This is a genomic window from Lactiplantibacillus nangangensis, assembly GCF_005405065.1.
GTDB classification, from domain to species: domain Bacteria; phylum Bacillota; class Bacilli; order Lactobacillales; family Lactobacillaceae; genus Lactiplantibacillus; species Lactiplantibacillus nangangensis.
The window spans coordinates 57672-173014 of sequence record NZ_BJDI01000004.1; the positions used below are offsets into that span (position 1 = coordinate 57672).

Sequence of the window (115343 nt, forward strand, 5' to 3'; positions counted from 1 at the left end):
TTGTCATACAAGGAGTTTGGTGACTTCCGGCCTTCAGTAATAACATTGCCTTTGAATAATTGAACCCGCACAACGCCGTTAACGACTTGTTGAGTCTCTTTCAAGAAGGCCATCATGGCATCCATCAATGGTGAGAACCAGAGACCGTTGTAAATCGTGTCGGCTAACTTTTGTTCGATGATTGGCTTGAAATGGGCCAATTCACGTTCAAAGGTCAAGTCTTCCAAGTCCTTGTGAGCCTTCAATAAAACGGTTGCGGCTGGGGCTTCGTAAACTTCACGTGACTTGATACCGACCAACCGATTTTCAATATGATCGATCCGGCCAATCCCATGTTCCCCGGCAATTTTGTCTAATTTAACGATTAAGTCAGCTAAGTTCATGCTTTCACCATCTAAGGCAACGGGCACACCAGCTTCAAAGCTAATTTCGAGGACCGTTGGCTTGTCAGGCGTGTCCGCTAAGGCGTTGGTCCGATCAAACGCGTCGGCTGGAGCACCTTCCCAAGGATCTTCCAAAATACCACATTCGTTTGCCCGGCCCCAAAGGTTTTCATCGATGGAGTAAGGACTGTTCAAATTGATAGGAACTGGAATGTTGTGTTTCTTAGCGTAGTCAATTTCTTCTTCACGTGACCAGTGCCAGTCCCGAACTGGGGCTTCAATTTTGATATCAGGTGCTAAGGCATGAATAGCAACTTCAAAACGGACTTGGTCGTTACCTTTACCCGTACAACCATGCGCAATCGCAACAGCATGTTCTTTCTTAGCCAAGGTCACTAACTTCTTAGCAATCAACGGCCGTGATAAGGCAGATACGAGTGGATATTCGCCTTCATAAAGCGTATGCCCTTGTAACGCAATCAAGGCGTATTCTTCAGCAAATTCTTGTTTCGCATCGATCATATACGATGAAACGGCGCCTAATTGAATCGCTTTGTTTTTAATAGCAGTCATATCTTTGCCTTCACCAACATCGATACAGCAAGCGACGACATCGTAACCCTTATCCTTTAACCAACTGATTGCGACTGACGTATCAAGACCACCTGAATAAGCGAGAATAATTTTATCATTTTTTTTGACCATTGATTTGACCCTCCAAAAGTTTATGTCTGTTTCTCAATGACAGTATCGTACCACCTGATTTAATTTTATGCAACGATTATTATAAAATATTCGTTATTTTTCAAATATTCATTGTAATAATGGATATTTATACATTTATTCATTTAATTATGTATTAACTATCTCATTTTCAGCTAGTTGAGATTGGGCCCTACTTGCCGCCTACCGGGTGGTCAGTTTGGCGCTGGAACGTGGTGGGCACGCTTTCGAGCCACAGCCCGGTCTCGAAAGTCGGCCTTTTTCTAACCTGGGAAACCCACCCAGCTAAGAAAAATTTCACCACTGAGCACCAAACTGACCACCCTAACGGCTAAATAGCTTCAATTCAATTTGATAATACCGCTAGTTCCACGTTATATACCAAATTCTCCTGTGTGTCATCAATATTTATATTTGCTTCTGAACACTATTTTGATTCCAATAACTATCGAGCCCATTAATAACGAAATATTTCATTAACTCAGAAAAACCAAAAAGTTTATGAATGTTATCAATAATGTTATATCCAGGCAAGTTGTCACTAAACTCGTCACTCGATTTTTAAGTTTCTACCAAGTGCAACGCTATTGCTTATTACTGATTTAACTGTCAATTAGCCGGAGGTTGCCACTGATGGCATCGGTCGCGAAGGTGGCGTTAGGTCGGCTGTTTTTTGGCCGGCCTTACACCACGGACCGGCCGGGAGATTTGCGGTTTAGGCAAAGCTTCCGGGCGAGGGCCAAGACGTTTCTGGCTTGGCCCGGTCCCGCGACCGCATGTCATCAGTGGCAACCGGAGGCGGCAATTTTAGCCGAACACAACAAAAAAGAGAAATCCCAATCAGCATCAAGCTGACCAGAATTTCTCTTTTAAAACTTAATTGTTATTATTCAACGACTTTGCGAACAAATGGGTCTGATGAAATACCTTGTGACAAAATCAATTTAGCCCATTCTTTAGCTGAGAATAAGGAATGATCCTTGTAGTTCCCACAACTGTCGATGGTCGTCCCTTGAACGTCTTTCCATTCTGCAGGGCCGGCAATGAATTCTAATGAGGACTTCAAAGCTTTAGCCACTTCCACCGTGCTGTGCTCACCCCAAGTGATCAAATGAAAACCAGTGCGGCAACCAAATGGTGAACAGTCAATAACGCCGTCCATCCGGTCGCGCAATAAGCCAGCCAACATGTGTTCGATCGTATGCAAGCCAGCCGTATCAATCGCTGATTTGTTAGGTTGAACTAACCGTAAATCAAAGTTGGTGATTGCGTCACCTTTCTCGCCATGTTCCACGGTGATTTTACGCACGTATGGTGCTAAAACTTTCGTATGATCTAATGTAAAACTTTCAACTTTAGCCATATCTAAAACACTCCTCTATTTAAATTCTCATTACAATCTTAGTGTAGCACAATCCACTGGCTATTTGGCAGTCGCAGCTGCTTCAAGCGCCTTATCGCGTTCCAAGACTGGCTTCAAATACTGACCCGTATAGCTTTCAGGAACCGCCGCGATTTCTTCCGGCGTCCCAGTCGCAATGACGGTCCCACCGCCAGCACCACCTTCTGGCCCTAGATCGATCAGATGATCCGCTGACTTAACCACGTCCAAGTTGTGTTCAATGATCAAGACCGTATTGCCAGCATCGACTAATCGTTCCAAGACCCCAATCAACCGACGAATATCTTCCGTATGCAAGCCAGTCGTTGGTTCATCTAAGATATAGAAGTTCTTCCCAGACTGTTGCTTGTGTAATTCGGAAGCTAGCTTCATCCGTTGGGCTTCACCACCAGAAAGCGTCGTCGCTGGTTGGCCCAACTTAACGTAGCCCAACCCGACATCCACTAAGGTTTGTAACTTCCGACGAATTTTTGGAATTGGTTCAAAGAATTTGACAGCTTCAGAAGCGGTCATCTTCAGAACATCCGCAATGTTCTTGCCCTTGTATTCAACTTCCAAGGTTTCAGAGTTATATTGTTGCCCATGACAAACTTCACAAGGCACGAAAACGTCTGGCAAAAAGTTCATTTCAATCTTCAAAATACCGTCACCGTGACACGCTTCACAACGTCCACCTTTGATGTTGAAACTGAACCGCCCTTTTTGATACCCCCGTAACTTAGCTTCGTTCGTTTGAGCAAATAAGTCTCGAATATTATCAAAGACCCCGGTATAAGTCGCCGGATTACTCCGCGGCGTCCGGCCAATGGGACTTTGGTCAATATTCACTAAGCGTTCAATATTCTTTACGCCACTAATTGATTTATATTTACCTGGTTTTTCAGAATTATTGTTTAATTTTTGTGCCAAGGCCCGCTTCAAAATATCGTTGACCAAGGTTGATTTACCGGAACCGGAGACCCCTGTCACCACTACAAATTCGCCTAATGGGAAATCAACATCGATCTGCTTTAAGTTATTTTCAGCAGCGCCCGTAATGCGAATCTTCTTACCATTGCCAGCACGGCGCTCCGTCGGTACTGGAATAAACTTCTTTCCCGCTAGATACTGGCCAGTCAGTGATTTGCGTGACCGGGCGACCTGTTTCGGTGTCCCAGCAGCCATCACCCGACCACCATTTTCACCGGCACCGGGACCAATATCAATGATATAGTCGGCGGCCCGCATGGTGTCTTCATCATGTTCAACCACAATCAAGGTATTCCCAAGATCACGCATCTTTTTCAATGAACTAATTAAACGGTCATTATCCCGTTGATGAAGCCCAATCGAAGGTTCATCTAAGATATAGAGAACCCCGGACAAGTTTGACCCAATTTGGGTTGCTAAACGAATCCGTTGTGCTTCTCCACCAGATAAGGTTCGAGCCGCGCGACTCAACGTCAAATAAGCCAAGCCGACATTTTGTAAGAACGTCAACCGATCGCGAATTTCCTTCAAGATTGGTTGTGCAATCACTAATGCTTGTTCGGAGAGTTTTAACTGACTAAAGAAAGCCAATTCGTCACCGATTGCCTCGTCTGAAACCGTTCCAATATGTTCGCCGCCCACTTTAACCGAGAGGGCTTTGCGGTTTAAACGGAACCCATGACAAGTTTGACAAGTTAATTCCGTCATGTATTTACGCATCACATCACGGGTAAAATCACTGCTCGTTTCGCGATAACGCCGGTCAACATTATTGATGACTCCTTCAAAAACGGCATCAACATCACGAACGCCACCAAAATCATTTTGATAGTGAAAATGGAATTCTTTCCCATCTGATCCGTATAACACGGTCTGTTGATCAGCTTTAGACAGGTCTTCAAAAGGCACATCCATTGGAATATCGAGTTGTTCACAAGCCTGTTTCAACATTTCTGGATAGTATTGCGAACTGATTGGATTCCAAGGTGCCAAAGCGCCTTCAGCTAAAGTCAAGCTCTTATCTGGCACGACTAAGTCTTCATCGACTTCCAACTTCACGCCCAACCCTTCACAGTCGGGACAAGCACCTTGAGGAGCATTAAATGAAAACAGTCGTGGTTCCAATTCACCCACTGTGAACCCACAAACGGGACAAGCATAGTGTTCAGAAAACAGAATTGGCTCGTCACCGATGACATCCGCAATGGCATAGCCGCCGCTTAAACGTAGGGCCGCTTCAAAAGAATCAAACAGCCGTGACCGGTCACCGGGTTTAACGACGATTCGGTCAATCACGATTTGAATCGTATGTTTCTGATTCTTGTTTAGGTCAAACGTTTCACTAATATCATGCGTCTCACCATCAACTCGAATGCGGACGAACCCTTCTCGTTTGATCTTTTCAAAAACTTTTTTATGCTCACCCTTCTTCTCGCGCACAATTGGCGACAAGATTTGGAGCTTAGTTCGTTCTGGTAACTTCTGGACCCGATCAACCATCTGTTCAACGGTCTGACTCGCAATTGGCGTCCCATCATTTGGACAAATCGGTTGACCAACACGTGCCCACAACAACCGTAAATAGTCATTAATTTCCGTGACCGTCCCAACGGTTGAACGCGGATTTTTCGAGGTCGTTTTCTGGTCGATTGAAATCGCTGGACTGAGCCCGTCGATTGAATCAACATCTGGCTTTTGCATTTGGCCTAAGAATTGGCGCGCATACGCTGATAAACTTTCAACGTAACGCCGTTGACCTTCCGCGTAGAGCGTATCAAAGGCCAAGGAACTCTTACCGGAGCCGGACAGCCCCGTCACGACGACCAATTTGTTTCGGGGTATCGTGACATCAATATTCTTTAAATTATGGGCGCGGGCGCCGTGGATGACAATTTTGTCATTTGCCAAAAAAAGGACCTCCTAGCTGATCTGTGCTTTCAATTCCATTACGGTATCCCGTAAGGTCGCGGCTTGCTCGAAGTCGAGTTTCTTCGCCGCTGTCTTCATCTGTTCCTCTAATTTACTGATTAATTCTAATTGTTGTTCATGCGTCATATCGTCGAAGTCCGTCTCCAAGAAGTCATCCTTTTTGCCAGCGTCTTCCGTATTCTTCGTCGATGCAATCAAGTCCGGAATCGCCTTCTTGATCGTCTTCGGCGTGATATGATGATCTTCGTTGTACTTTTCTTGAATACCACGCCGACGCGCCGTTTCGTCGATAGCTGCTTGCATTGATTCAGTCGTTGAATCCGCATACATGATGACGGCCCCATTTTCGTTCCGGGCGGCTCGCCCAATCGTCTGGATCAACGAACGTTCATTCCGTAAGAAGCCTTCCTTATCCGCATCCAAAATCGCAACCAGGGAAACTTCGGGCACATCGATTCCTTCACGCAGGAGGTTGATCCCAACTAAAACGTCGTATTTACCTAAACGGAGGTCACGAATAATTTTAGTCCGTTCCAACGTCTTGATATCACTGTGTAAGTATGCAACTTTGATCCCTAAATCTTTCAGATAGTCCGTTAAGTCTTCCGACATTTTCTTGGTTAGAGTCGTAATAAAGACCCGTTCGTCGCGGTCGACCCGCTTATTGATTTCACCAACTAAGTCATCGATTTGACCCATAATTGGCCGGACCTCAATGGTTGGATCCAATAGCCCCGTCGGCCGAATAATCTGTTGGACTACGTGTTTCGTCCGCCCCATTTCGTATGGGCCCGGCGTCGCAGACATATAAACGACTTGATTAATGTGCTGTTCGACTTCTTCAAGCTTTAATGGCCGGTTATCTAAGGCTGACGGTAACCGGAAACCATAGTCGACTAGCATCTGTTTACGCGCACGGTCACCGTTATACATTCCACGAACTTGTGGCATCGTCACGTGAGATTCATCAACGACCATCAAAAAGTCTTTCGGGAAGAAATCAAGTAATGTATAAGGGGGTTCACCGGGCTTACGACCATCCATGAATCGTGAATAGTTTTCAATGCCACTGGTATACCCCATTTCGCGGAGCATTTCAATATCATAAGTCGTCCGTTGCTTCAACCGTTGCGCTTCCAACAATTTGCCATCGTTATCGAGTTCTTTTAAGCGGCCGTTCATCTCGTCTTCAATGCCGTTAATGGCATGTTCCATAATGGCATCATTCGTCATAAAGTGGGTCGCTGGGAAAATCGCCACATGATCACGATCAGCAACAATTTCACCAGTCAACGCATCAATTTCACGAATACGGTCAATTTCATCACCAAAGAATTCAACCCGTAACGCGTGGTCATCCCGCGACGCTGGGAAGATTTCCACCACATCGCCATGTACGCGGAAACGGCCCCGTTGAAAGTCAATATCGTTGCGATCAAACTGAATGTCGACTAATTTTCGTAATAAGTCATCTCGCGGAATTTCCATCCCAACTCGTAGTGAAACCACATGATCTTTATACTCATGGGGATCCCCTAAACCGAAAATACTCGATACTGACGCAACAACAATTACATCGTTGCGTTCCAATAATGAACTCGTCGCTGAATGCCGAAGCTTATCGATTTCATCATTAATCGCAGAGTCCTTTTCAATGTACGTATCACTCGAAGGCACATACGCTTCGGGTTGATAATAATCATAGTAACTGACAAAGTATTCCACAGCATTATTCGGGAAAAACTTCTTAAATTCCCCATATAATTGGCCTGCTAACGTCTTATTATGTGACAAAATCAACGTTGGTCGGTTTTCCTGAGCAATCACATTCGAAATCGTGAATGTTTTCCCAGTCCCGGTAGCCCCCAGCAAAATCTGTTCCTTTTCGCCGGCATCCAAGCCCGCCGTTAACTTTTGAATAGCCTGGGGTTGGTCCCCCGTTGGCTGATAGTCTGAAACTAAGTCAAACTTGTTATCATCAACTCGATCAATCAAAAGCGACTCCTCCTTTAAAGGGTTTAATTTTATTAACGTTAACCGCACTGAGCGGCATAAAAAATAGGCAAGCACACGCTTCCCTATCAATTACAAATCGCTATTTATTTTAGCACATCGAACATACTTTCGCCATTAATCGGATTGCTCAGTTGGCGTTAAAATTTGGGTCGTCAAAGCTTGCAGCTTCTCTTGATTCGTAAACGATTCCGCTAACATTTCAGGCAAGACCGATTTCAAGAAATATTGCACACTTGCCAAGGGCTTAAAGGACACGATTGTCTTCAAGCTTTCTTGATAAATGTCTGTAAAAACGGGTTCTGGATTGCCTTTTTGAATCTCACCAAATGATTCATACAGCAGATCAACTTTATCTGCTACCGATAAGATCTGGCCCTCTAGCGTGGCGTCCTTACCTTCCGATAAGCGCCGTGAATAAGCCGCTTGAAACTCAGCCGGAATTTCATTTTGTACAAAGTTTTGCGACAATTTATGTTCAACATCCGCTAACATTTCTCGCAGCGTTGCAGTCGCATATTTGACCGGCGTTTTGATATCGCCGATGAAACGTTCGTTATAATCATGATTCAACGCCTTTTCATACAATGCCCGCCAGTTAATTTGATTGCCAGCGTTTTCTTCCACATCGCCTAAAAACTGTGCGATCTCCGTCACTTTAAACGAGTGCGCCGCCACCGAGTGATTTTGATACTTAAAGAACCCCGGCGCGCGTTGAATCGTTTCTAAGTTACTCAAGCTTTGTAAATATTGATGCATTCCCATCTCAATCACCTTCCTGAATTAAGTTAAATTGGACCTAGTGTACCAAACCCACCGCCTGTGAGCAACCAAAAAGGCGACCCCACCCTCGTGAAGTCACCTCTGTTAAATTTGCCGCCTACCTAGCTGCCTTGGCCTGATTACCTGGCTGACGTAGCATAAACGCCATTAAGTAGGATACGATCAAGAACCCAGCAACGACAATATACGGATAGTGGGTATTCATGTCTAATAACATCCCTGACATGATGGGTCCGACGATATTGCCGACACTCGTCAAAGACATATTCAGCCCATTAATCAACCCTTGATTAGACTCACTCGCTTTCGTCAACAACGTTGTAATCGCTGGTCGTACTAAATCGAATGCTGAGAAAATAACCAAGGTCGCAACCATGACTTCCCACTTAGTGTGCGCTTGCGTGATCCAGATCGTACAAACTGCGGCTGACGCAAAGCAGAACCGAATCACCCGTCGCTCGCCAAAACGTTGGACGAAAGTATCGAACAACGCTACTTGGAGGAACAACGAAATCAAGCCGTTCAACGTCAAAACTAACGCGATGTTGTTCAAGCTAAAGTGGAAGACTTCATTCACGTAAATACTTATAGATGCTTTCAAACCCCTGCAACCCAAAGGATGACACCAGAATCATCGTGAAAAGGATAATAATTGGTACCGTCCAAAAGGCGCGCGACATTGGATGATGAGCTGGCTCGGCATTTTCAGCTGGTTCGAGGTCCGTTTTCGCCAAAGTCTCCGCATCGCTCGGTAATAAACTGATTAACACAATCGCTGAGATCAGCCCCAGTGCACCCGCCACCCAGAACGGTGTCTTATAACTGATTCCAGCCAAAATACCGCCGATCCCAGGTCCCAAAATCAGGCCACCACTAAAGGCTGCGGACAACCAACCAATGACCTTCGCCCGTTGCCGTTTAGTCGTGATGTCTGACGCTAACGCCATCGCAGTTGGCACGACCATCGCGGCCGACAAGCCCCCAATCAAACGAGAAATATTGAACATCCAAAGATGATTGGTCAACGCAAACAAGAATTCCGAAACCATGTATAAAAACAGGCCAGCCGTTAAAACTGGTTTTCGGCCAATACGATCCGAAACACGGCCAATAATCGGTGAAGCTACGAATTGCGCCAACGCAAATAAGGCATTCATGATTCCCATATCGGTCGCAGTTAACTGTAAGTCATTTTTGATAAATGGCATCACTGGAATGACTAAACTAATTCCTAAACACACTAAAAATTCACTGAAGACTAGAATAAATATGGCCCGTTTCGTTTGACGATCCATTAGCTTCACCTCGCTCTTTCTTTTTTCACACAATAACTGCCATCATAACAGGCAATCATAATAATTGTCCACTTTTAAAACCTTATTAATTGGTCTAAATCATTGCACCGGACAAAACCGTTGAGATTGCGTACAATAGAGCTAATTAAAGTGAGGGAGGTCTACACAGTTATGTCACCTGAATTAACCGGTTTTACGAATGTCCAAGCATTGGCGCCAACCATCATTGTTGACTTACGTTATGCCACTACCAATAATTTCACCCACCAAGTTATCTATGATTTCACCACGGCAATCGTCCGCACTGGGACGGCTCGAAAACTGGCTGCCGCTAGCAAAGCCCTCAACGCCCAAGGTTACCGTTTGAAAATTTGGGACGCTTATCGGCCAGTCAGTGCCCAAAAATGCCTCTTTGACGTCTATCCTGATCCGGAATTTGTGGCCAAACCCAATCCCAATTTCAGTCATCAAAAAGGTGTCACCCTTGATTTGACCTTGACCGATATGGTTGGCAATGAGTGCCCCATGCCGACACCTTTTGATGACTTCAGTCCCCTCGCCCATCGTGACGCCCCTCGAACGGCGATTCAAGATCACTACTATCAAATCTTAAACACTGCCATGTTAGCTGCCGGCTTCGTCGGCTACGAGAATGAATGGTGGGATTACCGTGATGCCGAAATGGACGCTTATCAACCTTTAGCTGCAAATCCGAATGAGTATTAACCCACTTAAACACCAATCGCCCCACGATTATCCGGCACTTGCCAGTATAATCATGAGGCGATTGACTTTTAAAAAGTCAAAAAAACTGGCTGCCAAAATTTAGCAAACCAGTTTTAATTAAATCATCTATTCTTTAATGAAGGCTTGAATGGCCAGATCAAATTGATCAAGCTTCGAGTTAGCTTCATTCAAACTGTCACCTAAAGTCCCGATATAGAACTTGATCTTAGGTTCAGTCCCAGATGGGCGAATTGCAATCCAAGTGCCATCTTCGAGTTTATATTTCAAAACGTTGGCTGTTGGTAACGCAATCGGTGCCGTATGACCGTCAGCAAACGTTTCAGTTTGTGACGCAAAGTCTTCGGTTGAAACCACTTTGTAACCAGCAAAGTCAACGGGAGCTTCATTCCGGAATTTAGTCATCAACGCCGTGATCTTGTCACCACCGCCAACACCATCGAATTCTTCAGAAGTCGTCTTTTCACGGAAGTAGCCATATTCAGCAAACAAGTCTTGTAACCCATCATAGAGGTTCTTGCCTTGTTGCTTATAATAAGCAGCAACTTCGGCCAATAAGACGGTCGTTTGAATGGCATCCTTATCATGCACGAATGGCTTGATCAAGTAACCGTAACTTTCTTCGAAACCGAACATATAAGTATGTTCACCGGTATCTTGGAAATGTTCGATTTGTTCCGCAATGTACTTGAACCCGGTCAAGACGTTGATCATATCAACGTTGTATGAAGCAGCGACCTTGGTTGCAAATTCACTCGAAACAATTGATTTAACCGCAGCAGCATTCGCTGGCAACGTCCCGGCATCTTTATTGGCTTGCAAAATGTAGTGCAATAAGACAGCAGCGATTTGGTTCCCAGTTAAAAGCACGTATTCGCCATCTGGTTGACGAACAGCCGTCCCTAGCCGGTCAGCATCGGGATCAACGGCGATCAAAACATCGGCGCCTTCTTTTTTGCCTAAGTCGATGGCCATCTTGAAGGCTTCGGGGAATTCAGGGTTCGGGAATTTAACCGTTGAGAACTCGGGGTCTGCAACGGCTTGTTCTTTAACCACACTAAAGTTCTTGAAACCGGCATTCCGCAAGGCTTTTTCGCCTAACATCCGTCCAGTCCCATGTAATGGCGTGAAGACTAACTTCATGTCCTTACCAACTTCGTCGATTAATTTTTGATTGATATTAACCGTCTTAACCTTAGCTAAATAGGCCTGATCAACATCGTCACCAATAATCGTCATCGTCTTATCAGCGAGCAACTTATCTTCATCAGCCACTTTAATGGCAAATAAATCAGTCACTTTCCGAATATATGACGTGATTAAGTCAGATTCCTTAGGTGGCATTTGACCGCCATCTTCACCATAGATCTTATAACCGTTATATTGCTTAGGGTTATGGCTGGCAGTGATCATGATACCGGCATAAGTATGTAAATGCCGTACCGTGAAGGAAAGTTCTGGTGTTGGGCGCAAACTTTCAAAAACAAATGATTTGATACCATGTTCGCCCAAGACACGGGCAGATTCATGGGCAAAGTCTTCAGAATGGTGACGAGAGTCAAAACTAATAGCGACCCCACGTTCCTTGACTTCCGCATCCAAAGTATCCATAAATGTGGCGAGGCCTTCGGTAGCTTGCCGCACCGTATAGATATTCATCCGATTGATTCCGGGTCCGAGAATGCCGCGCATCCCAGCCGTCCCGAATTCCATTGGTTGATAAAAAGCATCCTCCAAAGTTGCGTCGTCCCCGGCGCTGGCTGCTAATTCTTGTTTAAGGCTTGATTCAAGCGTTGCTTGGTTCTTCCAAGTTGCATAGGTATCTTTCCAACTCAAGTAGACCATCCCCAATTCTTATTATTGTGAGTGCTTACAGAAATAGTATACAACAGACACACCGTCCGTAACCTAAAATTTACTAAAAATCCCGTTAAAACGGGCAATTCTTGTCAATTTTAAGTGAACATTAATTGATTGGCTTAACAATTTGGTAGCGGTTTATTTGTTAACTAAAGTCATAAACTTGGTATAATTATGTTAATCAAGGAGGGTGCCATGACTTTTTATTCATATCCTTATTTGACCCATCAAAATAGTAATCATACCCTGTTTCAACTTGCGGTAATCAGTATCATTATTCTTGTCATTGCAGCTGCTAGTTGGCTTTGGTATCGGCACAAAACCGACCTTAAATATCGCGATTTAGTCATCATTATGGTGCTGCTATTATTATTGCTCGTCGGCATTCAAGTGAACGAATGGCAGAGTTTACAATCAAGTTTCTCACAAAAATCACAGGTCACGCAGATCATGCAGCAAGTTGCCCACGAAAAAGGCGTCAGTCAGCAACAAGTTTGGGCGAATAGTTCAACAGTTAATAGCGGTTTGCTAATCAAGGTCAAGCAACGGGTCTACAATGTCACTATCAATCCGGATGGCAACAGCTACACACTCACCAAAGCCACGCCCATCAACGCGAAAATAACTTATGTTAAGGCAGGCGATTAGATGTTTTCTTACTGGGATGTTTCTATTAAATTAGCGCTCGGACTATTAACCATTATTTTACAAATCAACTTATCCGGTAAAAGTAATCTAGCACCAATCAGCGCCTTAGATCAGGTTCAAAATTACGTGCTAGGTGCAATTGTCGGTGGAATGATCTACAGCACGAGTGTCACCGTCTTGCAGTACATTTTAGTCCTACTCATTTGGACGATTCTCGTACTCGTCCTCCGTTTCTTGACCCATCACAATCATTATATTAAGCAACTGATCGATGGTAAGCCACAACTCCTGATCAAGAATGGCGAATTACTCGTCGCGACGGCTTTGAAAAATGGCATGAGTGCAAATGATCTCGCTTTTCGGTTACGAACTGAAGGCATTACAGATATTCGCTTCGTGAAGCGCGCCGTGCTTGAACAAAATGGTCAGTTAACCATCACTCAAGTTGGCGATGATTCGATCAAATACCCCATTATTGTGGACGGACAACTGAATGCGGATGCGCTCGAAACGAGCGAACACGATTTGGCCTGGCTACAAACCCAATTAGACGCCCAACACTATGAAATTAGTGATATTTATCTCGGAACTTATACCAATAAACACTTATTGCTATTTCCATATCAACACTAAAGAAACGAAGTTGAATCCTTATTTAAGAATTCAACTTCGTTTTTGATTATCTCTTAACTTTAATTTTTAACTTTATCGCCTAAAGCTGTGATATAACTGTAGACTTGTTGGCCAGCAGTCCCGCCTTCGCCAACAGCTGTCGCAACTTGACGTAAGTCTTTCTTGCGCACGTCACCAATCGCGAAAATACCGGGAACTTTAGTTTCCATGTGGTCGTTCGTTTCGATCCAACCATTTTTATCAGTAATACCAAGATTACCAAATGGCTTCGTGATTGGGTTGATGCCAACGTAAATAAACACACCGTCAACGGCAATTTCACTGTTTTCACCAGTTTGATTGTTATTCACTTTGACCCCAGTGACCTTCTTACCGTCACCGATAATCTCAGTCACGTTGCTGTTCCAGACAAATTCCATCTTATCGTTAGCAAAAGCACGATCTTGAAGAATTTGTTGGGCACGCAATTGGTCACGTCGATGAATAACGGTCACTTTATCGGCTAACTGTGTCAAATAACTGCCTTCTTCAATGGCTGAATCGCCACCACCAATGACAACGACATGCTTGTTACGGAAGAATGCGCCATCACAAACGGCACAGTACGACACACCCCGGCCACCATAAGTGTCCTCACCAGGAACGCCTAACTTCCGATATTCAGAACCAGTCCCAATTACTAAGGCCTTCGTCTCAAATGTGTCAGAGTCCGTTTTGACGATTTTAATGTCGCCTTGGTCTTCAACAGATTCAACACTCCCATAAGCATATTCTGCGCCAAATTGGGTCGCTGATTCATACATGTCTTTCGCTAAATCTGGTCCTAAAATTGATTTAAAACCAGGATAGTTTTCAATTGCGGCGGTATTATTCATTTGACCACCGTAGATACCGCGATCTAACAGTAACACTGATAAGTTGGCTCGTGAGGCATAAAGGGCCGCTGTCATCCCAGCAGGACCAGCACCAATAATAATCACGTCGTAACTTTTTGCCATTTCTAAAGACCCCTCCCACTAAAAATACTATGTGGCTAAATATACCCCCAAAATTTACATTTGTCGACTAAGTTGTTTGTACACAACTGAAAAAGTTGGTTTAGGAGTCTCCCAAACCAGCTTGCATTACTTTTGTAACGATTTTCGTTCAGGACTGGTCCAAGTCCCCGACCCCCAGCCTAGAATCGTCTTGCAGGCCGGAATAAAGGTCATGACGACCGTGATTGGATTGATCATCCAATAAAAAAGCATATAAAGTGGCGCAAACCACAAATATTTCAATTTGGCGCCATGATGATCCAGCAATAATGCTGCCAATAACTGCATAAAACCCGCAATCATTTCGAAAGTCACAAAAATAAATGACATCATAATACCGTGGTAGACCCGTTCAAAATTACCCGTGACTAAAAAATAGGCCATCAATAATATAAACATTACCGAAGTAATCAAGAAGAAAAACGACCAAATAATCGACAACGTGGAATCAATGAACATCGAGAGCTGATAACGCCGGCGCCAAGGGTGAAAAATGAATTTTTTAATATTCGTTAACCAGACTTCGGTCCCACCTTGCGCCCAGCGTTTACGTTGCTTATACAGATCATGAATCGTTTCCGGCACGTTCATATGAAAGACAACGTTCGGCGCAAACCGTGGCACCGCACCAACCATTTGATGATCCCAAGCAATACTAATATCTTCAGTCGCTCGATTTTGCCGAAAGCCGCCAACATCAATCAAAAACTGCTTGCGATACAACGTGTTAGCCCCACTATAGGCATACATGGAGTCGTTGATTGCCGTTTGACTCCGTTTAATGACCCCAACAATACTCGTAAATTCAACTGTTTGCGACTTACCTAGTAACTTCGTCCGATTTTGGACATCCATATTTGCCGTCACGGCCGACGTATTCATATCACGATCATGACTAAAGAAGTTCATATATTTCATCAGCGCGTCTTCTTCCGGGATCGTATCCGCGTCATTGCTTAAAATATACTCACCCTTGGCAAAGTACATGCCAATATTGAAAGCATGCGCCTTGCCTTTGTTTTTCTCGATTTCAATGGTTCGTAAACGCGGATAGGTTGCCTGCAAACGATGAATAATTTCGGCAGTTTTGTCGGTCGAACCATCATTCATGACCAAGACTTCAAAATTTTCATAATTCAACCGGTCAAATAAATAGGTGATAGTCTCTTCAATCATGACCTCTTCGTTATGGGCTGGAATCATAATCGTAATCAGGGGCTGTTTTTCTACTGGTATCTCAACCCAATCATCGTCACGCTTACTGGTTTTGAAAAAGCGATAAGATAACGCGCCAGCAAACCAAAAAAAAGCCCCAGTGACTGGGTAGAGACACAAAACCAATAAGCCAACGTTAAGTAAGGTTTGACCCCAAGTCGCTGCCAACAAATGATCAATAAAAATATTAAACATGCTTTACCTCACTCATCTAAATCGCTAATATCATTTGCTTCATACATCTTTTGAAACGTATCCGTCTCTAAATTTTGTTCTGGCTTAACATGGTAGTCGCGAACCGACTCCCGAAACGCTGGGGTGCCAAACCGGTCATCCATAAATTGTGCTAATAGCTTCGTGCGTTTTTTCTGGTTAATCGGATTAAAAGTCGGCCACTGCTCAACCACCCGATCACGTTTACGATTCTGAATAATTGTCATTGTCACGGCAAATAGTGACGAAAAGACAAACATGAATAACAGTAGGATGCCAATGAACTTAATTTCAAAGACGCCCTCATGATAAGTCCATAACCCTGGTACCCGTGGATCGACACTATGCCAAAAAGATAACCCGGTACTAACTACCGGAATGATCACCGCAATCCACCCTAGAAGTGCGATGAAGCTTTGCCAAATTTTCAAGCCCCAATGCCCTTTATTGAAGAAAGCATCCGTATATAACTGTTGCTTGTCTGTTTCAGTCGCGTTGCGCTTCGCCATTATTTTCCTCCTCGTTGTCCGGATCAATTGGTCGCCCAAATAAGTAGCCCTGCCGAATACCGATTTTTAACTGCTGGGCTAACTGTTCATCTTCAGCGTTCTCGACACCCATCAAAATTAAATTAATATGATGTTCTTGCGAAAGCTTGTACCAGAATTGTAAATTCAAATCAAGCCAAACCGAGGCATCCTTTTTCCGAAAATCACGCATGGAACATTTTAAAGCATCGATTTCTGGTAATAACCATTCAATACTTTTTAAGTCGCTCAAATTAGACCCAACGTTATCGATACCAAAGGTCATCCCGTATTTACGAGCTTGCCTGATACGCCGCCGAAAGAGCCATTTATTGATCCGCTTAGGCTGATACTTTGGCGTATACTCGACCGATAAATGCATTGGATCAATATTTGCAATCGCCCAGCGAACAAAATAACGAAAATCTGGACTGACAATTTGGTCATACTCTAAATTGATGGAGAGCGTAATTGGGACTTCGGGTAACGCTTTGAAAGTATCCTGTAACAAAAAAATGACCCGCTGAAGGGGTAATGAATCTAACTTTTGTGGTAATGACCAGGAGCCGTCTGAGTTATGTTGACGTAATAAACACTCATAACCCGTCACGTCGCCATGATAATCGACCTGTTTTTGAATAAAATAGCGTAATTCGATTTCATTATTTTCCAAGTAATTATTAGAACTCTTGCGCGAATACCAATAATAAATGAGAATTATAGCCATAAAGGCTACAGCTAATATTAGTGTTGTCCATAGTAAGTATGTCTCAAGTTGATCAAGCGTCATTATCGTCGTCTCCATGACTGAGTTACTGCATTTATCGTTGGCTTATGTAAGCATAACAAATTTAAATTAAAGTATAGACTTTTACTTATTCAGGTTCAAGGCTAATACCATGTTCTTAGGCAATAAAACGGCCAATGTGTTGATTTTCAAAATTAATTGGTGGTTTAGCTTAGTGTTTTCCATCAGAATTAGTGCCGAAAAATCGACTTAAATCACCATTAGCCAAACAAAAACCATGCGCTTGAAATAAGCCACATGGTTTGTAAAATGATTTAATTAACTACGACTGAGCAACATCATATTCAGTCGCTTTAATCCCATTATTCATAAAGTCATACGGACTCTTCATTTTATCAGGGTCCCAAGCAGAAATACCGACAACTAGTAAAACTTCCAAAGAACTCAAGCTCACCGACTTGGCTAAATTCTTTTCAAAGGCAACCTTGATTCGATTAGCGGCAATCTGTGCACCCGGTGTATCGGAAAATAATAAAATAGCCCAGGTCGGATTATCTTGATCTAACGAATAAGTAATATCGTTATCACGCGTCGTCGCTGAAATCGTATCCGACGTCAGCCGCAATAAATCCGTAAATTGTTGGTCGTTCATCATCCGTTTAATCTCATTGAAATACCGAATTCGAATAATGACCGTTGTCACAGGTAATTGAAAGCGCCGATTGGTTTCAATGAAGACTTGCGCATCTTGAATATAAGCCACTGTTGTCCGTAGATCCGTCCGTTCATCAAACGCCCCACGCTTCATAATATCTCCGCGTAACTTGGCATTTGCGGCTTGCAACTTGGTGAGGTTACGTGTCATCCCATAAAAAGTGGCTGACAAGAGTAACGGCATAATTAACCAAAATATCATGATTAATGGAATCGTCGAGTGATGTGTCGAATTGATATAGATCATCACTACAGCTTGCACAAAAATAAAGATAAGATTAGCTGTTAACCCCGTCACTGCCCCAAAAAAGTACGTCATGAGGATCATAATCAGCGTCAGACCCAAATAGATCGTATTTAACGTTAGGTTTGCCGTTAAAGTCATTAGAACAGCCGTCGTACTAAATAGACCGAGAAAGAGTAATAAATAAATATCCGCCATCACAGCGGTACGTTGATCATCATTCATGATGAGCGCGCCCCTTTCCGGTCATTAAGCCATTTTTACGTAAGATTAAGAACGCTGCTAAACCAATCATTAAAATCACGACAATCGCAATCGCTAAATAAACGACTAACTGCGAATTGCGTGAAACGACTGTTTTAGCACTCACCCCATCATCAACCGTCTTCTTCTTTTTAAAACGATAATCATAATGATTATTATCATGATCAACAACAATCGCATCCCCTTTATATTGGGAAATGTTCCGTTGATAATTCAGTTGCGTTGAGGCCCGATAAACATCCCCTGTATGTGCCGCAGTCACAATCAACAGACCAGCGCGGGCATTATAAGGCGAGCGTAGTAACTGAGCAGTCCCAATGTTCTGACCATAAGTTTGTTCAATACTCAGTTTTTCATTCGAAACAAAGCCATGATAATCTCGGTTGTATTTAAAATATAGCTTTGAATTCAAGGACTTAATAAACGCATTTTGTTGCGGTGTCCCGAATGCAATCACATTGCTCGTCTTCAAAACCGTTTTACTAGGCCGCTTGGTGTAGAACTGAACCTTGCCAGTATTGCTTTGAGCATAATTGCCAATCAAGTTAAACAGATTGGTCAACGTTTGATAGTCATCGCCTGTCAGTCGTTGCGGTCGAACAACTGCAATCTGATTAAAGGTATCATTTTTCAAAAAGAGATTCGGATAATTGGTAAAGAGCAAATCTGAAACTGGTTGGGACTTAATGTAAGCTTTCGAATCCGGCTCAATCGTGGCCCAAGGAGTGTCACTATTGTCCGAACTATCTTGGTCCGCCATCTCTAAGTCAAAGCTGACTTGAATCGTGAAAGTATGCCCCAGTGCCTTCCCTTTTGGCAACGTCACGGTCAAACTATCATTGTCCGCATGGGCAGCTGTCAGCTTCTTACTGCCTAATGGACTGCCATTCAAGGACACGGTCGCCAGTGCTCGCTTGAAATTCAAGTTTTTAGCATATCGAAAATGAATCCGAATCTGTGAGCCATCCGCATTGGTCCGATCAACTGGCAGACTAACAAAATAAGTGTTTGATTGATGTTTAGCACCTGTCAAAGTTTCCGCCTGTTTCGTCAATTGATAACTGCCATCATATTGTAATTCAGAGGTGTACGTCCGCGTATCAGCACTCACATATTCGGTATCCGCCTCAGTTTCCTGCATCAACTCTTGATTGGCCACAAAGCGACTCGCACGTTCTAGCATCGCGCCGGTCAGTGCCGTCACGACTAAATAATGTCGATTCCCTTTGGTGACCGTTTTAATCAACGCTCGCTGATCCAACTGATTACGGGTGATTTGCTGACGAAACGCCGCTGGTAAATGATCATAGGTCGCAATAACCAGTTGATAATCAGCCGCCTTCGCGGCATCGGTATCGGCCGTGGTCACCGGGATTTGACTAGCTTCAGTCGTAATCGTCCGCGCTTCTCCCGATAAAGCATACATACCAGCCGTTAATTCCGCATTGCTAGCTTGCTTAGGTAAGGTGATTACTGAATTTTCTTCCGCAATCGTATCGGTACCGGAAAAATGCGCATAAAATGACTTGATGGCCTTGGTCGGTGGCTCTAATTCATATTGAAAGTTAACATTAGCACCATCATAAATCGTTAACCAATTTGCCGGCGTTTGCGCGAGTTGATAATTTTTGTCACCGGTTTGATTTAAAATTTGGCCATTAATCTGTAATTGATTTTCACCCTGTAGCAACCGTAACGGTACTTTGATTGACTCCGTCTGCAAGCCAGTTTCCTTTTTAGGTCGAAATGAATAGAATTTAGTCCCATTCAACGACAAGGTGATATCTGAAGTTGACCGACTGGCTAATTGCGAAACCTGAAAATTAAAATTAATCGTTGCCGACTTAACCCGCCAATAATCCATCTTAATAAAATACAGGTTTGCTTGGACCGACTCACCTGACAGTGTCGTCGTGGTATTCTGGAACGGCTGCGTATAAGTCTTCAAGTTTGACGCCTTTTTAGTCGTCTTAGCCGCTTGAATCGAATATTCTGGTAACGTGACACTGCTCATCCCAACTGTTAATAATGCAATTAAGATTAATAACCAGCTACTGATAGCGTTTCGTCTTGTACCATTTGGCTTGCTGATGAAAAACTTGTTCACGAATATACCCCACCATTCCATGTGCTGCCACTGCCAACCACATCTGACTATAAACTAAGTACATAAAGATAATTAACATAAAGTTGGCGAATGTCATTTCACCTTTTTCCGTGGTGATCGTCACAAATGTACTAATGACGAAGGTCACCACGGCCATGACCCATAGTAAATTACTAAATCCCACTAAATCTGAATGTGCAATTCCAGCAACAGATAACACAAACATTGTATCGGACAAGATTAATGATGTCATTAATAGAAAATAAATCGATAAAAAGTATAATAAATCAAACCGAATTGGCCGACCAGACTTCGTAAATAACAATCGCGAATTTTTCAAAATCACATAAATATTGCCTTTGACCCACCGGGTTCGTTGATGAAACCAAACATCTAATGTTTGCGGTTCCTGCTCCCAAGTTACTGCTAGTGGCTGGAAGCGAATCCGATAACCCATGCGATAAATCCGAAAGCTAATTTCGGTATCTTCGGCGAGGGCCTTCACATCCCAGCCACCGATTTTTTCCAAAATGTCTCGACGAATCACATAGTTCGTGCCAGGAATTGTACATAACTTAAATAACTTTTCACGACCAGCCTGCGCCATCCACTGAAAAGATAACGTTTCGATATTAATAAAGCGTGTCAGCAACGATGCATTCTTATTACGTGTCCGAAACTTGCCAATCACTGCCGCCAATTTTGGATCCCCCAACAATTCTGCCACCAAGTAACGTAGTGCACTGGCTTGCGGCGTATTATCGGCATCATAAATTGAAATAATTGACCCACGTGCTTTTTTTAGCCCAATATTTAACGCATTCGATTTACCTTTACCACCGGTTACCTTATCCGTATTGATCACAACCAGATGACGATGCGGATACAGTGCTTGGACCCGGGCCAATAGTTCTGCCGAATTATCATCAGAATTATCATTGATGACGATAATCTCATATCGATCATGTGGATAGTCAAAATTTAATAATGACTGTAATGTTTTAACAATCACAATGCCTTCATTATGAGCCGGCACCATAATACTAACGAAGGGGACCTCGGCCGGCAGTTCAGGTGCCGGCCGACGAACCTTTTGTAAATAATTAATATAGCCCGCAATCGTCAGAATAACATTGACAACTAAAATCCCCCAAATCGCCAGAATTGCGACAAATAAGAAGCCGTCTAAAATCGTCATTTCGATTTTCCTCCTGACTTATTTTTAAACATATTCAGATAAACCCGTCGGCCAAGCAAAATAAAGCCAACAAATACGGCAAACGCCAATAAAAAGAAGACTAGGAGAAATTTTCCCTGTGCCTTAAAAAAGCGATTGACCCATATTTCTTCTGGTTTAACTTTCGCCAACGTTTTTAACTTAGTCGCTGACGTGTTGATAGTTGTTGGGTGTCCATTTAAAAAGTAGGTTCCCTGTTGATAACCAAAACTAGCCGTACCGCTGGTGATTTCAGTCTTAGTATCTGCTAATGCCGGATTAAACCACTGGTAATTGAGTCGTTTGAGTCGTCGAATCAAATCATGCAAAGACCGCTCACTATTTGGCATCGTCATCGTTACAGCCGTTGGAATTGGAAAATCGAGTCCTAGCTTACCAAGATCCGAGCCTTGCTTCACCGTTGCTAACGACGATGCTGGCAACCCATAAATACTCCGATCAAAGGTTCGTGCCTGATTATCTTGCTTCGCATAGACAGGTGTCGCTGGATCCGGCAACCATAAAATCTGGTTAGCCTTGGTCAAAGCGTTGTCACGATAAACCTGATCTTGATTCCAATAAGCAGACGTACTAATTCCGACCGGGAAAACCTGATTTTGAGCAAACTGAATCAAATAAGCCGTCATTAATCGATCTAGACCAGGACCACTACTAACGGTAACCCCGCCAACTACCGGCGTCTTTAGAAAAATGACCCCACCACGATTCTCAATTAAGCGTAGCACTTTAACAAAGCGTTGATAAGCTTTGAAATGCGCGTTATCGCCGACTGTAGTCGTACTAACTGCGAACGGAATTCCCGCTTGATACAGCCGTTTACTGAGTTGATTCAAGACCGTTAAGTTCGAATACGGCGTAACTTTTGTAATCGTTAATAATGGTTGATAATGCCCAGTCTGACCGAAAAGTTGGCCAATTAGTTGAGCTGCTAAAATAAAACTATAGCCGCCGGTCGAAAAATAAGGCAGATAACCTTGATTGCCGACCAACGTTCCGTAAGGGTAAAGCCGCTGATCAACCGATTGCGCTTTAAGCCAGCCAAACGTCCGCGCCTTTGCCGGCAACTGTGTAAGTGTCGTCATCGTTTCACTAAATGGTAATAATTGATGAATTTTTGCAGACTGATTTTGCAGCGTTAATTGTTGATGATAAAGTTTTACGCGCTGACCACCCAGTGCCGTCGCTTCCATCGCAGTTAGATTTTGGCCAATGTGCAATCGGGATCCCTTAAACCGACGTTGATCACGATTAAACGCTTGATTATTTATCGTCGTTTGTGGCCAGTTAATCATTGTAATGACACCTTGGTACTTAGTAAGCGTTCCAGCATGATAATCAGCCGCTGCGGTAGTTGTCACCCGCACTTGCGCTGCAGTTAAGAGACGTTGAATTGCGGCAATTTTTTGTTGATCATTATCGGCTACATTTTGTGAATCATACACGAAGAGCACACGTGGCGTGGACGCCGCTTGGACTGTCAGCATTGAAACACAACTAAAACTAACCAAGCTAATGACAGCCAATAACCATAACTTGACTCGTTTCATTTTGTCGCCTGCCCTTCGTCGTAAGCATGCCATAAGCGGTGGTTCAAAATATCTGAAACAAATAAAATGAAAATCAAATCAATGCTAACCGGTACCATGAAGATATGCTTAGCCAAATCCGCATCACCATCACCAACAATTGAAATAATGGGCACAAAGATGAACATCGATAGTAAGCCTAAAACTAGGAAGAACCGTAAAACACCCTCAATTTGATGTTGTTTAAGGTCGTTATAAAAGCCAACCGCATAAACCATTACTAAGGCAACCGCCAATAAACAGTTGAACGCAAACTTCTGTGGGAAGAACGCACCGGCAATCGAACTAAAACCGGTAAAGAACGTGACTTGTTGACCAGCTTTAGCACCAACATTTGGTAAATAATCTCCAACTGCTTTAACTTGAGTAATCATCACATCCGCTGAAGCAAGATCTAGTAACCGACCAAATTGTTTTAAGTGTGTCATATAATATTTAACGACCCACACAAAGTCATATTTTGTCAGTAAGTTTTTTTGGACATATTTACCAGAAGCATTGATTGTGGCAAACTGTTTTGCATAATAATCTTGACTTTTCATCAATGCGTACTGTTCATCAATCCCATTTTGACGCAACGTTTTACTAGGATCATCAGTCTGTGTCAGCACACCATGTGAAAAAGTCTGGTACGTATTAATTTGCGTGAAACTGGACCCAATCAATTTATAAGTCAACCCACCAGTAATTAACAACAGGCCCATTCCAACAATCAGATAAAGCCGCTGTGACTTGAAATTCGGTAAGAACAGCAACCCCATTGCGACAACGATATAACTCAGTGCGATGGGCGCATTCTGTGATTTACTTGAGATCAATAACACCGTGCTCACACCGAATAAAATAATCAACGGCCAGCGATGACGATAACGATGACGCGCCAACAATAAAATTGCTGCGAATGAATATAGCGTCATGCTTAACATCTGAGGCTCCGCAAAAAACGAATTGAAATATAACGTAAATGATGAGTCTCCGAAAACAAACACGACCAATAAAGCAATGAGGTAGTTACGCCACCGCTTTGCTGGGTATGTGAAGGCATCCGTTACTAAATAAATGCTCCCCAAATAGAACACGTAGTTCACTAGCCCCATGAACCGAATATCAAAAACTGTTTTACTGTAAAACAGTTTGTTTAACCCAATTGCTAATTTCACAAACAGCGGTTGCGATGAAAAATTAACTGATGAATACTCATTATAATATTTCATCAAACCATATTTTTGAGTCACAAAATCAAAATAATTATAATGAGTCCCCAATAATTTGTAAATGCCGTTACTATACATGGCACGATAATAATCACCGTTATCAGCGAGCCCATTGATTGGCGGCACAAAAATGAGTACCCCTGCTAAGATTGCACACAATAACGTTGCCAATAATGGTGGTGGCATCAGTCTTTCAAATTTTGTCGCGGCAATCATCAACCGCCGTTTCCACTTTTTCACCAAAAAATCCTCCATAAAAATTGAGCGGAGTCCTTACTAGCAGCTGATTAAGCTCAGTCACTAATAACGCCCCCGCTCATCTGAATCTAATTTGCTACTTTAGCGCGGCATTCAGGGCCGTTAAATTACTATAAGAATAAGTCTGACGTGTTTTAGCATTACCAATAGCACCAAAAATATCAGTAGCATGTGAGTTCACTTGTAAGCGCCAAACTTGTTGCATGGCTTGTTGATAATGTGTCTGATCGTTCTCAGCTGCAAAGATCATGGCAACCAACGCATAATTAGCAGCTGATTGTCCAGCCACTTTTACAATTCCAGTTGTCGTATACCCATTCTCAAGGTCACGTTTAGCCACCCGCTGGATCAACCAGCGGCGACTGGTCGCCTTCAGCTGTCCAATTTCAGCCAAATGCAGCAACGTCTCCAAGGCTTCGGAAGTATTCAGGCTACCACTACTGTACGTGCTCGTTGTCCACTGATAACTTTTGGCATAGAGTGGAAAAACATCACCTAAATAGCCACCTTTAACGACCGTCAATTGATCCCGGTAATACTTGCGATCAGCCTTCGTGTCTTGCTCAAAATACTTGAGCGTTTTAAAATCAAAATAAGCTAGGCTACCAGTTGTCGTGGACTTCTTACTTTGCATATCGTAATAATCCACTAGATGACCTTGCTTAATACTAGTGTTGACCAACGTCTGATACCGTGTACGTGCTTCTTGTCGATAATGCGTCGTTTGATGCATCTGATCATAAGTCAATAGCGCCCGAATAATCCGTAAATCATCCAGAGTCGCATTGACCCGATATCGCTTTTTGGCACGCGGATCATAACGATAACTGAACTGACCATGGTCATCAAAAGTTTTTTTTGTAGCCCGATAAAATTGCCTGAACGTTGCCCACTGTTTAGTGGTCGCCAAATATTGTAACCACATACCCGACGATTCACTCAACAATTCATGACCAGAGGCACTTTTACCTCGCTTAGCCGTTTCTAAATAGGTCGTATAGATTCCTTGTTTAGACAACAACTTTTGTTGCACAAAGTCTGCTAACCACTTGGATCTTTGCCGATCAGTCGTTGTTGCCAGCTTAGTCGGCGTTGCAAAGTTCGTCGGCGCTTGCGTCGGCAATTTAACCGTTACTTGTTTTTGACAACCACTAGCGAGTAACCCCAACGGCACGATTAATAAAACTAACCATTTCCATCGCATGGGTCACAACGCCTATTTCTGGTCGTTCAGACTTTGATCGTTCTGCTTAGCCCAGTCACCAACTGCAGTGACACGGCTCTTAGTCCGACCAGCCTTTTCTTCTTGGTCCACAGCCATTTGAGCAACCAGATTCAAATAATTGAACGGATCATCAAAGTTTGGCGAGAACAGCATATCAACAAAGGCTAAGTCATCAATGGTATTACCATTTTGAATCGCCACGGAAACTGTATTGGCTGATTGGGCCACTTCGTGTGGGCTCCAGAATTGCGCACCCAAGACTTTACGATTTTCAGGATTATAAGTTAATTCAATCGTTAATGGATCAGTTGATGGCATGTAACTTGGACGCCAGTTACCTTCAAAAACAACCCGTTCAACTGGGATATGACTTTGTTTGGCAACTTCGTAAGTCAAACCGGTCGTTGCTAACGTGTAATTAAATAATTGCATTGCTGAAGTCGCTTGCGTTCCCATGTAGCGTTGAATATCACCAAAGACATTCAATCCGGCTAAAGCCCCTTGACGGACCGCATTGGTGGCTAATGGCGTATAAGCTGAACGACCTGTTGGATTGAAGTTAACGACACAAGAATCACCGGCGGCATAAATATCAGGATTAGACGTTTGCACATAATCATTAATAATGATTGCACCATGCTTATCCATTTCAACTTGACCACGCAACAATTCAGTTGTTGGGACAAATCCAGTCCCAACGATGGCTAAGTCCGCTGTAAAATCGCCTTGATTCGTTTCAATGACTAATTCGCCGTCATCATTACCAGTAAACCCAGTGACCCGGTGATTCAATAGAACTTTCACACCGTGCTGTTTCAAAACATCAACGGCTCGGTCTGACATGTCTTTACTGATGTAATGATTCAAAATTTGATCATGCGACTGAAACAGTGTCACATCATGATCCGTATTGGCATAACTTTCAGAAAGTTCAGTCCCAATATAACCGGCACCAACAATGGCGATGCGCCGATTATCTTTAGCCGTCTTATAGATTTCTTGAGCTTGTTCATAAGTCTTGCACAATAAGACTTTCGATTCATCAATCCCAAAGATTGGTGGAACCGCCACAGATGACCCAGTTGTCATGATCAATTTGTCATAAGTGTCTTCAAAGACTTTGCCGCTAGCCATATCAGCCACCTGCATGGTCTTGGCTTTCGCATCAATTTTTAAAACATTATGCTTTGTTTTAACTGTGGCCCCTAATTTTTCTAGTGCATCTGGTGACGAATAGAACATGTCTTCCAAACGTTTTACTTTTCCACCTAAATATAAATAAATCCCACAAGATAAGAAAGAAATATTATCATTACGTTCATAAATAGTTACTTCAGATTCGGGATGATTTTTTAAGATTTGAGCTGCTGCCGCTGTTCCTGCATGGGTACATCCCACGATAACAATTTTCATATCTAACATCCTCCATTTTTTCGTTCATATAAATTAACAAACCACCATACATTATAACCGCTTTTACAACTAATTTATATCCAAAATCATTAATTGTTGCACAATTTTTTAGACAACCGACGAACAATCGTCTTTATTGGGTTGTTTATCGTTTCGCTCAAGCCTGATTTGGTATAAACTGTACCTTACAGAGTAATTTTCTTAAACATAATTTATATGCGAGGAGCACGGCTATGTATCGTTATTTTATTCAGCCACAATTAGATAAATTCAATAATTCATTAATTGGCTATGAAATGCTCATCCGTTATCGTGAAACTGAGAACGATCGTTGGACGCTGCCAGATAACTTTGAGGCAATTCCCATTGACGTTCAAATTGAACTACTCAAAGCCACGGCTAGCGAATTGTCCTTAAAAATCGGCTCAGTCTCAATCAACTTTAACCGCAAACAATTTCTCAATCCAGAAATTGCCAACGCGGTGATTGATGCACAAATGAAACTCTTCCCCACCAAAGTGATCGTCGAAGTCACCGAAGAACCAGGGGAAGACAATTATTCACTAGCTGCTATGCAAAAACAAATCGAATTGATTAAATCACACGGCCTTCAATTCAGTTTGGATGATGTCGGCACTGGGATTAACGTTTACGACCATATCAAACCACTACTCGGCTACGCTGAAGAAATCAAATTTGCGATGCAAAACTTTCGCAATGAAGAACGAGCTGACGAAATTCCCACCGAACTCAAATTCTGGCGCGGGATTGCAGCGAAACATGATATGCGTCTGATTCTAGAAGGTGTCGAAAACGACGCCGAAGATCAGCTAGCCGACGATTTAGAAATTCCATTACGTCAAGGCTACTACTACGGTAAACCACATTTATTCAAGCTAAAAAGTGACCACTAAAAAAACGTTGCAGCTGACTAACAGTTGCAACGTTTTTGTTTAATTATTTCGTATTTTTCTTAGTGTTACTAGCTGTGTTGGCATCAGCCTTGGTCAATTTTGCGCCAAGATCTTTGATATAGGCCCGTAAATCATCCTTAACGTCAGGATGCGTCAACCCATATTCAATCGTGGTCTTTAAATAGCCAAATTTGTAGCCGACATCATGCCGAGTGCCTTTGAATTCGTGTGCAAAGACGCGCTGAGTCTTATTCAAGGTATCGATGGCATCAGTTAGTTGAATTTCATTACCTTTACCAGGCTTTTGATGTTCTAAGACATCAAAAATTTCTGGTGTTAATAAGTAACGACCAATGATAGCTAAATCACTTGGTGCATCTTCAGGACTTGGCTTTTCAACAAAGTTGTTAACATTGAACAAGCCAGGTTCTTTTTCGCTTTCAGGATTGATCACACCATACTTTGAAACTTCTTCATGAGGCACTTTCATCACAGCCAAAGTTGAGGCATGAGTCTTATCATAACTATCCATTAATTGTTTAGTTAACGGCACTTTGTCTTCCATCAAGTCATCACCAAGCATGACAACGAAAGGTTCATCACCAACGAAAGCTTTGGCAGTTAAAACCGCATCCCCTAAGCCACGTGGGTGTGATTGACGAATGAAATATAAATTAACATCGGTGGTTTCTTGAACCAACTTCAACATTTCATCCTTGTGCTTTGCGCGTAAATTATCTTCAAGTTCTGGGTTAGAATCGTAGTAATCTTCAATACTACGCTTACTCTTCCCAGTTACAATGACAATATCTTCAATCCCAGACTTCCGGGCTTCATCCACGATAAATTGGATAGTCGGCTTGTCAACGATTGGCAACATTTCCTTTGGCATTGCTTTAGTAGCAGGTAAAAAACGTGTTCCTAAACCAGCAGCTGGAATCACTGCTTTTTTAACTCTAGACATATGATAATCCTCCTAAATATAATGAAATCAGTTATAACCTATTGAATTTCAGGTTTACCCTCACGACGCATAAGTTGTGGGATCACCTGTTTAATGTCGGCACCATTATATAATACATCATAAATGGCTTCGGTAATTGGCATTTCAATATTTTGTTGTTGTGCCAATTCATAGGCCGCCTTGGTCGAAGGAATCCCTTCAATTACCATGCCCATTGTTGCAACGACGGTCTTAAGATCTTGACCTGCGCCAAGCTCATTACCGGCCCGCCAGTTGCGTGAATGCACACTCGTGGCAGTCACAATCAAATCACCGACTCCGGATAGCCCAATAAATGTCAACGGTTCAGCACCTAACGCCACCCCTAAACGACTGATTTCCGCAAGCCCCCGGGTCATCAAAGCCGCTTTGGCATCATCACCATAGCCGAGACCGTGCAAAGCACCAGCCCCTAATGCAATGATGTTTTTTAGTGCTGCACCAAGCTCTACCCCAATCACATCATGATTAGTGTAGATCCGGAAATAATCATTCATGAACAGCTTTTGCACAAATTTCGCAGCTTGGTCATCCGCACTGGCTGCCGTAATTAAGGTAATATCCTTTTTGGCAACTTCTTCGGCGTGACTCGGACCAGATAACACCACAATAGCTTGTCGCCGTTCAGTAGGAATCTCTTCCGCCAAAACTTGTGACAACCGCTTATGGGTTTCGAGTTCGAGTCCTTTACTGGCATGAATGATAATGGGCCGTTGTTGGCTCTTTTCTAAAACAGCCGTTACTTGTTGTGCCACAGAACGAATTGCTTTTGTTGGAACCACAAACAAAATTGCTGCGACCCCATCCAATGCAGTTGCTAAATCTGTATAGGCCGTTAGTGATTCGGAATAATGAAAATCGTGGACATAACGTTCATTTGTGTGGTGATCATTTAATTCAGCCGCTTGCGCCGCTGAATTCGACCACAGGCGGACGTCATTACCATTTTCGTCCAATAAATTCGCCAAGATACTGCCCCATGAGCCAGCACCTAAAACGGCAATTTTTTCTGTCATCCAAATAAACCTCTAATCTACTTATTTTCGGTTACTACTTTTTGACCAGAACCATCTAAATACCAACGATTCTGTGTCAGGTGACGTCGGCGCCAAATAATCAGCCCGATGCTCCCAACAAATAATACCACAGATAACGCTTGTGAAATTCGAATGACATTAAATAACATCAGTGAATCAGTCCGCATCCCTTCCGTGAAGAAACGACCAAACGAATACCAAGCAACGTAAGCTAAGAAAACTTCGCCTTGCTTGTAAAGTCCCGTTTTATGTCGAGTCGTCATTAAGACCACAAACCCAAGCAAATCCCACACCGACTCATATAAAAAGGTTGGCTGACGATAGGCCCCGTTGATGTTCATTTGTGAGATCAACCATTGTGGCAAATGGAGGCTTTGTAAGAACCCTAAGCTGGTCACACGACCAAATGCTTCTTGATTCATAAAATTGCCCCAGCGGCCAATTCCTTGGCCCATAATAACGGTTGGTGCTGCAACATCGAGCATCAACCAAACCGGAATAAACCGATGTTGACAAAATAGAATCACCACAATGGCCGCTCCAATTAAGCCACCATAAATGGCAATCCCACCATCCCAGATACGAATGATTTCACCAGGATTTTGGCTGTAATATGACCATTGAAAGGCCACATAATACGTCCTTGCAGCAATTAACGTGAATGGTAACGCCCACAAGATCATATCGTAAATATCATCCGGTCGAATCCCACGTTTGCTTCCTTCACGCACTGCCAAACCAACTGCAATGACTACGGCGGTGGCAATAATTACCCCATACCAATGTACCTCAATCGGCCCTAATCTTAAGGCGATTGGGTTTAACGCCCCCAAGACAGTTTTCACGCGGTTGCCATCTCCTTAATGCTTGTGAGAATCATGCGCAGAATTTTCTTTGATCAAGGAGTTCAAATTATCATCGAAGACTTTCGTAGCATCATAACCCATGCTTTCCGCCCGGAAGTTCATCGCGGCGGCCTCAATAATAATTGCTAAGTTTCGCCCAGTCTTAACTGGAATCGAAATTTCGGGCACTTCTACATCAAAGAATTTCCGTGACTGTTCTCCATTGCCTAGTCTATCAAATTGCTTATCTGGCGTCCAACTCTCTAAGTGAACGATGAGATCGATGTCTGTATCTTGACGAACCGCCCCAGCACCAAACAAATTCATCACGTCGATGATCCCAATCCCACGAATTTCAAGGAGATGGTTCAAAATTTTAGGTGCTTCACCGACTAAAGTCTGTTCATCTTGTTGATAAACATCAACCCGATCATCGGCAATCAACCGATGTCCACGTTTAACAAGTTCCAACGCCGTTTCACTTTTACCAACACCGGAATCCCCAGTAATTAAGACCCCCAGGCCATAAATATCCACTAAGACGCCATGGACAGATTGCCGTTCCGCAAGTTTACCTTCTAGGTAATTCGTCATATTACTCAAAATCCGTGACGACGTCATCTTGGTTCCTAAAATCGGTACACTATTTTCTTCACCGGCTTGGACCAACTCCTCAGGAACTGGAAGACCGGTTGAAATGACAAACGCCGGTGTGGTCATTTGACACATTTTACGAAAAATCATTAAGCGTTCATCATGACTCATATTTTTTGAATATGCCGTTTCAGTTTTACCTAAAAGTTGGACTCGTTCACGTGGGTAATAATTAAAATACCCTGTCAAAGCCAACCCTGGTCGTGAAATATCACTAATCGTTATCTCTTTATCTGCTAACAACTTGGCGCCGTGGTAAACATCCAAACGGGTATTTTTTACCAAATCGGCGACTGTTACACTCTCTGCCAAGCTAATCCCTCCCAAATCAATCAGTTATTAAAAAAAGTGCGGCCGGCATTGTCCACGATTACTATGTGCAATCATTTTTCAAGCCTTCCACACTTTTTGGACCGAAAACGGATCATTCCTATCTGTTAATATTAGCACTTTAAAGCGCTTTATTCACTAGTTACTCCGCCGACTTGGCGAAAAAATTAGAAACAATCACGTTGGCCAATGACATTAAGATTGAGACTAATACGGCCATCCCAAAACTAGAGAAGCCAAAATTTGCCTTACCGACAAAGTATGACGTTAGTTGTAGCATGACCCCATTAATGACGATACTAAACAACCCAATCGTAATTAACGTGATCGGTAACGTTAGTAAAATCAAGAAGGGCTTCACGGCCGCATTTAAAATTGCCAACACAAAACTAGCAATCAAAGCGACCCATATGTTGGCAACATGAAAGCCGCTTTGAAAGAAACCAGCAATGGCAATAAATAAAACAGTATTAATCAAGATTCGTTTCCAAAAACCCACTCGCTATCACTCCATTAATCTTGGTGGCGCGGTTCGTCTTCCTCATGGACATTATGAATCTCTTTCCGTCCTTCAGAATGTTGAGCGCGCGGTGTTTCACGCTGACCAGCTTGGCGCATTTGTTCAAAGAGGCCCGCATTTTCCGGCTTGCTTGGAATAATCGTCATTAAGACCAGGTACAATAAGATGCCGAAGCCATGCGAAGCGATGGTCAACAAAACAAACAACACTCGCAAGATAGTCGCATTCCATTGTAAATATTCCGCAATACCACCAAGAACACCGGTAATGACTCGATTATTAGATTTAGTTAGTTTACGATTAGTTTTAGTTTTCATAATTAGACACCTCAATAAGTTTAGTCTAATTATATCTTACTAATTATAAAAGCTGGTTGCAAACTTCACGAACCAGCTTTAAAGATTATTTAGGTTTGTTTAGACCAAGTTTGAACTTTCAGGGTTTAATTCAATAATTTTACCGGTATTCAAATAAACGATCCATTCACCAACATTGGTCACAAGTGCCCCAATCCGCATCAAGTAACTAGCCACATTCAAGTAGTCAGTTGACCCAATGACCGTTTCTGGATGACGTTCCATCTTAGAAATGCCTTTTTCATTGATTTTATCAAACATTTCACCGACTTTGGCGTCTTTAGCGGCCACTTCTCTCGCTGCCACGTCATCGCTCTTGACGTAAGCCGCCAGCATCTCTTCAACCATCTTTCGAACCCGGTTTCCCATCTCAGACAGTTGGGCCTCAATTTCAGGAACCCGGACATGACCTTTCACCCGAATCGTGGCATGCGCAATATTGCGTGCATAGTCCGCCATCCGTTCTAGTTCAGAAACTGCCTTCAAAATTGTGACAATTTCCCGTAAATCTGAAGTCACTGGTTGGTATAACGCAATCATCTCAAATGACTTTTGTTCCAACTCAACTTCTCGTTCATTAATTTTAGCATCGTTGTCGATGATTTCTTGGGCCAAATCCCGATCATGATCAATAAAAGCCTTGACTGCTTTTTCAATCGTCTCGCTGACCATCATTCCCATTTCAGTAAAATTAGCATCGATATCATTTAACTCATCGTCGAATAGTCGTCGCATGTTTTATCCTCCTAACCAAATCGTCCTGAAATATAGTCATTGGTTTCTTGTTTTACTGGATTCATGAAAATCTGTTTGGTGTCATTCACTTCAATTAATTCGCCATTCAAGAAGAACGCCGTCCGGTCAGAAATCCGCGAAGCCTGCTGCATATTATGCGTAACAGTTATGATAGTGTAATCATGCCGTAAATTCAAGAGGGTCATTTCGATCGTATGACTAGAAATAGGGTCTAAGGCACTGGTTGCTTCATCCAATAAGATGATATCCGGTTCTACTGCTAATACCCGTGCAATACAGACCCGTTGTTGTTGCCCACCGGAAAGCGACAAGGCATTCACATGTAAACGATCCTTCACTTCGTCCCAGATAGCGGCCTGCTTTAAACTCTTTTCAACGGCTGCATCCAAGGTCTCTTTATCACGGACGCCGGCTAACCGTAACCCATACACAACATTTTCATAAATAGAGAATGGAAAGGGATTCGGTTGTTGGAAAACCATCCCGATTTCTTTACGTAACTTTACCGTATCCATCGTTGGGGCATAAATATTATGCTGATTAAAATTGACTTCCCCAGTAATTGTGACGTTAGGAATCAAATCGTTCATCCGGTTTAAGCAGCGTAGAAAAGTTGATTTACCACAGCCAGAGGGGCCAATCAGCGCCGTAATTCCCTTCTCATCAAAGCTCATGTTTACCCCTTTTAGGGCTTGTTTCTTACCATAATATAGGGATAAGTTTTCAGTTGTTAAAATCGTACTCATCGGCGGCCCTCCTTTTAACCAAAGTTTCCGGAAATATAATCGTTAGTCAGATCGACCTTCGGATTCGTAAAGATATCCCCAGTTTCAGCGTATTCTAAGACTTTGCCTAAGTTAAAGAACGCCGTGTAGTCACTGATTCGTGATGCTTGTTGCATATTATGCGTCACAATAATAATTGTGTAGTTTTGCTTTAATTCAAGTAAAGTATCTTCAATTTGGCTAGTGGAAACTGGATCCAGCGCACTAGCGGGTTCATCCAACAGCAAAATATCAGGCTTAATGGCAATTGCCCGTGCGATACACAACCGTTGTTGTTGTCCACCAGAAAGCGCTAGAGCACTCTTATTCAAATCATCTTTAACTTGATCCCACATGGCCGCTTGACGCAGTGAGCGCTCAACGATTTCATCCAAATCCTGTTTCTTATTCATTCCACGTTGCCGCAATGCAAACGCAATGTTTTCATAGATTGATTTGGCAAATGGATTGGGTCGTTGGAAAACCATCCCGATGTGCCGCCGCATTTCATAAACATCAATATCATTACTATTGATATCCAAGCCACGATACATAATTTTACCTTTAACAGTCGCAATGCGGTCATTCATCCGGTTGAGTGATCGTAAGTACGTCGACTTCCCGGAACCAGAGGGACCAATCAAGGCACTAATCTTATACCGTTCAAACTGCAAGTCACCTTCTGAAATCCCCTCAGTTTTGCCATAAAAAACATGCAAGTCCTCGGTCGAAAGCGCAATTTCATGGTCTTTCGGATCAAATTTCAAGATGTTCCGTTGAGACGTTGTTAAATTCGTATTATCTGCCATAAAAAGGGCCTCCTTTATTCAGCGGTTAAATGTTTGTACAAGCGTTTGCCTAGCCAACGTGCTAAGAAGTTGAATAGTAAGACGGCAATGATCAAGACAGCAGAGGCACCAGCCGAAACGGCTTTTGCGTCTGGCATAATTCCTTCAGAGTTAATTTTCCAAATATGAACCGCCAGCGTTTCTGCCGGTCGCATTGGGCTGAGTGGGCTACTAATATTGAATGGATTCCAATCATGGAAATTCAAGGCTGGCGCAGATTGGCCGGCCGTGTAAATCAATGCAGCAGCTTCCCCAAAAATTCGGCCCGCACTCAAAACGACCCCCGTAATAATACTTGGTAAGGCGGCTGGCACGACGATCTTGGTCACCGTTTCCCAGCGTGATAACCCGAGGGCATAGCCCGCTTCACGTTGATCATTAGAAATATTGGCCAAGGCTTCTTCAATGCTTCGCGTCAAGATTGGCAAGTTAAAGACCGTTAATGCAAATGCGCCGGACAAAATCGAGAATCCTAATTTGAACTGAACGACAAAGAACAAATAACCAAATAACCCAACAACAACAGAAGGCAATGAACTCAAGATTTCAATAGTTGTCCGAATCAGGCCAGTGATCGTATTTTGAGGTGCATATTCATTAAGATAAATCCCAGCACCTAATGAAATCGGCAATGAAATCAACAACGCTAAGAAAAGTAAGTAGAAAGAATTGAACAATTGGATGCCAATCCCACCACCCGCTTCAAATGACAGGGCTGGTGACGTTAAGAAATGCCAAGAAATTTCAGGAACCCCTTGGACGAGGATATAACCAAGTAACGCCACCAAAATGATGACGACAAACGCAGCAATGGCATATAAAACACCAGTTGCAATCTTATCAACTCGTTTAGCGTTCATTGTTTAATTTCCCCTTTCGTCCAATATAGCGAATCACCATGTTGAAAACTAATGACATTAATAACAAGATCATTGCTAACGACCAAAGGGCATTATTTTGTAATGATCCCATGACCGTATTTCCGATACCCATCGTTAAAATACTCGTCAAAGTTGAGGCCGGCGAGACTAGGCTGTGTGGTAACAAGGTCGCATTCCCGATAACCATTTGAACCGCCAAAGCTTCCCCAAAAGCGCGGGCCATTCCGAAAACAATGGCCGTTAACATGCCGGGAATTGCTGCCCGTAAAACAACCTTATAAATCGTTTGCCAACGCGTTGCGCCAAGCGCTAATGAAGCTTCACGATAGTAACGTGGAACCGCATTAAGTGCATCCGCACTCATTGACGTTACAGTTGGTAAGATCATGACAAACAACACAAATGTCCCTGACAGGATGCCGTAACCACTACCACCAAATGTGTTTCGCACAAATGGCACGACCACTTGTAACCCGATAAACCCATAGACAACTGATGGAATCCCCACTAAAAGTTCAGTAACCGGGCGCAGAATTTGTGCCCCGCGGCGTGGTGAAATTTCGGTCATAAAGACCGCAGTCCCAATTGCAAATGGGGTTGCAACCAGTGCCGAGAAAATCGTAATCAAGAATGATCCGACAATCATTGGTAATGCCCCAACAGCTGGCTGACCATTTGTGCCATTCGTTCCTGGATTCCATTGCGTGCCGCTTAGAAACTGCCAGAAATTAATATGATTTTGAAAGAATGTGGCTAGTCCACGTGACGCCACAAAATAAAAGATTAAGAATACGACCAGAATAATTAATGCTAAACAGGTCAGACTAATAATCTTCCCACGACGCTCAATTTTACTGGCAATTGATTTTTTTAATAAGCTTGCTCGAATTTTATCCATGCGGTCCCCCTCATTTCACTGTTGTAATCTTACCGGTCGCACTCCGCTGTACATGCATATCATGGACCGAAATGTAGCCTAACTGTTTCACTAATTTTTTCTGAACAGCGGTTGATAAAATGTAGTTAATAAATTTTTTTGTTAATTGATCTGGCTGTTGACTGGTATATAAATGTTCATATGACCAGATATGCCAACGATTGATTTCAACATTAGTCTTCGTTGGTTTAACCCCGTTAACCTGCAACGCAGTCACTGAAGTATCCAGATATGAAAAGGCCACATAGCTGATTGCCCCGGGCGTGCTGGCCACGATTGACCGTGCCAGTCCCGAAGAGTCTTGTTCTTGTGAATCAGCACTCTTTTGCCCATTTAAAGCGTAACTTTCAAACGTCTTACGGGTTCCTGAGCCTTGAGCCCGATTGATCAAAACAATTGGCAGATTTTTGCCACCAACAGCTTGCCAATTAGTGATTTTTCCGGTAAAGATGGCCCGTAATTGTTCACTGGTTAAATTAGTAACGCCAGTTTTCTTATTAATGATGGGTGCAATCCCAACGACGGCAACTTGGTGATCTTTTAACTTGCTCGCATCGATTCCAGGTTGTTCTTCCGCAAAAACATCAGAATTACCAATGGCTACTGCGCCCGACTGAATTTGACTCAGCCCAGTCCCGGACCCGCCACCTTGGACATTAATAAAAATACCGGTATGTTCAGAGCTGTATTGTTCACCCGCAGCTTCAACTAAAGGTTGTAAAGCGGTGGAACCAACTGCGGTGATTGACTCACTGGCATCGGTCGTTGCTCGCTGACTGTATCCCAGTCCGACCAAGACACCAATTAAGACCAATCCTAGTAATTGGATGACCCGACTTTTCTTCATAACAAAATACCTCCTACCCATTGCTCAATATTAATAATACAAAGTTTGTGTAAAGTCTTGATAGGCGTTTTGTAAAGATTGTGTAAACATCAGTGACTAACGACTTAACAGCGTTCCCCGTGACTATACGCTACTGGGATGCTTTGGTAAACTAAACGCGCGATAAAACTGGCTAAAGCTTAACTCAATTAACCAACGTTTTAACATTTAGAACTAGCGGTACTTTCTTAGAAGAGTTGAAATAAGGGGTGAACTAAATTTCCATCCAAAAATACAACTTAATCATCGCTTGCTATAGTAATGGTCTCGGCAACAACTAAAATCAACCAAATTAAAAAGAGACGATCTAGGTTTAATTGCCTAAATCGTCTCTTCTAATGACTTGCTTTCAAAGGTAACGTGACCGTCATGGTCGTCCCTACACCTCGTTGACTCGTGACCCCAATTTGACCGTGCATCGCATTAACAAGTTCCTTCACGATAGCTAGTCCTAAGCCCGTGCCGCCAACAACTTGTTGTGAACGGGATGGGCTGGCCCGATAAAAGCGTTCGAAAATTCGCTGCTGATCGTCCGCACTGATTCCGATACCAGTATCCTTGACCGTTAAGTACCAGTGCGTTTCATCCGCAGTCGCAATCACTGCGACCGTTCCGGATTGTCGATTATATTTAATCGCATTCGACAGTAAATTTTTAACAATCTGACTTAACTTTTGAACGTCTGCCGTCACGACGACCGCTGGATCAACCTCATCCGTCACAGTCAGTTGTTTACGCTGAATGGCTTGTTGCAACAACGATAATTCTTGATCAATTAACGATTTTAATTTAATCCGCTGCATCGACAGGCTCGTCGTATTCTGAGCACGAATCCGTGAGAGTGACAAAACATCTTGAATCAAATCAATTAAGCGCTGACTCTCATCGGCAATAATCTTCAAGAATTGATCTAAGGTTTCAGGATCATCCTTGGCACCACTCAACAGCGTTTCAGTGAAGCCAGCAATCGCCGTAATCGGCGTCTTTAACTCGTGACTGGCATTGCTGACAAAATCATCTTGCATCTGTTCAATCATATAAACTTCCGTAATATCATATAACATCAACACGATCTGATAGTGAGAACGGCTATTCTGAATGTACACGGTTGACGCTTCGACCACTTGTGTATTGGGGGCCGGCGTTAACGTCACCGTCGCCCGCTGATTACTTTGTGTCGCAATCGTATCTTCAATGACTTTGGTTAACGCATACAGTTGAATATCTTTCGTATACAAATGAGCGACCGCGTTGATTGATTGTTGCAATAACTCACTCATCGCTGGATTTGATAATTGGACTTGCCGATGGTGATCAATCACCATCACGCCAACCGGCAAATACCGCATGATCATCATCAGTTCTTTTTCTTGTAGCTCGGCACGGCGAGTCTGATTACGTTGATAACTTTCCAGCTGATTAACCGCTTGCGACAAGCTGTACAAGGGGTCATTTTCCGGTAACAAAATATGCGGCGGAAACTGCTGACTACTCATCTGGCGTAGCTTAGCTTCCATCCGGTCAATCGTTTTTTGGCGCTCGCGTTGCCGAAACCAGATGATTCCAGCTTCAATGATGGCCAAAAAGAGAACTGCTACCGCCAAACTGATTACTAACGCCAGCGACCAATGAATCACAGAAAAATGCTGCACAACGACTAGGCCGAGGAGCAGCATCAAAATATTTTCCAACGTGAGCAAACGTAGCGTCTGCTGCCACTGGTCATGCATGGTCTTCACCTACGAACTCGTAACCAAAGCCGCGGACAGTTCGAATCAACCGTGGCTTTTTAGGATCCAGTTCGATTTTTTCGCGCAAATGGGAAATGTGAATATCAACGATTCGCGTCTCACTCGCATAATCGTAACCCCAGACATGGTTCAAAATGGCATCACGGCTGAGTACCCGGCCCTCACGTTCAATGAAATAAACCAGTAGTTCAAACTCTTTGGGCGTCAAACTAATATTTTCACCGTTCCGAGTGACCCGATATTTATTTTGATCGATTCGTAAGTCACCAATAACCGTAATTGCCCGATTAGGCGTCACAACCGGTGCCGTTTCCGGTTCATCAACAGGTGTCATCCGCCGAATCACGGCTTTGATCCGCGCCAAAACCTCTCGTGGAGAGAATGGTTTCGTAATATAGTCATCGGCGCCTAATTCCAAGCCGAAAACTTTATCAAATTCGTCGTTCTTAGCCGTCACGATAATAATCGGTGTCCGCACTTTTTCTTGGCGCAACCGCTTCGTGACTTCCATCCCATCTAACTTAGGCAACATTAGATCCAATAAGATACAAGTAAATGATTCTTCTAGTCCTAGTTCGAGTGCGGCTTCCCCATCCGTCGCACTCACGACTTCGTACCCAGCTTGTTTCAAATTATATGATAATAATGTGACGATTGCAGGTTCATCGTCAACGACTAAAATCTTATCCATGGTCGTTAATCCTCCTGATCAGTGAATAACACAATTCCTAACTCATGTGGTGCCCCATTATAAATCGCTGTTTCAGTAATAATCAATTGTTGTTGGACATTCCGAACTTTTAAATGAACATAGGTTGGACTCGTCAATAACGCAGCATAAAACTGTGCTTCGGAGTGGACTGGTTGCCGATTACATTCCAAAATGACGTCGCCGATGCTGAGATTTAATTTATCAGCTGGCGTATTGGGCCGTAATCCAATGACCCGGACGCCTTGATCAGTATCCGAAAACCAAAATTGTTGATGCTGATCGTGATATCGATGTTGTGCCAAAATGACCCAAACTAGGACAACGACCCCGCCCAACAGCCCGACTAGCCATTGTGGACTTAAAGTCGTCAACCGTGCCACGACTGCCAAAATAACACTTAATGCTGCAACCAGCCAATACCCCTTAGCTAACCGTCGCCAAGCCAATTGTGGCCGCTGCTTGTAAACTTGGGCACTAACACCTAATAATAACGGCAGTAATAACACACTAAAATGTTGCGTGCCAACTTGAAATACTGGCCACCATGATAGTGTTGCATGTAACCAATCCCCAGGAATCAGTACACCGACTGGCAACACTAACAATTGCTGCCAGCGATAGCGCACAATCCGTTTGCCACGTTGATCTGGTCGGATTTCAGGTGAATTCAATTGCGTCTCATGGCGTTTCAGTAAAATTGCTGTCGCCGCTAACCCCAGTGCAAAAATCAGTAGCCCACTAATAATGACGCCACTATTAAGGCCAAGGGGCGTCACACCATGCGCCTGCAGACGGGTATTGAATTGCGCCATTAGCCGTGGATTCAAAGCCCAGTAAGCTAACCAGCTCAAGCCAAAGACGGTCCATGGCACTAAGCCAGTCGGCACAATTAATAAGCTCAAAATCGCCAACGTTTCATAGATCACAGCCCAGACTGGTGATACGACTAGCCCCAAGCCAAGACTGATGACAGTTGCGATGAGTCCTAATAGCAGTCCACCTTTAAAAAAATTACGAACTTCTAGATAGTGCGCATCAATCGCACTTCTAAAGTGATGCCGCTCATAACGAACTCGCCGCCGCGCTGCTAAATAGCAACGAATCAGGCCGAGCCAGACCAATGGCTGCAACAAAAATAATTCCAGTACTCTCAAGACGTGCATGTGCGTTGCTCCTAACGTTAAACTCTGAGGCTAGTATAGCATTTTTCGAAAGTCACACCAATGCTAGTCATCATGAGTCTTATCCTGGTATTAATGAGTTGATACTCCGTCATTATAATGCTAATAAACAAAAAGATACTAAGCCGACCCACTGATTGCTAAGTCAACTTAGTATACCTTTTAGCTATTGTGGATTACGTTGCGCTAATTTCCATTGTAAATAAGCATCAATAAATGAATCTAAATCGCCATCCATCACACCCTGACCATCATGAGATTCATAATTTGTGCGATGATCTTTTACCATGGTATAGGGATGGAAAACGTACGAACGGATCTGCGAGCCCCAGCCAATATCCATCTGTTCCCCTTGGATGGCTGCCCGTTCTTTGGCCTTTTTCTCTTCTTCACGTTCATATAGTTTAGCCCGTAACATATTCAACGCCGTTTGGCGGTTTTGCAATTGTGACCGTTGTGCTTGACTCGCAACCACGATACCAGTCGGCAAATGCGTAATCCGAACTGCAGATGACGTCTTATTGACATGTTGCCCACCAGCGCCACTTGCCCGGTAAACATCAACCTTTAAATCATCCGGTCGAATCTCAACGTCCACACTATCATCCAATTCTGGCATGACGTCCACACTGGCAAACGAAGTATGCCGCCGACCAGCCGCATCAAATGGTGAGATGCGGACCAAACGATGGACACCCTTTTCAGAACGCAAATAACCATACGCGTTACGCCCACTAATCAGCAAGGTCACACTCTTCAAACCAGCCTCATCACCCGCTTGATAGTCGACAGTCTCCACGCTAAAGTTGTGGCTAGCCGCCCAGCGCGTATACATCCGTAAAAGCATGGCACCCCAGTCTTGTGATTCAGTTCCACCAGCACCTGGGTGGATTTCAAGAATCGCATTATTACGATCATAGGGCCCATCCAATAGTAAGTTCAACCGATACTGCTGGAGATCATGCTCAGCCTTCGTTAAATTGGCCTCAAACTCCGCTTGCATTTCAGAATCTGGTTCTTCCATCAATAGTTCATAAGCCACTGTCAGATCAGCCACTTCATCGGCTAACTGCTGATAGGCATCAAACTTAGCCTTCAAATTGTTATTGTCGTCAATAACCTTTTGGGCAGCCGCTTGGTCATCCCAGAAACCTGGTTCGGCCATCCGTGCTTCATTTTCTTGGATACTTTCATTTAAAGCATCTAAGTCAAAGCGACCCCCTAAAGTCGTCAACGGCACTTTGCATGTTTTCAATTAAATGTTTCGTTTCACTTAATTCCACAAAGAACCCTTCTTTCAACTTATTTAAAAGTGGTTTATTTGGCAAAAAACGTAGTTGGACCAAACCCAACTACGTTTTTACCGGTACTTGTTTAATTAACGTTGGATATTTTGACGGATTTCAGACTTCATGAAGAGCCGAGTCGTATCATAATCGATATCAGCAACCATTTCTTCAAACATCCGATAACCATCACGTTGATATTCAACCAATGGATTCAACTGACCGTAGCCACGTAACCCGATTGATTGTCGTAATTGATCCATCGCATCGATATGATCGGTCCAGTGGGCATCGACAACTCGTAAAACAACGACTTTTTCGAATTCCAACATTTGACCTTCATCATAAAGTTGCTTGGCTTTGTCCGCATATACATCGTCGACACGTTGCATTAAGTAATCTTCAATTTCAGTTTGCGACTTACCTTGTAAATCGGCCGTGCTGATTGAGTCTTCCTTAACCATCGCCCCCGTTGCAAAATCAACAATGGCAGCTAAGTCCCATGACTTTTGATCGCCTTGGGTATGCAATTGGACGGTCCGTTCAACAGTCCGTTTGATCATCGGCATGATGACCGACTTCAAGGACTTGTCTTCCATGATGACTTGTTGACGTTCACCATAGATAACTTCCCGTTGTGCCCGCATCACATCATCATATTGCAACACGTTTTTCCGTGAGTCGTAGTTATTCCCTTCGACCCGCTTCTGTGCAGATTCCACTTGGCGCGTAATCATCCGTGATTGGATCACCGCATCGTCATCTTCCACATTCATCCGTTGCAAAAAGTTCTTGATCCGTTCGGAACCGAACCGAAGCATCAAGTCATCTTCCAATGACAGATAAAATTGTGACATACCAGGATCACCTTGCCGACCAGAACGGCCACGCAATTGGTTATCGATCCGGCGTGACTCATGCCGTTCAGTCCCAATAACGGCTAAGCCGCCAAGCTCTTTGACGCCCGGTCCCAATTTGATATCGGTCCCACGACCAGCCATGTTGGTAGCAATGGTGACAGCGCCCCGTTGACCAGCGTTAGCGACAATGTCCGCTTCCTTCGCATGGTTCTTCGCGTTCAAAACAACGTGGGGAATACCAGCTTCATCAAGTCGTTGTGACAAGTATTCAGAAGTTTCAACCGCGACCGTCCCAATTAACATGGGTTGGCCTTTTTTGTGCAATTCTGAAATTTCTTTAACAACCGCATTAAACTTGCTTCGTAACGTTGGATAAAGCAAATCTGGCCGATCATCACGAATCATTGGCCGGTTAGTTGGAATCGTAATAACTTCCATGTTGTAAATTTCACGGAATTCTTCTTGTTCCGTTTTCGCCGTCCCAGTCATCCCAGAAAGTTTCTTATACATCCGGAACAAGTTTTGATACGTGATATTTGCCATGGTCTTAGTTTCTTCTTGAATCTCAACGTGTTCCTTCGCTTCAATGGCTTGATGTAAGCCATCAGAGAACCGCCGACCATCCATAATCCGACCAGTAAATGAATCAACGATCATGGCTTGGCCGTCTTGGATCACATAATCTTTATCTTTTAGCATGATATAGTTGGCACGCAAAGCTTCATCCAAATAATGGTTTAAAGCTGTGTTGTCCGTATCATACAGGTTTGACAAGCCAAAATACTTTTCAGCTTTCCGAATCCCTTCATCCAATAACGCGACTGTCTTAGATTCCAAGTCAATCTTGTAATCTTCGTCTTTCGTCAGCGTCTTAGCGAAGCGATCTGCCCGCTTGTACATCCCAGTCGTCCCTTCGGATTGACCAGAAATAATCAATGGTGTCCGGGCTTCATCAATTAAAATCGAGTCAACTTCATCGATAATCGCAAAGTTCAATGGTCGCTGAACCATGTCTTCACGATAAACGACCATGTTGTCCCGCAAATAATCAAACCCAATTTCACCATTGGTTGAATAAGTAATATCGGCATTGTACGCCGCTCGTTTTTCTTCTGGGGTTTTGTCCGCACCATTAATCCCGACACTCATGCCTAACCAATGATAGAGTTCACCCATTTCAGTCGCATCACGCGCTGATAAGTATTCGTTGACCGTAACAACGTGGACCCCTTTACCGGAGATTGCATTCAAATAAACCGGCATGGTGGCGGTTAAGGTCTTCCCTTCACCAGTCTTCATTTCGGCAATATCCCCTTCATGTAAGACGATTCCACCTAAAATTTGGACATGGAATGGATATAGACCCAGTACCCGCTTCGCCCCTTCACGAGCAGTTGCAAAAGCTTCTGGTAGCAAGTCATCTAATGACTCGCCCTCTTTGTATCGTTCACGAAATTCTGGTGTTTTAGCTTGCAGGTCGGCATCGCTTAGCTTGGCATATTCATCCGCGTATGCTTCAACCTTATTCGCAATTTTATCAAGACGCCGAATGACGCGCTTGTCGCTTTCAACCCAGCGTTTTAAAATGTTGGCCATTTACGTATCCTCTCCAAATAATAATTCTTAAGTATCGATTCTTTATAGTCTATTTTCAAAATAAAATACCATCTGTAATTTTACCATTTTTTGGCGTTAATGGGAACTATGGCAAATCAATGTAACCGGTATCGAGGGCTTTATTTACGAAATGGGCCTAACCATCCTAAGTCTTTTTAATAATCTTAACGATTAAACCCACTAATCAGGTTTTTTCGTAAACAAAAAGAACTGGTCAACAGCGACCAGTCCTCGATTTAGCAATTTGATTTATTGATCATCGCCGGTTTCGATCAAACCGTAACGACCATCATTGCGCCGATAAACGATATTAATGGCATCCGTTTCCGCGTCTTCATAAATGAAGAAATCATGACCGAGCATATCCATTTGGAGGATTGCTTCTTCATTATCCATTGGTTTCAATGAAACCCGCTTCGTACGTACAACATCTAACTTATCGTCCTGATCGTTATCAGCAGCTGCAACTGTTTCATCAGTCGCTGCAAAGTCAATGGCTTTATAACCCTTTTCACGGGATTTCCGATTGACCTTGGTCTTATACTTGCGGATTTGGCGTTCGAGTTTATCGGTCACCAAATCAACACTAGCATACATATCAGGAGAAGTTTCTTCTGCCCGGAGAACTAAATAGGGAAGTGGAATCGTTACTTCGACCTTAGCAGTCTTGTCTGGGTGAATCTTTAAATTTACGTGGGCAATTGAGTCAACGTTATTGTCAAAGAATTTTTGTAGCTTACCCACCCGTTTTTGAACATAGTCACGAATTGCCTGTGTCACTTCGATATTTTCACCGCGAATATTAAAATTAAGCATAGATCTTCTCTCCCTTCACACACATTACTGTGTACCCAAAGTAACAAAAGGACCACTCTTTCATTACTTTGCTTAAATTCATTATAATAGAAAGCGCTATAATAAACAATCTAAATGCTATTTTTCATAAGATTTAACGAGCCAAAGTTAGCCCTACAACTGACTTGGCACCGTTTTCCAGAATTAGACTGGCTGCATGTCGCATCGTGCGCCCAGTCGTGTACACATCATCTACGATCACCACGGTTTGATTGGCCAGTTTGGGCGCAGTAGCCGTCAGTTCAAATGGCTGAGCTGTCAATAAGCGGTCTTGACGTGTTTTCTTTGACTGTGGGATTAACTTAGTCTGCCCTTTCGTTCGCAACCAATCGGAATTTTCACCCTCAGCAAGCCAACCAGTGACCTGATTAAACCCTCGCGTGGTCATCGTTTCTGGAGTCACTGGAATAGCAACGACGATTGCTGACTTAAGACTCGCCAGCCGCGTCAATAATGCTTGTGAAAAGACTCGCCGCAACCGATAGTCACCCTTAAATTTATATTGTTCAAAATAGGCTTGCATCGCATCGTTATAAGTAAACAAGGCTTGATTATAAAACGCTAGTGGGCCCCAACGGCGACAATCATGGCATGGATTTCGTGACGGTTGCGCCCGACCACAATCTGGACAAGCTTGACTGGCAATAATTGGCGTAAAAGTCTGCCAACAAGCCGCACAAACGACTGGTTGTAATAATGGCTGCCAGCTTAATACCCATGGTAAAGTTAATTTGACGTCACTCGGTCGTTGACACAACAGGCATACGGGCACGTAATCGCCGTCCTTTCCGATTAACAAGCTTAATTTGTCGAATCGCGCGCTTAATTGGTCGCGCATAGCTAGCACAAATAAATCGCACTGCCCCAGTTGGCCGCTCACGTGAACGGCCGACTCGACCAGCAATTTGGACCAATGCTGCCGTTGAGAATATCGGATCATCTGCACCCAAGACGATGACATCAATACCGGGAAAGGTCACACCCCGTTCTAAAATCGTGGTAGTCACTAAATATTGAACCTGCTCATCACGCATCGCTTGAACTTTCGCCAACCGTTCAGGATCCGTTGAATGAACGGTCAAACCATGGAGGCGTGGATACGCACGCTGAATTGCGGCTTGAACAACAGTGAGTTGTGCGACCCGCGGCACAAAGACTAGAAATCGCTGACCCGTCGCAGCATAAGTTGACAACCAATGACCCAGACGTAATGGTAACCGTCCTGCCTGCACTTTTGCCCACCAACGTGGCTGTATGGTCACCTTAATCGTCGGCAATAAGTGTTGATGGAATCGTAGTGGTAAATAACTCAAACCCAATTCATGACGACGAACTTGCTGCAATAAATCGTGACTCGGTGTGGCGGTCAAATAAAGCAAGGCACCCACCGGTTTCAAGGCTTGAGTCACGGCAAAACCTAAACGTGGATTGGCCGCAAATGGAAAAGCATCGACCTCGTCAACGATCAAGACATCAAAAGCAGCTCGAAACCGTAATAATTGATGAGTCGTACAAATCGTCAATTGCCGATAATGATAGGGCTCGGTTTGATGGCCGTGTAACAAGGCAATTTTCAGGTTTGAAAAAGCCGCTTGTAAACGCGGATATAATTCCAAGCAGACATCTACTCTCGGCGACGCAATCGCTACACGCCACCCTTGTGTGAGCGCCCAATCCAATCCCGGAAACAACATTTCTGTTTTACCGGCACCCGTAACGGCCCACAACAAATGGCGCTGGTGGGTCGCAAATTTACTTTGAATCATCGCGGCACATTCAGCTTGCTGTACCGTTAACTTTCCATTCCAAGTCAATTGTGATTTTTTTAGAAACTCATTTGGTTCTGGAATGTGATAAAGTGAAGTTAAGGTGCTGATTCGGCCTAAATTCAAACACTGGTAACAATAAAATTGCTGGCGCGGTAATCGGGCCTGTTTTCGCACTAAGCTACTACCACAACGTTGACATGTAAGCTGTTTGGCAGTGACAACAAGTGCCGTTAAGCGTTGTGCTTCCGGCGGCAATGCTGTTGCTTCCGAAACCGTCAAGGCAATTTGACGGCCATATAATTCAGTTGCTTGCATTTTATCGTCCCCTTTATCACTAAACTACGAAATTTCATCACAAAATTTTTAAAGGAGCTGATTTTTTTGACTGAACCCTACTATACATTGGCAACTGATACAGTTTTTGAACAAGCGATTAAGAAATCACGCTTCATTGCCCGACTCTATCGCATCACTGATGAAGCTGATGCCCAAGCAAAAATTGCGGCTGTCCGCACACAAGATGCCAAGGCAACCCATCATTGTTTTGCTTATATGCTCGGCGACGACGACCATATTCAACGCATGAGTGATGACGGCGAGCCTTCCGGAACTGCCGGAGTACCGATTTTAGAAGCCCTCAAACTGAATCAAGTCCATGACGTGTTAGCCGTCGTTACCCGTTACTTTGGTGGCATCAAGCTGGGAGCAGGTGGTCTAATTCGTGCTTATAACAGTACACCAGTCCAAGCCATTCAGGCAGTCGGGAAAGTACAGCGAGTCTTGCAAACTAAGCTCGCGGTCACAATTGATTATCGCAATGTTGATGCCTTAACTTATTTTCTGACGCAACATCAGTTAACAACCCTGACCACAAACTATGCTGTCAAAGTCCAGGTCATTATTGCCGTTGATACAGATGCGGTTACAGCCACCCAAACTGCAATCAATAACCTGTTAAGCGGTCAAGCTAGCTTCGCTAATCAGGGCCAACAATATAACGAGGTTGCCATCTAAACACTCAAAAAAAGGCCTTGCCGACGTCAATAATGACGTTAGCAAGGCCTCTTAGTTGATGACAGCTTTAATTATTTGAGCGTGGTAATCTTACCAGATAACCCACGATCAACTTTCATTGAAGTCAAAGGAATGTAACCTAATTTCTTAACTAAGCTTCCTTGAACACTCTTAGAAGTCATGTAAGTCAAGAAGGTCTTCAATTCACCAGTAGGTGCACCCTTAGTATACATGTGTTCATATGCCCAGATTTTCCACTTGTTGTCGGCAACATTAGCTTCGGTTGGTTTCACATTATCAATTGATAATGGTTCAAGACCAGATTTGACATATGAGAAGGCTAAATAACTGATAGCCCCTGGTGTCGTTGAAACGATCTTTTGAACCGTCCCGTTTGAATCTTGTTCTTGGCTAGTTGCGACTTTGGCGTTATCTAAGCCCCATTTTTCAAAGGTTGCACGAGTCCCACTACCTTGAGCCCGGTTAACAACCGTAATTTTTTCATTTTTACCGCCAACTTCTTTCCAGTTGGTGATCTTGCCTTGGAAAATCTTGACTAATTGATCTTTAGAAACGTTAGTCACGCCGGCATCCTTGTTGACAACTGGTGCCATCCCAACAACGGCAACTTTGTGATCAACTAAGCCCTTCGCATCCAAGCCTTTTTGCTCTTCAGCAAACAAGTCAGAGTTACCAATATTAACTGAGCCTTTGGCAACTTGGCTTAAACCAGCACCAGAGCCACCGCCTTGCACGTTAATCGTGACATTTGAATGTTCATTTTGGAAAGCTTGGCCAGCTTGTTCAACTAATGGTTGTAACGCAGTAGACCCGGTCGCAACGATTTTAGTCGTCTTAGAAGTCTTGGCACTACTACTGCTGCTAGTATTCTTAGTACTAGTTGCTGAACTACTGCCACAACCGGCTAATAAGATTGTCATCGTTACAGCCAGCGCCCCTAATGTCACTGTTTTTTTCATAATTGAAACTCCCCTTTTCCATTTTGCTATCATAATTAGAACAATCAACGCCGCCAGCCTAAAATAACAAGTCTGGGTAGGAAGTGCTATATCGCGATGCGAGCATGATCGCTGTTTAGCCTGGACGATTCATTGACTGCCATTGGAACAGTCTTAATATTACTGGCCATTTGTAAATTCAAAATGATGTTTATGTAAAACCCTTGTATTGTTTTCGTAAAGGCCACCCATTTCAACCAAACCTCTCCAAACTAAAACGGCTGACATAATGAGAGTTCATTATGCCAGCCGTTTTAGTTTTAATGATTGCTTTTAGACGTAAATTTAGCGACGGTCCGTTTGATCCATTTCAACAGTGGTTGCCGATTGTCGCCTGCTAAACCAATTGCTTCCACAAAGAGTTCGAGTCCAAATAGCAACCCAATGGTCAGTAGGATCGACCCACCCAGTGAAGAGATTGGATATAGTAATGAAATAAATGAGAAAATCAGTGCAATACCGTAAATAACCATAACTGTTTGGCGATGCGTTAACCCCAACTGCATCAAGCGATGATGCAAATGATGCTTATCAGCTTGTGAGATTGGTTTCTTATTTAAAATTCGTCGGATCATCGCGTAGATGGTATCCGTTATTGGCACACCGAGAATCATGACTGGGACCCCCACTGAAATCAACGTGACATTTTTTAAGCCAAATAGTGAGAAGACCGCCGTCATAAAACCGATAAACAGCGACCCTGTATCCCCCAAGTAGATGCGAGCCGGGAAGAAATTGTAGGGTAAGAAACCCATCATCGCCGCAACTAAAGTGAAAATAAGTAACGAGACAAATGTGTTCGCATTTAAGAAGAACAGGCCAATAATCCCCATCGTACTGAGTGCGATCATGGCAACCCCGGTGGCCAAGCCATCTAAGCCGTCAATTAAATTGATGGCATTCGTAATTGCCAAAATCCAGAGTAGCGTAATTGGCAAACTCATCCAGTGGAAATGAACCAAGCCAATAAATGGAAAGGTAAAAGTTGTCATTCGAATGCCGCCAATAAAGTACACCTCTAAGGCAGCTAGCGTAATTCCCAACATCTTTTGACGTGGTTTCAATTCATAAATATCATCAATAATCCCAGTGGCTAAAATAATTAATTCACCACCCAATAGCGCATAAAACAAGCGTGTTGGGAACTGATGCATTAAGTACAACATTGTTGTACCAATTGTATAAGCAATAAAAATGGCGAGCCCGCCCATGGTCGGCATCGGAATCTTATTCACCCGCCGCACATTCGGTTTATCTACCGCACCAATTTTAAACGCAAGTTTTCGCACAAACGGCGTTAGGATTGCGGAGATCATCATCGTTGCCATCAGGCAGACTAAGATTTCAAATCTAATCATTTGCGCGTAACTCCTCTCTAACCTACTACTAATAATTATACAAACCAGAATCCCGCTTGACAACTCGATTCAACGAAACTTAGGAAAGCCTACACAATTAGGTCATAATTTAACTAAAAAACGACGTGAAAGACAGCCTGCGCCATCCCCACGTCGTTTACAACTACTCTTTCAAGTGATAGTTATAAGTTGAAACAATAATATTTTCTCGTGAATTTAAAACGGCTCGCAAACGTAAACTCGTTTGGTTGTGCAAGATATTTTGCCAAGGCTTCTTTGGCACAAATTGTGGCACCAAGACAGTGGTAGAAAAGTTACGTTCTGCAGCTCGTTTAGCAATCACATCGCAGAAACGTAAGGTTGGCGTGGCAATTGACCGATAAGATGAATGAATATCCACAAAGCGCACATCTGGGAAGGTCGATTTAAATTCGGCCGCCGTCTTATGTTCCTTTTCGGGATTTTCATCAAAAGAAACGTGCATCGCAATGACATAATCCCCAATCGAACGCGCATAGTTCACGGCAGCTGCTGTCACCCGGGTCACATTTGAGACCAACACGATCACGGTAGCACCGTCATAGTCATGCAACTCGGCTTTTTCTTTGGCGACCACCCGCAGTTGTGCTGCGACCCGATTGTAATGCACATGAATTCGATAGAACATGTACAGTAACAATGGCATAACAACCAAGTAAGGCCAAACGTTGCCAAAATGTAAAGCGAATAAAAAGACCACTAGAACTAGTGAAATCAATGCCCCAAGCAAGTTAACTGCAGCTTTGAGTCCCCACCATTGACCACGCTCGCGTAACCAATGAACAATCATCCCGGATTGAGACAATGTAAATGGCACAAACACCCCAACCGCATATAGTGGAATCAGTAGCGTCGTCTTACCATGGAAAATAAAGATCAAGACGATCGCACCGACCGCCAACGAGATGATCCCATTAGAGTAACCAAGACGATCCCCACGGTCCATATAGGCATGTGGTAAGAATTTATCTTTAGCTAAATTGTAGGCCAAAATTGGAAAAGCTGAGAACCCAGTATTCGCCGCCACTGCTAAAATCAGCGCCGTCGACAACTGTAACAAATAATAGAACAAGCCATGTCCAAAGACCGCCGAAGCGATTTGTGACAAAACCGTGTTATCAGCTTGTGGCTTGATTCCTAGATAGTAACTTAAGTAGGTAATACCGCCAAAGAAGACCGCCAGCACAATCGCCATGATGGCTAGCGTATTCGCAGCATTACGCCGCTTAGGCCGTTTAAAGTTAGGTACCGCATTACTGATGGCTTCCACCCCAGTCAATGACGATGACCCCGATGAAAATGCTCGGAAGAAGAGCACCAAAGTCATCCCTTGCACTGGTCCTCCAATCGCTGCTGAAGCATGGTAAGTTAAGTTACCACTGGCAATATTCATGATTCCCCATAAAATCATACCAATAATCATGATGATAAAGAAATAGACAGGGAACGTTAAAAACGAAGCCGATTCTCGCATACCACGTAAGTTCAACGCCATAATCGCCACCACGATTAGCACGGCAATTAAAACTTGATAGTGTCCTAAGAATGGCACCGCTGACGTAATGGCTTCCGTCCCAGAAGTCACTGAAACTGCGACCGTCAACATATAATCAACTAGTAAAGATCCCCCGGCAACTAATCCTGCTGGTCGACCCCAGTTAGTGCTAGCAACGACATACGCGCCACCCCCAGAAGGATAGGCCCGAATAATTTGCCGATAAGACATTGTAATCGCAAATAATAGGATCAGCACTAAAGCAGCGACATATAACTGATACATCAAAGCTGCTGCTGAAAGGGTAATCAATACCGTTGTGATCTGTTCAGTACCATAAGCGACTGACGAGAGCGCATCTGATGACAGCAGCGCCAGTGCCTTGAACTTAGTGAGCGCTTGCCCACCTTCATCCATGGTTTTTAACGGTTTCCCAATAACTAACCGTTTTAAATAACGCCACATGATAATAACTCCTTTATTTCAAAAATAATTATTCCCAAGTAAGTGCTAAGTCAAAGTTGATTTTACTACTTTAAATTAGTAAATACTACCGGTTTAACCACAAGCGACTAACTTTTTAAACCCGCATAGCCCCCTAGTTTACTCCTGACTTAAGCACTTGGCTAGCTATTTTTGATTAAAAAAACACCCACTCAAATGAGCAGGTGTTAAAAAGTTTTTAGTTAAACTTACATCATGCCGCCCATACCTGGGTTTGGTGCGGCTGGCGCAGCTGGTGCTTGTGGTTCTGGCTTTTCAGCAACGACAGCTTCAGTCGTCAATAACAAGGCTGAAACGGAAGCCGCATTTTGCAACGCAGAACGGGTTACTTTGGTTGGATCAACGATCCCAGCCTTAATCATATCAACCCATTCGTTAGTCGAAGCATTGAACCCAACGCCTGGCTTTTGATCCTTGAGCTTTTCAACGATAACTGAGCCTTCAAGACCGGCATTTTCAGCAATTTGACGCACTGGTTCTTCCAAAGCGCGTTTAACGATGTTAATCCCAGTTTGAACGTCGCCAGTTTCTTTCAAAGCATCAACATCTTTGATGACGTTGACTAGGGCAGTCCCACCACCGGCAACGAAGCCTTCTTCAACGGCAGCACGGGTTGCATTCAAGGCATCTTCGATTCGATACTTGCGTTCTTTCAATTCAGTTTCAGTTGCAGCACCGACCCGCACAACAGCGACCCCGCCGGCTAACTTAGCTAAACGTTCTTGAAGCTTTTCTTTATCGAAATCAGAAGTGGTTTCACTGATTTGGTTGCGGATGAAGTCAACTCGTTCTGAGATGGCATCTTTAGCGCCAGCACCTTCAACGATGGTGGTGTTATCCTTAGTAACCGTAACCTTGTTAGCTTGACCTAATTGATCAATCGTTGTGTCTTTCAATTCAAGACCTAAGTCATCGGTAATGACCGTCCCACCAGTTAAGATGGCAATATCTTGTAATTGTTCCTTACGCCGATCACCAAAACCGGGTGCCTTAACTGCAACGACGTTAAACGTCCCACGCATCTTGTTTAAGACCAAGGTTGGTAAAGCTTCACCAGAAATATCATCCGCGATGATCAATAATGGCTTACCTTGTTCAACGATCGATTGTAGCAATGGTAAGATATCTTGAATATTCGAGATCTTCTTATCGGTAATTAAAATGTAAGGGCTGTCGAGGTCAGCTTCCATCTTGTCGTTATCAGTGACCATGTATTGTGATAAGTAACCACGATCGAACTGCATCCCTTCAACAACGTCCAAGCTAGTGTCCACACCACGTGATTCTTCAATCGTGATGACACCATCATGGCCAACTTTTTCCATGGCTTCGGCAATTAACTTACCAGTTTCTTGGCTAGCTGAAGAAACCGCTGCGATTTGAGCAATGTCTTCTTGTGTCTTAACTTCATGTGCCATGGCATGTAATGAATCAACGGCGGTCTTAGTCGCTTCTTCAATCCCACGACGAATACCAACAGGGTTAGCACCGGCAGTGACGTTCTTCATACCTTCGTTGACGATTGATTGCGTCAAAACAGTGGCAGTAGTCGTCCCATCACCAGCGATATCATTAGTCTTAGAAGCAACTTCTGAAACTAACTTAGCACCCATGTTTTCAAAATGGTCATCTAATTCAATTGCCTTAGCAATCGTTACACCATCATTAGTAATGGTAGGTGAGCCATATGATTGTTCCAAAACAACGTTGCGACCCTTAGGACCAAGCGTTGATTTTACAGTGTCAGCTAATTGATCGACACCTTTGAGCATTGCTGAACGTGCGTCTTCAGAAAACTTTAATTCTTTAGCCATTATCTGTATTCACCTCATAAATAGTTTTTAATTAAATAATTTAAATGGATTAGTCTTCGACCGCGACAATATCTTTTTCGTGCAAAACAAGATATGTGGCCCCTTCATACTTAACTTCAGTACCAGCGTATTTGTCGAACAAAACTTGTTCGCCAACTTTGACGCTTGGAGCTACCTTTGTGCCGTTATCTAAAACACGGCCGTCGGATACGGCAACCACTTTACCGCTTTGTGGCTTTTCCTTAGCGTTATTGGCAATAACGATACCACCAACTGTTTGTTCTTCTTCTGCTTGTTGTTGCAAAATGACACGATCACCTAATGGTTTTAACACGTGAATCCCTCCATTTATTCTTTTTTAGCACTCCTAAAGCTCAAGTGCTAATCACAAAATCAACTATAACATTTTCATTTGAGATTGCAAGTTATTTGTCAATAATTAGTCAAAGAATGTCAAATCGACTATAATGGGACTACTTAAGTCAACTTTGACTCGAAATTTACTCGTTTAAGGACGTGAAGAAATGGCCAATCGTCGCCAATCTATCAGTATTTTAATTGTGTATTTTATCGTCTATGCGTTACCGACTTTATTGGTCACTGGCTTCCCACATTTGGGCTCACAAGTCTATCTGATTCAAACGCTAGACTACCTCATTGGCGCCATCGTTCTCGGTTATTTGGCTTGGCATCATGCTAGTCCGAATACGATTGAACAGCACCCCAGTTCTTGGTTAACCACTTTACTATGGGGACTTGTGGGAACTCTGGTCGTGATTGTTGGTCAAAACGTCATCCTCAGCTTGACGCACTTGCTCGGCCAATCAACAGCTTCTGCCAATACGAACACCCTTCTAGCCATTGGGCAAAAATACCCCCTTTTCTTCCTTGCCATTTTAGTTGGCGCCCCAATTATGGAAGAAATCGTTTTTCGTAAGGTGATTTTTGGCTTTTTCGTACCGGTCACGGGTGGCATTGGTGCGGCCGTAATCTCCAGTATTTTGTTTAGTTTTGCGCACGCAGATGGTCATTTAATTCTGTATGCCTTTATCGGGTTATTCTTCTGCTGGCTCTATCACCGTACCGGTCGTATTCAAACGTCGATGATAACGCACATTCTCATGAATAGTATTGCCGTTCTACCGGTATTTTTCAGCTAAAAATAAAGACGCAGCCAGCTTATCGCTAGTTGCGTCTTATTTTAACTAATTTTCATCATTAGATTTATCGCCAAGTTGTTCGCCATAGTGTTCGATAAAGTAAATCAGCGTTTGCAACTCATTGGTCAAATCAACATTTTGAACCCGGACCGTTTCTGGCACTGAAATGCGTAATGGGGTAAAGTTCATGATCCCTTTCACATTTGCTGAAACCAATTCATCCGTCACATCTTGGACCACCGAAGTTGGCACCGTTAAGATGGCAATCTCAATCTGTTGCTCAATCAATTGTTTCTTAAGCTCTGCCATTGGGTAGACTGGAACTCCGCTTTGAACAGTGTTCGCAATCGTTTCATTAACATCAAACGCCGCCGAGATTCGAACATTGCTATTTTTGTGAAAGTTAAAATTGAGCAAGGCATGCCCTAAATTACCGACCCCAATCAAAGCAACATTGGTTAACGTATCTTGATTTAAAATTTTCTTGAAGAAAGCTAATAGTTTTTCAACGTCATAACCGTAACCACGCTTACCCAGCGCGCCAAAGTATGAGAAATCCCGTCGAATCGTTGCCGAATCAACCTTAACCGCCTCAGACAGTTCAGTTGATGAGACCCGTTTTTTGTCTGCATCTAATAGAATATTCAAATAACGGTAGTAAATCGGTAACCGTTTCGCCGTTGCCCGGGGAATTTTTGTTTCTGCCATTGGACGACCCTCCTTATTAAAAGTTTGTGAATTTGCTGACACTATTCTAGCATACCCCACCACTTTGTGAAATAATATTTACTTATTATTCCGTTTCATTAGGGCTAATCGACGCAATATGCTACAATTATTTGACGAATCAACCCTGAAAGGAGCTTAAAAACGTGATTTTACTACAAGTGCAACAAGTCATGCGGCGTTTTGGCGCCGATGTCTTGTTCGATAACGTACAAATGGACATCCAAGAACATGCCCGCGTCGCCTTAGTCGGTCGTAACGGGGCCGGAAAATCGACGCTTTTAAAAATGATTGCTGGTGAGACTGTCCCAGATGAAGGCCAGATCTCAATGCGCAAAGGTTTGACGATTGGTTACCTTGCTCAAGACCAAGGCCTAAATAGTGCCAATACGATTTGGGAAGAAATGAGCAGTGTTTTTGCTGGTTTACATAAATTGGAAGCACAAATGCATCAATTAGAAAACAAACTTAGTGATCCGGCGGTCATCGCCGATCAGGCAACCTATGAGCAAACCCTAAAAACTTACGATCAAGTTCAAACTGATTTTCAGCAGCAAAATGGCTATGGTTACCAAGCTGAAATTCGTGGGGTCTTACATGGGTTCCAATTTGACGCCGATGTTTACGATAAATCTGTCACTGAATTGTCTGGTGGGCAAAAGACCCAATTAGCATTAGCCAAACTTTTACTGGAAAAACGCGATCTCCTCATTTTGGATGAACCGACTAACCATTTGGATGTGGAAACCCTCACTTGGCTCGAAAGTTACTTACAATCCTATACTGGTGCGTTGCTAATTGTCAGTCATGACCGTTATTTCTTAGACCGCGTCGTTAACGAAGTCTACGATCTGTCCCACCATGAAATGGCCCACTATACTGGTAATTATGATCAATATGTCCAAACTAAAGCTGCTAAAATCCAAGCTGAATGGAAACATTACGAAAAACAACAGGCTGAGATCAGTAAACTTGAGGACTTTGTAAATCGTAATATTGTGCGGGCTTCAACCACGAAACGTGCGCAATCCCGGCGCAAACAGCTGGAAAAGATGGATCGTTTAGAACAACCAGATAGTGATGATAAGACGGCTCACTTTGGTTTTCATGCGGCCAAGCAAAGTGGCAATATCGTCTTGACCGTCAAAGATGCGGCAGTCGGTTATCAAGATCAGATTTTATCTGAACCTGACAATTTAAACGTTAAAAAACATGAAGCCATCGCCATTGTTGGCCCCAATGGGATTGGCAAATCGACACTCTTAAAGAGTATTCTAGGACAGATTCCTTTTATTAAAGGCCAAGCTGTCTTTGGCACCAACGTTGTCACTGGTTACTATGATCAGGAACAAAAAAACTTACACGATCGTAAGACTGTCCTAAGTGAACTTTGGGACGAACACCCTACCACGCCTGAAAAGGACATCCGTACCATTCTTGGCAGTTTTCTGTTTACCGGCGAAGATGTTGATAAGCCAATCAATGCACTTTCTGGTGGTGAACGGGCGCGGTTATTGCTAACCAAACTAGCGATGCAAAATAACAACTTTTTAATTTTGGATGAACCGACTAATCATTTGGACATCGATAGTCGTGAAGTGTTAGAGGTAGCTTTGAATGACTTTGATGGCACGTTACTGTTCGTTTCCCATGACCGTTATTTCATTAACCAAGTTGCAACAAGTGTCGTTGAAGTTAGTCCAACTGGTACCGAATTATTCTTAGGCGACTACGATTACTATATCGATAAGAAACAAGAACAAGCTGAATTTGCTGCTGCCGCTGCAAGTGCCGCGGCAGCCAGTGAATCCACAGCTGCGACCGAGCAACTTTCAGCAGCGCCAGATCCTCGTTCCAAAGGGCAAAAAACTTATCAAGCCAGCAAGCAACAACAGCGTGATAAGCGAAAGCTTGAACGTTCTGTTGCTGCCTTAGAAGAAAAAATGAATGACTTGGAAACCCAAGCCACCCAGATTCAGGAACAAATGTCACAACCAGAAGTTTTTGCCGATGCCGGTAAGCTCCAAGACTTCCAAAAAGAATTGGAAGCCGTTAATGCTGAACACGAACAAGCAGAAAATGATTGGACCGAACAAGCGGAACAATTAGAAGAACTCAATTAAACTAAAAACGTCGGCCTGATTTTTATTAATCAGGACCGACGTTTTTTTTCGACATAGTTTAATGAGGCATTTTGGGCATCCAATCAAATTCCAAACTTGGATCAGCATTCAAACTAGCATCCCCAAACTGATGATGTTGATACTGAATGTAGCCAGCTGCCCCAATCATGGCACCATTGTCACCACATAATTTCAATGGGGCTAACAAAAGTTCCGTATTAGGAAACTTGGTTGGCAATTCTGCTTGCAACCGTTCACGCAAACCGTGATTAGCAGCAACGCCCCCAGCTAAAACGAGTTGCTTAACTGGATATTCTTTTAAGACTCGCAACGTCTTCGACATCAACACATCCACAACACTGGCTTGAAAACTTGCGGCCAAATCATTTTTATCAAGCGTTTCACCGATTTGGTCCGCATGATGAACCGTATTAATGAAAGCACTCTTCAACCCACTAAAGCTGAAATCATAATTATCTTCATCAATCATCGCCCGCGGGAAGTTAAAGGTATCTTGGCCTTGATGCGCCATCTCATCGATAACTTTACCAGCTGGGTAAGGCACGCCTAACACCCGGCCAATTTTATCGTAAGCTTCGCCAGCCGCGTCATCACGCGTCTCACCAATAATCTCAAACTGACCATCGGCCTGCATATAAACCAATTCCGTATGACCACCCGAAACTAAGAGCGCCATCAGTGGAAATTCAAACGGCTTAACAAACCGGGCCGCATAAATATGACCGGCCATATGGTTCACTGGAATCAATGGTAAATGATGCGCATAGGCAACGGTCTTGGCCGCATTAACGCCAACCAATAACGCCCCAACTAAACCGGGACCATAAGTAACGGCCACTGCATCTAGATCGTCATAGGTGACATTAGCTTCTTTTAACGCATCCTCAATACAAATCGTAATCTCTTCAATATGATGACGGCTAGCCACTTCTGGTACAACGCCGCCAAACCGTTTATGACTATTAATTTGGGTCGCAATCACGTTTGATAAAATAGTTTGCCCATCGGCGACGACCGCCACACTCGTTTCATCACAACTAGATTCGAACGCTAAGATTAAATTTTGTTTCTCCACGAGTTTCCATCCTTCATTTAATAAATTTACGCATAATTATGGCATCTTCACGCGGTTGCTGATAATAATTTCGCCGCACTGAGAGTTGCTCAAAAGCACATTGTTCATATAATTTGCGCGCTGCTTTGTTACTTTGACGAACCTCTAAAAAAAGTTTGTCAGCCGGCGTTAATTGGCGAAAACAGCTGGCCAACATCAGTCGCGCATAACCGTGGCGCCGTGATGTCGGACAAACCGCAATATTAGTAATTTCAGTCTCATCTAAAACCGTCGTCCAACTAATGAACCCAATAGGTTGTTTTTGCAACACCAGCACCTGATAACACGATTGGGGTAACGCTAAGTCTGCCGCAAAAGTTTCCAAGCGCCAAGGTGCACCACCCGGATAAGCACTGGCTGCGATCTCGTAACAAGTTTTGGCAACTAAATCAGCTGACCACTCAGTGCTATCAATCAACTGTGGCTCAGGCATCAGTTTTTGCCGCTGGAACATGGTAAGTCATATCAATTGCATCTTCATGATCACCAAAATAATATCGTTTCTTCACACCAGTTTTTTCAAAGCCTAAATTTTGATATAAGCGCTGGGCAGTCGTATTACTATACCGAACTTCCAAAGTCACGGTTCGGTAATTTAAATAGCTAGCCCGTTTAATCATGGTTTGCATCATGAAACCACCCAGCCCCTGATTCTGAAAATCAGGATGCACGGCAATATTTGTAATATGTGCATCTTGCCGACGATCATCAAAGGCACAACCACAAAAAGCACAGAGCCGGTCTTCATGACGCATCACAATATAAAAGCGCCCACTTTGTCGTCGTAATTCGGTTTTAAAGGCGTTCTCGTCCCACGGCGTTTTGCCCGCATAAACGGCCCGTTCGATCGCCAACATTTCTGGAACATCAGTAATTAAGGCCCGTGAAACGTAGTAACCTTTTTTGCCAACCTGCACAACATGATTATCGATACGCATAATTTTTTGTCGCCGCTGGTTATGCGTTTTGGTTATCTTCTGAAAGTACTGCTTAAATCTTCTCAACATATGGCGCATGGTCCTCTTTCGGATGTTTGGCTAGCCATTCGCGTTCCGCTTGCGTTAGCCGTAAGTAGTTGGGTACAAAATCATGTATCTTAGCCACAGGGGTTGCCGTGCGACCCATTAAGCCAAGCACTACCGCTTGTGGCAGATCTAACTGCGGTTGCGCCCGGACAAATTGTGAACCAAGTTGCGTTTGCAAAGCATCCGCATATTGAGCCACATCGCTCCCCACAAAAACAATCGATTCTTGATAAGCCGCTAATTGCTGGCACCATTCCGCCACACTAATGTGTTGATCTGGCAATTCAGTCACTGGTTGCCCAGCTTGAATACGATACAGTCCGGTAAAAATATTATCGCGGCGTGCATCAAATAATGGCGCCACTAATTGTCCCTCAGTCACGATATTACCTGCTAGCACCGCTAAACTCGACAGGCCGACCAATTCTTTATGCAACGTAAAGGCCAACGTTTTTGCAGTCGTGACGCCAATCCGTAAACCAGTATATGAACCCGGACCAGCCGCGACGACGACTCGATCCAGTTCATCCGCCGTTAAGCCAGCTTGGCTAATCGACTTTTCAATAATTGGTAACAAAGTACTGCTGTGGTTGCGACCAACATTAGTCGTCGTCGTAGCCAGCACCTTCGTATCATCTAAGACCGCCACACTAAGTGGTCGATTGGATGTCTCAATTGCCAACAACTTCATATTTAAAAAAGCTCCTCATTTTGAATTACTTCACATATCTTATCATAATTTACGGTCTTTGAAAGGAATCCAGCCGTTTTCAAGGCTTTTACAACCAAATCCTAAGCATTTTACAAAAAAAGCAATAGTTACTGACCAAAGATACCCACACGTTAGGTTGATATTTACCTTGTAATTAATTCGTAAACCTTCTTTACATAATCAATACCGATTATTCACTGATAATTTTTCACACGTTTACATTACCTTGTTATTCTACACAGGTAACTAATATTACTTTGGAGGTAATTGATTATTATGGTAAAGCTTAACAAGTCCCTCGTTGGACTCTCATTAATTTCAGTTTTAGGTTTAGGACTGGCTGGTTGTGCTAGTGGGACTAGTACTAAAGCTGGTAGTGACAGTAAGAGTGCGGATAAGAGTAAGGCCATCACGGTCGTCTTCTACCCAAATGAATCTGCCAAAAGTTTCTCGGGTTCACGCGAAGCCTTGAAGAAGTCAATCGAAAAGGTTACTGGTAAGACAGTCAAAGTTCAAACCACGACTGATTACAATGTTGCCATTCAAGCCATCGCATCAGGTAAAGCTCAATTAGCTTACATGGGTGCCAATGGTTATATCCAAGCCCACAAACTTAGCAAAGATGTTAAGCCGTTTGCCGCACAATCTGACGAAAATGGCACATTGAAGAAAGCCACTTACAACTCATACTTAATGGTACAACAAAAAGATGCCGATAAGTATAAAGCAGATGGCAAATTCAGTATTAAAGATATTAAAGGTAAGAAAATTTCTTACGTTTCCAACAGTTCAACTTCTGGCTTCTTAGTTCCAACTGCCAAGATCACTAATGAATTTAAGATCAAAGATAAAGATGACTTAACTTCAAACGGTAAATTCTTTAGCAAAGTTCTTTATGGTGGCTCGCATCAAGGTTCAGCCGTTAACTTGTTGAAGGGTGACGTTGACGTCGCGGCTTTCGATGATGGTGACTTAATGCCTTACTTGAAAGTTGCAGACGGTTCATGGGACAAAGTTGGCTCAACTTTCGCCGTTAAAGACGACGCCGAAGCACCATTCACTGACTTAAAAGGTAAAAAAGTTGTGAATATTGCGATGATGCCAGTTCAACAAGGGCCATGGGTCTACAACACTAAGTCACTCAGCAAGGATGACCAAGACAAGATTGCCAAGGAATTCACTTCCAAGGAATTTGCACAAAACAAAGAAATCTTCTCAGAAAAAGGCTCAAAAACACCAAAGCTCTTCCCTAAGAAGTCTGAAAAAACACAATTATTAAAAGTTGACGATCAATGGTATGCCCCAACTCATAAGTTAGTTGGTTACTAAAACAATCATTAATCTGGATTAACGAAAGGACATGCTATGCTCAAGGTAAACCAACTAGATAAAACTTACGGTCAAGACAAGCACTCACTCAAGTCTGTGAGCTTCACGGCGCAACCTGGTGAAGTCACCGCGATTATCGGTCCCTCTGGGGCTGGTAAAACCACGATTTTACGGAGTGTCAATCAATTGATTCGTGACGACGGTGGTCAGATTTTATTAGATGACCAAGATATTCGCCAAGCGAATAAAGCAGAATTACGAAAAATTCGGCATCATATTGGCATGATATTCCAAAATTACAATTTAATCAGTCCCCTAACCGCACTTGAGAACGTCTTGCATGGTCGTCTAGGCGCAAAATCAACCTTGGCTGGCATGTTCGGGCTCTATAGCACTGCTGAAAAAACTGAAGCATTGGCTTTACTGACTGAAGTTGGCCTTAAAGATTATGCGTACCAACGTTGTGATCAACTCAGTGGTGGTCAACAACAACGTGTCGGTATTGCCCGCGCTTTAATGCAACATCCTAAAATGATTCTTTGTGATGAACCGATTGCCTCACTGGATCCAAAATCAACAAAGATTGTCATGGATATCTTGCGACAACTCGCACGTGAGAAACAATTGATTATTTTAATCAACTTGCATCAGATCGACATTGCGATGGATTATGCCGACCACATCGTCGGGATTAACGACGGTGCCATTGTCTTCGAAGGCCCCACTGAACAGGTCAATGAAGCGGTATTGCAAAAGATTTACCGCCAATCGGCCGATGCGAAAGTCAAGGTAGCGGCGAATGAAAGCTAAATACAGTTCACCACAACAATTCTTTCGTCAACGGCGTATGCGGCTAACCGTTGTGTTGGTTATTTTACTGCTCATCTACTTTGGCTCGGTTCTTTTGGTGAACTTTAATACCTTTTCATCATTAGCTCAAATTCCAGCCGGCTTAGTATGGCTATTTAAAACCTTTATTCCTAATCAACACACAACCACTTACCTAGGACCGATTTTTTACCAACTCTGGCGCACGTTGATCGTCTCGATCTCATCGACAATCTGTGCGGCACTCTTGAGTTTGATTTTCGCTGTTTTAGGGGCCAAGACGACTAGTCCCAATCGCGTCTTGCAACTGACCGTACGCTTTGGAGCGTCATTGCTCCGAAATATTCCAGTCGTCGCTTGGGCGATGATTCTCCTTTTCTCCTTTAAACAAAGTGACTTTACCGGTTTTCTAGCCTTATTCTTTATGACTTTAGGCTATCTCACTCGGGCTTTCACAGAAACTATTGAGGATTTGGATACCGAAAAGTTGCATGCTTTACAAGCAGTCGGCGCAAACTATTTCCAATGTGTCTTTTGTGGTGTTCTACCTGAGGCCGCTAGTACGATGACTAGTTGGGTGCTCTACATGATTGAGAACAACATTCGTGATGCAACCCTAGTCGGTATTTTAACCGGGACCGGCATTGGTTTCTTATTCAACCAATACTTTAAGAGCATCCGCTATGATGCTGCCGGTTTAATTGTCTTATTAATTGCCGCACTGGTCATTGTCTTAGAGCTGACATCAACTCAGATTAGGAGGGCAATTGCATGATTGAAAATTCATCATCAGAACCAAAAATCGTCAAACCCAAAGTCCCGAATACTGAGCGGATTTCACTCATGACTAAGCCTCGCTTGATTTTACGGAGTGTGCTAGCAGTTCTAGGATTAGTGACGATCTATTCGCTGGTAACTATTGATATGGCTGGTTTGAAATTAAAGGACGCTTTTCATAGCTTAGGGCTCAACTTAAACGCCATGTTTTTACATCCAAACGTCGGTCAAGATTCCTGGAGTGTGTTGTTAAGAGGCCTTTCGACTAGTATTGCGCTAACACTGTTAACGACTTTGTTAGGCGCAGTCATTGCCTTTTTCATCGCCGTCTTTTCAGCACGTAATTTGTCACCAACTTGGGTTGCCAATACGTTAAAAGCTGTGATGGCGTTTATTCGTTCCATTCCAACCATTATTTGGGTCTTAATTTACTCTGCCGTGATGGGATTAGGCGCCAATGCCGCTGTGGTTGGTTTAACCTTCCACAGTATCGCTTACTTGGTTAAAGCCTATTCAGAAAGCATTGAAGAAACGCCACAAGCAACTATCGAAGCCTTAAAGGCTAGTGGCGTTCGCTTTTGGCCAATCATTTTCCAGGCGATTCTACCGTCTATCGTCCCTGCCCTCCTTAGTTGGACTTTCATTCGATTTGAAATCAACTTTGCCAATGCAGTCGCTGTTGGGGCAGCTGCGGGTGCGGATGACATTGGTTACTATCTCTTTATGGCAAGTGGTTTTTACTTCGATTTCCATGAAGTTGGCTTGATTGTTTATCTGCTTTTAGGATTCGCAATCATCCTCGAATTGATCTCCATGCGTTTACGCGGTCACTATTTAAAGAGCAATTAGTTTGCTGAGTTTAAAGGAGTTTTTCAGATGACAATTCAAGCAGTTATTTTTGACTGGGCCGGTACTACGATCGACTATGGTAGCCGTGCACCTATCGTTGCTTTTCAACAAGCCTTCGCCAACGTCGGTATCGAAATCTCAGAAGCTGAGATTCGCCAAGACATGGGTCTAGATAAATATACACATATTCACAAAATCATCAGCTTACCAACTGTTCAAAATGACTGGCAAGCCCGCTTCCAAGTACTACCCACATCAGATGATTGTGATCGGATTTTCCAAGACTTTAAGTCAATCCTACTAGCCACCTTGACCGACTTTGCCCATTTAAAGCCTGGCATGGACACGGTCGTTGACTTTTTAAACAGTCAACAGATTGCTTACGGTTCAACGACTGGCTACGATGAAGAAATGTTGGCAACGGTCCTACCAATTGCAGCTAACCAAGGCTACCGCCCAACGGTTAACATCACCTCGGCACAAACGAATGGTATTGGTCGACCAGCTTCGGCCATGCTTGAATTAGCCTGTGATCAATTGGAAGTGACTGACTACGCTAATGTCGTTAAAGTCGGCGATTCAATCAATGATATTCTAGAAGGGCAAAACGCTGACGCCATTAGCGTCGGCATCGTTGATGGTAGTAATTTAATGGGGCTATCACAGGCAGCCTTTGATGCTTTAACTGCCGCCGAACAACTCGTTTTACGAGCCAAAGTTACCGCACAATACGAAGCAGTTGGCGCGGATTATATTTTGCAGTCAATGGTTGATCTCCCCGCCCTCTTGACTAAGCTCAATCAACCAGTTAGTGACGCACAATAAGCCAGTTAAAGGAGCATTGATCCTATGAAACAACCCTATTTATTACTCACACCAGGACCATTAAGCACGACGCCAACTGTCAAAGCTGCCATGCAGATTGACTACTGTACTTGGGATAGCGATTATCGCCAGGTCACGGAAACCATTCGGCAACAAATTTTAGATTTGGCCCAGGCAAATGCCGATGACTACACCACTGTCCTTTTGCAAGGTAGTGGCAGTTATGGCGTGGAAGCCACGATTGGTACAGCGGTGCCTCGCAAAAACGCCGTCTTAATGGTTGCGATTAACGGTGCTTACGGTCAACGCATCAGTGAAATTGCCGACTATTATGACATTCCACACGTTGATGTGGTCTTTGCTGAAGATGAAATCGTTGACCCAGAACGAATCAACGAGGCCTTGAATGCTCATCCCGAAGTTACCCACTTTGCGACGATTCACAGCGAGACGACGACCGGTATTTTAAATCCAATCGAACAACTCGTACCACTTTTAAAAGCCCGCGGCATTGTTTCAATCATTGATGCAATGTCTAGTCTCGGTGGCGTCCCGATTAATGTGGATCAATTGGACTGTGACTACTTAGTTAGCAGCGCCAATAAATGTGTCCAAGGTGTACCAGGCTTTGCCTTTATCATTGCGAAAAAAAGCGAATTGGCAAAAACAGCCGGTAACGCCCGTTCATTGAGTTTAGACCTCTATGCACAATGGCAAGCGATGACTAAACAACCGGGTAAATGGCGTTTTACCTCACCAACCCACGTCGTTCATGCCTTTGCGCAAGCCCTTAACGAGCTGGCCCTAGAAGGTGGCGTTGAACCGCGTTATCGCCGGTATGCCGCGAGTCAATCACGACTAAGTTCAGGCATGCAAGCACTCGGTTTCGACTTAGTCATTGATCCGGCTTACCAAGGACCAATTATTACATCCTTTAAATATCCAAGTGAACAGTTCGATTTTGATGATTTCTATCAATTCATTAAAGAACGTGGCTTCGTTATTTATCCAGGTAAGGTCTCCACGATTCCAAGCTTCCGAATTGGGACAATCGGGGATGTCGATACTACTGATATTAATCGACTCTTGGCGATTATCAGTGACTACCGGCAACTTAATCCCTAACCCTTTCATTTCAGTTTTACAATAAAAGTGCCGCTACGCTGACGAAAATTGTCAGTGTAGCGGCACTTTTTAAATTTTAATGACGATCATCGTAACCGTTTGGATGTTTTTGAGTCCAAGTCCAAGCTGTCTTAATGATTTCGTTAACATCATCATAATGTGGTTGCCAACCAAGGACTTCACGAGCCTTATCACTGGCCGCAACCAATGAATCAGGGTCACCAGGCCGCCGTGGGGCTAAAGTCGCAGGAATCGGCTTACCAGTAACTTCACGAGCAGCGGTTAACATCTGTTGGTTTGAGAATCCTGTTGATGAGCCAAGATTAAAGGCATTGCTGTCATGACCGGCAGCGAGGTATTTCAACGCCAAAATATGGGCATCTGCTAAATCAAGCACATGGACATAATCACGAACGTTAGTCCCATCTGGCGTGTTATAGTCATCACCAAAGATTTTCAATTCATCCCGCTTACCTTGTGCAACTTGTAAGATAATGGGCACTAAATGGGTTTCTGGGCCATGGTCTTCACCAATACTACCATCTGGCTTAGCCCCAGCAACGTTAAAGTAACGTAAGGCCACAAACTTGATGCCATAGGCGACATCTGCCCAGTGCATGATGTGTTCCATCATCAGCTTACTTGCCCCATAAGGGTTAATTGGTTCTTGTGGATCAGTTTCTTTAATTGGAATTTGTTTAGGCGTGCCATAAGTTGCAGCAGTTGATGAAAAGACAATTTTCTTAACATCATGCGCCTGCATGGCTTCTAACAACGTGATCATCCCACCAGTATTATTATCGAAATACTTCAATGGTTTTGCCATTGATTCTGGCACGATTGAAAAAGCGGCAAAGTGAACAACTGCCTCGATTGATTCTTGGTCAAAAACCTGGTTTAAAAAGTCAGCGTCCCGTAAATCGCCTTGATAAAATTTAGCTGCCGAATTAACTGCTGCTAAGTGCCCCGTCACCAAATTATCAACGACGACAACATCGCGACCAGTTTCAACTAAGCGGTCGACCATATGAGAACCGATATAGCCGGCTCCCCCCAAAACAAGAATTGACATGAATGAACCTCCCTTTGAATATGCTTTAATCATAGCATATTCCGTCCCTGACACGACTTAAAATTTAGTTAGTAAAAAAGCTGAGTGATTAAACTCAGCTACATTTACAATCATCCTAAATAGTTTCCCATTGAATTGTCACTTCGCAACACTTTTCATCACCTAAGCGAATGCGATGACTAGTCGTCACTAGTTGCGACTCATCGGTTGGTAAGATATTGACCTCAGCTATCACCGTATGACCGTATTTCACTTCATTTTCATAGCGAACGTCCACATGTTTTAAATCATGTGTCAGCAAAAATTCTGCTGGCAACGTATCTAGTAACCAGTCAAAATAATGGGCATTGTTGACATGCCGATTCGGGTCGATATCAAAGAATCGCACCTGATACGGTTTACTGATTGTTGTCGGCGTTGTTTCAAAACTAATCGGCCGTGGCAAGCGCGGAATCCGCTTAGTAGCTTCTGAAGCATAGGGTGCCACCAGTACTGGGTCAATTTTAACAATGCGGCGAGTTGTTTGACTCATCGTCACCCAAATACTGGTGATGTAGGCCAATTCATTTCCGGCACCATCACGAATCCAAAATTCACGAAAAGCAAAATAAGGATTATAGGCCGATCCACGGACTGCAATCGTCACGACTTCGTCTAGGTGCGGCATCCGGGTCACATTAATCGAATATTGTGTCACGACCCAGCCCACGCCATGTTGTTGCACAAAATCAGTTGTTAAGCCTAAGTCATCGCTTTGATCTTGAGAGCCTAAAATGGCAATATTAATCAACGTTGACAAGGTCGCTCGTCCAGTCCGGTCGCATTCATAATAAGTTAAGCGGTGTTCTTCAGTAAAAACCTTTGCTTGTGCACCTAAAGCTGCCATTAAACTAGTCCCATCCTCTACTTAATCTCGTGAAAATCATTATAAACCGCTTGGCGCTGTAATTGACGTCGTTTGGCGATTTCTTTAATTGCCGCATTGGGCTTGTTGCCGGCCGCAATCAAAGCCTCAACCTGTGCCTTAATCGGTAACTCAGCTAATTCATCTGAAGCTTCTGGTTCAGGATCGTTAGGATTACCCCCAATCAACAGCACAAACTCACCTTTTAATTGATGATCCTGTGACCAAGCAACCATTTCCGCGAGCGTCCCGCGGGCAAACTCTTCATAGCGTTTTGTCAATTCACGACAGGCCACAATTGGACGTGACGCTTCACAAACCTTAGCTAACGCCGTCAGCGTCTTAGCGACCCGAAATGGTGATTCATATAAAATAACTGTTTCACGGTGTTGCGCCAATTTGGCTAGCGCAGCTTGTTGTTCATGTTTCTTACGCGGTAAAAAGCCATAAAAATAAAACGGTTGTGGCACTAAACCAGAGGCAATTAAGGCGGTTAAGCCCGCATTGGCCCCTGGTAACGGTACAACGGGTAATTTAGCCGCAATACAAGCTGCAACTAATTCCGTCCCAGGATCACTGATTGACGGCATACCGGCATCACTGACTTGTGCCAAATTAACCCCGGCTTGGAGTTTCGCAATCAATTGTGGAATCCGCTCCTGGGTATTGTGTTCATGAAAACTAATCTGTTTGGTTTCAATTTCAAAATGATTGAGTAACTTTTGAGTATTGCGTGTATCTTCGGCCGCAATGAGATCGACGTCTTTTAAAGTCGCAACCGCTCGATAAGTCATATCTTGTAAATTACCGATTGGGGTCGGAACTAAATACAGCGTCCCAACGCCCGCATGATCGGCAAAGCTTTGCTGTGTCTCCAATGAACTATCCCCCTCGTTTAAGCTCGTTCACGGTCGCCATAAATCACTTCTAAACAAAAGACACATGATTCATCATCATCGCGTCGCTTGCCATAGAATTGGTTACAAACGTGGAAGCCTTCATCGTAAAGCTTCTCCAAATTTTGCCGTGATTTAGAAAGGGGAGCGGTGCCAGCCGGTTTTTTCGGCAATTCATTTTCAATTTCGACCATGTGCTCACGTAAGTGTTCATTTTCAATAACGAGTTCGGCATTCTTTTCGAGCACAGTCGTCATATCGGCTCTCAATTGAGCCATTTTTTGCAGCATCTGTTGCATTTCTTGTTCCATTTCACCGAAACTATCATATAAATCACGCTTATCCACACGCTCACCCTCAGCTTCCTATTAATTAAGCGTTTTTAAAGATCGGCCATAACTTTAACGTTAGCCCTTCCAAAACATTTTGAAAGCTAACATTACTAGCCAGTTGGCGTTTGGCGGTCAACGCTAATTCCGTCGCCTGCACTAACTGCTGATCCGTTAATTGGTCGGTCATTTTTTGTAATGATTTTTGATACTGACTAAAGCTCAACTCATCCGCAGCATCTACGTCAAAGTGTAATTGTAATAAATCTTGAAATAAGGCCGCAACTAAATCTAACAGCACTAATTGCTGCCGACTTTCTTTCGCCAAGCCAACTAAATTAGTTTGCACCTCGACAAAGCTACGAGGATCACCTTTGACCACTTGTTCAAACCAGCGCCACAATTGTTCGACCGCAGTCGGCAACCAATCATCTACTAACAATTCCTGAGCCTGACTGACACTATTTGTCAAATGCAAAAGCGTTTGCGCCTGTTGAGGTTTAATCCCAGCCGCTTCAAACGTCTTGCGCAATTCAGCGACGCCTAGTGGTGGAAATTCAATCACTTGAGTCCGTGAAATAATCGTCGGGAGCATCAATTGCTTATTCGTCGTTAATAAGAGCGCCGTCACATTGCCGCTGGGCTCTTCAATAAATTTAAGTAAACTGTTCGCGGCACTGGCCGTCATCTTTTCAGCATCAGAAATGATGAAAAGTTTGCGATTACCCTCTACCGCACTTTTAGAGAATTCAGCCTTCAAATAACGGACTTGGTCAACGTGAATACTTTGACCCGTCGGCGCAACCGTCACAATATCTGGATGCTGACCATTGGCAATGCGGACACACGCTTCGCAAGTCCCATCTGGTTCACCATCGACCACATTAATACAGAACAATCGCTGGGCGATCCAATGCGCCAGTTCTGTTTGACCAGCACCTTCCATGCCAGCAAATAAGTAAGCATGCGCTAAATGGTTTTGCGCAATAATATGTTTAAAGGCCGCTAACAAGTGCGGTTGTTTGGCAGTTAAAATCGTCGTTAATTCCGCCGCTGTTGCCATTCTAACCACCTCAACTCAACTAAAATTGATGAAACTGTTCAATTGGTAACACAAAGACCGTTGCACCACCAACTTGAACTTCGACTGGATAGGCTGAAGCGCCATCCATCGTCACATCTAAATTAACCGGTGGCGTCATAAATTGATCCCGCGCATGACTGGTACTTTTAATCATTTCCAAGACTTCATCCACGCGATCATCATCAATGCCAATCATGAAAGTGGTATTACCGGAACGTAGAAAGCCGCCCGTCGTGGATAATTTAGTGGCACGAACGTTGGCCTCAATGAATTGACTACTGAGCCGATTACTATCTTTATCTTGGACAATCGCAATAATTAATTTCATTCGTTTGACTTCCCCTCAGTTGCAAAATATTGTGGTAACTGGGTCGTCATGACCGCAATGGCCTGGGCGACAACTTGGTCCAGTGGTTGGCTGGCGTCTAAGCGTTTGATCCGTTCAGGATATGCCGCTAATAACCGTAAATAAGCTGCTTGAACCCGATGATGGAAACTTAACGCTTCCACGTCTAACCGATTGATTTCATTTTGACGATGGGTTTGGATCCGTTTTAGACCGACTTCGGCAGCCACATCAAAATACAAAGTGAGATCCGGATTTAAGCCTTCAGTCGCAAACTGGTTCATATCATAAACCGCCTGTTCACCGATTCCCCGGCCAGCACCCTGATACGCAATCGAGCTGTCGATATACCGATCACAAAGCACCAATTTACCTTGTGCCAAGGCTGGTTGAATCTTTTGGACAATATGTTGCCGACGTGCAGCTGCATACAACAAGGCTTCCGTCCGATCATCCATCGCCGTATTCTGACGATCTAAAATAATACGCCGAATCGCCTCGGAGATTTGATTACCACCCGGTTCACGTGTCACAACGAGCTGATCTCCCAATCGTGGCGCAATTTTTGCCACAATGGCATTCAAGGCGGACGTCTTTCCAGCGCCGTCAGGTCCTTCAAAGGTAATTAATTTTCCTGTCAAAATTCCCAATCCCATCTAAAATCCATAGTTGTCATAATTGTACTTGATTGTTGCAGACATGTCTAATACCCTCACCACAAGCGAAAGTGTTTACTAGTCTTATTTTACCGCATTCACTACTACCAATTGTGTTTTTTGATTAATTTCAACAGATTGGTAGCTGGAAACAAATTGCGACTATTGCCAAGTTTTCATTTAATCAAAAAATCTGCCGTCCAAATTGAGACGACAGATTCCAGCAAACTTATTTATCAATGACAGCGCGTTGAATTTGATTTCCATGAACTTGGCGCCGACGAGCCTCCCGATACAAGTACAAATACTTCGCCCGTGCCAAAGCAGTTTGGGTCACAAGTTCACTTGTATTGTTATCGTAAATGGCCTGCTCATTTTGTTTTGCACGGTCCCAATCAACTTTGGCCGAATTCAACAAAGTCAACAGTTGCTCGTCATAAGTTGCCTTGGGGTGCTTAATTTTTTGACGTCGCTTAAACATGACTTACATCTCCTGACGGCCTTCAACCGCCTTGAACAAGGTCATTTCATCCGCATACTGAATGTCACTACCAACCGATAACCCATGAGCTAGCCGTGTAACCTTGATGCCAGCTGGTTTGACCAACCGTGAAATATACATTGCGGTCGCTTCCCCTTCAGGCGTTGCATTCGTGGCAATGATGACTTCTTTGATGGCATCGTTTTGTTGCAGGCGTTTCAGTAGGCTCGCAATATTGATATCTTCGGGACCCTTCCCATCAACTGGCGATAAGACACCGTGTAACACATGATAGAGCCCACGATATTCTTTGATCTTTTCCATGGCCATGACATCTTTAGCTTCTTCAACGACCAATACTGTCCCTTGATCGCGTGACTTGTCTTTACAGATCACACAAGGATCATCTTCGGTGATATTGCCACAAATACTGCAGAAATGCAGATCACGTTTGGCCGCGACCAACGATTTCGCAAATTCGGTCACATCATCGCCGTCCATATCAATCGTATAAAAAGCCAACCGGGTCGCGGTTTTGCCACCGATTCCGGGTAATTTCATATAACTGTCAATCAATTTCGCAATTGGTTCTGGATATTGCATTTCACTACCTCACGACCGTTTAGTTACTTCAAACCTTTAGTATATTTACCCATCGTATCTTGTGTTTGGGCGTCCACTTGGGTGAGCGCGTCATTGACTGCTGCCACAATTAAATCTTGCAACATATCGACGTCGTCAGGATCAACAGCGGCTGGTTTAATGCTAATATCTTGCATCTTCTTGTCACCAGTGAAAGTCACCGTGACCATATCGTCCGGTGCCTTACCAGTAAACGTTTCTTCATTCAAGGCAGCTTGTTCCGTTGCCATTTGTTGTTGCATCTTTTTCATTTGTTTCATCATATTTTGCATATTGCCCATACCACGCATCATTTTATCATCAGTTCCCTTCAAATTTAATCTGGTTTAACTTCTACTAAGTTTCCAAACCGTTTTTCGGCTTCGTTCACAATCGGCGCCTTTTCAGGAGCCTTTTTGGCAACTGCGCCTTCCGGTTGGTGGGTGGCTAAATAGTCTTTACGAATTTGTGGCCACTGTTCTTTAGGCACACAGACGATCTTTGGCGCCTGCCCCATCAAACGGTCCAAGCCATTACCAAGCGCGTCCATCAAGACTTGATCATCGATTGCTTTCTGATATAGGAAAGCGTAATCGAAGGCGACCACGACCCCTTCGGCACTTGCAGCAACCGGCTTGGCAACATGCATCAATGCTCGTTGCGTCACACTCAAAATGTTCATTAAATCGGCCCAAACCTCGCGAACCTTTAACAAATCATCCTTAGTTGCGGCGCCCAAAATAGGATAGACCTGACTGACATTGACTTTTTTAACCGTTGGCCCGCTGTTCGGACGTGCTCGAGCTGGTTTTGGCGCCGTGCTAGCCCCGCCATTGGCTTTCATCGCAGTCAACTCACTTTGCAGTTGATCCACCTTAGTTGCCAATTTTTGAATAGTTGGATCAGCCGGATCGGTTGCCGCAGTGGGCTGTTTAGCTGCTTTAGCCGCGGTCGGTGCTTCTAATTGGGCCAACTTAACCGTCAAAACTTCCAAATAGACATCTGGATGAGTGGTGAAGCGCATCTGCTGCTGAACGTCGTTTAACGTTTTAATCATCTGATACAAGACTTCGGCATCAATCTGCTTGGCGAAATCAGCAAACCGTTGATCATCTTCGCCCATGGCAATGCTATCGACCATTTCTGGCGCTTGTTGATAGAGTAACACATCACGCGTGTAGCTAATCAAATCTTCGATGAAACGGTTCGCATCTTTACCTTCTTGTAAAATTTTCCGCATCGTTTCCAGTGCCGGCTTCGTCACGTGACTCGTGACTTCCTCGACGTAATCAGCTAATAGCTTTTTGGTCACACTACCAGTGACCATCAGTGCATCATCTAACGTCACGGTATTATCACCAAACGAGATGACCTGATCTAGAATACTCAAAGCATCGCGCATCCCACCTTCAGCCGCTTGCGCGATCACTCGAAGCGCCTTTTCATCATAGTCGACCTTTTTCTGGGTCAAAATATAAACCATCCGATCATAGCTATCTTTAGCCGTGATCCGTCGAAAGTCAAAGCGCTGTGTCCGAGAAATAATTGTTAACGGAATTTTATGTGGCTCGGTCGTCGCTAAAATAAAAATCACGTTAGCCGGTGGTTCTTCCAACGTTTTCAACAGGGCATTAAACGCCCCTGTCGATAACATATGAACTTCATCAATAATATAAATTTTATAATCAGCCTGTGTCGGGGCGTACTTCGCTTTATCCCGAATGTCGCGAATTTCTTCGACCCCATTATTTGAAGCCGCATCAATTTCAATGACATCGTTCATTTGGCCCTTGGTAATGGCCTGACAACTCTCACACTTATTGCAAGGCTCGCCATCGACTAAATGATGACAGTTGATCGCCTTGGCAAAGATTTTTGCGGCGGAAGTTTTCCCAGTTCCCCGCGGACCGGTAAATAAATACGCATGACTCGTTTGATGGGTCATGATGGCATTTTTCAAGGTCTGTGTAATCATCTGTTGTCCGACAATTTCATCAAAACGCTGGGGTCGCCAAACCCGATATAATGCCCGATACATGCGAATCTTCCTTTCTATATTACAACGTTATGTATGAACTTCATTTCCGCTTCGTTTGGCCGGGCTGACGCTGGAACGTGGTGGCACGTTTGAAAGCCACAATACGGTCTTTCAAGCCGTGCTTTTACTGAGCCGAGAAAATCAACTCGCCTAAGTAAAATTTCACCACTGAGCACCAGCCCGGCCAACCTACGCTAAATAACAACTTGTTTGTCAATAATCGTATTAATTTAGTTACTAAAGGTTGAAAGTGTCAAAACTGTCATGAAGCCAGTAATACTAGCTTTGCTTATGACTAAAACAGCCTCATACGGATTATCAACTCCGGCAGGCAGAATCAATTCTCGTACCACAACGCCACACTGGTTAGCCTAACCTATTTTTTAAGTTTCAACATTTATTTAAATAAAAAGCTCTCAACCGAATGGCTAAGAGCTGTTACATTTCATAAAAACAAAAGGCACAAGATGAAGCAAACTTAGTGCTGCTTCCTTCCGGACCTGACACGATTCGTAAATCCACCCTTGCCTTAAGGCCTTGCGGCAAATACTATAATACATGATTTATTGAAAGAATGCTAGCCATCCGCCTAATTTTTTTCGGCAGCGGCTCGTCGGGCTTTCTTCTCGGCCTTTTTACGCTTGCGGATATCGCGGAAGAAGTTTTCTAGCATTTCACCGGCTGGACGTGCCAGCAGCCGTTCATGGACTTCAACTTGATGGTTCAACCGATCATCACTCAACAATTGATACAGACTCCGCACGGCCCCAGCTTTGGGATCGCGGGCACCGTAATAGATGACTGGAATACGGGCATTAATAATGGCGCCACAGCACATGATGCATGGCTCAAGCGTCACATAAATTTGGCAATCTTCCAAGCGCCAACTATGCAAATACTCACACGCTTCTTGGATTGCAACAACTTCAGCATGTAACGTGGCATCTTGCCCATGCTCACGCAAATTATGCCCCCGACCAATGATTTCACCGTCATGCACGATCACGGCGCCAATTGGCACTTCACAGATCAAGCTCGCCATCTTCGCCTCATGTAACGCTTCCAGCATCCATTTTTCAGATTCAGTTGGTGTCAAACTATCCCTCCTTCACACTTTGCAAGATATAGTAGCCTTTATCCTTCTTAATAATCGTACAATTGCCAAAAGTCGCCGTCATTAACTTCTTCGCAGACGGCGCCCCTTGCTTCTTTTGTAGAACTACCGTCAAGGTTCCTCCCACTGTTAAATGGTCGTTGGCACCAGCCAACATTGCGTCAACCACTGCTTTACCTGCACGCACGGGTGGATTCGTTACAATGGCCGCATAGTCTGTCGTCGTAACTTGTTCGTAACAGTCGGAGGTGAAAATTTGAACATTGGTAATTTGATTTAAAGAGGTATTCTTACGCGCTAAATTCAACGCTAACTCATTAACATCCACCATATCGACTTGTCGTTCTGGTGATTGATACGCGAGTGCCATCCCAATTGGCCCATAGCCGGTCCCCAAATCTAAGATCGGACCAGCCGGCAAATCAGTCGGCTCAAACGCGGCTAATAAAGTTCGCGACCCATAATCTAAAGTTCGTTTGGAGAAAACCCCGTTGTCCGTCGTGAATTTAAAGTCGTGGTTAAAGATTTCAAAATTCCATTGCTTTTCGTCATGCACAACGTCTGGATTGTGTGTATAATAATAGTTGGTCATATTTATTTTTCCTCTGAATTTGTAGGTTAGTTCTATGATAACTGATTCGCGGAAATAACGACAATTAATTTAAAAAAATTTAGCAACGGTTAAAGGCCGTCACTAACACAACATCTTGTATTTTGAGTCTATATCGTCCACAAGATGTTGTGTTTTTTAATTGTATTTTCCACATCTTGCTGTATACTAAATTTATCGATTAAAACGAATTAAGGGTGATTAACTATGAAAAAAGTAACAGTATTTACCAAGAATAATTGTATGCAATGCAAGATGACTAAGAAGTTTTTGACCGCACATAATATTGCGTTTGAAGAAAAGAATATCAATACGAATCCTGAATATGTTGACTACTTAAAGGATCAAGGTTTCCAAGCGGTTCCCGTTGTCGAAATCAATGGCGAAAGCAGTATTGCCGGCTTCCGTCCCGATGCTTTAAAGCAGCTTGCTGTATAGGACCACTGCGCTTTTTTGCGTGGTTACATAGTTGCGATTCAAGATTTATTTTATAAGCGACCCACAATCAATAGGCCTCTACTGATTGTGGGTCGTCCATTTTATCACAACTTTCAAATCGGATAGAAAGAGGAGTTCTCATGACCCTAAAAAACTTAAAAGACGTCACGTATTACGATCTGAACAACGAAATCAACATTCCCGTTGACAACCAAATTCCGTTGAACAAAGACAAGGAAGCCTTAGCCGCATTCCTAGATCAAAACGTCCGCCCCAACACAAAACCATTTGCTAGTTTAAAGGCCCGTTTTGATTATTTGCTGGACCACGATTACCTTGAAGAAGGCTTCGTCGAAAAATACGACTTTAGCTTTATCGAAAAAGTTTATGACTATCTCAAGTCACAAAACTTCCAGTTTAAGACTTTTATGGCGGCCTACAAGTTTTACGCCCAATACGCCTTAAAAACCGATGACGGCGACTACTACCTTGAAAACTATATCGACCGCGTGGCGATGAACGCCCTCTACTTTGCCGATGGTGATGAAAAACTCGCGATGTCCTTAGCGGATGAAATTATCCACCAACGTTATCAACCAGCCACACCTAGTTTCTTAAATGCTGGGCGCGCCCGGCGTGGTGAATTAATTTCTTGTTTCTTGATTCAATCGACCGATGATATGAATTCAATTGGCCGGACGATCAACTCCGCATTACAACTTTCACGAATCGGCGGCGGGGTCGGCATCAACCTTAGCAACTTACGGGGGGCCGGTGATCCAATCAAACATATCGATGGTGCGGCCAGTGGCGTTGTTCCAGTCATGAAATTATTGGAAGATAGTTTTTCTTACTCTAACCAATTAGGCCAACGTCAAGGGGCCGGCGTCGTTTACTTAAGCGTCTTCCATCCCGACATCATCGCCTTCTTATCCGCTAAAAAGGAAAATGCCGACGAAAAGATTCGTTTAAAGACGTTATCCCTCGGGGTCACGGTTCCTGACAAGTTTTATGAACTCATCAAGGAAGATGCCGATATGTACTTGTTCAGCCCTTACGGTGTGGAACGTGAATACGGCGAACCATTCTCATATGTCGACATCACTAAAGAATATGACAACATGGTCAAGAATCCAAATATCAAAAAAACCAAGATCAAAGCGCGTGATTTGGAAAACGAAATCAGTAAATTACAACAAGAGTCTGGCTACCCATATGTCGTCAACATTGATACGGCTAATCGTGCCAACCCAATTGACGGCAAAATCGTCATGAGTAACTTGTGTTCAGAAGTCATGCAGGTCCAAACGCCTTCACTCATCAACGACCAACAAGAATACGAAAAGATGGGGACCGATATTAGCTGTAACCTTGGTTCAACAAATATCGTTAACTTGATGCAATCCCCTGACTTTGGTCACTCAGTTGAAGCCATGGTCCGGGCCTTAACATTTGTTACCGATAATTCAAACGTAGACGTGGTGCCGTCAATTCAAAAAGGCAACCATCAAGCACATACGATTGGTTTAGGGGCCATGGGCTTACACGCTTTCTTTGCCAAGAACCAAATGGAATATGGCTGTAAAGAAGCCGTTGATTTCACCAATATCTACTTTTTACTTTTGAACTACTGGACCCTAAAAGCGTCGAATGAAATCGCTCGTGAACGCCAAACGACCTTCGTCAACTTTGAAAAGTCCAAATATGCGGACGGCTCTTACTTCGACAAGTATACAGAACAAGACTGGCAACCAAAATTCGCCAAGACCCAAGCACTCTTCAAAGGGATCTTTATCCCAAGTAAAGCCGACTGGGCAGCCTTGAAAGCCGCTGTGATGCGTGACGGCTTGTATCACCAAAACCGGATGGCAGTCGCACCCAATGGCTCCATTTCATATATCAATGATACGACTGCCAGCTTACACCCAATCATCAACCGGGTCGAAGAACGACAAGAAAAGAAAATTGGTAAGATCTATTATCCCGCTCCTTACCTATCTAATGATACAATAAACTATTATAAGTCGGCTTATGATACCGATATGCGTAAAGTCATCGACGTTTACGCGGCGGCTCAACAACATGTGGATCAAGGGATGAGTTTGACACTCTTCATGCGTTCTACCATTCCCGCTGGCTTATATGAATGGAAAGACGGCCGTACCAACAAAATGACGACCCGTGACTTAAACATCCTCCGGAACTATGCTTACCGGAAAGGGATTAAGTCCATCTACTACATTCGGACCTTTACGGATGATGACGGTGAAGTTGGCGTCAATGAATGTGAAAGCTGCGTAATTTAGAACTTTAGATCGCTAGGAGGACAACTGGCTATGGCAACAGACTTGGCTTATTACCAAAAACTGCTCAGTAATGGCAACTATAAGGCTATTAACTGGGACCGCGTTTCAGATGCAATCGATAAAAGTACTTGGGAAAAACTGACCGAACAATTCTGGTTAGATACTCGGATTCCCGTTTCTAATGATATGTCGGACTGGCGGAATTTAGACGATGATCACCGTTGGGTCGTGGGACACGTCTTTGGGGGGTTAACCTTACTTGATACCCTTCAATCACAAGATGGGCTTCAATCTTTACGGCGGCATGTCGTCACTTCCCACGAAACGGCTGTTTTAAATAACATCCAATTCATGGAATCCGTTCATGCCAAGAGTTATTCAACGATTTTCGAAACGTTGAATACCCCTGATGAAATCAATGAAATCTTCGACTGGAGCGACAGTGAAGAATATTTGCAGAACAAAGCTAAATGGATCTACAAATTATATGATAATTTGGATGAAGATCCTTTGAAACAAAAAGTGGCCAACGTTTTCTTGGAAACTTTCTTGTTCTACTCTGGCTTCTACACCCCACTCTTTTACTTGGGACATAACCAATTACCAAACGTCGCTGAAATCATCAAATTGATTCTCCGTGACGAAAGTGTGCATGGCACATATATTGGTTATAAATTCCAATTAGGTTTCAAGAACCGTTCTGAAAAACAGCAAGCTGAATTCAAAGACTGGATGTTCGATTTCTTATACAAGCTATATGAAAACGAAGAAAATTACGTCCACTTGGTCTATGATCAAGTTGGCTGGTCTGACGAAGTCTTAACCTTTAGCCGTTACAATGCAAACAAGGCCTTGATGAACTTAGGTCAAGATGCCCTCTTCCCTGACACGGCTGAAGATGTGAACCCGGTTGTCATGAACGGGATCTCAACTGGAACCTCAAACCATGACTTCTTCTCACAAGTTGGGAATGGTTATCGTTTAGGTCAAGTTGAGGCCATGCAGGATACTGATTACGACATTGGTGAACCTGACGATTAATTAAGACTATGATTAGCGACCGGCTCAGTGATGAACCGGTCGCTTTTTGTCTCGTTTTAGTTTTGAATTAAACTAGCTCCAGCAGAGTCTTCCTATGACAAAATCAATAGTCCTAAATTTTATCGACCAAGAAAGGTGATTTTAAATGGCAATTCATAATATTTGTGTTTTTTGTGGGGCTAACTCAGGCCTGAACCCCAACTTTGCAACGAAAACTGCGGAATTGGGCGCCTATTTAGCTGAAAACGACTATCAACTCATCTACGGTGGCGGCAACCGGGGCTTGATGGGTGATGTCGCCAAGGCTACTTTGGCAGCAGATGGGCGCGTTATTGGCATCATCCCACGTTTTCTTGTTGACCGTGGCCTAGCCTTAAAATCCGTCACAACATTTGTCGAAACAACGACCATGAGTGACCGCAAGGAAAAAATGCTACACCTTGCGGATGCCTTTATCGTCTTACCTGGTGGCTTCGGAACCTTTGAAGAATTTATGCAGATGCTTTCTTGGAGTCAGATGGATATTCATCAAAAACCAATTGCGTTATACAACATCGATGGCTTCTATGATCCAATGGTCGCAATGATGAAAATGGCGACTAAAGAAGGTTTCGCACCGGTCGAAAATCTTGATCTCTTTATCGATGGGCACGACCTCCCAGAAATCTTTACTGGCTTCGAAAATTATCAGCACATCTTACCACCTAAATACACGAATTAAACGGCACTAAAAGGTCATCAGGATATAATTGAAAACAGGATTCGGAAATGATTAGCTCATTTCCGAATCCTGTTTTTTGCCAGTCCTATTTTTATTGCCGAAACGTGTGCCAAGCGGCAACTTGCTCCGCTTGCCACACTCTAAATTTTTAATCGCGATGATTTACATTTTGCAGCCATTTTGGAATCAGAATACTGCGATGTTCACCGTGCTTCTTCGTGCGGGTATTTACGACTTGCAACAACTGTAAGATCGTGAAGATCAGCGAATTTCGTTTCCGATAGGCAATATACTTTGGTGCCCAGTCCGTGACATACTTTTCTTTATACGACCGTAACCCTTGAAAACCGTACAACTGATAACCATATTCATAAATCAAATGCGCAATTTTTTCTTGAATAAAGCTGTACCGTGAAACACCGACACCAGCCAAGGGGGCCATCCCCATATTAAAGGCCGTGTAGCCTTGCTCCCGCGCATCTTCAAACAAGTGGACAAAGACCGTATCCATAATGCCAGATGGTGCATCCGTACTCGACCGCATCAAGTCGATCGACGCCACCTGATCATTACCTTGTGGCATCAAGTTCGCAAATGCGACAATTTGATGTTCCGGACTATAAACGACCGCAACCGGGGCTTGATTCAGATAGACCTCATCAAAGAACCCTAACGAAAAGCCCTTTTCCGTCTCACCATGCAACCAACTGTCTGAAACGGCACGTAACTCACCCAGCACATCGGCTGAGAATGGGGGCTGTAAGACTTCAAACGTATAGTTGTCACGCGTGAACTTGTTCATCAAGGCTCGCTCACCACGCAGGCGTTTCCCAGCAAGACTGAAGTTAGCTAAGTTAACGTGTCCTTCTTCACCGGTTTTGATGAAATCAAAGCCCATCTCATGTAACCGCATCGTCAGCGTTTCATTGATCTCATAAAAGACTAACGAACACCCATCGCTGTCAGCATCGTCCATCAGCTGTTCTAAGGCCGGCTGCAAGTAATCTTGGTTACCAAACGGCTCACCCATTACAATCAGCTTATCGGCCTTCTGTTGGTATAGAAAGGCTAATTGATCGACGCCGTCCACTTGATAATAATAAACAAATTTATCATTTAAGAAGGCTAAGTGTGAAATTTCATTACCACCAAACCTTTTAATCAACGTTTTAATCCGTGGGGCATCCAATTTTAACCGTAAGCGATCATTATGTCCACGGGCCAGATAACCATACATCGCAATCAGGATCAACGCCGCTAAAACTAACCCAATGACCCCAAACAACCACAGCTTTTGCGACGGGAAGAACAGGGCTTCCGGTACCGCATGTCGATGATGAATCTGTGGCGCATTGTACACCCCAACAATCGTGTAAAGCACAAAAGTCACCACGTACACACAAGCGACCCACAGCGTTTGCCCCCACGAGAAGGCCAACCGTTCACGATAGTAGGCGTGCCGCGACATCGCAACAAATGCGAGGATGATCACTAAGAAAATAATGAATTTCATCGAGATGGCATCATAAACGACCAACCAACGAATCGTATTTAAAATTGCCACTAATAAAATAATCACGGTCGGCCAAAAAGCTTTCTTGACCCGACCAGCCGTCCCTAATGCCGCCCCAATCAATAAGAAGGCCATGATAATACTGCTGGCCTGATTAATGAAAAAGAACGTAAACGGATAGACTTGCAAAAAGAGCTTGTTATTATAAGCAAAATTAGGCACCGTCGACATTAGTAGCATGGTAAAGCCTGATAAATATAAGAATAACGTCAACACGATTTGTGCAAACCGCTGTAACGCCACTTTTGGCAAGCCTTCCAAGCGCACATTTAAGCGGTGACCAGTGTCATGCACAAATAACGTTAAGCCAATCGCAAACGGAATAATATAGTAAAACAACCGATAGAACAGTAGCCAGGCGACCGCATCCGGCCGTGAGACTCCAACGGCCCCTAAACCAAAGATCATGAACACATCGAATGACCCGATACCCCCAGGAACCATGGAAACTTCCCCAACTACGGAGGCAATTACAAACAGCGGGACGACAGCTGCAAAGTCAATTGGCAGACCCATAAAATTCCCAATCAATAAGAAGAAAAGCACGCAGCCCGTCCATTCACCAAAGGACCCACTTAATAAGCGCACCACATTGTTGAGCGTTAAGCCGTCAAAAAATTCAGAATCATTTAAGCGCGTAAAAATGAAGATTGCTGGGAAATACAGTGCACCACCAACTAACCAGATCCAGTAGCTGTCATAGACGCCGCCAATGCGGAAACCGTAGACTAAGACTAGTGAAATCATGCAGTATAGTGACAGTCCAGAAACGAGAAATAGCGCAATTTTGGAAATTGCAAAGACAATTTGTTTTTTAGTTGCTTCTTTATTATAGAAATTAGCACGCAATGACGCCCCGAGGACGCCGCCGAAACCACCAATATTCGTAAACGTATTCGTGATCCAGCCAGCCTTTAAGATATAAGCCGTGGAATAATGATTTGGTAGGAATTTAGTAATCATCACATCATAGGTCAGCATCGGCGTGACTGCCACGATCCCAATAATGACCATACTCAATAAATGCCACCAAGATTGCGAGGCTAACGCCGTGGCGAGTTCCGCACCGCTGACCTCTTTGGCAATTTTGCCGACTTCGGTAATGACGAATAAGAGCACTGAAAAAATAAAGAGTGCTTTGATCAGTCCCATTCGTTTATTCAGGATGGCCCCCATTTTTTGTAACGTTGCTTTCAAGAATCATTCCCCCAGTAATCTAGTTGTTCCCATTATCGCAAGCTTCAGTCATTTATACAACCACTCACGGTCTCGGCTTAAGTGACTTAATTATCATTCACGACGACGGTGCTCGAAAAATTAACCGCTACACTTAGTTTAACCGACAATTACCACCGATTGATAATTCTAATCGAGCATATCATTAAAAACTAATTTCCATCACAGCATTTATTTAAAAAATGGTTAAAATCGGTCTTTACCAATCAGTTTCCCTGCTTGTATAATTAAGAGATAATATCTTTGGAGGGAAAAACATGCAGTTCAAAAAAGCCACGTTGTTAGCCGTCCTTGGGCTAACATTACTCAGTGGTTGTGGTCAATCAAGCACAACCGCACCAAAAACCGTCGTCAAACACAATATCAGTTATGTTGACAAACAGACACAATCAGACAAAGACGCTTGGGCCGCTGCTAAAGCAGAAAGTCGAGCCAACGCGGAATCCGCTAAAAAGTTGCACGACCAATCATCGACTTTAGCCAAAGCCGCGAACGAAGCCAGTTCCCAATCTAGCGAATTGACAAGCAGCCGTGAATCGTCTCAAGCGGCTGCCAGCTCGCAAGCTGCTTCGGCATCTAAAGCAGCGGCTTCACAAACCGTGGCCGCTAGCAAGGCAGCCTCAAGTTCAGCCAAAGCAGCTGAAGACGCTGCTTCAACCCAGACTAGTTCCGCCAACAGTACGAGCACTAATCGCGCTAATAATTTCTCAGGCGATACGGATACGGCGCAGACTGGCCGCATCGTTGGGAATAGCCGGTCCAAAATTTATCACGTGGAAACTGGTCACAACTACCACATGGCCGGAAAAAATGCGGTCTATTTTCAAACAGAAGCTGCGGCACAAGCTGCCGGTTACCGAAAGTCCATGCGCTAATCAATTTGGAGGAATTTCAACATGTCAATTTTTTTCGGAATAATATTGCTTATTGCTGCCGGTTACTGGGGCTGGCATTTAACCAAAGGAAAACACTATCATCGTCAACAATGGCTACGTCACAGCTGGCCAATTTTCATCTTATTACTAATCAGCATTGGCCTATTTAGCCTGCCCAGCTCAACCAACGCCACTCCAAAAACTGTGACCAAACAGGAAACGGTCAAAAAGACCCGGTTAATCACCGTTGATAATGACAGCAAGTTACAAGCACTACAAAAAGCGAATGCCAGCTCGGCTAGCAGTTTAAAAGCTGAAGTTTCGGCCTTAGCTAAAGAAAAAGCCACCGTTAATGCTGCTAAAGCGAAAAATAAACAAGCTGGTGGGACCAAAACCACGGCGGCTACAACCGTTGCGACCGGGACCAACCCGAATACCACACAACTTGCCGCTAAAACTTATGACGGGACACAAACGATTACGGTCAACGATAATCATCCCGCCTTTAGCGCCGCTGAGCTGAGCACTGCTCAAGGCGCTTGGCAACGTTACGGTAACTTAGATCATTTAAACCGCGTCACCGCCGCGAATGCGCTGTTAAATGTTTCGTTGATGCCAAAAGCAAAACGCGAGCCACTCAATGTGAACCCAACTGGCTGGCACAACAAAAAAGTTGCTAGCGGTTGGCTTTACAACCGTAGTCACTTAATCGGCTACCAGCTCACCGGTCAAAACAACAATTTTAAGAATCTCATGACTGGGACTCGTTCCTTGAATGCCCCAGAAATGGTCACTTATGAAAACCAAGTCACAGATTATCTGAAGGCTGACCCCAAACACTACGTTCGTTATCAGGTTACGCCAATTTTTAAAGGCAACGAGCTGTTGGCCCGCGGGGTTCAGATGCGCGGCCAATCGATTGGCAGTGATGCTGTTAGCTTCAACATTTATATTTTTAATGTTCAAAGCGGCATGACACTTAACTACAATGATGGGACGAGTCGTGTGGCCAAATAACTGCTTCATTTAACAAAAAAAATCAGGCCTGACCATAGTGTTGCTTATCACCTATGGTCAGGCCTTTATTGACGATTTGATCGTCACGATCACTTTGGGGGAATTGTTTATGCGTCACAAAAATCTAGTAATTAATTTTAGGGATAACGGTCTATTTCTACTGATTGTTCTACTCATGTTGTATCCACTCTGGCAACCACATCAATTAGTTGTCCTTAGCGACTGGTCTTTTCACGCCGCGCGAGTGGAAGAAATTTTACATAATCTGACAACTGGTCATTGGCTGACATCAATTGCAACTCGGACCTTTCAAGGCACTGGGGTTGGCTCGTTTCTATTTTATCCCACGCCGCTATTGTACTTGTGGGCGGGCCTGCGACTAATCAGTTCACCATTGACTGCCTTTTTTATCTGGTTAGGCGTCCTAATCTGGCTAGGATTAATGCTTAGTTTCTACTGCTGCTACCATCTGACTCATCGTCGTCGTCAAGCCTTAATTTTCACCTTAGCCTATAACTTATTGCCTTATCGCTTGATGCTCGGTCTAAATGTTTTCACGTTGGCCGAATTTGTCGCGACACTCTTTTTACCGCTAGTCTTTCTAGGCTTTTACCAGTTATTGAACGGCCGGTACGCCGATTGGCCATTACTTGCAATTGGCATGACCCTGATTGGTTACACCCATCTATTGACAGCAATTTTAACTGTTGAAATCATGATTGCCGGCTTAATTATTTATTGCCTTTATGCCCGTCATTTTAGTCGGCAACAATGCTGGGCGTTCTTTAAAAGCATACTATTATGCAATTGTTTAACCTTACCAATTATCGTGCCATTCTTAACTGACTTTATCGGGCAATCGATTTCAACCGTTGCACAAGGTATCGCCTTTCTATTGCCATTTAACGACGTTGTCCTAAACTCAATCGGTAATCAACTGGCCCCTGACGTCGGTCTACTACTGTTATTACCAATCATCTGCTTTTCAAGACTTAACAGCCATGGCCACGGCTACCAACTGGCCGTCGTCATTGGTGTCTTATTGATGCTCCTAGCCACCGGTATTTTCCCGTGGCCACTACTGAGTCATACTAGTCTCGCCGTCGTCCAAATGCCCTATCGCTACCTGAGTTATGCTGGGCTATTTTTAGCCGTCGCTTTCTCAAAGCTAGGTGACAATGTCCTAACTACTTCACTATTCAAAGGAAGGTCAGCCCTTAGTTTAAGCCTCATTCTAGTCACTTTTGGCGGCCTATACTTCGGTGAAATGGCGACAACGATCAATCGTAATCGGACCGGTAACCATTTGACAGCGTTAGCCGCCCCACACCATACCGGTGACGCCTTACCTGAAGCCTTTTTACTCAATAACCAAAATTACCACACACAATTCGCTTACCGGGTAAAATGGGGCGAGACCGATTATTTTCCGCAAAAAAGTTTAACTCACGCGGAATCAATCATTCGTAATCAGGCTTATCTGGCACAGCACCCGGTCAAATTGCCAAAGACCGCCGCTGCAAACAAAGTAAGTTATACCGTTAAAGTCAGCCAGCACAGTCAGTTGGACTTGCCGATTGTTCGTTATCGTCACACCACGTTAACCGTGGATGGTCACAAACGTTCGATTCAAACGAGTTCTCGTGGAACAGTTCAAACGTCACTCACAGCTGGTATACACAGAATAAGTGTGAGCTATCAACCGTCAATTTGGCTCATCGTTAGCTACTTTATCGCTGGTACCACTTGGCTGGGGCTCGTCTTGTCTTATGCTTGGCACAGAAAATTACCCCATTAATCTAAAAAACATAAAGGCGCCATTTCGACGAGCTGAAATCAGTCGAAATGGCGCCTATTTTGATTATTTTCTGTCAACAAACTAATTAGCGTCGATCCAAGCTTTCAAGGCAATCCCAGTCCGCGATTTTGCTACATTGACGGCCTCGCGCGGTGTCCCACTATATTGAATCTGACCGCCATACCGACCAGCATCCGGACCGACATCAATCAACCAGTCTGCTTGTCCGATCACTGCTAAGTTGTGTTCAATAATAATCAGCGAATTGCCAGCTGCCACTAATTCATTGAATAGCTTTAGCAACCGAGCCGTATCTTTCAAATGTAATCCAGCAGTCGGTTCATCCAACAAGTAAATAGTCCCTTTTTTACCCAGTTCAACGGCTAACTTCAACCGTTGTAATTCGCCACCAGATAACGTCGTTAAGGGTTGCGCTAGCGTTAAATAACCCAACCCAACGCGATCCAAATTCTGCAACTGACGGGCTAATTTAGGTGTCTGAGCAAAGAACGTCACGGCCGACTTAACGGAAAGTTGCAACACTTCAGCAATATTTTTACCTTGATACAAGTATTGCAAGGCTGTTTCACTATAACGTTTCCCCTGACAAAGTTCACAAGTTTGTACGACCGGATCCATAAAGGCCATGTTGGTAATTGTGACCCCTTTTCCTTTACAACGGGGACAAGCCCCTTTGCCGTTATAGCTAAACAAACTCGTTCCAACGCGATCATTGGCCGTACTGAACAACTTTCGAATCTCGTCCAAAATTCCCAGATAGGTCGCTGGTGTCGACCGAATATTAATGCCGACGGGCGCTTGGGCTAAATCAATATAATCTTCAGACAATTGCGATTTTAACGCTGTCACTAAAGAAGATTTTCCGGAACCCGCGACCCCAGAAATCACTGTCATGATACCAAGCGGCACATCCACATCAACAGCCTTCAAGTTATTCTCGGTGACCCGTCGCAGGGCTATTCTCCCCGTTGGCTGCCGCTCAGACCCCCAGTGATGCGGTTGTCGTAACCACTGACCCGTTAACGCGTCCGACGCTAACAGCTCCGGATAAGTCCCGGTAAACGTGACTTGACCACCACCATGACCGGCCAACGGTCCCATTTCGACCACATAGTCGGCAAAATCAATCATTGCCGGATTATGCTCGACGACCAAAATCGTATTTCCTTTCGTTTTGAGCCGTGTCAGGGCACGTTTGACCAATTGAATGTCATGCGGATGCAGTCCCACACTCGGTTCATCTAAAATGTAGACCATATCGACCAACGCACTCGTCAGATACTTGGCAATCTTAATGCGTTGGGCTTCCCCACCAGACAACGAACTCGTCCCCCGATCTAAGGTTAAATAGCCCAAGCCAATGTCAACTAACGACTGAATCTTAGTTCGTAGTTCCCGCACCACGTCGGTCGCTAACGGAGCAGTGATTTGTTTCAAAAAGACCAGCACATGTTGCAGATCCATGGCGGTCACTTCAGCGATATTTTTACCATTGATGTGATTCGTTAGGACTGCCGGTTTGAGCCGAGTACCGTGACAGTCTGGACAAGCTTTATGCGTCACAATGGCGGCAATCGCCTCACGATGGTGTTCGGCTTCCTTTTTACCAATCACTGAACGCCGAATCCGTGGGACCACACCTTCATACAACGCCGTCTGTGGAAAGCCATCACCGGGATGAGCTAACTTTTGTTGCGGCGCGTGCATCAATAACTCATACTCTGCCGGCGTGTAATCTTTGATCGGTTTGTCATCATCAAACAACCCACTCGTCGCGTATCGGCGCCAACGCCAAGTATCAGGACCAAAGCTGACAAACGTAATGGCCCCTTCATTCAAAGATTTTTCCGGATCAATTAGTTTTGACTCATCGATGTCATCAACATAGCCAAGCCCCTGACAGGTTGGACACATGCCCTGTGGTAAGTTAAATGAAAACGTGTCGGAGTAACCAATGAACGGTTGACCAATGCGTGAAAACAGTAATCGCAACAATGAGTAGATCCCCGTATAAGTCGCCAGCGTCGACCGCGCATTCTTACCTAACCGCTGCTGTTCGATCACAATCGCGACTGGTAGATGCGCGATGTCACGAACATGTGGCTGACCATACTTCGGTAGATACTGTTGCGTGAAACTAGGAAAAGTTTCATTCAGCTCCCGTCGTGAAGCGGCCGCAATTGTGTCAAAAACCAATGATGACTTGCCAGAACCTGATAAACCGACAAATACAGTCGTTTCATACTTAGGCACCCTTAAATTCACGTGCTGCAAATTATTTTGCGTGGCATCTTTAATTTCGATAAACCCTTGTTTGAAAGTTGGTTGCATTTCAAGGCTACTCCTCTCACTTAATTCCGCTAAACGATACTATTCCACCTTACCATATTCTAAAATTTTTCTGTTAATGTTGTTTCCACAAATTGTTGACACAACTTAGCGTTACTTTGATTGAAATTAACCAGCCATAATTTCGACACGACAAAAAAACAGCACCGCCGAGTCATCATAAATGACTGCAGCAGTGCTGTTAAAGTTTTCAGAAAAGGGGGAATTACTTAAGAGTAACCACGCCACCAACTTCTTCAAGTTTAGCCTTGATGTCGTTAGCTTCGTCTTCTGAAACGCCTTCCTTAACGATTGAAGGTACGTTATCAACAAGACCCTTGGCATCTTTCAAGCCAAGACCAGTGATATCGCGAACGGCTTTAATAGCCTTAACCTTTTGGTCGCCAGATTCAGTTAATTCAACATCGTATGAATCCTTAGCAGCGGCAGCGTCGCCACCAGCAGCACCGGCAACAGCAACTGGTGCTGAAGCTGAGACATCGAATTCTTCTTCGATAGCCTTAACTAAATCGTTTAAATCTGAAATTGATGCTTCTTTTAATGAAGCAATAATACTATCTTTATCAAAAGCCATTTTATGTTCCTCCATTTTTAGGTGAAAATTATTTTTTTGGTTTACACCGACAGCCTAAGCTGCGTCTTCGTCGCCCTTTTCAGCAACCGCCTTAACAGCGTATGCCACGTTACGAACAGGTGCTTGTAACAAGTTAGCGATAGTAGCCAATAATTCTTCACGTGATGGCATCGTAGCGTATTCTTGGATTTCTTCAAGAGTAGCAACCTTACCTTCAACCATCCCACCCTTTAATTGTAGGGCATCGGCAGTCTTTGCGAAGTTAGCTAAAATCTTAGCTGGAGCAACTGGGTCTTCTTCAGAGAAGGCCACAGCGGTAGGGCCAGCAAAAACATCATTCATGTCAGCGTAACCAGCTTTTTCAGCGGCACGGACCATGATCTTGTTTTTGATGACTTCCATCTTAACACCAGCATCACGCAATTGCTTACGTAAGTCAGTGACTTGTTCAACCGTCAAACCACGATAATCAACCACAACGGCAGATACGGATTTTTTGAGTTGTTCAGTGACTTCTTCAACTTTTTGTGCTTTTACAGCAACAGTTTCTTTACTCAAATGATTCACCTCCCGGAATTTTTTGTTCAGGGATTTATAAAAAAATCCCTATGTCCACCAAGACATAGAGAAAAAACAATGTCCTCGGCAGGTAGATTAAGGCCATAATGGCCGCCTGAGTCTTAGGTAGAGATATTACTTAACCTCTAGTAATCTATCACAGATCACCCACGGGGTCAATTGTTTTCAAAGACTAGTCCTTAAAATGAGGCTAAGTCAACCCGTACAGCTGGTGTAAAGGTTGAAGTAACGACCAAGTTTTGAACGAAAGTCCCACGTACTGAGGCTGGACGAGCTTTAGTGATGGTTTCTTCAATGGTCTTGAAGTTACCAACAAGCTTGTCAGTATCAAATGATACCTTGCCAACAGGAACGTGTACGTTACCATCACGGTCAGTCCGGTAAGTAACCTTGCCGGCCTTTGAATCGTTGACCGCTTTAGCAACGTCCATTGTAACCGTCCCAGTCTTAGGGTTAGGCATTAATCCTTTAGGACCAAGTACCCGACCTAAACGACCAACTTGGGCCATCATGTCTGGGGTTGCGATTGCAACGTCAAAGTCTAACCAACCGTCTTGAATCCGGGCAACTAAGTCGGCTTCACCGACAACGTCAGCACCAGCTTCTTCAGCTTCTTTGGCTTTGTCACCTTTAGCAAATACAATAACGGTTTGTTCTTTACCGGTACCATTTGGTAAGACAACTGCACCACGAAGTTGTTGGTCAGCTTGCTTTGTATCAACGTTTAATTTGAACGCAACTTCAACAGTTGCATCAAATTTTGCGAAATCCATCTTTTTGACCAAGTCTACCGCTTCAGTTACATCGTAAGCTTTGTCACGATCAACTAGCTTAGCGGCTTCTTGGTATTGTTTACTTTTCTTTGCCATCTAAGTGTTTTCCTCCTTGCAAATGTGGTTCAAACGGAGATTTCCTCCCACTTGACACATCCATTTTGATGAAGTGTCCGACATACTCTCAGTACTGAATTAGCCTTCGACGGTGAATCCCATACTCCGAGCAGTACCTTCGATCATGCGCATAGCTGCTTCAACATCAGCTGCGTTTAGATCTTGCATTTTAGTTTCAGCGATTTCTTTAACTTGAGCTGAAGTTACCGTAGCAACTTTGTTCGTGTTAGGTTCGCCGGAACCATGTTCAACACCAGCAGCTTTCTTTAAAAGAACGGCAGCAGGTGGGGTCTTGGTAACGAAGTCGAATGAACGATCTTCATAAACCGTAATCACAACAGGGATGATCATACCGGCTTGATCAGCGGTACGAGCATTGAAATCCTTTGTGAAACCCATGATATTGATACCTGCTTGACCTAATGCTGGGCCAACTGGCGGAGCAGGTGTTGCTTTGCCCGCAGGAATTTGTAATTTAACAACGTTAGCTACTTTTTTAGCCACGAGACATTCCTCCTTAGTCCGTGATGTGGTAAATGGAGCTGAGTTTTTGCTCCTCCCACGTGAACGTGCATACGTGACGCACAAACGATATTCTACCACATCTATTTTTTATCAGCAACCGTTTTTGTTGGTTCTGGATATAAAAATTGGACGATTTGTCGATCAACTTCATAATTTTCATGTAACCGCGAGTGCCGAGCGTTCTTACCGTGTACCACAAATTCATGATAACGCGCCACGACCGGCCGCAGTAAAAATTTTAACGATAGCGCACTATTTAAAGCGACAACCCCATCGCTCTGAACGTCATCACCAATATTACCAGCAATGTTTAAATATGAAATCGTATTTGGCAACCGTTGCAGTGTCCGCAAAAAGTAATTGTAGACTGGAGTCGTTTTCGTGGGGCCGTTAATCGTCAGTGGATGATTTTCAATCGGATACGTATTCTGAGCGACTTCACTATCATTAAACGGCGCGCCAATCGTGACAACTTTCCGAACTTCCGGTAAGTTGACCAATTGCGCTGCCGTTGTCAAATATTGAAATAAAACGACCCCACCCATCGAATACGCCACCAAATTGATGGTCTGCACATGTTCATGAGCCAACAAATACTTAACGACCGCTAAAACTCCCGCCGCCTGTTGCCGAACCGCTACCCGTGGCGTGGCAAAAATGAGCTGCACCATTGGACGGTATGGATCTAAGTGACCGGTGACGTGCGGGTGATTATGCCGATCAATCATCACAACTAACGACTTATTGGCGACCCCGCTACGAACAAAGCGTTGTAACATGCCGCCGAATGAGAAGCGATTTCCCGCGTATCCGGGAATGAATAAAGTTACCGCACTATCATCCGCCGTTTTTGGCTGCGGTGACGGCGCTAAATGTTTCGGTTGACCATACTGTAAGAACTTAAAGCCAAGTCGGCCCAAGACCCCCACAATGACCACACCAATGACGATCAACACCAGTTGTGCCACAGTTGCCCACCAGCTTACTTAATAATTATTGAATTTGATCGACTTGATCGAAGTCTAATTCCGTACTGGTTTCACGTCCGAACATGTTGATGTTAACTTTCAACTTCAATTTTTCATTATCGATTTCAGTAATTTCACCTGAAAGACCCGAGAAGGCACCGTCAATAATCGTGACATGTTCGCCAACTTCAACGTTCAATTCAGTATGACGAGCACTCATCCCTAATTGATGTAAGATATTTTCAGCTTCTTCTGGCAATAATGGCGTTGGTTTACTCCCTTGCCCATGTGAGCCTAAGAATCCAGTCACACCAGGGGTATTCCGGACAATATACCAAGCTTGGTCGGTCATCACCATTTCAACTAATACGTAGCCAGGGAAAACTTTCTTCATTTCAACTTTGTCTTTCCCATTTTTAACTTCATGGGCTTCTTCTTCAGGAACAACGACCCGAAAAATATTATCTTCCATACCCATTGATTGGGCCCGAGATTCCAAATTTGAACTAACTTTGTTTTCATAACCAGCATAAGTGTGTAAAACGTACCACTTTTTTTCAACAGATTCGACCATGATTAAACTCCTTTAAGAATGTCTTTTAGGTAAAATAAAAAAACCTCGTCGCAACGAAGTTTTTTCTCCAATAACCGTATTATAACAAATTTTTGGTCAAATGACCATTAATGCCAAGCCATCAAAAGTTTTAATAACAATTGGATGACCCAGTCAAACAGCGCGAAGAAGGCAACGAAGAACAACGAAGTCGAAATAACGGTCCATGAATCACGCCGATTTTCGGCCCAAGTTGGCCAAGTTACTTTTTTCATTTCATGTCCGACTGAACCAAAGAACTTAAATAATCGCATAATTAATCCCCCTACCGCGTTTCACGATGAAGTGTGTGTTTACCACAAAATTTACAAAATTTCTTAACTTCTAAGCGGTGAGTACGATTAGGGTTGGCGTCGATCGTGTAGTTTCTAGAACCGCAAACGGTACAAGCCAACGCAATTTTTTTCTGTGCCATCGATACTACCTCCATAGTTATCAGGTTTAACAGTATCATGGACCGTTTCGAATGTCAATTTAAGCCTATTCTAGCAGTAACGCCCGCAACTTTCGCCGACACCGATCGATGGCGTTCAAGACCGGTGCTAATTCCAGTTCTAACTTTGCCGCAATCCCTTGCGGTGTTAGGCCGTGTAGCAGCGCATCAAAAACTTGATTTTCAAACCTAGAACACTCGGTCGCAAATCGGCGAATGACTTCATGAATATAGAGGATATCGATTGCCAGTTGTTCCGGGCCAACCAGTTCTTCTAAAATCAATGACGCCTCATAATCTAAAGATAAGATTTCTTGATCTGGTCGCCTTTTTTGCGCCTGCGCACGACGAATCAGATCAATCACGCGATTGTTCAACAAAAGCCGATAAAAAGCGCCAAAGCTACAAGCGTGGTGGGTATCGTACTGCTGCGTCGCCCGATGCATGATGATCAAGGCCTCTTGATCCCAATCATCTGCATCGAAACTCCGGATGAAATATTGGCGCTGTAACTTATTAGCTACGGGAATATATCGTTTAGCAAGTATCAACAAAGCCTCGGTATCACCTTGTTTTGCCAAACCAATCAAAGACTGTTCATCCAAAGTTTTTTCTCCGTTTACTTGTATTCAGAAACCACCCCTTGCCTCTGTAAACCTTAATATACAGACGGTTTTGGCCTGATACAAGCGAACAAGCATTCTTGTTTGACACCCGAAACTAAGTTATCAGCCAACTAATTTTAGAATTTCAATACATTGATCAGAATAACCATTTTTAACGTGATTACGAGATTAATGATGACGTTTAGTGTGCTCTGCTTCTAACTGTCGCCGATACTGATCCAATGCCGTTAATTGGCTTTCATCCCAAGGCGACTTCCGCACTAAGCCTTTGTCTTGGCTACGTAACGCAGTATGCCGAACCTCTTTCAGATCAGCATGTACCCGTTTACGTAGCTCTAAGGCTGGAATCCGCAACGCCCCTTCAGAAAAGATGACCCACTGTTCCGCCTGGTCACTAGTTGCCACCGTTACTTGTAATACCCGCGACTGTTTATCGGCGGCCAATTTTTCGATGTAGCTATCTGCTGTTTGGTCTTTACTCGTCCAAACAATCTCTAAATCAGCCTGCCGATAACTTTTAGAATTGCCAGGGACATACATCGCATCAAAAACAACAGTGATATTTAGCCCACTAATTTTTTTATATTCAGTCAGGACGTTTAAAAGCTCATCCCGTGCTTCCGGCAGGCGATCGGTTTGTTTTAATTGTGCCAGTTCTGGCCAATTACCAATCATATTATATGCATCCACAATCAATAATTGTTGTTTCATAATTAATTTCCAAGTGGATGACGCGACGTGTAGCCTTGATAGATTAATAAGCTGGCGGCGACACTCGCATTTAAACTTTGAACGTGGCCGACCATCGGAATCGTCAACATTTCGTCAACACTCTTCTTCAATAATGGCGAAATGCCCTTACCTTCATTACCGATAATCAACCCAACGGCCCCGCTAGCATCCCAACGACGATAGTCCGTCCCGTTCATATCCGTGCCAAAGATCCATAAACCTTGTTCTTGTAATTGCTTGACGGTCTGGACCAGATTGGTGACCCGCGCAACCTTAACGTGTTCAATGGCCCCCGTCGACGTCTTAGCGACCGTACTCGTCAGCCCAACTGCTCGGCGTTTAGGGATAATAATCCCATGGGCCCCGGCAGCATCTGCCGTCCGCATGATTGACCCTAAGTTATGTGGATCTTCAATGTTATCTAAAATCAAGAAGAATGGTGGTTCGTTTTTGGCTTTCGCCACGGCAAATAAGTCATCGATCGTGCTATATTCAAACGCAGCGACCCCGACAGCCACCCCTTGATGGTTGCCGTTATCTGTCAAGCGGTCTAATTTTTGTTTGGGCACATATTGGACGATCAAATTCCGTTTCTTTGCAATCTTAGCAATGTCATTTAGCACATCGGCTTGGAGACCACTTTGAATAAACACCTTATTAATTTGTTGCTCACTCTTGATTGCCGCCATCGCTGGATGTCGACCAATCACAAAATCTGCTGGTTCCTGGGTCGTTGGTTCTGTTGGTTCATTTGACATTTGAAACCCTCCCTTCATCGACTTGTTCAATACACCACTGTGCTAGTTCTGCAATCCGGGCCGTCTGTTTCGTTAATTGTAGATAACCAAAAACGGCTTCGAATCCGGTCGAGATACGATAAGTGACTACATCAGTATGCTTCGCCGACGTGTGACTCTTCGCATTGCGCCCATGCTTGAAAACATCAACTTCGGTCTCCGTCAAAACGTTTTCGGTCTGCATCCGCGCAATCAATGCTGCTTGAGCTTTAGCTGAAACGTAGTGGGTCGCATGGTGATGTAACTTTGTGGGCTTGGTATACCCGAGTTCAATCATATGTTGGCGAATAAATGGCTCATACACCGCATCCCCCAAATAGGCGAGGGCGATGCCATTTAATTGTTGATAATCAACTGTCATGTTAGTCCTTTCTGAAACGGACCCCTTGAGGTGTATCTTCTAGAACAATCCCCTGGGCCTTTAACTCATCGCGAATTTGATCTGCCTTCGCGAAATCTTTATTTTGTCGTGCTGCTTCTCGTTCATCGATCAAGGTTTGAATATCAGCGTCCGCTAATTCTGGTGTCGCTGCGTCAAGCTTAACCCCAAAGACGCTGGCTAAGGTCACTAAGGTCGTTTGCAAGGCTTGGATCGTTGCCTTTTGAACCCTCGCTTGACCCGCATACACATTCGCTAATTTAGCCAATTCATAAACGGCCGCAATCCCATTTTGAGCATTAAAATCATCATCCATAGCCGCCACAAAATGCGCCGTTAAGGTTGCCAATTGTGTCTGCACATCGGCATCTTCACCGGCATCAGCGTCTTTTAGTCGATAAGCCAAATTACGATAAGCATTTTGTAATTTACTCAAATTATTAGCCGCTTCGTCTAAATTCTTTTGACTATATTGAATTGGGCGCCGATATTGGGTCGTTGCCATGAAGAAGCGTAAAATCTGGGGATCGATTTGTTTAATAATATCATGAACCGTCACAAAGTTACCTAAAGACTTACTCATCTTTTCATTATCATCGCCAACAGTCACAAACCCATTGTGTAACCAATAGTTCGCAAACTTCTGACCAGTCTTAGCTTCACTCTGCGCAATTTCATTTTCATGATGTGGGAATTCCAAATCTTGACCACCACCATGAATATCAAAACTATCACCTAAATATTTCGTTGACATGACTGAGCATTCGATATGCCAGCCAGGCCGGCCAGCCCCCCATGGCGACGGCCACGAGATTTCATCTGGTTTGGCCGCTTTCCACAACGCAAAATCAACTGGATCTTCTTTGCGATCGGTTTCTTCGTCTGCCGTATGTTGACTGGCGCCGACTTCCAAATCGTCGATCCGTTGGTCTGATAATTGGCCGTAATTCTTGAACTTTCGTGTCCGATAATAGACGTCCCCAGCCGATTCATAGGCATACCCTTTTTCAATTAAGACGTTAATAAAGTCAATAATTTCAGGGATGTTTTCAGAAGCCCGTGGATGCGCCGTCGCTGGCTCAATATTCACCGCTTCAGTATCGGCCATAAATGCTTTAATGAACCGATCCGCAATCGCTGGCACAGTTGTCTGGTCTTCCTTTGCCCGTTTGATCATCTTGTCATCGACATCCGTAAAGTTAGACACATAGTCCACTTTAAAGCCACGATATTCAAAATATCGCCGAATCGTATCAAAAGCAATTGCTGATCGCGCATTTCCAATATGAATATAGTTATAAACCGTCGGACCACAAACATACATCTTCACTTCACCCGGGGTAATGGGCTTAAAAGTTTCTTTCGTTCGAGTTAACGTATTAAATACTTGTAACATCGTTTTCGCTCCTTTCAAAATTCACTCAGTTATTTTTTGACAGTCCTAGCTTTCCTTTTGACTATTTTCGCACGACCTTATCAAAAAAGCGACTTTCATACTAAAGGATTCCTCCCCTAATACAAAAGACGCTTCCGCGTGCTTCCACTCTTGTTTCACCGTTGACCGGCCTCATTGCTGGGATAACGGCCACCCGATGACAAACGTGATAATCGCACTTCAACTTGGTCCGCCACGACGTCACAGCCCCCGTCGCTTCCTGAAGACTTCTCCAAGCTTACTCTTATTATCCTTTATTTAGCTAATTCCGCGATCATCGCATCTAAGTGCTTCATCGTGGTTTCGCGGCCTAATAATTCAATCGTTTCTGGCAATTCTGGACCGTGCATTTCGTGAGAAACGGCGATTCGAATTGGCATATACAGTTGACGGCCTTTGATCTTCGTATCTTTTTGAATCGACTTAATAGTCTTTTGAATTTCAGTCGCTTCGAAGACATCAACATCTTCAATGCGCTTGCGGAATTCTTTCAAGACCGTTGGTGCCGTTTCAACCGCTAATTCAGCCTTAGCTTCATCATTGATTTCGGCAGGACCGTTGAAGAACAAGTCAGCTAATTCCACGATTTGACCCGTATAGCTCATTTGATTCTTGTAAAGTGAGACTAATGTCCGGGTCCATTCGATTTGAGCCTGCGTTGGCCGTTTTGGTAAACGACCAGCCTTGATCAATTGACGAATTGACATTGCAAAGACTTCATTTTCGTCAGATTTCTTAATGTATTGGTTATTGACCCATTCAAGCTTCTTGCCATCAAATGAAGCTGGTGACTTGCTCAAACGTTTTTCATCATACATCTTGATGAATTCACGCTTCGTGAACAATTCATTTTCACCAACTGGCGACCAACCAAGCAAGATGATAAAGTTCAACATTGCTTCTGGTAAGTAACCTAATTCACGATATTGTTCGATAAATTGGAGCACCGTTTCATCACGCTTACTTAATTTCTTACCGGTTTCAGTATTGATAATTAAGCTCATATGACCAAACTTAGGTGGGTTCCAACCAAAGGCTTCATAAATCATTAATTGTTTAGGCGTGTTGGCAACATGATCATCTCCACGGAAAACGTGGCTAATTTGCATCATGTGGTCATCTACGACAACGGCAAAGTTATACGTTGGCATCCCATCGCGCTTCTTGATGACGAAGTCGCCACCAACGGTCTTGGATTCGAAAGAAACGTGCCCTTTAACCATATCATCCCAAGCATAAGTTTGACCTTCTGGGACGTGGAAACGGATAACTGGCGTGATGCCAGCTGCTTTAGCAGCCGCAATCTTCGCTTGTTTTTCGTCTTCACTCATGCCAGCAAATTCGTAGACATAATGTGGCATCTCTTTGCGGGCTTTTTGAGCATCGCGTTGTGCCGTCAATTCGTCTTCTGTCATGTATGATTCATAGGCTTTGCCTTCATCAACAAGTTGTTGAATCAAAGGATCATAGATTGATTTCCGTTCTGATTGACGATAAGGACCAAAGTCCCCACCCTTGTCAGGACCTTCATCCCAGTCAATCCCTAACCAGGCTAAGTTATCCATCTGACTCTTTTCACCGTCAGCGACGTTCCGCTTTAAATCGGTGTCTTCAATCCGTAAGATGAACTTCCCTTTATTATGCCGGGCAAATAAATAGTTAAATAACGCTGTCCGGGCATTACCAATGTGTAAATGGCCAGTTGGACTTGGTGCGTAACGCACACGAATCTTGCTCTTTGCCAATGTGATTAACGCCTCTTTCATTTTTTTATCAAAGCTTTAGTTACGACACGGAAATTTGACCTTCCGTCTTCGACTCTTTACCTAGATAGCCGAAACGTGCTCGGCGGCACTGCGGGCTCCGCTTATCCCGGCTGCGCAATCACTCGGAAAACCACCGAGTCATCGTGCAGCCACGATAATGCTCACCAGTACCCGTGCCACCTCACACTCTTGCTAGTCCAGTTTACAATTTTTAACACTAAAAATAAAGGACTGGCTAGGATTTGGTCGACTTATTCCGGTGATTATTATTGTGATGATTATTATTTGGCGCTTCATGTTCCGGTTTATCCGAAATACCACGGTTAGCATGTGCTAAACGGGCGAAAATCATTCGACCGGCATCAGTCTGTAAGGCACTCGTCACGACCACATCGACTTTTTCGTTGATGTAAAACTTCCCATCTTCAACGACGACCATCGTGCCGTCATCCAAGTAACCGACCCCTTGCTGCCGCTCACTCCCGTTTTTAACCACCATAATGTTCATCTCTTCACCAGGAATTACCCGTGGTTTGAGTGACTTAGCTAATTGATTGATATTCAAAACTTGAACATTTTGAAATTCGATCACTTTATTTAAGTTATAATCGTTGGTGACAATGACTCCGTTGACCTTTTTGGCCAATTGAATCAATTTGGTATCCACTTCAGGAATATCTTCGAAGTCGCCTTTATACATCTCAACGGGAATGATATTTTCACTCTGCAGTTTGTTCAGGATATCTAGCCCCCGCCGACCACGAACTCGTTTGATACTGTCTGCGGAGTCCGCAATATATTGTAATTCGTACAATACAAAGTTTGGTACTAACAGCGTGCCTTCCAGAAAACCAGTCTTGACCAAATCATAGATCCGCCCATCAATTAAAATGTTGGTATCCAAGATTTTATAATGATGGTAATTCTGGTCTGGTTGGGCGTCCGTAATTTCTGGTGAGGTTTCTTTTTCACGCCGCCGGAAGTTGAACACCTTCCGCCATTCGTCGATTCGCGTTGTCCCAACTCGGGCACCGATATAACCGAAAAACAGCATCAAGATAATTGGGACGACCGTGTTCAGTAAGAATAATGGACTGCGACTGAATAATTGCGAAATCAGAACCGCGATCAGTAACCCAATAATGAACCCGACACTCCCGAATAATAATGTCATCGGATTTTGTTTTGATAAATTCTTTTCGACACGATCTACTAAACGCATGGCAGCGTTCGCTAAGAATAGTGAGAGAATCCATAAAACGAGTGCCCCCAACAAAAAGTTGGTCAAAATATTATTTAACAACGGATTCGGTTGCGTCCAAATCGTGTTCCATAAATAAGGCAGGTAGGTTAATCCCAACGTCCCACCAACGACAATGAACACGAGTCGCACCGTTAATTTCTTCATGGCGTCAGCCCCTTTTCAAATTTATTTAGGTTGTTGTAAAGCTAATTGGAGTGCTTCTTTTAACGTCGACACCCCAATGACATCGATCCCTTTAGGAATATCCCAGCCTTGTAGATTATTCTTCGGGACAAAAATACGTTTAAAGCCCAGTTTAGCGGCTTCACCAACCCGCTGCTCGATCCGATTGACCCGCCGAATTTCACCGGTCAGCCCGACTTCACCAACGAAACAATCACTTGGACGAGTCTGTTGATCACGATAGCTAGAAGCGACACTGACCGCAATCGCCAAGTCAATCGCTGGTTCATCCAGCTTGACCCCACCAGCGGCCTTCAAATATGCATCCTGATTTTGCAGCATTAAGCTAGCCCGTTTTTCAAGTACCGCCATTAAAAGTGAGACGCGGTTATGATCCAACCCACTTGCCGTCCGCTTGGCATTACCAAAAACTGTCGGCGTGACCAAGGCCTGCACCTCAACTAAGATTGGCCGCGTGCCTTCCATTGAAACCACAATGGCTGAACCCGTGGCATCTTTGAGCCGTTCTTCTAAGAAAATTTCCGAAGGGTTAGCAACTTCATAGAGACCACCCGTGCGCATTTCAAAAATACCCAACTCGTTAGTCGACCCAAAGCGGTTTTTAACCGCGCGTAAAATCCGGTAAGTGTGATGCAAATCACCCTCAAAATAGAGAACCGTATCCACCATATGCTCCAAGATTTTCGGTCCAGCAATCGCGCCACCTTTAGTGACATGCCCGACAATAAAAATCGTAATACCATTGGTCTTCGAAATCTGCAGCAATTCCGCCGTAATCTCACGAATCTGTGAAACCGACCCAATCGCTGAATCTACATCTGGTTCTTGCATCGTTTGAACCGAGTCAATCACCACGTATTGTGGTTTAGTCGTCTCAATGGTTGACCGAATATTACTCATATCCGTTTCTGGATATAAATAAAAATCTTCACTTTCAACCTTTAAGCGTTCCGCACGCATCTTAACTTGCGCGGCACTTTCTTCACCAGTGACATATAGGACTGAACCACCAGTTTCTGCTAATTGGCCAGAGACTTGCAAAAGCAAGGTTGACTTACCAATCCCAGGATCCCCACCAATCAAGACTAATGAACCCGGAACGACCCCACCACCAAGAACACGGTTAAATTCCTGGAGCTTGGTCTTCACCCGCGGCGTTTTCGTCAAAGAAACTTCCTTTAACCGCTGTGGTTTCGCTTGTTTGCCAGCAAAACTAACCCGTGATTTACGGTCAGGCGTTTTATCAAAGTGTTCTTCAACTAAGGTATTCCATTCGCCACAGTTTGGGCAACGCCCTAAGTACCGTGGTGTCGAATAGCCACAATTGGAACAAACAAATTGTGTTTTAACTTTTGCCACTAATCAATTTCCTCCAGTCTGCCATCTTAGCCAATGATTAAATATAGTCACCTTTTATTCTACCATTAATGCCTACAAAAGCCGTTAAATTACCTTGGCTTAACCTTTTTTTAGCTATTTGCCGCTTGAACCGAAGCCACCAGAACGCGTGGTCTTAATCGCGGCTTCATCCGTTGCCGTTAAGTACTGCGTAAAAATTCCTTGGCCGATGCGTTCGCCTTTTTTAATGTGAACGTCGCGAATCCCCATATTCACCAATTGAATAAAGATTTCGCCTTCATTGTTAGCATTATCGTAATAATCTGCATCGATCACGCCAATCCCATTCGGTAAAATTAACCCCCGTTTCAGCGGATTACTTGACCGATTCGCAATTAATAAATATTCATCATCATTCATGTAAGCTTTGATGCCAGTTGGGACCAAAAATGGCTTAAGAGTCTTCGCGGCTACATCTAAGTCAGCCGCAGAAGTTGGTTCGCCATGGCGCAACTGCCAAAGCACTTTAATAAAATTCAATTTCCAAATTGAAGGTAACGTAAAATCAACAGCGGCTTCAAAATCATACCCAGCCGCCTTTTTAGTGGTCCGGTAAGGAATCTTCAAGCCATCTTGCGCATATTTACTCACAATTTTAAATCCACGTGCCATTTTTAAGTTCCTACTTTCTTTTAAATAAAATAACTTTAAGGTTACAAACTATGCTGGTTCATCCCAGTATATTAGGAAAGTCAGTCGACTTTAGAAGCAATCCAAACACAAGCATCACCAATTACTAGCGCATGATACTGTTGCCTTTTAACAGTTATTCGACTTCACAGTTAAGTCATGTTCAAAACCAATCACCAATACGACCTAACTATCTTTATCATTTTCAAGTTTCACCCTAAAACAATTGTTAAATAGACCACTAACCCAGCCGTGAGGTCGGAGTCATTTAGGGCTCAGTGGTGAAATTTTACTTAGCAGGCGGTGGGTTTCCGGCTGGTTAGTAAAAGGCTGGCTTTCGAGACCGCCTTTTGGCTCGAAAACGGTCCACCACGTTCCAGCCCTAAATGGCTCCGACCGGTAGGCGGCAACCACCTTAATCTCAACACCTGATAATGTTAATATTTTACCATACTTCAGCTAGATGTTTCGTTGACAAATCAGGCATTTATCGGTTTAATTACCTTGAGTTATAAAACCCTTTACAAGGTGGTGACAGCAATGGAATTCACGCGTGAACCGAATCGTTTTTTCTTCAATGACGCCACCGGCAAATTAGCTGGTGAAATCACCTTCCCCGCCATTAATGACGGCCAAGTGTGGGTCATTGAGCATACTTTTGTTCGCGACGACTTTGGTCATCAAGGCATCGCCGGACAACTAGTGACCGCCGTTATTGACGCCGCTAGAGCGGAACATAAGCAAATTAAGCCACTCTGTACTTACGCTAAAGCGTTCTTTGATCGTCACCCCGAAGCAGTAGACGTCTTAGCCAACTAATATTAAGGAGTAAACACACTTATGAATCAAGATCAATTAAAGCAACTGGTCGGTCAAAAAGCCGTGGAATACATCAAAGATGGCATGCAAGTTGGACTGGGGACTGGCTCAACCGTAAAATTCATGGTCGATGCCCTCGGTGAACGGGTTAAAAACGAGCATCTTAATATCGTCGGCGTTTCAACTTCTGAACGGACCGCTGCCCAAGCTAAAAGTCTTGGTATTCCGATGAAATCCGTCGATGAAGTCGATCACCTTGACCTGACCATTGACGGTGCCGACGAAATTTCGGCTGACTTTCAAGGGGTCAAGGGTGGCGGCGCTGCCTTACTATTTGAAAAAATCGTGGCAATCAACTCCGATAAAGTGATGTGGATCGTCGACGAAAGTAAGATGGTCGATCAACTGGGCGCCTTTGGGTTACCAGTCGAAGTGATTCCTTATGGGAGCCAACACGTTTTCGAAAAAATGGCTGCCAAAGGCTACCATCCAGTCTTCCGAAAAGTTGACGGTGACTTTGTCCGCACTGATTCTAATAATTATCTCATTGACTTACACCTTAACCCAATTACCGACCCTCACGCTTTGGCCGAAGAGCTGATCCACATGGTCGGCGTCGTTGAACACGGCCTCTTTCTCGATATGGTCAACACGGTTATTGTCGGTCATGAAAACGGTCCCGAAGTCATCACAGCCCGACCTTAACGACTAAAATTCCGGAACACTTGCCGGAATCACATTTTATCGATACAATTAAAATAAGATTAAAGGAGTGTGATTTTTTGAGTAAAGCAATTAGTATGGATCAAATCGCAAATTTTCAAGCAGATTTAGATCAACGCGCTGAAGCGAAAGTCATCGAACGTGCCGTTACCAAAAATGGTATCTTAGCCAGCAGCCAAGATACCCAAGCCATGAGTCAAACAACCCCCGTATTTTCCATTGATTTGGATACTGGTAGTGTGGCTAACCAAAAACAAAGTGGTCGTTGCTGGATGTTTGCCGCATTGAACACGATGCGTCATTCGTTAGCTGACCGTTTCAAATTAAAGAACTTTGAATTATCACAAAACTATACTTTCTTCTGGGATAAATTCGAAAAAGCGAACTACTTCTACGAAAACGTCTTGGCTACTGCTGATCAACCAACCAGTAGCCGTAAAGTTGCTTGGTTAATGACTACGCCACAACAAGATGGTGGTCAATGGGATATGCTCGTTGCCATTATCCAGAAATACGGGATCGTGCCAAAGAGCGTTATGCCAGAAACTTATAACAGTTCAAAATCTGCTGAAATTAACAGCACTTTGAACTTAAAGTTACGCAAAGACGCCGTTGAATTACGCGAATTAGTTGCTGCCAAAGCGACTGATGACCAAATTCAAGACCGTAAAGAAAAGATGTTAAATGAAGTTTACCGGATGTTATCTTATGCCTTCGGCGAACCCGTTAACGAATTCGACTGGGAATATCGCGATGATGATAAAAACTATCATATCGACCAAGGTTTAACGCCACAAAGCTTCTTCAAGAAGTACATTGGCTGGAACTTGGACGACTACGTTTCAATCATCAACGCCCCTACTGATGACAAGCCATACAACCACACTTACACTATCGAAATGTTGGGTAACGTTCTGGGTGGCCGTGAAGTTAAGCATTTGAACGTTTCAATGGCTGACTTCAAACAACTCGCCATCAAACAACTCCAAGCCGGCCAATCGGTTTGGTTTGGTTGTGATGTTGGTAAATCATCTGACCGTCAAAAAGGTGTCATGGCAACCGACGTTTACGGGACCGACGAATTATTCGACGTTGATCTCTCAATGTCCAAAGCTGAACGTCTCGATTATGGTCAAAGCTTGATGACCCACGCGATGGTAATCACTGGTGTTGACTTGGTCAACGGCCAACCTACCAAGTGGAAGGTCGAAAACAGCTGGGGTGACAAAGTCGGCGAAAAGGGCTTCTTCGTGATGAGTGATGCCTGGATGGACGAATATTGCTACCAAGTAGTTGTCAACAAACAATTCTTATCCGACGACCTCAAAGCTGCACAAGCAGAAGAACCAACTGTTTTAGCTCCTTGGGATCCAATGGGTGCGTTAGCTTAATTGCTAAATCATTAAAAGCTGCTCTTAGTCAATCAATCTTGATTGGCTAGGAACAGCTTTTTTCTGTCTGCTAAAGATTTTAGAACGCTGGTAAAACCCTTTATGCCAGCCATTTCCATCTTCGGCTGTCACTGTTTAACAGTTTCAGACAATACAGTCACACATTTAAAATACTGTAAACAACCAGAAAATAAAAAAAGTTACCGTTAGTCGTTCCACTAACCAGCAACTTCTATCTAAATTTCATCTTTACCAAGTACCTGTAATTGTGAATCTAAATGATATTGAATCGGCACCCCATTGGCCACTTCCACACCATCGATACCGGCGTCACTAATATGCTCTAAATACTTGATTAGTGCCCGTAAAGTACTCCCATGGGCTACAATCAATTGATTCTCGCCGGCCAACAACCGTGGCGCAATCACATCGATCCAATAAGGCATAATACGGTCATAGGCCATCTTCAAGCTTTCGCCACGTGGTTCGACCGCTGGGCCATACTTGGTATACCGCCGATCATGACTCAACTCAGTGGGCGCCAATAATGGGGGCACTGTCTCAAAGCTGCGTCGCCATTGTTGGACTTGGGCTTTTCCATAAAGCCGCCGCGTCTCATCCTTATTTTGACCACGCAAAGCACCATAATGACGCTCATTAAGTCGCCATGTCTTATATTCTGGCAGCCACAACTGATCGACTTCTCCCAAAATAATATTGGCCGTGACAATGGCCCGCTTTAAAACGGAAGTATGGACTGCGCCAAATTGGATGCCCGCTTCACGCAGCCGCTTACCAGCATGGTGCGCCTGTTGAATACCGACAGCCGTCAAAGGCACATCGCTCCAGCCAGTATACGTATTGTCACGGTTGGCCGTACTTTCACCATGGCGTACAATTACCAATTCTGTCATAAATTCTCTCCACCTGTCGCCTTGAATAGCTCTATCATAATCGATTTTATGGGGCAAACGCAAGTTACCTCAAAGAAAAAGGCTTGAGCTTTTCAACTCAAACCTCGTTAATTTAGACTTAATCTTCTTGTTCAGAAATGGCATTCGAATGGGTTGCCACCTGTTCATGCAACGTCGCTTTCGCTTGAGCGGCTGCCGCAGCTTTAGCAGCTTTCCCCATTGTACTGTCGCGTTCCTTGAACCGGTTCCCAACAAAGGTCACCACTGATCCAATTAAAATCACGACGATCCCGACAATGGTCGTTGGCAGAATCTTTTCATGCAAGATCAACGCTGCCAGAATTGGTGCCAGCCCTGGTTTGATGAAAAAGACCAACGATGCCGTTGAGACATCGGTTTTTTCCATCGCTAAGAAGTAGAAGGCAAAGCCCCCACCAGTAACACAGACACCGATAAAGAATAATAGCCAGAAATAATTCATATTAACATTCGTTAAAACCGGAATGGCGGCAAATTGACGTAAGCCGATTGACCGTAAGCCACTCGCAACTGCCGGAATCTTTGTGATCCAAGCAATGACTAATAATTCGAAGGCGCCGGCAAAAAAGGTGAAACACGTCATGGTTAACCCATTTAGGCCTCGTTTAATCGACCCATACCGTGAAACGATACTGTATAACCCGAATGTAATTGCCGAGCTAATGGCTAACACTAACCCCAAGCCATTGGTTAAATGGGCAGGATTGACAATGATCAATAACCCAATCACCGAAATCACCACGGAGATCAAGTTTGACCGACCTAAGCGTTCGTGGAGAATCAAGTATGAAAACAGTAACGCAAAAACGGGATTGCAACTGAAGAGCACGGCGACCGTTGACGCTTGGTCAACCGTAATCGCGAGCTGATACAGTGACATACTAATGATGACACAGACTAACCCAGTGAGGCCAAATAACCGCCAATCAGCACCCACCAACTTTCGACCAGTTTGCTTTAACGCGCTCAGTGCAAACGGCAATAACACTACCGCCCCAATAAAGAACCGAATCAAGTTTAATTGAATCGGATTAAATGCGCTACCTGCCATCTTTAGGGCAATTTCCATCGAGCTAAACATCAACGTCGAAATTGCAATGTAAAGATATGCTTTCTTCACGAATCGTTCGCTTCCCTCTTAATAAAAATTTAATAGTCAACGGCGTCTAGTATAGCACCATTTTCAGTAAACTTTCAAATTAATGAATGAAATTTGACTGGACAATCATCATTAAAATTGGAATCACAATCAAGCTAAGCAAAGTCGTTTCCGTCACCATAACCGCGGCATAGTCCGCATCCGCACCGTATAGTTTGGACACAACCGGGGCATTCGTCATGACCGGCATCGCCGATTGCAAGATGAAAACTTGTTTCATTTCAACTGGCATCGACATTGGAATCAACATTAAGGTCATTAGAACGGGCGCAAAGATGAACCGCCCCAACAAAATCCCGATACTGTCCTTGTCAAAACGCATACTGCTGAGACCAGCATTGGCCATCGAAATCCCAATAAAGATCATCGACAGTGGCACGGTTAATCCACCGATATAAGTGAAGTCTTGCATCAGAAAGTTTGGCAATTGGATATGGCACAAGACGAGAACGACCCCGATCATAAAGCCCAACAATGGTGGCGAAAAGATTTTTGAGAGGGTTTGCTTCAAATCAAATTTAGCACTACCGACCCCATCGCGTTGAATCAAATAGACGCCTAACGTCCAAAAAATCGTGGTATTAGCCATGTAATAGACTAAAACGTAGGGTAAAGCGCTATTCCCAAATAGCGCTTCATTAACAGGCAACCCAATGAACACCGTATTCGAATTCAAGAACATTGATGAAAATAACCCGCGATGTTCCTTTTTAATGTTCAACGCCCGCATGACCCCAAAGGACAGCCCAAAGAGAATCGCCATATTCAACACGGGAAAACGTAGTCCCGGTAACGTCGATAACAGCTTTTGCGCCGTAAAATCCTTGGTAATCGTGGCAATCATATATGCGGGTAATGCGATCTGCGTCACAAGTCGGGCAACTAATTTAGTTGAATCTTCACTAAACCAGCCCCATGACGCCAGTAAGTAACCCAACGCAATCATCACAATAATGATGACAACGCCCTGAATACTATGTAAAAAGATAGCCATAACTGCTGACACCTGCCTTCAAAAATAATAATTCCATGAGAATTATTCAAGTATACCACTGTTTTTCATGGGCTTGTAGTTGGTTTAATCCTGCAAACGTTTGACTCCGAGCACAAATTTACTTATAGTATTCTATAATTGTGTTCGGTTGAGAACAGTCTACGGTCTAACCATTGATTGTTAAAATCTTCTTAAATCAACCGTTTTTAACAACGAAATATTGATAATCGGCATAGAATGAGACTAGTGAAAATACGAGATAATGAGGAACTAATATGTCAGAAAATAACAATGAACCAATGGGTCCTCGACAGACCCGCTATCGTAAACGGCAACGACAAAATCCACATATCAAACCACATAAGCGACAACCATGGATTCTAATCGTCATTTTGATTATCGTTGCGATTGGTTCCGCTGCGTCGTTTTGGGGCATTAAGACTTGGAACAATGCCAAGAATACGATGAATACCACTTATGAAGCAACTGGCTCGACCAAGCTACGTAATGTGGATGCCGTCTTGAAAAAAGGTAAACCATTCTCCATCTTATTACTCGGAACTGATACGGGAGCATTGGGACGTGGGAAGACTTTTTCTGCACGGACTGATACCATGATTGTTGCCACCATCAATCCTAAAAAGGAAAAGATGACGTTGACTAGTATCCCCCGTGATACGTTAGTTAATATTAACGGGCAATCCCAAAAAATCAACGCCGCTTATACAATTGGTGGCGCGAGTGGTGCGGTTAAATCGGTTCAAAAGTTACTTAACTTCCCAATCGATTTCTACGTACTCATTAACATGGGTGGCCTGAAGCAGATTATTTCTGCCATGGGCGGGGTCACGATCACACCGAAGATGACCTTTAAGTATGGCAACGCAGATGTTAAGAAGGGTGTTAAAGTCAAGTTGAGTGGCGCGGCGGCTTTGGATTACTCACGGATGCGCTACGATGATCCATTGGGTGACTATGGTCGTCAAAAACGGCAACGCCAAATCATCATGGCAATGGTCAGTCAATCGAACTCACTTGGCTCAATTGCTAATATTGAGAAAATTACGAAGAAGCTCTCAACGAACATGCGGACCGATTTAACTTGGAACGATATGGTCGCTTTAGATACGAAGTATAAAAACGCTTCGCATCATGCTAAGACTTATACGCTACAGGGGACGGATGCCACAATTGATGGCCTTTCCTATCAGGTGGCTTCCGCCTCGGAACGCTATAAGGCTTCTAAACATATCCGTAAAGACCTGCAACTTTCCACCGATAGTTTGACGCTGGATTACTTCCAAACGACGGCAGCCATTACGACCGGTGATAGCAGTACCAGTTCCTCGTCGTCATCTGACTCAACGACGACAACAACGACGGATGGCACGACTACTGATAGCACTCAGACAAACGATGCAACAACGACACAAGACAATACGACTACTACGCAACAGGGTTATTAATATAAAAATCGGTCATCACACGTTTTCTAATCACGTGTGATGACCGATTTTTTTTGCGTTTTGGCTTTGATTGCCGCCTCCGGTCGCCGCTGATAACATGCGGTCGCGGGACCGGGTGAAGACTGAAAAACGCCACCTTCACGACCGATGCTATCAGCGACGACCTCCGGCTATTTGAGTGTTTCAACTGATTGACTGATTTAATAATAGCAACCAATAGGATCAAAAAACATAACTAATAGTAATCCCGAAAGAGCCTCGCATCTAACGTAGAAATCGTTATCTTTGATAACTGCACTTACCCCTGAGGCCACCAGTCCATAAAATCTTTAAACTTCGCTTCACGTTGGGCAATCAGATCAATTGCCGACTGCTTTTGCAACTCAGTTACGGTGTCTTGAATTCTCTGGCAAAGCATATCCACCAATGTTGCTTGCCGATGATCAATCACATCATCCACTAAGCCCCGCTGCTGTAGTTCACTTGCTGTCATCGGCAATAAGTCGATGGCTTCGCTCACACTCTGTTGGCCGTGCAAGATTGCCGCCACGGCTTCTGGTGACGCTACGTTAAACAAACTGTCATCTAACATCATGACGACATTCGCGTTGGCAAAAGCTAAGGCCCCACCGCTATGCCCTTCACCTAAGAAAACGACCATATTGGGCACTGTTAATTGGCCCATTGCCGCAATCATATCCGCAATGGCTTGGCTCTGACCATAGCGTTCCGACTTCGGGCTGGCATCGGCACCCGGCATATTGATCAGACTAACCACTGGCAGCCCAAACTTTTCAGCATGCTGAATGACGCGCAAAGCGGTGCGATAACCAGCAACGGTCAACGCCCCACCATTCTTTTGTCGGCGGGTGGTCAAATCATGGCCCCGGTCAATCCCCAAGACTGTCAGCCCTTGTTGTTGCGTGGTGCGCCCAAAACCAGCAATCAACGCTGAATCATCACCTAATAAGCGATCACCATGCTGCGCAACAAAGGTTGGTAACAAGGCTTTGATAATTGTCGGCGCACTTACACGGTCAGCCGCCCGTAACCGGCGCAATCTTTCATCCATGTTGTGGCCTCCCCGACTGTTGATAACTGGCTAAAATAGTGACCAAGTAATCACGTAATTGTGGTCGCGCCACGACCGCATCCAACTGACCTTGTTCAAGTAAACTTGTTGCCGATTGAAAGCCAGCCGGTAACACGGTTGGCATCGTCTGTTGAATCACGCGGGCACCGGCAAAACCAATCTTAGCCCCGGCTTCTGCCACAATGATGTCACCTTTAAAAGCAAAGCTAGCCGAAACGCCACCCATCGTGGGATCGGTTAGGACCGTGATCAAGGGTAATTTTGCCGCTGAAAAGCGGGCCACTTCAGCTAGAATCAGATTCATCCCAACTAACGCATACAGCCCTTCTTGCATCCGCGCGCCGCCCGATGCCGTAACCATAATCACTGGCACTTGACGTTGGCGCGCTTGTTGTAGTGCCGCAATAATTTTGCGTGTCACCGTCGTATTCAATGTTCCCATCATGAAATGTGAATCCATGACAATCAACATGGCTGGCCAATTAGCCAACCTTGCCCAACCGGTCGTGACGGCTTCAGCTTGGCCAGTTGTTGCTCGCGCCTGAGCTAATTTTTCAGTATAATTTGGAAAATGTAATTCATCTTGCGTGGTCATACCTGAATTGAGTGCCTCAAAGCTTTCAGGATCAACGAGTTGTGTCAGTCGTTCGTTGGCCGTCAAGCGTTGCCAATAATGGCAATATGGACACTGTTGCCAGCGCCCCCACTGGGATTGGTGCACATGGCGACCACATGCGGGGCAGCTCGTCCAAGTGCCTGCTGCTGGATAATGACTCATTTTTCGGCCTCCCACTGCGCTAAACTGTGAATCGAATACGTATCACGAGCATAAGCTGGCCGTGCGACCATCGCTTGCAAAAAAGCTAAATTGGTCGTCGGACCAACCAGCTTAACTGCAGTTAAAGCCACCTGTAATTTGGCAACCGCGGCTGGGCGGGTTGGCGCCGTCACCATCAACTTCGCAATTAAGCCATCATACCTCGTGACAAAGTGATCACCAGCCCGATAGCCAGTATCGACCCGCACATCCTTTGGCCAGATCAGCTGACGAATCAAGGTCTGGTGCAAGGGCAAACTCGCCGTAATACGAGCTTCAATCGCAATACATTGTGGTTGCAAGCCAATCGTGACCGGTAATTCTAACCTTACGCCAGCGGCCTGCTTCAACTGAGCCACGACAATGTCCACGCCCGTCGTCAATTCAGTGACCCCATGTTCAACTTGTAGGCGAGTATTCATTTCCATGAAGTAAAAGGCCCCATCCGCAAATAAATACTCAATCGTTCCCAAGCTTTGATAGTTCAACTCAGCTAGTAATTGCCGAGACAACCGATACAATTCCTGCCGTTGCGCTGCTGTCAAAATGCTTGCCGGACTTTCTTCTAAAACTTTTTGTTTATGTAACTGCAAACTACAGTCGCGAT

General features: G+C 43.9%; 109 protein-coding genes, 1 other RNA gene, 1 pseudogene and 1 other annotated feature (2 of these 112 cut by a window edge). Of the genes and pseudogenes, 24 read left to right on the forward strand and 87 right to left on the reverse strand.

What is annotated here, in order from left to right; genetic code table 11:
• The 6 genes and pseudogenes from FFM70_RS05115 to FFM70_RS05140 form a co-directional block, all read right to left on the reverse strand.
• Window positions 1-1088: the 5' portion of an argininosuccinate synthase gene (locus FFM70_RS05115; protein ID WP_137615775.1), read on the reverse strand. It extends 148 nt beyond the left edge of the window; 1088 of the gene's 1236 nt are visible here — the first part of the coding sequence; the start codon lies at window positions 1086-1088; its stop codon lies off the left edge, out of view.
• A 904-nt stretch (window positions 1089-1992) separates the two neighbouring features.
• Window positions 1993-2469, reverse strand: coding sequence for an S-ribosylhomocysteine lyase (locus FFM70_RS05120; protein ID WP_137615776.1), 477 nt, complete (start codon window positions 2467-2469; stop codon window positions 1993-1995).
• Window positions 2470-2529: 60 nt separating this feature from the next.
• Window positions 2530-5385, reverse strand: coding sequence for an excinuclease ABC subunit UvrA (gene uvrA / locus FFM70_RS05125; RefSeq protein ID WP_137615777.1), 2856 nt, complete (start codon window positions 5383-5385; stop codon window positions 2530-2532).
• A 12-nt stretch (window positions 5386-5397) separates the two neighbouring features.
• Window positions 5398-7401, reverse strand: coding sequence for an excinuclease ABC subunit UvrB (gene uvrB / locus FFM70_RS05130; RefSeq protein ID WP_137615778.1), 2004 nt, complete (start codon window positions 7399-7401; stop codon window positions 5398-5400).
• Between the two features lie 135 nt (window positions 7402-7536).
• On the reverse strand, window positions 7537-8184 hold the full coding sequence (locus FFM70_RS05135) for a YfbR-like 5'-deoxynucleotidase (protein ID WP_137615779.1): 648 nt from the start codon (window positions 8182-8184) through the stop codon (window positions 7537-7539).
• A gap of 115 nt (window positions 8185-8299) precedes the next feature.
• A pseudogene (locus FFM70_RS05140) lies at window positions 8300-9497 on the reverse strand (MFS transporter).
• Between the two features lie 171 nt (window positions 9498-9668).
• Here FFM70_RS05140 and FFM70_RS05145 point away from each other — a divergent pair.
• Window positions 9669-10223: a M15 family metallopeptidase gene (locus tag FFM70_RS05145; RefSeq protein ID WP_137615780.1), complete on the forward strand. Its 555-nt coding sequence runs from the start codon at window positions 9669-9671 to the stop codon at window positions 10221-10223.
• A 126-nt stretch (window positions 10224-10349) separates the two neighbouring features.
• Here the strand turns inward: FFM70_RS05145 and FFM70_RS05150 are convergent, their stop codons facing one another.
• A complete protein-coding gene (locus tag FFM70_RS05150; RefSeq protein ID WP_137615781.1) occupies window positions 10350-12077 on the reverse strand; it encodes a phospho-sugar mutase in 1728 nt (575 codons plus the stop codon).
• A gap of 219 nt (window positions 12078-12296) precedes the next feature.
• On the opposite strand from FFM70_RS05150, the gene FFM70_RS05155 reads away from it, so the two are divergent.
• Both FFM70_RS05155 and FFM70_RS05160 read left to right on the forward strand, forming a co-directional pair.
• The gene (locus FFM70_RS05155) at window positions 12297-12749 is read left to right on the forward strand and encodes a DUF3290 domain-containing protein (RefSeq protein ID WP_137615782.1); all 453 of its coding nucleotides are present in this window, start codon (window positions 12297-12299) and stop codon (window positions 12747-12749) included.
• Complete coding sequence (locus FFM70_RS05160) at window positions 12750-13382, forward strand: DUF421 domain-containing protein (RefSeq protein WP_137615783.1); 633 nt, start codon at window positions 12750-12752, stop codon at window positions 13380-13382. It begins immediately after the preceding gene.
• Between the two features lie 59 nt (window positions 13383-13441).
• Here FFM70_RS05160 and trxB read toward each other — a convergent pair whose 3' ends face one another.
• The 11 genes from trxB to FFM70_RS05215 form a co-directional block, all read right to left on the reverse strand.
• Complete coding sequence (gene trxB / locus FFM70_RS05165; RefSeq protein WP_137615784.1) at window positions 13442-14380, reverse strand: thioredoxin-disulfide reductase; 939 nt, start codon at window positions 14378-14380, stop codon at window positions 13442-13444.
• A gap of 126 nt (window positions 14381-14506) precedes the next feature.
• Window positions 14507-15829, reverse strand: a complete 1323-nt coding sequence (locus FFM70_RS05170) for a glycosyltransferase family 2 protein (protein ID WP_137615785.1) — start codon at window positions 15827-15829, stop codon at window positions 14507-14509.
• Between the two features lie 8 nt (window positions 15830-15837).
• Complete coding sequence (locus FFM70_RS05175; RefSeq protein ID WP_137615786.1) at window positions 15838-16356, reverse strand: hypothetical protein; 519 nt, start codon at window positions 16354-16356, stop codon at window positions 15838-15840.
• Entirely contained in the window at window positions 16334-17164 is an 831-nt protein-coding gene (locus FFM70_RS05180) for an EAL domain-containing protein (RefSeq protein WP_137615787.1), read from the reverse strand. Before FFM70_RS05180 ends, FFM70_RS05175 begins: the two co-directional genes overlap by 23 nt.
• A gap of 280 nt (window positions 17165-17444) precedes the next feature.
• Window positions 17445-18305: a GGDEF domain-containing protein gene (locus FFM70_RS05185; RefSeq protein ID WP_137615788.1), complete on the reverse strand. Its 861-nt coding sequence runs from the start codon at window positions 18303-18305 to the stop codon at window positions 17445-17447.
• Window positions 18298-20457, reverse strand: coding sequence for a cellulose biosynthesis cyclic di-GMP-binding regulatory protein BcsB (locus tag FFM70_RS05190; protein ID WP_223877444.1), 2160 nt, complete (start codon window positions 20455-20457; stop codon window positions 18298-18300). Before FFM70_RS05190 ends, FFM70_RS05185 begins: the two co-directional genes overlap by 8 nt.
• The gene (locus FFM70_RS05195; RefSeq protein ID WP_137615790.1) at window positions 20396-21649 is read right to left on the reverse strand and encodes a glycosyltransferase family 2 protein; all 1254 of its coding nucleotides are present in this window, start codon (window positions 21647-21649) and stop codon (window positions 20396-20398) included. The genes FFM70_RS05190 and FFM70_RS05195 overlap by 62 nt, the downstream gene beginning before the upstream one ends.
• Window positions 21646-23235 carry a hypothetical protein gene (locus tag FFM70_RS05200; protein WP_137615791.1) on the reverse strand — a complete coding sequence of 530 codons (1590 nt, stop codon included), beginning with the start codon at window positions 23233-23235 and terminating at the stop codon, window positions 21646-21648. Before FFM70_RS05200 ends, FFM70_RS05195 begins: the two co-directional genes overlap by 4 nt.
• Complete coding sequence (gene wsfD / locus FFM70_RS05205; RefSeq protein WP_137615916.1) at window positions 23232-24704, reverse strand: glycan biosynthesis hexose transferase WsfD; 1473 nt, start codon at window positions 24702-24704, stop codon at window positions 23232-23234. The genes FFM70_RS05200 and wsfD overlap by 4 nt, the downstream gene beginning before the upstream one ends.
• A 118-nt stretch (window positions 24705-24822) precedes the next feature.
• Complete coding sequence (locus FFM70_RS05210) at window positions 24823-25950, reverse strand: glycosyl hydrolase family 8 (protein ID WP_137615792.1); 1128 nt, start codon at window positions 25948-25950, stop codon at window positions 24823-24825.
• A 12-nt stretch (window positions 25951-25962) separates the two neighbouring features.
• Window positions 25963-27384 carry an FAD-dependent oxidoreductase gene (locus FFM70_RS05215; protein ID WP_137615793.1) on the reverse strand — a complete coding sequence of 474 codons (1422 nt, stop codon included), beginning with the start codon at window positions 27382-27384 and terminating at the stop codon, window positions 25963-25965.
• A gap of 233 nt (window positions 27385-27617) precedes the next feature.
• Here FFM70_RS05215 and FFM70_RS05220 point away from each other — a divergent pair, with 233 nt between their 5' ends.
• Window positions 27618-28298, forward strand: a complete 681-nt coding sequence (locus FFM70_RS05220) for an EAL domain-containing protein (RefSeq protein ID WP_137615794.1) — start codon at window positions 27618-27620, stop codon at window positions 28296-28298.
• 43 nt (window positions 28299-28341) lie between these two features.
• Here the strand turns inward: FFM70_RS05220 and galU are convergent, their stop codons facing one another.
• The 20 genes from galU to FFM70_RS05320 form a co-directional block, all read right to left on the reverse strand.
• Entirely contained in the window at window positions 28342-29262 is a 921-nt protein-coding gene (gene galU, locus FFM70_RS05225; RefSeq protein ID WP_137615795.1) for a UTP--glucose-1-phosphate uridylyltransferase GalU, read from the reverse strand.
• Window positions 29263-29300: 38 nt separating this feature from the next.
• A complete protein-coding gene (locus tag FFM70_RS05230) occupies window positions 29301-30317 on the reverse strand; it encodes an NAD(P)H-dependent glycerol-3-phosphate dehydrogenase (protein WP_137615796.1) in 1017 nt (338 codons plus the stop codon).
• A 17-nt stretch (window positions 30318-30334) separates the two neighbouring features.
• Window positions 30335-31183 (reverse strand): prolipoprotein diacylglyceryl transferase, encoded by an 849-nt coding sequence (gene lgt / locus FFM70_RS05235; protein WP_137615797.1) that lies wholly within the window; start codon window positions 31181-31183, stop codon window positions 30335-30337.
• A 15-nt stretch (window positions 31184-31198) separates the two neighbouring features.
• Entirely contained in the window at window positions 31199-32149 is a 951-nt protein-coding gene (hprK, locus tag FFM70_RS05240) for an HPr(Ser) kinase/phosphatase (protein ID WP_137615798.1), read from the reverse strand.
• Window positions 32150-32309: 160 nt separating this feature from the next.
• Window positions 32310-32666, reverse strand: coding sequence for a phage holin family protein (locus FFM70_RS05245; RefSeq protein ID WP_137615799.1), 357 nt, complete (start codon window positions 32664-32666; stop codon window positions 32310-32312).
• 14 nt (window positions 32667-32680) lie between these two features.
• Entirely contained in the window at window positions 32681-33004 is a 324-nt protein-coding gene (locus tag FFM70_RS05250) for a PspC domain-containing protein (protein ID WP_137615800.1), read from the reverse strand.
• Window positions 33005-33103: 99 nt separating this feature from the next.
• Window positions 33104-33778 carry a phosphate signaling complex protein PhoU gene (phoU, locus tag FFM70_RS05255; protein ID WP_137615801.1) on the reverse strand — a complete coding sequence of 225 codons (675 nt, stop codon included), beginning with the start codon at window positions 33776-33778 and terminating at the stop codon, window positions 33104-33106.
• Window positions 33779-33789: 11 nt separating this feature from the next.
• Complete coding sequence (pstB, locus tag FFM70_RS05260; protein WP_137615802.1) at window positions 33790-34545, reverse strand: phosphate ABC transporter ATP-binding protein PstB; 756 nt, start codon at window positions 34543-34545, stop codon at window positions 33790-33792.
• Window positions 34546-34559: 14 nt separating this feature from the next.
• The gene (gene pstB / locus FFM70_RS05265) at window positions 34560-35372 is read right to left on the reverse strand and encodes a phosphate ABC transporter ATP-binding protein PstB (RefSeq protein WP_137615803.1); all 813 of its coding nucleotides are present in this window, start codon (window positions 35370-35372) and stop codon (window positions 34560-34562) included.
• 14 nt (window positions 35373-35386) lie between these two features.
• On the reverse strand, window positions 35387-36271 hold the full coding sequence (gene pstA, locus FFM70_RS05270) for a phosphate ABC transporter permease PstA (RefSeq protein WP_137615804.1): 885 nt from the start codon (window positions 36269-36271) through the stop codon (window positions 35387-35389).
• Window positions 36261-37190, reverse strand: a complete 930-nt coding sequence (pstC, locus tag FFM70_RS05275) for a phosphate ABC transporter permease subunit PstC (protein WP_137615805.1) — start codon at window positions 37188-37190, stop codon at window positions 36261-36263. The genes pstA and pstC overlap by 11 nt, the downstream gene beginning before the upstream one ends.
• A gap of 10 nt (window positions 37191-37200) precedes the next feature.
• Window positions 37201-38076 carry a phosphate ABC transporter substrate-binding protein PstS family protein gene (locus tag FFM70_RS05280; RefSeq protein ID WP_137615806.1) on the reverse strand — a complete coding sequence of 292 codons (876 nt, stop codon included), beginning with the start codon at window positions 38074-38076 and terminating at the stop codon, window positions 37201-37203.
• A 374-nt stretch (window positions 38077-38450) separates the two neighbouring features.
• Entirely contained in the window at window positions 38451-39845 is a 1395-nt protein-coding gene (gene pnpS / locus FFM70_RS05285) for a two-component system histidine kinase PnpS (protein ID WP_137615917.1), read from the reverse strand.
• Window positions 39838-40557, reverse strand: a complete 720-nt coding sequence (locus FFM70_RS05290; protein WP_137615807.1) for a response regulator transcription factor — start codon at window positions 40555-40557, stop codon at window positions 39838-39840. The genes pnpS and FFM70_RS05290 overlap by 8 nt, the downstream gene beginning before the upstream one ends.
• Before the next feature lie 5 nt (window positions 40558-40562).
• Window positions 40563-41741, reverse strand: coding sequence for a PDZ domain-containing protein (locus FFM70_RS05295; protein ID WP_137615808.1), 1179 nt, complete (start codon window positions 41739-41741; stop codon window positions 40563-40565).
• 184 nt (window positions 41742-41925) lie between these two features.
• Window positions 41926-43042 (reverse strand): peptide chain release factor 2 gene (gene prfB / locus FFM70_RS05300; protein WP_137615809.1). Its coding sequence is split into 2 segments (ribosomal slippage): window positions 41926-42969 and window positions 42971-43042, totalling 1116 coding nucleotides; the frame shifts between segments, so codons are not numbered across the junction.
• 95 nt (window positions 43043-43137) lie between these two features.
• A complete protein-coding gene (gene secA / locus FFM70_RS05305) occupies window positions 43138-45501 on the reverse strand; it encodes a preprotein translocase subunit SecA (RefSeq protein ID WP_137615810.1) in 2364 nt (787 codons plus the stop codon).
• A gap of 270 nt (window positions 45502-45771) precedes the next feature.
• Entirely contained in the window at window positions 45772-46338 is a 567-nt protein-coding gene (gene hpf, locus FFM70_RS05310; RefSeq protein WP_137615811.1) for a ribosome hibernation-promoting factor, HPF/YfiA family, read from the reverse strand.
• A 133-nt stretch (window positions 46339-46471) separates the two neighbouring features.
• A complete protein-coding gene (locus FFM70_RS05315) occupies window positions 46472-47149 on the reverse strand; it encodes a ComF family protein (protein WP_223877442.1) in 678 nt (225 codons plus the stop codon).
• Window positions 47115-48461 carry an ATP-dependent helicase ComFA gene (locus tag FFM70_RS05320; RefSeq protein WP_137615812.1) on the reverse strand — a complete coding sequence of 449 codons (1347 nt, stop codon included), beginning with the start codon at window positions 48459-48461 and terminating at the stop codon, window positions 47115-47117. Before FFM70_RS05320 ends, FFM70_RS05315 begins: the two co-directional genes overlap by 35 nt.
• A gap of 66 nt (window positions 48462-48527) precedes the next feature.
• Between FFM70_RS05320 and FFM70_RS05325 the strand changes: the two genes are divergently transcribed.
• Window positions 48528-49160, forward strand: a complete 633-nt coding sequence (locus tag FFM70_RS05325) for a YigZ family protein (protein WP_137615813.1) — start codon at window positions 48528-48530, stop codon at window positions 49158-49160.
• A gap of 71 nt (window positions 49161-49231) precedes the next feature.
• Here the strand turns inward: FFM70_RS05325 and FFM70_RS05330 are convergent, their stop codons facing one another.
• From FFM70_RS05330 to groES, 5 genes are all read right to left on the reverse strand, one after another.
• Window positions 49232-50140 (reverse strand): phosphate ABC transporter substrate-binding protein, encoded by a 909-nt coding sequence (locus FFM70_RS05330; protein WP_137615814.1) that lies wholly within the window; start codon window positions 50138-50140, stop codon window positions 49232-49234.
• A 299-nt stretch (window positions 50141-50439) separates the two neighbouring features.
• On the reverse strand, window positions 50440-51537 hold the full coding sequence (locus FFM70_RS05335; protein WP_137615815.1) for a glycosyltransferase family 4 protein: 1098 nt from the start codon (window positions 51535-51537) through the stop codon (window positions 50440-50442).
• 163 nt (window positions 51538-51700) lie between these two features.
• Entirely contained in the window at window positions 51701-53536 is a 1836-nt protein-coding gene (locus tag FFM70_RS05340; protein WP_137615816.1) for an APC family permease, read from the reverse strand.
• Between the two features lie 227 nt (window positions 53537-53763).
• Window positions 53764-55389 carry a chaperonin GroEL gene (gene groL, locus FFM70_RS05345; RefSeq protein WP_137615817.1) on the reverse strand — a complete coding sequence of 542 codons (1626 nt, stop codon included), beginning with the start codon at window positions 55387-55389 and terminating at the stop codon, window positions 53764-53766.
• Between the two features lie 49 nt (window positions 55390-55438).
• Window positions 55439-55723 (reverse strand): co-chaperone GroES, encoded by a 285-nt coding sequence (groES, locus tag FFM70_RS05350; protein ID WP_137615818.1) that lies wholly within the window; start codon window positions 55721-55723, stop codon window positions 55439-55441.
• 190 nt (window positions 55724-55913) lie between these two features.
• On the opposite strand from groES, the gene FFM70_RS05355 reads away from it, so the two are divergent.
• Window positions 55914-56549, forward strand: coding sequence for a CPBP family intramembrane glutamic endopeptidase (locus tag FFM70_RS05355; protein WP_137615819.1), 636 nt, complete (start codon window positions 55914-55916; stop codon window positions 56547-56549).
• A gap of 45 nt (window positions 56550-56594) precedes the next feature.
• On the opposite strand, the gene FFM70_RS05360 is transcribed toward FFM70_RS05355, so the two are convergent.
• Complete coding sequence (locus FFM70_RS05360) at window positions 56595-57257, reverse strand: redox-sensing transcriptional repressor Rex (protein ID WP_137615820.1); 663 nt, start codon at window positions 57255-57257, stop codon at window positions 56595-56597.
• A gap of 164 nt (window positions 57258-57421) precedes the next feature.
• Here FFM70_RS05360 and FFM70_RS05365 point away from each other — a divergent pair, with 164 nt between their 5' ends.
• Entirely contained in the window at window positions 57422-59398 is a 1977-nt protein-coding gene (locus FFM70_RS05365) for an ABC-F family ATP-binding cassette domain-containing protein (RefSeq protein WP_137615821.1), read from the forward strand.
• A 58-nt stretch (window positions 59399-59456) separates the two neighbouring features.
• On the opposite strand, the gene tsaD is transcribed toward FFM70_RS05365, so the two are convergent.
• From tsaD to tsaB, 4 genes are read right to left on the reverse strand one after another with little or no spacing between them, the layout of a single operon-like run.
• Complete coding sequence (gene tsaD, locus FFM70_RS05370) at window positions 59457-60494, reverse strand: tRNA (adenosine(37)-N6)-threonylcarbamoyltransferase complex transferase subunit TsaD (RefSeq protein ID WP_137615822.1); 1038 nt, start codon at window positions 60492-60494, stop codon at window positions 59457-59459.
• A 13-nt stretch (window positions 60495-60507) separates the two neighbouring features.
• Window positions 60508-60966 carry a ribosomal protein S18-alanine N-acetyltransferase gene (gene rimI / locus FFM70_RS05375; protein ID WP_137615823.1) on the reverse strand — a complete coding sequence of 153 codons (459 nt, stop codon included), beginning with the start codon at window positions 60964-60966 and terminating at the stop codon, window positions 60508-60510.
• Entirely contained in the window at window positions 60959-61540 is a 582-nt protein-coding gene (gene rimI / locus FFM70_RS05380) for a ribosomal protein S18-alanine N-acetyltransferase (RefSeq protein ID WP_137615824.1), read from the reverse strand. The genes rimI (FFM70_RS05375) and rimI (FFM70_RS05380) overlap by 8 nt, the downstream gene beginning before the upstream one ends.
• Entirely contained in the window at window positions 61524-62249 is a 726-nt protein-coding gene (gene tsaB, locus FFM70_RS05385; RefSeq protein ID WP_137615825.1) for a tRNA (adenosine(37)-N6)-threonylcarbamoyltransferase complex dimerization subunit type 1 TsaB, read from the reverse strand. Before tsaB ends, rimI (FFM70_RS05380) begins: the two co-directional genes overlap by 17 nt.
• A 297-nt stretch (window positions 62250-62546) precedes the next feature.
• Between tsaB and FFM70_RS05390 the strand changes: the two genes are divergently transcribed.
• Genes FFM70_RS05390 through phnW form a run of 6 tightly spaced genes read left to right on the forward strand, consistent with a single transcriptional unit; the run spans window position 62547 to window position 68003 of the window.
• Window positions 62547-63599: a phosphate/phosphite/phosphonate ABC transporter substrate-binding protein gene (locus FFM70_RS05390; protein WP_137615826.1), complete on the forward strand. Its 1053-nt coding sequence runs from the start codon at window positions 62547-62549 to the stop codon at window positions 63597-63599.
• A 36-nt stretch (window positions 63600-63635) separates the two neighbouring features.
• Window positions 63636-64409: a phosphonate ABC transporter ATP-binding protein gene (gene phnC, locus FFM70_RS05395; RefSeq protein WP_137615827.1), complete on the forward strand. Its 774-nt coding sequence runs from the start codon at window positions 63636-63638 to the stop codon at window positions 64407-64409.
• Complete coding sequence (phnE, locus tag FFM70_RS05400) at window positions 64399-65202, forward strand: phosphonate ABC transporter, permease protein PhnE (RefSeq protein WP_137615828.1); 804 nt, start codon at window positions 64399-64401, stop codon at window positions 65200-65202. The genes phnC and phnE overlap by 11 nt, the downstream gene beginning before the upstream one ends.
• On the forward strand, window positions 65199-66053 hold the full coding sequence (locus FFM70_RS05405) for a PhnE/PtxC family ABC transporter permease (RefSeq protein ID WP_137615829.1): 855 nt from the start codon (window positions 65199-65201) through the stop codon (window positions 66051-66053). Before phnE ends, FFM70_RS05405 begins: the two co-directional genes overlap by 4 nt.
• A gap of 27 nt (window positions 66054-66080) precedes the next feature.
• Window positions 66081-66878, forward strand: a complete 798-nt coding sequence (gene phnX, locus FFM70_RS05410; RefSeq protein WP_137615830.1) for a phosphonoacetaldehyde hydrolase — start codon at window positions 66081-66083, stop codon at window positions 66876-66878.
• Between the two features lie 24 nt (window positions 66879-66902).
• On the forward strand, window positions 66903-68003 hold the full coding sequence (gene phnW / locus FFM70_RS05415; RefSeq protein WP_137615831.1) for a 2-aminoethylphosphonate--pyruvate transaminase: 1101 nt from the start codon (window positions 66903-66905) through the stop codon (window positions 68001-68003).
• Window positions 68004-68079: 76 nt separating this feature from the next.
• Here phnW and galE read toward each other — a convergent pair whose 3' ends face one another.
• From galE to FFM70_RS05485, 14 genes are all read right to left on the reverse strand, one after another.
• On the reverse strand, window positions 68080-69075 hold the full coding sequence (gene galE, locus FFM70_RS05420) for a UDP-glucose 4-epimerase GalE (RefSeq protein WP_137615832.1): 996 nt from the start codon (window positions 69073-69075) through the stop codon (window positions 68080-68082).
• 115 nt (window positions 69076-69190) lie between these two features.
• Window positions 69191-69961, reverse strand: a complete 771-nt coding sequence (locus tag FFM70_RS05425) for an acyl-[acyl-carrier-protein] thioesterase (protein ID WP_137615833.1) — start codon at window positions 69959-69961, stop codon at window positions 69191-69193.
• Window positions 69962-69978: 17 nt separating this feature from the next.
• Window positions 69979-70857 (reverse strand): 16S rRNA (cytidine(1402)-2'-O)-methyltransferase, encoded by an 879-nt coding sequence (gene rsmI, locus FFM70_RS05430; protein ID WP_137615834.1) that lies wholly within the window; start codon window positions 70855-70857, stop codon window positions 69979-69981.
• Between the two features lie 17 nt (window positions 70858-70874).
• Window positions 70875-71222 (reverse strand): DNA replication initiation control protein YabA, encoded by a 348-nt coding sequence (locus tag FFM70_RS05435; RefSeq protein ID WP_137615835.1) that lies wholly within the window; start codon window positions 71220-71222, stop codon window positions 70875-70877.
• 25 nt (window positions 71223-71247) lie between these two features.
• The gene (holB, locus tag FFM70_RS05440; RefSeq protein ID WP_137615836.1) at window positions 71248-72267 is read right to left on the reverse strand and encodes a DNA polymerase III subunit delta'; all 1020 of its coding nucleotides are present in this window, start codon (window positions 72265-72267) and stop codon (window positions 71248-71250) included.
• A 19-nt stretch (window positions 72268-72286) separates the two neighbouring features.
• Window positions 72287-72616 (reverse strand): cyclic-di-AMP receptor, encoded by a 330-nt coding sequence (locus FFM70_RS05445; protein WP_137615837.1) that lies wholly within the window; start codon window positions 72614-72616, stop codon window positions 72287-72289.
• Window positions 72613-73278, reverse strand: coding sequence for a dTMP kinase (tmk, locus tag FFM70_RS05450; RefSeq protein ID WP_137615919.1), 666 nt, complete (start codon window positions 73276-73278; stop codon window positions 72613-72615). Before tmk ends, FFM70_RS05445 begins: the two co-directional genes overlap by 4 nt.
• Window positions 73279-73519: 241 nt before the next feature.
• A complete protein-coding gene (locus FFM70_RS05455; protein ID WP_137615838.1) occupies window positions 73520-73771 on the reverse strand; it encodes a YaaL family protein in 252 nt (83 codons plus the stop codon).
• Between the two features lie 3 nt (window positions 73772-73774).
• On the reverse strand, window positions 73775-74374 hold the full coding sequence (gene recR, locus FFM70_RS05460; RefSeq protein ID WP_137615839.1) for a recombination mediator RecR: 600 nt from the start codon (window positions 74372-74374) through the stop codon (window positions 73775-73777).
• Between the two features lie 23 nt (window positions 74375-74397).
• On the reverse strand, window positions 74398-74706 hold the full coding sequence (locus FFM70_RS05465; RefSeq protein ID WP_137615840.1) for a YbaB/EbfC family nucleoid-associated protein: 309 nt from the start codon (window positions 74704-74706) through the stop codon (window positions 74398-74400).
• A 23-nt stretch (window positions 74707-74729) separates the two neighbouring features.
• On the reverse strand, window positions 74730-76430 hold the full coding sequence (gene dnaX / locus FFM70_RS05470) for a DNA polymerase III subunit gamma/tau (protein ID WP_137615841.1): 1701 nt from the start codon (window positions 76428-76430) through the stop codon (window positions 74730-74732).
• A gap of 444 nt (window positions 76431-76874) precedes the next feature.
• An RNA gene (ffs, locus tag FFM70_RS05475) (signal recognition particle sRNA small type) lies at window positions 76875-76972 on the reverse strand.
• 47 nt (window positions 76973-77019) lie between these two features.
• Window positions 77020-77526, reverse strand: coding sequence for a tRNA adenosine(34) deaminase TadA (gene tadA, locus FFM70_RS05480; RefSeq protein WP_137615842.1), 507 nt, complete (start codon window positions 77524-77526; stop codon window positions 77020-77022).
• A 1-nt stretch (window position 77527) separates the two neighbouring features.
• Window positions 77528-78136, reverse strand: coding sequence for a class I SAM-dependent methyltransferase (locus tag FFM70_RS05485; RefSeq protein WP_137615843.1), 609 nt, complete (start codon window positions 78134-78136; stop codon window positions 77528-77530).
• A gap of 225 nt (window positions 78137-78361) precedes the next feature.
• On the opposite strand from FFM70_RS05485, the gene FFM70_RS05490 reads away from it, so the two are divergent.
• The 4 genes from FFM70_RS05490 (at window position 78362) to FFM70_RS05505 (ending at window position 82660) form a co-directional block, all read left to right on the forward strand.
• On the forward strand, window positions 78362-78592 hold the full coding sequence (locus tag FFM70_RS05490; RefSeq protein ID WP_137615844.1) for a redoxin NrdH: 231 nt from the start codon (window positions 78362-78364) through the stop codon (window positions 78590-78592).
• 140 nt (window positions 78593-78732) lie between these two features.
• Window positions 78733-80898: a class 1b ribonucleoside-diphosphate reductase subunit alpha gene (nrdE, locus tag FFM70_RS05495; RefSeq protein WP_137615845.1), complete on the forward strand. Its 2166-nt coding sequence runs from the start codon at window positions 78733-78735 to the stop codon at window positions 80896-80898.
• A 30-nt stretch (window positions 80899-80928) separates the two neighbouring features.
• Window positions 80929-81939, forward strand: coding sequence for a class 1b ribonucleoside-diphosphate reductase subunit beta (gene nrdF / locus FFM70_RS05500; RefSeq protein WP_137615846.1), 1011 nt, complete (start codon window positions 80929-80931; stop codon window positions 81937-81939).
• Window positions 81940-82084: 145 nt separating this feature from the next.
• On the forward strand, window positions 82085-82660 hold the full coding sequence (locus FFM70_RS05505) for an LOG family protein (protein ID WP_137615847.1): 576 nt from the start codon (window positions 82085-82087) through the stop codon (window positions 82658-82660).
• A 148-nt stretch (window positions 82661-82808) separates the two neighbouring features.
• Here the strand turns inward: FFM70_RS05505 and mprF are convergent, their stop codons facing one another.
• Window positions 82809-85430, reverse strand: coding sequence for a bifunctional lysylphosphatidylglycerol flippase/synthetase MprF (gene mprF / locus FFM70_RS05510; protein ID WP_137615848.1), 2622 nt, complete (start codon window positions 85428-85430; stop codon window positions 82809-82811).
• Window positions 85431-85726: 296 nt separating this feature from the next.
• Here mprF and FFM70_RS05515 point away from each other — a divergent pair, with 296 nt between their 5' ends.
• The 3 genes from FFM70_RS05515 to FFM70_RS05525 all read left to right on the forward strand — a co-directional run bounded on the left by FFM70_RS05515 (window position 85727) and on the right by FFM70_RS05525 (window position 89159).
• Complete coding sequence (locus FFM70_RS05515; RefSeq protein ID WP_137615849.1) at window positions 85727-86344, forward strand: sunset domain-containing protein; 618 nt, start codon at window positions 85727-85729, stop codon at window positions 86342-86344.
• Between the two features lie 21 nt (window positions 86345-86365).
• Window positions 86366-87361 (forward strand): DNA/RNA non-specific endonuclease, encoded by a 996-nt coding sequence (locus FFM70_RS05520; RefSeq protein WP_137615850.1) that lies wholly within the window; start codon window positions 86366-86368, stop codon window positions 87359-87361.
• Window positions 87362-87470: 109 nt separating this feature from the next.
• Window positions 87471-89159, forward strand: coding sequence for a hypothetical protein (locus tag FFM70_RS05525; RefSeq protein WP_137615851.1), 1689 nt, complete (start codon window positions 87471-87473; stop codon window positions 89157-89159).
• 81 nt (window positions 89160-89240) lie between these two features.
• On the opposite strand, the gene FFM70_RS05530 is transcribed toward FFM70_RS05525, so the two are convergent.
• The 18 genes from FFM70_RS05530 to FFM70_RS05615 all read right to left on the reverse strand — a co-directional run bounded on the left by FFM70_RS05530 (window position 89241) and on the right by FFM70_RS05615 (window position 105303).
• Entirely contained in the window at window positions 89241-91511 is a 2271-nt protein-coding gene (locus FFM70_RS05530) for an ATP-binding cassette domain-containing protein (protein ID WP_137615852.1), read from the reverse strand.
• A 223-nt stretch (window positions 91512-91734) separates the two neighbouring features.
• Window positions 91735-92103: a 50S ribosomal protein L7/L12 gene (rplL, locus tag FFM70_RS05535; protein ID WP_137615853.1), complete on the reverse strand. Its 369-nt coding sequence runs from the start codon at window positions 92101-92103 to the stop codon at window positions 91735-91737.
• 54 nt (window positions 92104-92157) lie between these two features.
• On the reverse strand, window positions 92158-92661 hold the full coding sequence (gene rplJ, locus FFM70_RS05540) for a 50S ribosomal protein L10 (protein ID WP_137615854.1): 504 nt from the start codon (window positions 92659-92661) through the stop codon (window positions 92158-92160).
• A gap of 30 nt (window positions 92662-92691) precedes the next feature.
• Window positions 92692-92806: a sequence feature (ribosomal protein L10 leader region), on the reverse strand.
• A 55-nt stretch (window positions 92807-92861) separates the two neighbouring features.
• Window positions 92862-93551 (reverse strand): 50S ribosomal protein L1, encoded by a 690-nt coding sequence (rplA, locus tag FFM70_RS05545; protein WP_137615855.1) that lies wholly within the window; start codon window positions 93549-93551, stop codon window positions 92862-92864.
• Between the two features lie 99 nt (window positions 93552-93650).
• The gene (rplK, locus tag FFM70_RS05550) at window positions 93651-94076 is read right to left on the reverse strand and encodes a 50S ribosomal protein L11 (RefSeq protein ID WP_137615856.1); all 426 of its coding nucleotides are present in this window, start codon (window positions 94074-94076) and stop codon (window positions 93651-93653) included.
• A 101-nt stretch (window positions 94077-94177) separates the two neighbouring features.
• Complete coding sequence (locus FFM70_RS05555) at window positions 94178-95065, reverse strand: alpha/beta hydrolase (protein WP_137615857.1); 888 nt, start codon at window positions 95063-95065, stop codon at window positions 94178-94180.
• Between the two features lie 25 nt (window positions 95066-95090).
• Entirely contained in the window at window positions 95091-95639 is a 549-nt protein-coding gene (gene nusG, locus FFM70_RS05560) for a transcription termination/antitermination protein NusG (protein WP_137615858.1), read from the reverse strand.
• 107 nt (window positions 95640-95746) lie between these two features.
• Window positions 95747-95932: a preprotein translocase subunit SecE gene (gene secE / locus FFM70_RS05565; protein WP_137606319.1), complete on the reverse strand. Its 186-nt coding sequence runs from the start codon at window positions 95930-95932 to the stop codon at window positions 95747-95749.
• An 11-nt stretch (window positions 95933-95943) separates the two neighbouring features.
• The gene (gene rpmG / locus FFM70_RS05570; RefSeq protein ID WP_137615859.1) at window positions 95944-96093 is read right to left on the reverse strand and encodes a 50S ribosomal protein L33; all 150 of its coding nucleotides are present in this window, start codon (window positions 96091-96093) and stop codon (window positions 95944-95946) included.
• A 65-nt stretch (window positions 96094-96158) separates the two neighbouring features.
• Window positions 96159-96716 (reverse strand): sigma-70 family RNA polymerase sigma factor, encoded by a 558-nt coding sequence (locus FFM70_RS05575; RefSeq protein WP_171002303.1) that lies wholly within the window; start codon window positions 96714-96716, stop codon window positions 96159-96161.
• 189 nt (window positions 96717-96905) lie between these two features.
• On the reverse strand, window positions 96906-97448 hold the full coding sequence (locus FFM70_RS05580; protein ID WP_137615861.1) for a YacP-like NYN domain-containing protein: 543 nt from the start codon (window positions 97446-97448) through the stop codon (window positions 96906-96908).
• Between the two features lie 2 nt (window positions 97449-97450).
• Window positions 97451-98227, reverse strand: coding sequence for a 23S rRNA (guanosine(2251)-2'-O)-methyltransferase RlmB (rlmB, locus tag FFM70_RS05585; RefSeq protein ID WP_137615862.1), 777 nt, complete (start codon window positions 98225-98227; stop codon window positions 97451-97453).
• Window positions 98217-98627, reverse strand: a complete 411-nt coding sequence (locus FFM70_RS05590; RefSeq protein ID WP_137615863.1) for a Mini-ribonuclease 3 — start codon at window positions 98625-98627, stop codon at window positions 98217-98219. Before FFM70_RS05590 ends, rlmB begins: the two co-directional genes overlap by 11 nt.
• A 1-nt stretch (window position 98628) precedes the next feature.
• On the reverse strand, window positions 98629-100041 hold the full coding sequence (gene cysS, locus FFM70_RS05595) for a cysteine--tRNA ligase (RefSeq protein WP_137615864.1): 1413 nt from the start codon (window positions 100039-100041) through the stop codon (window positions 98629-98631).
• A 293-nt stretch (window positions 100042-100334) separates the two neighbouring features.
• Entirely contained in the window at window positions 100335-101825 is a 1491-nt protein-coding gene (gene gltX, locus FFM70_RS05600; RefSeq protein WP_137615865.1) for a glutamate--tRNA ligase, read from the reverse strand.
• Window positions 101826-102081: 256 nt separating this feature from the next.
• Window positions 102082-103254: a PIN/TRAM domain-containing protein gene (locus FFM70_RS05605; protein WP_137615866.1), complete on the reverse strand. Its 1173-nt coding sequence runs from the start codon at window positions 103252-103254 to the stop codon at window positions 102082-102084.
• 21 nt (window positions 103255-103275) lie between these two features.
• Window positions 103276-104652, reverse strand: coding sequence for a DNA repair protein RadA (gene radA, locus FFM70_RS05610; protein ID WP_137615867.1), 1377 nt, complete (start codon window positions 104650-104652; stop codon window positions 103276-103278).
• Between the two features lie 114 nt (window positions 104653-104766).
• Window positions 104767-105303 carry a dCTP deaminase/dUTPase family protein gene (locus FFM70_RS05615; RefSeq protein ID WP_137615868.1) on the reverse strand — a complete coding sequence of 179 codons (537 nt, stop codon included), beginning with the start codon at window positions 105301-105303 and terminating at the stop codon, window positions 104767-104769.
• Between the two features lie 558 nt (window positions 105304-105861).
• On the opposite strand from FFM70_RS05615, the gene FFM70_RS05620 reads away from it, so the two are divergent.
• From FFM70_RS05620 to FFM70_RS05630, 3 genes are all read left to right on the forward strand, one after another.
• Window positions 105862-106140 carry a GNAT family N-acetyltransferase gene (locus tag FFM70_RS05620; protein ID WP_137615869.1) on the forward strand — a complete coding sequence of 93 codons (279 nt, stop codon included), beginning with the start codon at window positions 105862-105864 and terminating at the stop codon, window positions 106138-106140.
• Window positions 106141-106161: 21 nt separating this feature from the next.
• A complete protein-coding gene (gene rpiA / locus FFM70_RS05625; protein WP_137615870.1) occupies window positions 106162-106845 on the forward strand; it encodes a ribose-5-phosphate isomerase RpiA in 684 nt (227 codons plus the stop codon).
• Between the two features lie 77 nt (window positions 106846-106922).
• Complete coding sequence (locus tag FFM70_RS05630) at window positions 106923-108254, forward strand: C1 family peptidase (RefSeq protein WP_137615871.1); 1332 nt, start codon at window positions 106923-106925, stop codon at window positions 108252-108254.
• A 236-nt stretch (window positions 108255-108490) separates the two neighbouring features.
• Here the strand turns inward: FFM70_RS05630 and FFM70_RS05635 are convergent, their stop codons facing one another.
• From FFM70_RS05635 to FFM70_RS05645, 3 genes are all read right to left on the reverse strand, one after another.
• Complete coding sequence (locus FFM70_RS05635) at window positions 108491-109168, reverse strand: 2,3-bisphosphoglycerate-dependent phosphoglycerate mutase (RefSeq protein WP_137615872.1); 678 nt, start codon at window positions 109166-109168, stop codon at window positions 108491-108493.
• A 118-nt stretch (window positions 109169-109286) separates the two neighbouring features.
• Window positions 109287-110327: a DMT family transporter gene (locus FFM70_RS05640; RefSeq protein WP_137615873.1), complete on the reverse strand. Its 1041-nt coding sequence runs from the start codon at window positions 110325-110327 to the stop codon at window positions 109287-109289.
• A 79-nt stretch (window positions 110328-110406) separates the two neighbouring features.
• Window positions 110407-111360, reverse strand: coding sequence for an AEC family transporter (locus tag FFM70_RS05645; protein WP_137615874.1), 954 nt, complete (start codon window positions 111358-111360; stop codon window positions 110407-110409).
• A 275-nt stretch (window positions 111361-111635) separates the two neighbouring features.
• On the opposite strand from FFM70_RS05645, the gene FFM70_RS05650 reads away from it, so the two are divergent.
• Window positions 111636-112826, forward strand: a complete 1191-nt coding sequence (locus tag FFM70_RS05650) for an LCP family protein (RefSeq protein ID WP_137615875.1) — start codon at window positions 111636-111638, stop codon at window positions 112824-112826.
• 298 nt (window positions 112827-113124) lie between these two features.
• Here FFM70_RS05650 and accA read toward each other — a convergent pair whose 3' ends face one another.
• The 3 genes in view from accA to FFM70_RS05665 are tightly spaced (each overlapping or abutting the next) and all read right to left on the reverse strand, a layout consistent with a single transcriptional unit that may run on beyond the window.
• Window positions 113125-113898: a carboxyltransferase subunit alpha gene (gene accA / locus FFM70_RS05655; RefSeq protein ID WP_137615876.1), complete on the reverse strand. Its 774-nt coding sequence runs from the start codon at window positions 113896-113898 to the stop codon at window positions 113125-113127.
• Window positions 113891-114697: an acetyl-CoA carboxylase carboxyltransferase subunit beta gene (locus tag FFM70_RS05660; protein WP_137615877.1), complete on the reverse strand. Its 807-nt coding sequence runs from the start codon at window positions 114695-114697 to the stop codon at window positions 113891-113893. The genes accA and FFM70_RS05660 overlap by 8 nt, the downstream gene beginning before the upstream one ends.
• Window positions 114694-115343 carry the 3' end of an acetyl-CoA carboxylase biotin carboxylase subunit gene (locus FFM70_RS05665; RefSeq protein ID WP_137615878.1) on the reverse strand. The gene runs 673 nt beyond the window's last position, so only the last 650 of its 1323 coding nucleotides appear in the window; its start codon lies off the right edge, out of view; it ends in the stop codon at window positions 114694-114696. Before FFM70_RS05665 ends, FFM70_RS05660 begins: the two co-directional genes overlap by 4 nt.

Coding starts and splice junctions, on each gene's coding strand:
- FFM70_RS05490 (WP_137615844.1), top strand. CDS start 78,362: ATGAAAAAAGTAACAGTATTTACCAAGAATAATTGTATGCAATGCAAG.
- pstA (WP_137615804.1), bottom strand. CDS start 36,271: ATGAACGCTAAACGAGTTGATAAGATTGCAACTGGTGTTTTATATGCC.
- FFM70_RS05210 (WP_137615792.1), bottom strand. CDS start 25,950: ATGCGATGGAAATGGTTAGTTTTATTAATCGTGCCGTTGGGGTTACTC.
- secA (WP_137615810.1), bottom strand. CDS start 45,501: ATGGCCAACATTTTAAAACGCTGGGTTGAAAGCGACAAGCGCGTCATT.
- FFM70_RS05175 (WP_137615786.1), bottom strand. CDS start 16,356: ATGGCGAAGCGCAACGCGACTGAAACAGACAAGCAACAGTTATATACG.
- FFM70_RS05155 (WP_137615782.1), top strand. CDS start 12,297: ATGACTTTTTATTCATATCCTTATTTGACCCATCAAAATAGTAATCAT.
- FFM70_RS05485 (WP_137615843.1), bottom strand. CDS start 78,136: ATGACCAACTATTATTATACACACAATCCAGACGTTGTGCATGACGAA.
- phnE (WP_137615828.1), top strand. CDS start 64,399: ATGAAAGCTAAATACAGTTCACCACAACAATTCTTTCGTCAACGGCGT.
- FFM70_RS05180 (WP_137615787.1), bottom strand. CDS start 17,164: ATGACGCTTGATCAACTTGAGACATACTTACTATGGACAACACTAATA.
- holB (WP_137615836.1), bottom strand. CDS start 72,267: ATGGCAACAGCGGCGGAATTAACGACGATTTTAACTGCCAAACAACCG.
- rplA (WP_137615855.1), bottom strand. CDS start 93,551: ATGGCAAAGAAAAGTAAACAATACCAAGAAGCCGCTAAGCTAGTTGAT.
- FFM70_RS05605 (WP_137615866.1), bottom strand. CDS start 103,254: ATGAAGAAATTAACGGTGCGACTCGTGTTCATTGTCGTTGGTGGGACG.
- FFM70_RS05445 (WP_137615837.1), bottom strand. CDS start 72,616: ATGAAATTAATTATTGCGATTGTCCAAGATAAAGATAGTAATCGGCTC.
- FFM70_RS05280 (WP_137615806.1), bottom strand. CDS start 38,076: ATGAAGAAAAGTCGGGTCATCCAATTACTAGGATTGGTCTTAATTGGT.
- accA (WP_137615876.1), bottom strand. CDS start 113,898: ATGGATGAAAGATTGCGCCGGTTACGGGCGGCTGACCGTGTAAGTGCG.
- FFM70_RS05230 (WP_137615796.1), bottom strand. CDS start 30,317: ATGACAGAAAAAATTGCCGTTTTAGGTGCTGGCTCATGGGGCAGTATC.
- FFM70_RS05505 (WP_137615847.1), top strand. CDS start 82,085: ATGGCAATTCATAATATTTGTGTTTTTTGTGGGGCTAACTCAGGCCTG.
- rpmG (WP_137615859.1), bottom strand. CDS start 96,093: ATGGCACAGAAAAAAATTGCGTTGGCTTGTACCGTTTGCGGTTCTAGA.
- secE (WP_137606319.1), bottom strand. CDS start 95,932: ATGCGATTATTTAAGTTCTTTGGTTCAGTCGGACATGAAATGAAAAAA.
- FFM70_RS05340 (WP_137615816.1), bottom strand. CDS start 53,536: ATGTGGCGTTATTTAAAACGGTTAGTTATTGGGAAACCGTTAAAAACC.
- rpiA (WP_137615870.1), top strand. CDS start 106,162: ATGAATCAAGATCAATTAAAGCAACTGGTCGGTCAAAAAGCCGTGGAA.
- galU (WP_137615795.1), bottom strand. CDS start 29,262: ATGTCTAGAGTTAAAAAAGCAGTGATTCCAGCTGCTGGTTTAGGAACA.
- FFM70_RS05635 (WP_137615872.1), bottom strand. CDS start 109,168: ATGACAGAATTGGTAATTGTACGCCATGGTGAAAGTACGGCCAACCGT.
- wsfD (WP_137615916.1), bottom strand. CDS start 24,704: ATGATTGCCGCGACAAAATTTGAAAGACTGATGCCACCACCATTATTG.
- FFM70_RS05160 (WP_137615783.1), top strand. CDS start 12,750: ATGTTTTCTTACTGGGATGTTTCTATTAAATTAGCGCTCGGACTATTA.
- recR (WP_137615839.1), bottom strand. CDS start 74,374: ATGCAATATCCAGAACCAATTGCGAAATTGATTGACAGTTATATGAAA.
- FFM70_RS05590 (WP_137615863.1), bottom strand. CDS start 98,627: ATGACAGTTGATTATCAACAATTAAATGGCATCGCCCTCGCCTATTTG.
- rimI (WP_137615823.1), bottom strand. CDS start 60,966: ATGCCTGAGCCACAGTTGATTGATAGCACTGAGTGGTCAGCTGATTTA.
- tsaB (WP_137615825.1), bottom strand. CDS start 62,249: ATGAAGTTGTTGGCAATTGAGACATCCAATCGACCACTTAGTGTGGCG.
- FFM70_RS05320 (WP_137615812.1), bottom strand. CDS start 48,461: ATGCAAGCAACTGAATTATATGGCCGTCAAATTGCCTTGACGGTTTCG.
- FFM70_RS05425 (WP_137615833.1), bottom strand. CDS start 69,961: ATGGCAGCTTTAGGTGCACAAGCAAAGGTTTTTACTGAAGAACACCGC.
- FFM70_RS05170 (WP_137615785.1), bottom strand. CDS start 15,829: ATGTTTAATATTTTTATTGATCATTTGTTGGCAGCGACTTGGGGTCAA.
- dnaX (WP_137615841.1), bottom strand. CDS start 76,430: ATGTATCGGGCATTATATCGGGTTTGGCGACCCCAGCGTTTTGATGAA.
- phoU (WP_137615801.1), bottom strand. CDS start 33,778: ATGCGACGACTATTCGACGATGAGTTAAATGATATCGATGCTAATTTT.
- nusG (WP_137615858.1), bottom strand. CDS start 95,639: ATGGTCGAATCTGTTGAAAAAAAGTGGTACGTTTTACACACTTATGCT.
- FFM70_RS05405 (WP_137615829.1), top strand. CDS start 65,199: ATGATTGAAAATTCATCATCAGAACCAAAAATCGTCAAACCCAAAGTC.
- FFM70_RS05530 (WP_137615852.1), bottom strand. CDS start 91,511: ATGCAACCAACTTTCAAACAAGGGTTTATCGAAATTAAAGATGCCACG.
- FFM70_RS05360 (WP_137615820.1), bottom strand. CDS start 57,257: ATGGCAGAAACAAAAATTCCCCGGGCAACGGCGAAACGGTTACCGATT.
- phnW (WP_137615831.1), top strand. CDS start 66,903: ATGAAACAACCCTATTTATTACTCACACCAGGACCATTAAGCACGACG.
- rimI (WP_137615824.1), bottom strand. CDS start 61,540: ATGTTGAGAAGATTTAAGCAGTACTTTCAGAAGATAACCAAAACGCAT.
- cysS (WP_137615864.1), bottom strand. CDS start 100,041: ATGTTACAAGTATTTAATACGTTAACTCGAACGAAAGAAACTTTTAAG.
- pstB (WP_137615802.1), bottom strand. CDS start 34,545: ATGAGTACGATTTTAACAACTGAAAACTTATCCCTATATTATGGTAAG.
- phnC (WP_137615827.1), top strand. CDS start 63,636: ATGCTCAAGGTAAACCAACTAGATAAAACTTACGGTCAAGACAAGCAC.
- trxB (WP_137615784.1), bottom strand. CDS start 14,380: ATGGCAAAAAGTTACGACGTGATTATTATTGGTGCTGGTCCTGCTGGG.
- FFM70_RS05455 (WP_137615838.1), bottom strand. CDS start 73,771: ATGTTTAAGCGACGTCAAAAAATTAAGCACCCCAAGGCAACTTATGAC.
- rplL (WP_137615853.1), bottom strand. CDS start 92,103: ATGGCTTTTGATAAAGATAGTATTATTGCTTCATTAAAAGAAGCATCA.
- pnpS (WP_137615917.1), bottom strand. CDS start 39,845: ATGCATGACCAGTGGCAGCAGACGCTACGTTTGCTCACGTTGGAAAAT.
- FFM70_RS05185 (WP_137615788.1), bottom strand. CDS start 18,305: ATGAATGATGATCAACGTACCGCTGTGATGGCGGATATTTATTTATTA.
- FFM70_RS05650 (WP_137615875.1), top strand. CDS start 111,636: ATGTCAGAAAATAACAATGAACCAATGGGTCCTCGACAGACCCGCTAT.
- FFM70_RS05515 (WP_137615849.1), top strand. CDS start 85,727: ATGCAGTTCAAAAAAGCCACGTTGTTAGCCGTCCTTGGGCTAACATTA.
- nrdE (WP_137615845.1), top strand. CDS start 78,733: ATGACCCTAAAAAACTTAAAAGACGTCACGTATTACGATCTGAACAAC.
- FFM70_RS05290 (WP_137615807.1), bottom strand. CDS start 40,557: ATGGATAAGATTTTAGTCGTTGACGATGAACCTGCAATCGTCACATTA.
- nrdF (WP_137615846.1), top strand. CDS start 80,929: ATGGCAACAGACTTGGCTTATTACCAAAAACTGCTCAGTAATGGCAAC.
- galE (WP_137615832.1), bottom strand. CDS start 69,075: ATGTCAATTCTTGTTTTGGGGGGAGCCGGCTATATCGGTTCTCATATG.
- FFM70_RS05135 (WP_137615779.1), bottom strand. CDS start 8,184: ATGGGAATGCATCAATATTTACAAAGCTTGAGTAACTTAGAAACGATT.
- FFM70_RS05390 (WP_137615826.1), top strand. CDS start 62,547: ATGGTAAAGCTTAACAAGTCCCTCGTTGGACTCTCATTAATTTCAGTT.
- FFM70_RS05615 (WP_137615868.1), bottom strand. CDS start 105,303: ATGGCACGTGGATTTAAAATTGTGAGTAAATATGCGCAAGATGGCTTG.
- FFM70_RS05645 (WP_137615874.1), bottom strand. CDS start 111,360: ATGGCTATCTTTTTACATAGTATTCAGGGCGTTGTCATCATTATTGTG.
- FFM70_RS05215 (WP_137615793.1), bottom strand. CDS start 27,384: ATGAAAATTGTTATCGTGGGATGTACCCATGCAGGAACAGCGGCAGCA.
- FFM70_RS05355 (WP_137615819.1), top strand. CDS start 55,914: ATGGCCAATCGTCGCCAATCTATCAGTATTTTAATTGTGTATTTTATC.
- FFM70_RS05200 (WP_137615791.1), bottom strand. CDS start 23,235: ATGAAACGAGTCAAGTTATGGTTATTGGCTGTCATTAGCTTGGTTAGT.
- FFM70_RS05520 (WP_137615850.1), top strand. CDS start 86,366: ATGTCAATTTTTTTCGGAATAATATTGCTTATTGCTGCCGGTTACTGG.
- FFM70_RS05145 (WP_137615780.1), top strand. CDS start 9,669: ATGTCACCTGAATTAACCGGTTTTACGAATGTCCAAGCATTGGCGCCA.
- rlmB (WP_137615862.1), bottom strand. CDS start 98,227: ATGTCAAATGAACCAACAGAACCAACGACCCAGGAACCAGCAGATTTT.
- FFM70_RS05620 (WP_137615869.1), top strand. CDS start 105,862: ATGGAATTCACGCGTGAACCGAATCGTTTTTTCTTCAATGACGCCACC.
- FFM70_RS05330 (WP_137615814.1), bottom strand. CDS start 50,140: ATGAAAAAAACAGTGACATTAGGGGCGCTGGCTGTAACGATGACAATC.
- FFM70_RS05525 (WP_137615851.1), top strand. CDS start 87,471: ATGCGTCACAAAAATCTAGTAATTAATTTTAGGGATAACGGTCTATTT.
- FFM70_RS05580 (WP_137615861.1), bottom strand. CDS start 97,448: ATGAAACAACAATTATTGATTGTGGATGCATATAATATGATTGGTAAT.
- FFM70_RS05660 (WP_137615877.1), bottom strand. CDS start 114,697: ATGAGTCATTATCCAGCAGCAGGCACTTGGACGAGCTGCCCCGCATGT.
- FFM70_RS05120 (WP_137615776.1), bottom strand. CDS start 2,469: ATGGCTAAAGTTGAAAGTTTTACATTAGATCATACGAAAGTTTTAGCA.
- pstC (WP_137615805.1), bottom strand. CDS start 37,190: ATGGATAAAATTCGAGCAAGCTTATTAAAAAAATCAATTGCCAGTAAA.
- FFM70_RS05250 (WP_137615800.1), bottom strand. CDS start 33,004: ATGAAAACTAAAACTAATCGTAAACTAACTAAATCTAATAATCGAGTC.
- FFM70_RS05335 (WP_137615815.1), bottom strand. CDS start 51,537: ATGATTAGATTTGAAATCTTAGTCTGCCTGATGGCAACGATGATGATC.
- FFM70_RS05295 (WP_137615808.1), bottom strand. CDS start 41,741: ATGCACGTCTTGAGAGTACTGGAATTATTTTTGTTGCAGCCATTGGTC.
- pstB (WP_137615803.1), bottom strand. CDS start 35,372: ATGGCAGATAATACGAATTTAACAACGTCTCAACGGAACATCTTGAAA.
- FFM70_RS05220 (WP_137615794.1), top strand. CDS start 27,618: ATGTATCGTTATTTTATTCAGCCACAATTAGATAAATTCAATAATTCA.
- FFM70_RS05195 (WP_137615790.1), bottom strand. CDS start 21,649: ATGACGATTTTAGACGGCTTCTTATTTGTCGCAATTCTGGCGATTTGG.
- phnX (WP_137615830.1), top strand. CDS start 66,081: ATGACAATTCAAGCAGTTATTTTTGACTGGGCCGGTACTACGATCGAC.
- groL (WP_137615817.1), bottom strand. CDS start 55,389: ATGGCTAAAGAATTAAAGTTTTCTGAAGACGCACGTTCAGCAATGCTC.
- hpf (WP_137615811.1), bottom strand. CDS start 46,338: ATGCTTAATTTTAATATTCGCGGTGAAAATATCGAAGTGACACAGGCA.
- FFM70_RS05465 (WP_137615840.1), bottom strand. CDS start 74,706: ATGATGCGTGGTATGGGCAATATGCAAAATATGATGAAACAAATGAAA.